The sequence below is a fragment of the Marinobacter zhejiangensis genome (genome assembly GCF_900114775.1).
GTDB lineage: Bacteria > Pseudomonadota > Gammaproteobacteria > Pseudomonadales > Oleiphilaceae > Marinobacter > Marinobacter zhejiangensis.
The window spans coordinates 173,014-285,876 of the sequence record NZ_FOUE01000001.1 but is presented as its reverse complement, the minus strand read 5'-3'; the positions used below and the strand labels follow the sequence as shown (position 1 = coordinate 285,876).

Here is a 112,863-nt window from a genome sequence, read left to right as displayed (position 1 = left end):
TCCTGTCGTAAAACGAGGCATTATACCTAAGCCGGTTTGCAGTGGGGAGGTTGAAGCGACTCGGAATGGGTGGGTAATTGCCGTTATTGGCAGCGCAGTCAGAAAAACCTTGTCCAGGTGGCATTGGTGTACGGGTGTTCGCTCGGTATGATAGGCCACCAACAACGACAATGCGTCGGATTGATAGTGGAATTTCAAGCATAAACGCAAGCGTGCCCGATAACGCGGCACCCTGATGATGTGGAGGTGTAAAGCATGAAGAAGTGGCAATGCGTGGTGTGTGGCTGGATCTACGACGAAGCGGAAGGCTGGCCAGAAGATGGCATCGAGCCGGGCACCAAGTGGGAAGACATATCGGACGACTGGGTTTGCCCTGACTGTGGCGTGGGTAAAGAAGATTTTGAAATGATTGAGATCGGCTAAGCCGAACGGTTCAAGCAAGCGGAGTAGAGTGAATGAGTGCAGAAGCCCCCATCGTAATCGTCGGCACCGGCTTGTCAGGCTTTTCCCTGGCCCGGGAAATCCGTAAGCAGGACAAGGAAGTGCCAATCCTGATGGTCACGGCTGACGACGGGTTCAGCTATTCCAAGCCGATGCTTTCCACTGGCTTCACCAAAGGCAAAGAGGCGGATGAACTGGCCCAGGCCACGGCTGCGACTATGGTGGAGCAGCTCAACATCGACCTGCGTGTTCACACCACGGTGACCGGTATCGATACCGCCGCGCACCAACTGTGCATCGGCGAAGAGCGCCTGACGTACAGCAAACTGGTACTGGCCTGGGGTGCGGACGTTATCCGCCTGCCGATTGAAGGGACCGGGCAGGAGCATGTGTTCTCCATCAACGACCTGATGGATTACCGGGTTTTCCGTAAAGCGGTTGAGGGCAAGAAGCGGGTAGCGATTATGGGCGCGGGTCTGATTGGCTGTGAGTTTGCCAATGACCTTCGCAACGGTGACTACGAGGTGGATATCATTGCCCCCTCCGATACCGTGATGCCAGGCTTGTTGCCAAAGGTTGCCGCCGATGCGGTCAAAGATGCCCTGGCCGAGGCCGGGGTGGCGTTCCACCTGGAAACCGTGGTGGATCGCATCGACCAGGATGGCGATGGCGTGAACCTGATCCTGGCCAATGGCGAGCAGGTTTCCGCAGACCTGGTGGTTTCTGCCGTCGGTCTGCGTCCACGTACCAGCCTGGCGGCCGGTGCCGGCCTTCAGGTGAACCGGGGTATTGTGGTCAACCGTGCGCTGGAAACCTCCGCTGAGGATGTCTATGCGTTGGGTGACTGCGCCGAAGTGGATGGTCATGTACTGCTGTACGTGCTGCCGCTGATGGCCTGCTCCCGTGCGCTGGCCAAGACCCTGTTGGGCGAGCGTGTGGAGGTTGCCTACGGAACCATGCCGGTGATGGTGAAAACCCCCTGCTGTCCAACCGCAGTCTGCCCGCCACCGCAAGGTGCCGAGGGTGACTGGCAGGTGGAGCGTGACGGTAACAACGTGCGGGCTTTGTTCAAGGACGGTGATGGCCAGGTCCTGGGCTTTGCCGTGACTGGCGATTACGCCATGGAAAAGCAGGCGTTGGCGAAAGAGGTGCCGCCGATTCATAGCTGACCGGCATCATCATCTCGACGGTATTACCTACGAAAAGGAGCATTCCGGTCAGTCCGGATGCTCCTTTTTCGCATTGCCAACATCGTTGGTTCTGGGGTAGAACGGATGGTTAGCGAGCTAAGAAGCCAATTCGGCTTTGGCAGGGCCGGCTGAGGCTGGCACGATACCGACATATGAACCACAGGAGCGAGCATGCTGGAAGTTACCAGAAAGCTGGTAGAGTTGCTGGACCTGTCGCCAACGGGTGACGACCATTTTCAGGGCGATAGTGAAGACCTGGGCTTCCCCAACGTATTTGGCGGCCAGGTACTCGGGCAGTCCCTTATGGCGGCCAGCCGCACCGTTGAAGATCGGGCGGCGCACTCCCTTCACGCCTATTTCCTGCGCCCGGGCAATCACAGTCTGCCGATTGATTACGAAGTGCAGCGGGTCCGTGATGGTGGATCTTTCTCCGTTCGCCGGGTCATTGCCCGTCAGGATGGCCGGGAAATCCTGACCGCTGCGGTTTCTTTCCAGGTGGCGGAGGAAGGCTTTGAGCATCAGATGGAGATGCCGCCTGCGGCAGGCTATGAAGGGCTGCCGTCGGAGTCGGACTATGTCGAAAAGCTGTTGCCGAAAATTCCGGAAGCCATGCAGGCCAAGCTGTCCCGAAACCGCCCGGTCGAAATCCGCCCGATTGATCCGGTGAACCCGCTGAAACCGGAAGCGAAGCCGCCGATGAAGCAGAGCTGGCTGAGAGTCCAGGGTGAACTGCCAGATGACCCTGTGTTGCATCGCTGCCTGCTGGCCTACGCCTCGGACTTCTCCTTCCTGGGTACCTCGCTGAACCCTCATGGAGTGACATTCATGAGCCGCAATATGCAGGTGGCGAGCCTGGACCATGCCATCTGGTTCCACCGGGAATTCCGCTTTGATGACTGGCTGCTTTACGATAAGGACAGCCCCAGCGCTTCCGGCGGGCGGGGATTCAATCGTGGCAATTTCTTTGATCGTAACGGTGTGCTGGTGGCATCCACCACTCAGGAAGCACTGATCCGCCAGCGCAAATAATACCTTTTCAACGGGCTGGGGTGTCGGTTAGCCGATCTGGCGGGCGGCTCCGGAGCCCCGGTTGTCCAGCCAGGTCAGCAATTCGCGAATGGGCAGCGGCGGGGTCAGCAAGTACCCCTGGATCATGTCGCAGCCCATGGATTTCAGCAGGGCCAGTGTCGCTTCATCCTCCACACCTTCCGCCACCACCTGATAGCCAAGACTGTGGCACATATCGATGGTGGTCTGAACGATCACCCGGTCTTCACTTTCATTCAGCAGGTCATGGATCAGTGAACGGTCGATCTTGATCTCTTTTGCTGGCAACTGCTTGATGTAGGACAGTGACGAATACCCCGAACCAAAGTCGTCGATGGACAGTGGAATGCCTGTGGCGTTCAGGGACTGCAGGGCACGCAACGAGTTCGCGGGGTCCAGCATCATGGAGGTTTCCGTGACTTCCAGAATGATCTGGCCACGATGTCGGGGGTAGGCCGCCATCAGACGTTGCACGTACAGCGGGAATTCCGGCTCGCGCAGGTTGTTGGGCGAAATGTTGACCGAGATGCCGATGGGGTAACCACGTTCGATCAACTGGTTGCGCAACGACAGTGACTGTTCCAGAACCCAGCGGGTGAGGGGTTTGATCAGCCCGGTCTGCTCGGCGATGGACACCAACTGGTCAGCGGGGATGGGTACCTTGCGCCCTGGCCAGCGAATCAGCGCTTCCGCGCCTACCACTTCATGGGTCTTCAGGCACAGTTTGGGCTGCAGGTGCAGGGCGAGTTCGTTGTCTCTCAGTGCCTGTCGAAGTTCTGATACCAAGGTCAGGCGGTCGGCACTGTAAGAGTCCCGTGCGGGCTGGTAGTACGCCAGTCCGCGATCCCGGGCTTCGTCCGATTCCTGGGCAATGTACGCGCGGCGGATCAGAGCGTTGGTGTCCTGGGCGTGGTCCGGAAAGATCGCTACGCCGGTCTGGGGATCGAGGGGGAGCTGCATGCCGAGGTAGTCAATGGGTTCTCCGAGCTGTTCCAGCGCCAACACAATACTGCGAGGGGTGGATGAGATCTCGTCGGCGTTGATGATAAAACCGAGGGCGGCCGGTTCCAGCGAGGCGAGGTGGAACGAGCGCTGGTCAGTGACTTCAATCGGGTACACCCCGGGCAATCCGCTGATGATGCTGTTGAATCGACGGGCCGCCAGTTCCAGAAGGCGGTCGGTATTGCGGTGACCCAGGGTTTTGGTGATGGCCTGCAGGTTGGTGAGGTAAATGATGCCGACCGCGTGGCGCTTTTTCGATTCACGGTTGATCAGGTCATTGATCACCATCTCAAAGCTGGTGCGGTTGGGGAGCCCAGTGGTGGGGTTGTGCAGGGCCTGATCCATCATTCGCAGTTCGGCCTTGCGGCGAGCCGCCATGGCATTGAGCTCCGCTTCCCGCGCCAGCATCTTGCCTTCGCGCTCCTGGTAGAGTCTCGCGGCCAGTGCGATGGTCAACAGGATGGCTTCGAGGGCGGAGCCGATCTCCATCCCGTAGGTGGTGACGAAGTTGGTGGGTACCCAGCCATATTTGTTGGCGGCGGTTATTGCGCTGCCGATGGTCAGCAGGCCCCAGGCAATGGTGTAGAACATGGCTTGGGGGACGCCCCGAAGCCACAGCAAGGGTCCCGTAAACGTCAGCAACAGGCAGCCTGGAATGGCCAAGGCCACCGATAGCCGGATCGAAAGGTTGTAATCCAGGACAAATGCCCCTGCGATGGCAGCCAGGTTGAGGGCGATGAACAGCTTGACCACCTTGTCTATATGCGGCGCATTGCTCTTCAGCCTTAGGAATGAACGCCCAAACAACAGGGTGAGCAGCATGGCACAAGGGATTGCGAGCAGGATCGACAGGTTGTGCAACTGTGGATTTTCCGGCCACAGGATCTGGAAGGTTACCCCCCGCAGGGCGGCTAGCAGGAACAGGTAGCCAAAGGTTGAGAGTACGTAAAGCAGGTAGGTGAGTTCCCGCAGCGCCAGGAATATGAAGACATTGAAGAAAATGACGGTAATCAGCACGCCGTAGTAGAGGCTGTGAAGCTGATCTTCCATGGCGATGGCATCGAACAGCTCATTCTGGGCCCAGATTCGGATGGGTACCTGCAACGAGCCATGGGTCTCGACCTTGAGCAGGATTTCGTACTGCTTATCGGCTTGGGTGCTAAAGGGGATAAGGAAGGTCGGGTGGTTCAGGGGCCGGTGTTCAAATGGCAGGGTGTCACCGACCACAACGTGCTCTGTGACGTTGCCGCTTTCCAGCAGAAAGAACTCGACCCGGTCCAACAGCGGGTAGCTGATGTCAAGAATCTGGTGTTCCGGTTGGCTGGAGACGGCCATGCGGAACCAGTAGGGAACGGTGTTGTAACCAAAGTTCGGCGAGGCTTCCTGAAGCATTTGCCAGTCGTCACTGGCCAGTGCTTCGGACGGAGCCTGGGAGTCAGTCGCTTTCAGGTAGGTGATGTTTGTCGGAAACAAACTGGTCGTGCCGGGTTCGCTGTGAACCTGGAAGGCCAATAGACTAAGAGTCACCAGGAAGGCGATCAATGATGCAATTTGGCGCACGGTTGTCCGATATTGTTGTGATTGTTGTTGTCGCGCTGCGGGAGTGTACGCATACCCCCGAAACCTTCGCCGTTATTATCGAATTATTGGCGATCTGGAATTCAGTATGGCGTCTACCGATGCTTGGCTCAAGGACAAATTACGCTTTCCAGCCACTCCCTGACCCAGGGGAGGGCAACTTCTTCCGGATCTGTAACTTCGAGGGCATCAATACGCAGGGTGTCGCCTACCTTACGGGCTCCGGTTTCAAAAAATGCTTCCTCCATCAGCTCGCCTGCGCCACAGAAGGTGTCGCCGTAGGAGCTGTCGCCCAGAACGATGACGCCAAAGGGGCGGCCGGGCTGCTGTGGCAGCAGGTCCCGAAGCTCCAGGTAAAAGGGCAGTAAGTTGGGGGGAACTTCGCCCTGGCCGGTCGTTGAGGTGCAGATCAGGATGGGGTCGTTGTTGCCGGTAATGTCGGCCAGGCTCGGATTCTCCAGCACGGTGATCTCGTGCCCTTCCTGCTCCAGGTCTTTTTTGAGGGTGCGTGCGGTCATCAGTGCGCCACCGTAGACACTGCCTACCAGAATCCGGATTGAAGCCATGTTTCAGCCACTCTGAGTCAATGAGGCCGCCATGGTACCGGCGTTCCCTGCCGGGCTCAAGAATCGGGCGGTGAGTCTGGTGCGGTGGTTGTCGGCTTGCTTTTGACCCGCGGGGAGATTTGGTTGCGGCCATTTTCCTTGGCAGTGTATAGCTGAACGTCCACTTGTTTGAGCAAATGGTTCATGGAGTCCGACTGGGTGATGGAACTGACGCCAGCACTGATGGACACCGGCAGGATCTGGTCGCGGAAGTGAAACTCGGCCTCGGCAACCTTGTGACGTAGCCGTTCCGCGAGTGTCAGCGCCTGTATCAGTGATGTATCCGGCAGCAGGAGCAGGAACTCTTCTCCGCCCCAGCGTGCCGCCAGGTCGGTTTGGCGGACAATTTCCCGCATCAGCTCGGCAAACTGTTTGAGGGCGGCATCGCCAGCATCGTGGCCATACTCATCGTTGATGCGCTTGAACCAGTCGAGGTCAATCAGCACGACAGAAAAGTGATGCCCGGTGCGTTGGTAACGGGAGTATTCCTCCATCAGGCGTTGATGCATGGCGCGGCGGTTGGGCAGGCCGGTGAGTTCATCGGTTCGGGCCGCCTGTTCATGGCTGTGAGCCAGTTCCAGGAGCCGGCTGCGAACCCGTAGGCGACTGAACTCCAGGATGAAACAGAAGACTGACTCAAACGTTACCGTGGCGAGGAAGCGGATTTTGAAATCGGTGTTGTATTCGGTGGTCACAAAGGGCAGTTCCGGCCACTGGAAAATCACCAGTGCCATGACCAGGCAAAAGGTCAGTATGATGACCCCCAGCCTCAGGCTGGTCAGGTAGAACAGCAGGGGGGGAAAGGCGTAAAACCAAAGTGGGCCGGTGTTGCTCTCGCCGCCAGAGGCAAACAGATAGATAAACAGGGTAACAACAATCGCCAGCAGTCCGAGCATGTGTAACTGAAGGTTGCGCAGCAAAGCAAAGATGGTCGCGTTGATTGCGATCAGGGTTGCGAACGACCAAAGTACGATGGCGTGTTCGGTGTGGCCGGAAAGCCAGGACTTTGTCCCGATCCCCAGCAGCAAAACCAGGGCGAGAATGGCCAGCAGGGTCGTCAGCTGGAAGGCACGGCGGTAATCTTCGTCTTCCGCAGAAAAAGTGGCTGGCGCCTTTGCTCGGCTCATGTGTTCTCTGTTCTTATAGTTATGGAATGTACGCCGACAAATTATGCTCCAAATTTCCATAAGTTGACAGAGGGTTGAGTCAGATCAGGCCAACCCGTTAGGGGTGTCTGGCCGGTGCCTCACGCTGATCCAGGCCGGCAACGGATTTCAATTTGATGACAAAAAAATTATAGTGGCGCCCAGAATCCTGTCTTTCAACGAATGGTGCCTACCATGGCCACGTCCAACGGTTTTCTCGATAACCTGCTAACCAGTCCCACTACTGAACGTTACCGCATCGGTATCAGCCTGCTTTTCCTGTTCGCCATCTGGCTTTTTGTTGGCCACAGTGTCAGCGATATGCCCAATGGCATGCTGTTGATGGCCGCTGCCGTCATTGGCGGCTACATGGCGATCAACATCGGGGCTAACGATGTTGCCAATAATGTTGGGCCAGCGGTTGGCTCCGGGGCAATTACCCTGGGTGGGGCTGTCCTGCTGGCGGCCGTGTTTGAAGCTGCCGGAGCCCTGATTGCCGGAGGCGACGTAGTGTCGACCATCAAGGGCGGCATCATTTCGCCGGAGCGTTTGAGTCACCCGGAAAGCTTTGTCTGGTTGATGACTGCAGCACTACTGGCGGGTGCTTTGTGGCTGAACCTGGCGACCTGGATGGGGGCGCCGGTGTCAACCACCCACTCCATTGTCGGCGGTGTCCTTGGTGCGGGGATTGCGGCCGGTGGTTGGGGAATCGCCAACTGGGCGGTGATGGGGAAAATCGTGGCGAGCTGGGTGATATCACCGGCCCTGGGCGGGCTTTTGGCGGCCCTGTTCCTGTTCGTTATCAAAAAATCGGTGCTCTATAAGAGCGATGTTATTCCTGCTGCCCGGCGATTCGTGCCCTGGCTGGTGGCCATCATGGCGTGGGCGTTTGGCACCTACCTGATGGTCAAAGGCGTCAAAAAGATCGTTAAGGTCGACTTTATGATGGCGTCGCTGGTTGGCTTTGCGCTGGCGGTGGTGACCCTGGTGGCCATGAGGACCCTGGTGTCACGCCGGGCGGCAACCATGGAGAACAGTGCCAGTGGCGTGAACACCCTGTTCACCTGGCCGTTGATCTTTGCGGCGGCGCTGCTGAGTTTCGCCCATGGTGCGAATGATGTGGCCAATGCCATCGGCCCGCTGGCGGCCATCAACGATGCCATCACGGCCGGAGGTGTGGTGACGTCCGCCAGCATTCCGCTGTGGGTGATGATGGTCGGTGCGCTGGGGCTGGCAGTCGGACTGATGCTGTTCGGGCCGCGCCTGATCAAGACCGTGGGCAGCGAGATTACCGAACTGGACAAGACCCGTGCCTTCTGTATTGCGCTGTCGGCCGCCTTGACGGTTATTATTGCCTCCCAGCTTGGGTTGCCGGTGAGCTCGACCCACATTGCGATTGGCGGGGTGTTTGGTGTGGGCTTCCTGCGGGAATACCTGAAAACCAACTATGCCACTCAACTACACTCGATCATGGAAAACCATGATGAGAAAGAGCGGGCCCGGCTGAAGCCGTTCCTTGACGATTTCCGCAGTGCCTCGGTGGAAGAGATGGAGAGCCTGTTGCAGAAGGCCCGTCGCAACAAGCGGGAGCTGCCGCTTTCCAAGCCGGAGCGTAAGCGCCTGAAAAAGATCTATCGTCAGGAGCTGGTCAAACGGTCTCACCTGACCAAGATTGTTGCGGCGTGGGTGATTACCGTACCAGCGTCAGCCTCGATGGCTGCGCTCCTGTTCTTCACGCTTCGTGGTCTGATGCTTTAATGGCCTTGCATGGGCAGCCGTGGTAGGCAATGATCGTATCAATAAGTGGCGGGCCCTTGGGGTCCGCCAGGTGCCATTTTCCAGGAGTAAGCAATGAGCTCAGCAGCTGAGAGCCGTCAGTCCAAAACCATTCAGGAACTGCGCGGGTTTATTCGTAAAGTATTGAGTGATCCTACGGTTGCGGTGAAGTCCGTGGAGATCGCCCGGAAATACCGGGGGCAGCCTGGGGCTGACGAGCTGATCGCCCAGGAAATCAGCGCCAGCACCACGGTTCGGATTCCTGAGAACTGGAGTGAGGCGGATCGCATGTTCATCGAGATCCTCCATGAGGTTCTCGACGACGAGGCGGCGCTGTACTGATCCGGTAACCGGATCCCTGCCGAGCCGGAGTTCTTCCGGCTCAGGTTTTCTAGCCGTCTGTGTCGACCGCCGCCAGGACTGTGTTGGTGAGCTGATTGAGGATGGCGAATTCATCACTGATGCCCGCATCTGCCGCCAGTTCTTCCTGCTCGTTCAGGATGTCCCTGAGGATGTCTTCGGTGGTCAACGGGTTGGCCAACACCACCCGGAACACCAGGCATGGGAAGTGGTGGTAACGGGCCGGCTCCAGTCGTGTCCGTGACACAAACGCTTTTCCCCGCTCCCGCTGTGTCTTCTGGATGAACTTGGTGATCCGGTTGAGGCAGGCATTGATGCGTTCGGCCTGAATCGGGTCTGCCAGCGTCAGGGCCTGTTGGGCCTCGGCGGGGGCATAGCGGTATGTGAGAATGTTCAGCTCGGGCTCGGTCACCAGCTCGAAATCCGGTCGCGCCTGGATCATATCGGCAAAGCTGCGAGCCTTGGCAATACCCTGGTCGATCAGGATCTCGTAGCCTTCCCGTGCCAGGATTTTCAGGCCGGAGTGAATCAGCATCGACATCCCCGGGCGTGATCCTTCCAGGGTGGTACTGCCCAGGTCCCGGGAGCCCTGACGAATGATGTACTGGGCGTGGTGCTCAACCGCACTGGCCAGGGCGGGGTCACGGAACACCACCAGGCCTGAGCCCATGGGGACATACAGCTGTTTGTGGGCGTCGATAGTGACCGAGTCGGCCTGTTCAATGCCTTTCAGCAAGTGGCTGTGACGGCGGGAGAACAGGGTTGGTCCGCCCCAGGCCGCATCCACGTGGAAGTGAGCGCCGAATTCCCGCGCAATGTCGGCCATAGCCTCCAGCGGATCGACGTTGCCGGTCTCGGTGGTGCCGGCAATGCCGCAGATCGCCATAATCTTGATCTTCTGCTTCTGCAGTTCCAGGCATTTGTCCCGCAGGGCGTCAGTCTGGATCCGGTTGTGGTCGTCGGTATCTACCGCTACCAGCGACTCCCGGCCCAGTCCAAGGACATCGGCCGTCTTGCGAAGGGAGTAGTGGCCGCGCCGGGACACCAGAATGGCTGCACCTTCGTGGCCGTAGTAGCGCAGGGCGCGGAACAGCCCCTCCTGATGAATGCCCCTGAAGCTGCCTTCTGCCGGGAAAGCCCGGTTCCGAGCTACCCAGAGTGCCGTCAGGTTGGCGACGGTGCCGCCTGAACACATGGCGCCGAGGGAGTGGCGGGGGTCGTGCATCCACTTGCGGTAGAAGGCGCCATCCTCATCGTAGACCAGCCGGTGAATCATCCCGAGAACCTGGCGTTCCATGGGGGTGAAGGCCTTGGAGGTCTCTGTTTTCACCAGGTTCTGGTTCAGCGCAATCATGATCTTCGACAGCGGCAGCATGAAGTAGGGCAGCGCTGATGTCATGTGGCCGATAAAACTGGGGGAGGCGGTGTGGACCGAATTGGCGACCAGTTTGTCGAGCAGGAACTGGGTTTGTTCCGAGACGAAGATCGGTTTTTCGGGAATGACCGGGTCGGAAAAGTCTTTCTCGACTTCGCTGAGATCGCGTTCGATAGCGACGATGTGTTCCTGGAGGAAGCCGGCCAGGTTTGTTGAAATGTTCTGGTCGATCCTGCTCAGGGTGGATTCCGGTGCCTCGGGCACGGTAAACACACGGTACATTGCCTCCAGCGAGGCCTGGGCGGATTTTTTCTTACCAGTCATAGCGCCAATGTCTCAGTCGTTGTCCGCGGGCCGTCATCAGGCACGGCGGATCACCGGGGTCAATTCATTCCCATCAGTCGGGCACAGACAGTCTGGTACCACTCCGTTTGGTTCCCGCTGCTGCACTCTGGCGTCCTTTTAAGGGAGCGTAGTATACGGCGTCACCCATGCCCTTGCCACAGCGCCTATGGTCTTAAGGTGCCACGGTTTCTTTGAGCGGTTGCGGAATGGCGCAGGGCTGACCGACTAACGTTCACAGCAGTTCCCGCTGGACTTCCAGAATAGGGGCGTCAATGCGCTCGGCAATGGCCTTTTCCACCTGATCCAGACGTTGGCTGATCAGTTGGGAGGAGGTGCCAATGGCGGCAATGGTCCAGGTGGCACAATCAAGCGTGTCCTGGTCGGCGGTTTCCGCGACAGCGAGATCGCTTTCCTTGCCCCAGATGGCCTTGAGCGGAGCAAAGGTGCGGCGCTTGGCTTTGATATCTTCGCAGCCATAAAGCTGGAAATGCAGGGTCATCACGCCCAGGTGTGGGGTAATGGTGGCGGCTTGGGGTTGGCCGGCCTGAAGCAGGCGGCGCAGTTGTTCTGACATGACCTTGATCCGGGTAACTCGGGGCCGGACGCCGGGTGGCGGCCAGCCCCATCATGTTGGAAGATCTGGTCAGTCTACTACAGGCGTGGCTCGTTCGATAATGGCGCGAACGTCCAGTCCTCGGGGCAGGTTGCCGTAGTTCAAGCCGCCGTGGCTTTGCAGGCGCGAGGCGCAGAACGCATCGGCCACCTCCGGGATAGAGTGTTGCAGCAGGACCGACGCCTGCAGTGACAGCGCCATACGGTCCACCAGATTGCGAGCGCGGTACTGAATGTCGTCAGGGTTGTCCCCGAGGTTACCGAACTCCTGCTTCAGATCGCCAACAAATCGGTCGTAGCGGGCGTCGCTGCCCCGAGCCTGATCCAGCTCGTTGAAGAAGGCTTGCAGCGAATCCGGTGATTTCTGCAGCGCCCGCAGGGTGTCCAGGCACTGGACGTTGCCGCTGCCTTCCCAGATAGCGTTGACCGGGGATTCCCGGAACAGTCGCGGCATGATGCAGTTCTCCATAACACCGCTGCCACCAATGCATTCCATGGATTCGTAGGCGTGGTTGGGGGAGCGCTTGCAGATCCAGTATTTGCCAACGGGAGTGGCTAGCCGGGTCAGCAGCCGTTCATGCTCGTCGTCCTGATTGTCCAGGGCTCGCGCTACTCGCAAGGTCAGGGCCAGGGCTGCTTCGCTTTCCAGCGCCAGGTCTGCCAGGACATTCTGCATCAGCGGCTGGTCGCTCAGGGTAGCGCCAAAGGCGCTGCGGTGGCGGCAGTGATGCAGGGCCTGGGCGGCGGCCTGGCGCATGCCGCCAGAACTACCGATCATGCAGTCGAAGCGGGTCATGGAGACCATTTCGATGATGGTGGGTACGCCACGGCCTTCCTCGCCCACCATCCAGGCCAGCGCGCCGCGGAGTTCGGCTTCACTGGATGCGTTGGCGACGTTGCCCATCTTGTGTTTCAGGCGCTGTATTTGCCAGGGGTTCTTGCTGCCGTCCGGGCGCCAGCGGGGCATCAGGAAGCAGGACAAGCCGCCAGGGGCCTGGGCCAGTACCAGAAAAGCGTCGCACATGGGGGCCGAAACAAACCACTTGTGGCCGACCAGTTCGTAGGCCTGACCAGACCCGCCCTGACCCAGCGGGAAGGCGCGGGTGCTGTTGGCGCGGACATCACTGCCGCCCTGCTTTTCGGTCATGGCCATGCCAATGGTGACGGACTGCTTGGCGCTATCAGGCACATTGCGTGGGTCGTAGTCGTTGTGAAGAATCTTTGATTCCCAGAGCGCCGCCAGTTCCGGTTGCTTGCGAATCGATGGGATGGCAGCAAAGGTCATGGTAATCGGGCAGCAATGAGCGGCTTCAACCTGAGAGTGCAGGTAGTACTTGGCGGCACGGGCGACGTGAGCACCGCTGCGTGGGTCGGTCCAGGGGCTGCTGTGCAGACCGTGCCCCATGGAAAGTCGCATCAGCTCATGGTAAGCCGGGTGGAACTCCACCTCGTCGATACGGTGACCAAAGCGGTCGTGGGTGTTGAACGTGGGTTTGTTTTCGTTGGCCTTGAAGCCCAGGTCAATGATGTCGGACCGGCCGGTCAATTCGCCGAACTCGACCAGTTCCTGCTCGGCCCAGGCGGCACCTTCGCGGCTCAGGCCATCCTGCAGTGCCTGGTCTTGTTGGTACAGGTTGTAGTTTTCCAGGGCGGTTGGCTGGTTGGTGACGGTATGGGTGACCGCGAGATAACGGTCTTCCGTTTCTGGTGTGGATTGAGGGGCGTTCATGGTGTTACCTCCCGGTGCCGGTCAACCCCTGTAGGCAGAAACGCACAATGCCGTTGACCAGTGTCTCTGTATTTGATGTGTGACTGGTCTCGTCGGTGCTGCCCTGAACAGGTGACAGGGGCCCGACGAGGCTTTCAGCAAGGGCGCCCACCAGACAGGTACTGCTGCATACGGCGTCCTGTGGTGGCAGACAGCCTTCGTTCATGCCTTCGCGGATCGCCTGCTCAAACAGTTCCGCATAGGCTTTCCGGTACGTCAGTCGTTCGGCTTCGACCTTGGGATCGACAGGCTCAGCGATCAGTGCCCAGGCCATCATCGGTCGGTTTAGCGCCCGTGCGGCAAACTGCCTCAGGGCCTGCTCCAGCCGTTCGATGACGCTACCCGCTTCGGCCAGCGACTCACCCACCTTGGTGACTTCCCGGCGAGTGGCTGTTCGGAAGACTTCCGCAAACAGCTCTTCCTTGGCGGTGAAGTGCCGGTAAATGGTGCCGGTAGCGATTTCCGCCCGACGGGCAACCTGGCTGACCTGGGCATTGCGAAACCCGCCTTCCATCACCAGTTGCAGCGCGCAGTCCAGAATCCGTTGTCGGGTTTCGGCTTTGCGCAGGCGCATCTTTTCCGTTTCACGATAGGCCATGAGCGCTTGCCTCATAAAAGTGAATCATTATTCATTCCTTGTGTCAACGCGGGGCGATGCGTTATTCCAGGAGGAATGTGCAGCCACAGTTACGACCTATTGTAACGCCAGTACCGGTGTCGGCACCGGCTGAATTGCCTGCGTCATTGTGGCAATCCGGGGGGTCGTCATAAATTTGTCACAATTCATCGGTTAACCTTTCGGTGATGGAGTCTGTCCGTTGTGGCCAGGGCGTGTATGATTAGGGGATTTCAACGAGTTTGATACGCCAATAACGCCCCAGGAGGATTGAGTGAGCACTCCAACCCCACGTAGTTTCCCAACCACCCGTCTGCGCAGAAACCGGGCGGACGATTTTTCCCGACGACTGGTCAGGGAACATCGGTTGAGCGTTGATAACCTGATTTATCCGGTGTTTGTCCTGGAGGGTGAAAACCAGCGTGAAGCGGTGCCTTCCATGCCCGGTGTGGAACGGTTGAGCATCGACTTGCTGGTGGAACAGGCGGCGGAACTGGTGGCCCTGGGAATTCCGGCGGTTGCCCTGTTTCCGGTCATCCCCGCGGATCAAAAGAACCTGTCGGCCAGTGGGGCCTGGGATTCGCAAGGGCTGGTCCAGCGTACGGTACGGGCGCTCAAGCAGGCCCAGCCGGAGCTGGGAGTAATTACCGACGTGGCGCTGGACCCGTTCACCAGCCACGGCCAGGACGGCATCATTGATCACAACGGTTATGTCATGAACGACGTGACCGTCGAGGCGTTGGTAAACCAGGCGCTGTCCCACGCCGATGCCGGTGCCGACATCGTGGCGCCGTCGGACATGATGGACGGCCGGATCGGAGCGATCCGTGAGGCGCTTGAAAGCGCCGGTTATGTGAATACTCGGATCATGGCGTATTCCGCCAAGTATGCCTCCAGTTACTACGGGCCGTTCCGCGATGCCATTGGCTCTGCGTCGAACCTGGGCAAAAGCGACAAGGCCACCTACCAGATGGACCCCGCCAACAGTGATGAGGCCCTGCATGAAGTGGCTATGGACCTGACCGAAGGGGCTGACATGGTCATGGTTAAGCCGGGCATGCCCTATCTGGATATTGTTTACCGGGTGAAGCACGAACTGAAAGTGCCCACCTTTGTCTATCAGGTCAGTGGCGAGTATGCGATGCACATGGCGGCCGCCGACAACGGCTGGCTCGATGGTGACAAGGTCATGATGGAAAGCCTGGTGGCGATGCGCCGGGCCGGTGCCGATGGCATCCTGACGTATTTTGCGGTGCGAGCGGCGAAACTTCTTAAACAGAATGGCTGACCGTTAGGGCAGGGCCTGCGACGGGTTGGTCAAGGAACTTGATGCTGAGGATCAATTTGCAATGACAATGGAAACGGCAAACGCTGAAAAAACGGTGCCAGGCACAGCCGGGGCGAGTGCTGTCGAAAGCGAGAGTCCGGTGGTTGATCCGACAGCCAACGAGAACTACTTCAACCGCGAGCTGAGTCACCTCCAGTTTAACTACCGGGTGCTCCAGCAGGCGCTGGACCCAAGCCACCCGTTGATCAACCGGTTGATCTTCTGCTGCATCTTCAGCAGCAACATGGACGAGTTCTTCGAGATCCGGGTAGCTGGCCTGCGCCAGCAAATGAAGTATGGCCGCGAAAGCGTCGGCCCGGACGGTATCCTGCCGACCCAGTTGCTCACTGACATCAGCCAGGTGGCCCACCAGTACATCGAGGAACAGTACGACATCCTCAATAACGTACTGATTCCAGAGATGGAGAAGGAGAACATCCGGTTTGTACGCCGTCGTGAATGGACGCCAGCGCAAGCGGAGTGGGTACGTACTTACTTCGAAGAAGAGATCCTGCCGGTGGTCAACCCGATCGGTCTGGACCCGTCCCACCCGTTCCCCCGGTTGGTGAACAAGAGCCTTAACTTCATCGTTGAGCTCGACGGCAAGGACGCATTCGGTCGAGAAACCGGCATGGCTATCGTGCCTGCTCCGAAGTCATTGCCCCGCTTGGTGCGGCTGCCGGATGAGGTGTGTGACGGTGGTGACAATCTGGTGTTCCTGTCGTCCATGATCCATGCCCACGCCGACGAACTGTTTCCCGGTATGGAGATCAAGGGGTGCTACCAGTTCCGCCTGACCCGGAACGCTGATTTGGTGCTGGAAGATGATCTGGAAGACCTGGCTTCGGCGCTGCGGGGTGAATTGCTCAGTCGTCGTTTCGGTGACGGTGTCCGGTTGGAAGTGGCCGATAATTGTCCAGACGAGCTGATCCAGTTCCTGCTGCGGGAGTTTGGGCTCAGCGAGCGGGATCTTTATCAGGTGCATGGCCCGGTCAACCTGACCCGGCTGATGGCGGTCGGCAGCCTGGTCGACCGTCCTGATTTGCTGTACCCCGGGTTTTCGCCGGCGGTGCCCAAGAAAATTCGCAATAACGAAGACATTTTTGGGGTGATCCGTCAGAAGCCGATCCTGCTTCATCACCCGTACGAAAGCTTTACGCCGGTCATCGATTTCCTTCGCCAAGCAGCCAAGGATCCTAACGTCCTGGCCATTCGCCAGACCCTGTATCGTACTGGTACCGGTTCGGAGATCGTCGAGGCCCTGATGGATGCGGCTCGTCGTGGTAAAGAAGTGACCGCGGTCATTGAATTGCGCGCACGTTTCGATGAAGCCGAGAACCTGGAGCTGGCCAGTCGCCTGCAGGAAGCGGGGGTGGTGGTGGTTTACGGTGTGGTCGGCTTCAAAACCCACGCCAAGATGATCATGGTTGTTCGGCGGGAAGACGGACGGCTGAAGCGTTACGTACACCTGGGAACCGGGAACTACCATGCCGGGAATGCCCGCCTGTACACGGATTACAGTCTGTTGTCCTGCGATGACGCCTTGGGCGATGACGTCAACAAGTTGTTCCAGCAGTTAACCGGCATGGGTAAGGTGTTGAAGATCAAGAAGCTCTTCCACGCCCCGTTCACCCTGCACAAGCGGTTGATCGAAATGATTGACCGGGAGGCCAGCTACGGTGACAAGGGCCACATTATCTTCAAGATCAATGCCCTGACTGAGCCGGAAGTGATGCTGGCGCTGTACCGGGCCTCCCAGGCCGGGGTGCGGGTGGATCTGATCATTCGTGGCATCTGTTGTTTGCGCCCGGGCGTGCCGGGGTTGTCGGAAAACATCCACGTCCGTTCCATTATCGGCCGTTTCCTGGAGCACACTCGGGTGTATTACTTCGGCAATAATGGCAAGCCGGAGATCTATGGCTCCAGCGCCGACGGTATGGTGCGCAACCTGATCAACCGGGTTGAAGTGGCCTTCCCGGTCGACGACAAGTCGCTGGCGGAACGGATGATCAGCGATCTGAATGCGTACCTGACTGACAATTGCCAGAGCTGGGAGCTGCAGACGGACGGTAGCTATGTCCAGAACCACCCGGCGGAAGGGGAAGAGCGTTTCGTGGCGCAGCAGGCGCTGCTGGAAGGTTTGATCAACAAATAACAAACACCGCAGCCAGCGATTGCTGGCTGCGGTGTTCCTGTCTTACTGCCCGGTCAGCTGGTGGTACTTGTCCATCAGCTCGTCCTTGCTCTCAACCCGCTCTGGATCTACCGGAATGCAGTCCACCGGACAAACCGCTTGGCATTGGGGTTCGTCGTAGTGGCCAACACACTCGGTGCACTTGTTCGGGTCAATTACGTAGATCTCGTCCCCCGGCGAAATGGCTTCGTTGGGACATTCCGGTTCACAGACGTCGCAATTGATGCACTCGTCGGTAATCATCAAGGCCATCGGGCATACCTCGGAAAAAACTTCAGAAAACTCGGCGGTATTCTACCGGAATTTGCGGAAAAAAGGGCGTTTCCGCCCTCCCGCTCGTGGGGCTCAGGGCTGGCCAAACTTCTGCTTAAGTGCGGCAGCAACAGGTTCGGAGACAAATTCCGATATATCGCCACCCAGCGAGGCAATTTCACGGATCAGCGTCGATGAAATGTACGACAGGTGGTTGGCCGGTGTCAGGAACACGCTTTCTACCTCTGGGGCCAGACGGCGATTCATGTCGGCGAGCTGGAACTCGTATTCGAAATCGGAAACCGCTCGCAGTCCACGCAGGATGACCGTCGCCCCCTGATCCCGAACAAACTCTGCCAACAGGTTGCTGAACCCGGTCACCCGGACATTGTCGAGATGGCTGGTGGAGGCCTCAACCAGCGCGACCCGCTCCTCCAGTGACAGCAACGGCTGTTTCTTGGGGCTGTAGGCAACCGCGACGACTACCTGGTCAAACATTTTTCCGGCCCGCTCTATCAGGTCGGTGTGTCCATTGGTGATAGGGTCAAAGGTTCCGGGGTAGATCACGGTGGGCATGCTAAGGCTCCTTCTCGTCAACGAGCCCGTAGAATAACAGCATATGAGGCGGGAGTGACCAGAGATGCAGGATTTCGCCAGCATGGCGGCGAAATCCTGTAGCGGAGTGGTCAGGCGGTCAGGCGCGACGCCAGCTGCGTGCTGTTGCGTGCTGACAGGGTGTACACCGACATCTGAGGATTGGCACCGATGCTGGTGGGGAAAATGGAGGCATCGTGAACGCTGAGGTTGCTCACCTGGTGATGTTGGCCAAGGCCATTGACCACCGAGTTTCTGGGGTTTGCCCCCATACCGCAGCCGCCCATCTGGTGCGCGGTAAACAGCCGGGCACGGTGCAGTTCCATCGGAATGGCCTTGATGGCCGCCTCGGCTTCTGACCAGTTGCGATACCAGCTGGAGTCCATGTGCACCAATCGTACCTGCTTGGCGCCAGCGGCGAACTGGGCCTCTGCCATGCGCAGGTAGGCCTGCCGCAACCCCTGCCACAGGTAGTCGGTAACCGGGTAGTCCAGTACCGGGCTGCCATCATCCCTTAGACTGACAACGCCGCCGGGGCTGTCAGCGTGAAAACCGTCGCGAATCAGGGCCAGCATGGACTGTAGCCAGGGCAGTTTGCCCAAATTCTCGTTCATGATGTCACCATGGCCGGGCAAAATACCGCTGGCCATGGAGGGGTGTAGCGGCGGAACTTCGAGCTTGAACCCGGCAGGCCCATCGACGCCCTGGCTGAAATTGAATTCGTCGGAATAGATTGACTGCGGCGCGCCGTGAAACGGGTCGACCCGCTCTGGCATTTCCGCCACCGTGGCGTTAACTGGGTGCAGGAACGTACGCTTGCCGACCCGCTGGTAGGGGTCAGGAATGTCCGAGCGCAGCAGCAGGGCCGGAGAGCCCAGCGCGCTGGCTGCCACAACAAAGTGGCGGGCGCGGATCTGAACCTTGTGAGCGCTGGGCGTCACGCTATCGGCCTGCAGTGGTGTGGCTTCCAGGTGGCTGATGCGGTCCTGTGTCATCACCAGGCGATCGGCACGAAGGCCGTAGATCAGTTCAGCCTTGTGATCCAGGGCTCCGGGGACGGTGGTGGTCAGCGCGCCCTGCTTAGCGTTGGTGGGGCAGCCCATGCCACAGTAGCCCAGGTTCCAGCAGCCTTTGACGTTGCGGGGAATGACGTGCCAGGACCAGCCCAGCTGCTCGCAGCCGCGGCGGAGGGTGTCGTTGTTGGCGTTGGGCGGTACTTCCCAGGGCGCGATGTTATGACGCTGTTTGCGGTCATCGAACCAGGGCTGCAGGCTGGCTGGGCGTAACTCGTCCAGTCCAAACCGGTCGGCCCAGAAATTGAGGGTCGCGTCAGGGGTGTTGAAACTGGACGTCCAGTTCACGGTAGTGGACCCGCCGACGCAACGTCCCTGCAGTATGGCGATGGCGCCGTCCCGGGTGACCCGGCTGAGTCCTTCCTGGTACAGGGACGCATAGGACGTCAGTTCGTCCATCTTGAAGTCTTTCTGGTGATACAGACGGCCTTCTTCAATCATGATGACGGACAGGCCGGTACGGGCCAGGATCTCTGCGGTTGTGCCGCCGCCGGCACCGGTGCCGATCACCACCACATCCGCTTCCAGGGTCTGGTTTTCAGTCAGGGTGGCGGCATCGGTTACGTTCCAGCCGCCCGCAAGGCCCTGGGCAATTAAATCGGTCATAGCCATGAGGTTACTCCTGGTACGGATCAGCTGTGGGTCTGGAACTGGGGCAATGCGCTGACGGCCCATTCCGGGGGGCCGGGGTAACCGGTTTGTGACCAGTGCTCCGGTTGTCCGTAATAAGAGGCATTGGTGATCTTGGTGAGGGCAATGTAGCCGTTGTTGAACAGGCCGATGCTGCTGGTTTCCCAGCGCTCCAGGAAAGACCGGGCATCGTCGGTGCTGGCATTTTCCCAGCTGGACCAGACGCCGGCCAGGGTGGCGCGAGTAAGGCCGAAGTTCAACAGGTCGAAGAGTTTGCGAAGCTCCTGCTGGTTGGCATTGCCGAACTGCACGATGCCGGCATCAATCGTCTCGATGGTCGTGCGGACCTGACGTCGGCGCAGGTCAGGCTGTTCGGTGAGTGCTGCTCCCAGAATGGCGGGGATCAACGCTTCGAACAGGACAATGTCGTCGGAGCTCAGAAAGCGGAATTCATAGCCGCTGGTCGGGCTGGCGGGGCCTTCGGACTGGAGACCTGCGGGCGCTGAGGCACACCCGCTCAGCCCTGCGGTCATGCTGACGCCGCCGAGGAACAGGGCGCCACCAAGGCCGGTTTTAAGAAAACTGCGGCGCCCGTAATCGGGCGCCTTGTCTGTGACTGCTGTGGGAGTTGGCATGTCTGGAACTCGTTATTATGTTATTGGGCCAGGGGTGCCGGACTAGCGGATGAACAGGCGATAAACCAGTTTGTGAATCGCGGTGCCATGGGGGGCGTAGACCGCCTTGCCACTGTTGAAACGCTGTTTGGCGAAAATGGAACGGTGATGGCTGAAGGTCAGGAAGCCTTCTTTGCCGTGGTAATGTCCCATGCCGGAATCACCGACACCGCCAAAGGGCAGGTCATCCTGAGCAACGTGCATGAGCGCGTCGTTGATGCACATGCCGCCAGAGTGGGTCTGCTCGATCACCTTTTTCTGCAGCCCCTTGTCGTAACCGAAATAGTACAGGGCCAATGGGCGCGGGCGTTCATTGATGTAATGGATGGCTTCGTCCAGTGAGTCATAGGTCAGCACCGGCAGGATCGGACCGAAGATTTCGTCCTGCATCAGCTTCATTTCCGGCGTGGTGTCGAGCACCAGTGTTACCGGCAGCTTGCGGGTGCCATCGCTGAGATTCTCGCCCGCCGGGTTGATTTCGATCAGCCGGGCGCCTTTTTCACGGGCGTCGTCCAGGTAACCCTGCAGGCGCTGATACTGGCGCTCGTTGATGATGGCGGTGTAGTCGTCGTTATCGCGGATGGTTGGGTACATCGTTGACAGCTGGCTGCGGAATTCATCCACAAAACTTTGCAGGCGGTCCGCCGGGCACAGCACGTAATCCGGGGCCACACAGGTCTGGCCTACGTTGAAGGCCTTGCCGAAGGCGAGCCGCTGGGCGGCGTCTGCCATCGGAACGTCCGAGGAGATAATGGCCGGTGACTTTCCGCCCAGCTCCAGGGTGACCGGAGTCAGGTTCTCGGAGGCCGCTTTCATCACCAGTCGTCCGACGGAGGTGGAGCCGGTAAACAGCAGGTGGTCAAACGGCCGGTTGGTAAAGTTGGCAGCGACATCCGCTTCGCCGAGAACGACCGAAACCAGGTCTTCGGGGAAGGTGTCTGCCATCAGCTCGCGGAACAGGGCCGAGGTGTGAGGGGTAAACTCGGACATCTTGATCATGGCCCGGTTGCCAGCAGCCAGTGCGGCGACCAGCGGACCCACCGCCAGGAACAGCGGGTAATTCCAGGGCACGATAATGCCGACCACGCCCTTGGGCTGGTAGTGCACCTGGTTGCTGGCCGGCTGGAACAAGACCGACACATGGCGGTTGGACGGTTTCATCCAGCCGGCGAGGTGTTTTGTGACGTAGTTGATGCCCTGTACGGAGGGCATGATTTCGGCAATCAGGGTTTCATCCCTGGAGCGGCAGCTGAAGTCCTGGTAAATCGCATCCAGCAGACGGTCCTGGTTTACCAGTAGCGTGCGTTTGAGGCGCTTGAGGTTTTCCAGGCGCTCGGTCAGTGAGGGCATGGGGTTCTTGCGAAAAGCAGTGCGTTGGGCGGTGAAGATCTGACCAATGCGTTGAATGTGCTTTTTGCTTTCGGTCAACTCGATGACAGTTGAAGCCATGGTTTCCTCCTTCCACTCTTGTTGGATGACGGTTCTCGGTGGTCAGGGTGCGGGACCATCCGGTCTTGGTGCCGGTTAAAGAATTATTGGCTGTATGGTTGTTTGTGATTAGAGTATATACTCTAGGTTTGAGTTAACAACAAAAAATTAGGAAGCGATATAGTCAGTCGGCCTATGAAGACAAGAGACAAGATCATTCTCGCCAGCCTGGAACTGTTCAACGAGCGGGGTGAGCGCAATGTCACCACCAACCACATTGCGGCACACCTGGCGATTTCACCCGGAAACCTCTACTACCACTTCCGTAACAAGTCGGACATCATTTACGAGATCTTTCTGGAATACGAAAAGCTGGTGAACTATTACCTGCAGATTCCGGATGATCGGCCGCTGACCCTCGAAGACATGATGTTCTATCTGGAGTCGGTCTTTGACGGCCTTTGGAGCTACCGGTTCTTTCATCGTGACCTGGAGTTTCTGCTCGACAGCGATGAGCGTCTCAGGGAGGACTACCGCAAGTTCACCAGCCGTTGCCTGGATGCCATCGGGCAGATTTTTAACGGTCTTGCCGACGGTGGGGTGATTGAAGCCCAGCCGCCTGAACTGCGTTCCGCAATGTCATTGAACGTCTGGCTGGTGGTGACCAACTGGATGGCGTTCCTGAAAACGGCGCACGGCAGTGACCTGTCTGACCAGCCTTCTATTCACAAGCTAAAGCAGGGGATTTACCAGGTCCTGACGCTCGAGCTTCCCTACCTGATGCCGGAGTATCGAGAGACGGTGTTGGCGCTACGGGATAAATACCGGCCGGAATTGCCGGAGACCAGGAGCAGTCGTTTGTTGACGAGCGAATAAAAATTGTTGAACTTTTGATCAGTTCGAGTGTCTTTTAAAATGACGCAATTGGATTCGGACATCCGGGGCGTCTCCCTGAGTGAGTTCTCAGGTTTTAGCACGTCGCAAACCCTGACGTATTGCCGGCTCCTTCCAATGGTGAGCCGGCTTTTTTGTGCCTCGGTTATTCTTCGCTGTCGTCGAGGGGGGCTTCCAGCCAGTTGGTCAGGATGCCCCGGACTTCGTCCAGGCCCTGTTTTGCGGTGGCCGAAAACATCACGAGATTCTGGACACAGCTGTAAGGCTTCAGTTTGCGGGCGATGGTCAGCATGGTGGTCTTGGCCTGGCCAAACTTCAGCTTGTCCGCCTTGGTTGCCAGGATCGTCAGCGGAAGCTGATTGTGTTCGCACCAATCCACCATCATCTGGTCAAAGTCGGTCAGCGGGTGGCGGATATCTATGACCAGAACCAGTCCTCTCAGGCACTGGCGCTCATTCAGATAATGGCCCAGGTGCTGCTGCCAGTCGTCCTTCATGTCCCTTGAAACCTTGGCGTAGCCATAACCTGGTAAATCAACCAGGCGGCAGTTCTCCCGGTTCAGGGAAAAAAAGTTGATCAGTCGCGTGCGGCCGGGGGTTTTACTGGTCCGGGCCAATTTTCCGTTGTTGGTAATACAGTTGATGGCGCTGGACTTTCCGGCATTGGAGCGGCCGGCAAACGCGACCTCTGCGCCAAAGTCGGCGGGGCATTCGTCCAGGCGGGAAGCGCTGATCAGAAAACGGGCGCTGTTGAAAGAAACCGGTTTGGGGAGCAGTTCATCCGTCACGGATTTAGATTTTCCTATTGGATTTCAGTTATCAGGGATTAATGTATAATGCTACACCAATTTTAGGCGCAGCGCTGAGCGTTGCGCCCATGGAAGCGGTTGGTCGGTCCTGTTATTTGCGGGCGCAGCCTTTCCTGTCCCGGTTGGAGGCTGTTCCTGGCCATTGCCTGCCGGCTGCATAAAAAGATTCTTCTATTAAAGATGAGAGAAGCGGAGCGAGCATGAAAAAACTGATCGCGGGAGTTGTTCTCGGCGTAGGTCTTACAGCAGTGGCCCATGCAGCAGGTAACCCTGCCGCTGGTGAACAGAATGCAGCCGTTTGTGCGGGCTGTCATGGCCAAGGCGGCGGCCAGCCGGTGATGTCAACATATCCCAAGTTGGCTGGGCTGGGTGAAGCATACATTTACCGTCAGCTGAGCGACATCAAGAGCGGTGCGCGCACCGTGCCCGAAATGACCGGCCTGTTGAATAACCTGTCTGACCAGGATTTGCAGGATCTGGCTGCGTATTTTGACCAGAACCCGGCATCGGTGAACCAGGCGGATCCTGAGCTGGTTGATCGTGGTGCTGCCATCTATCGCGGTGGCAACATGGCCTCTGGTGTACCGGCTTGTAGCGGTTGTCACAGCCCGAACGGTATCGGTAACGAGCCTGCCGGCTACCCCCGTCTGAGCGGCCAGAACGCGGATTACATTGCCAAGCAGCTCAAGGCATTCCGCGATGGCAGCCGTTCGGCGACCGCCAATGCGCAGATCATGGCTGACGTAGCCGCTCGCCTGACCGACGATGAAATCGCGGCGGTGGCAAACTACGTGTCCGGTCTGCACTAAGCGACGGATAGATCCAAAAAAAACCCGCTTCGGCGGGTTTTTTTGTGGGTTACCGGTGTGTAATCTGGCGGCAGTGGAAGTCCTGACAGTTGCTGGGTCATAATCCTGACGACTGGAATTTATTGAGTCATGGTGGTTTTTCAAAGGCGCCATGGTGTGATGTATTCGAAACGACCGGAGAATTGTTATGACCAAACTGCTCAAGGCAGCGGTGTGTCTCATGTTGGTGGCTTCCTTTTCTGTCCAGGCGGAAACTGCTTGGGTGGAGGGGCGTCACTACGAGCGTCTGGAAAATCCCATCCGTACCGCTAACGCCGATACCGTCGAGGTGACGGAGGTGTTCTGGTATGGCTGCCCGCACTGCTATACCCTCAAGCCGCTGGTGGAAGCCTGGGAAACCGAGTTGCCGGAAGGTGTCAGCTTTACTATGTTGCCGGCAGCCCTGGGGCGAACCTGGGAGGTCCATGCACGTACCTTCTATGCCCTGCAGGCTTTGGGTCAGCTGAACCAGACCACGAACGATGCGCTGTTTGATGCCATCGCTGGAGAGCATCGACCGCTGAACGCGCCTGAGCAGATTGCGGCGTTCCTGGCGGACTATGGTGTTGATTCTGAGGAGTTCCTCAAGGCGTATGGCAGCTTTGGGGTGAATGCCCAGTTCCAGCAGGCGCAATCCAAGGTGCGTGGTGCCCGCATTACCGGTGTGCCGGCCATGCTGGTCAATGGTAAGTTCAAAGTCAGTGCAAGCACCGCCGGCGGTCATGAGGCTATGCTTGAAGTGGTGGACTATTTGATTGAGCAGGAGCGAGCCGGACGCTGAGGCTCGGCAGTCCGGATGGGTGAGGGGTCTGATCAGGCGCCTCGCTTCAAGAGGAGCGGGAAATGTATAAACGGATCCGCAAGCAACTGAACGAAGCCCAGGGTGCCGAGGCGGCCCCTCGTGGTCGCTGCTCGGGTGCGGATCACGTCCCGGATTTTGAGCCTCATCGCCATATCCGTCTGCTGACCTTCAACATCCAGGTCGGCATCAATACCTCATCCTATCGTCACTACGTTACTCGGAGCTGGCAGCACCTGTTGCCTCACCGTCGTCGGATCGAGAACCTGGATCGTATTGCTGCGCTGTTGCGCAGTTACGACGTGGTGGCGCTACAGGAGTGCGATGGGGGCAGCCTGCGGAGTGCCTACATCAATCAGGTGCAATACCTGGCGGAAGCCTCCAGCATTCCCTACTGGTATCAGCAGCTCAACCGCAACCTTGGCCCCTTGGCTCAACACAGTAATGGTTTGCTGAGCCGGTTTCGGCCGCTGGATGTGACCGAGCATCGTTTGCCTGGGCTGCTCCCCGGTCGCGGCGCCATTATTGCCCGTTATGGCAGTGAGGAAGACCCGCTGGTCCTGGTTATGATGCACCTGTCCCTGAGCCGTTCTGGCCAGCAGAGGCAGTTGGGGTATATTCGTGAGCTGATTGCGGATTACCGCCATGTGGTGCTGATGGGGGACATGAACAACCATGCCGAAGAGTTGTTGGGTAAGACCCCGCTGAAAGAAACGGACCTGATTCCGTTGCCCTCAACTGCCCACAGTTTTCCCAGTTGGCGCCCTGAACGAGCGTTGGATCATATCCTGGTCAGTCCCAGTCTGGAGATTCGGCGTGCGGAGGTGGTTAGCTATCCGTTGTCGGATCACCTGCCCATTGCGATGGATATCGCATTGCCGAAAGGGTATGTGGCTGCGTATTGAGTGATGGCGTGACAGTGGATACAAAAAAGCCCGGCAATTTGCCGGGCTTTTTTGTCAGCTAGATCGGAATTACTTGATCTTGGCTTCTTTGTAAGCAACGTGCTTGCGAACAACCGGGTCGTACTTCTTGAGTTCGACTTTTTCCGGGGTGTTACGCTTGTTCTTGATGGTCGTGTAGAAGTGACCAGTGCCTGCTGAAGATACCAGCTTGATCTTTTCGCGCATGATACGGCTCCTTAAACTTTCTCGCCGCGGGCACGAAGATCGGCCAGCACAGCGTCAATGCCTTTTTTGTCGATAATGCGCATGCCTTTGGTAGATACACGCAGTTTTACGAAGCGCTTCTCAGACTCGACCCAGAAGCGATGGTTCTGCAGGTTCGGCAGAAAACGACGCTTGGTGTGGTTCATAGCGTGAGAAACATTGTTACCGGTTACCGGTCGCTTACCGGTGACCTGACAAACTCTGGACATACTTGCCTCCGACCTGAGCGTTGGTCTTAAAAACGAATTCGTTATATCGGGTCTCTGGTTGCTGCGTGGGTCGATGCGTGGGTCATGAGTACCACTTGCGCCCAAAAATGCACGCTGCCCGCCAGACGCCGCCAGAAATAGGGACGCTTTTATACCAGAAGCGCCCCAGCAAAGCAAAAAATTGTTGGGAATTTGGCCAGCTTTCTACATAAGTCCCCGTTCTGCAAGGGACACCACTTCTCCGTGCCCGACCACCATGTGATCGAGTACGCGAATATCGACCAACGCCAGTGCATCTTTCAGCCTGCGGGTGAGGGTGATGTCAGCCTGGCTGGGCTCGGCAACGCCGGAGGGGTGGTTGTGGGCGAAAATCACCGCGGCGGCATTATCTTCTAATGCCTGGCGCACAACTTCCCGTGGGTAGACCGCAGCGCCGTCAATGGTACCACGAAACAGCTCACGGTAATGAATCACCCGGTGGCGATTATCCAGGAACAGGCCGGCAAACACCTCATGCCGGTAGGTGCCAAGGCGGCTGCGCAGGTAGCTGCGGGTGTCTTCGGGAGAGCGCAGGGGGTCGCCCTGGCGGATGGGTTCGTCCATCACCCGGCGGGCCATCTCCATGGCCGCCTGGACTTGGGCGTACTTGGCCGGACCAAGACCGTTGATGGCACAGAATTGGCGCTGTGAAGCCGTCATCAGGCCGCGCAGTCCGGAAAAGCTGTCAATCAGGTGGCGGGCCAGGGTCATCACGGGCATGCCGGCGGTGCCGGTACGGAGAAAAATGGCCAGCAGTTCGGCATCCGACAGGCTGGCGGCGCCATGGGTCAGAAGCCGTTCTCTGGGCCGTTCGTCAGTGGGCCAGGAGTGGGAGTTCATAGTGAATCCTTTCAGGGGAGCTGGGTTAGGGCGCGTCCTGCGCCGGGTTGGAAGTGTATCACCAGTGTGGGCTGTTGGCGGAGCTTGAGCGATGCTATCTTATAAGCCTTTCATTTTCCGGGGCTGACGTATGGAGAGCCGATGGCGAAGAAACGTATCCTGCTGGGCGTGACAGGCGGAATTGCCGCTTACAAGAGCGCGGAACTGGTCAGGTTGTTGAAGAAAAGCGGTCATCAGGTGCGCGTGGTAATGACCGACGGCGCCCAGGCTTTTGTCACGCCGCTGACCTTTCAGGCGCTGAGTGGTGAAGCGGTCAGAACCTCGCTGCTGGATCCGGAAGCTGAACTCGGCATGGGGCATATCGAGCTCGCCAAATGGGCTGAGCTGGTTCTGGTTGCCCCGGCGACGGCGGATTTTATGGCACGCCTGGCCCAAGGCATGGCTGACGACCTGCTGACCACAGTGTGCAGTGCGACGGAGGCACCCATTGTGCTGGCTCCGGCCATGAACCAGGCCATGTGGCGCAATGCTCGTACTCAGCGCAACGCCGCCCTGCTGGCGGCGGACCCGCAAATAGAGCTGTGGGGACCTGATCAGGGTGATCAGGCGTGCGGGGATGTTGGTCCTGGGCGGATGCTGGAGCCCCAGACTCTGGCTGACCGGATAAATACGGAGAACACCGCGCTTGCCGGGGTTCGTGTCGTGATCACGGCAGGCCCCACGCGGGAGCCCATTGATCCGGTACGCTATATCAGCAACCACAGTTCCGGGAAGATGGGCTACGCCCTGGCGATGGCTGCCCGGCAGGCTGGTGCTGAGGTTACCCTGGTCAGCGGGCCGGTCAATCTGACCGCGCCGGCCGGGGTTCGGGTTCATACGGTGGTGACGGCCGCGGATATGCTGGCGCAGGCGTCGGCGGCAGTGGATGATGGCTGTGACATTTTTATTGCCACCGCTGCGGTGGCGGATTATCGCCCTGCTACCTGTGCTGACCAGAAGATCAAGAAGTCTGCCGAAGACATGGCGTTGGCGCTGGTCCGTAACCCGGACACCCTGGCCACCATCGCGGCACGTCCAGACGCCCCATTTACCGTTGGATTTGCGGCAGAAACCACAGACGTGGCCCACTATGCCAACGATAAAATGCAGCGAAAGAAACTGAACATGATTGTCGCCAATGATGTGTCCTGCCCTGGTGTGGGTTTCAATAGCGATGATAATGCGGTCACTGTGTTCTGGCCCGGCGGCCAGCAGGCGTTTGCCACTGAGAGCAAGGCGGGCCTGGCTGTGCGCTTGGTTGAACTGATTTCAGAGCGTTTCCGGGGCTCCTGATTGCCCGGAAGCGAAGCCGTAACTGTAAGGATTACCCATGACCAGACAAACTTTTCAGGTGCGGGTTCTTGACCCGCGAATTGGCGATACCATCCCGTTTCCCGAGTATGCGACGGAAGGTTCAGCGGGACTTGATCTCCGGGCCTGCCTCGACCAGCCGCTGACCCTGGAACCGGGGCAGACTGAACTGCTCAAGACCGGACTTTCCATTCATATTGCCGATCCGGGGCTGGCGGCCATGATCCTGCCGCGCAGCGGTCTCGGCCACAAGCACGGAATCGTCCTGGGTAACCTGGTGGGTCTGATTGATTCAGACTATCAGGGCGAACTGATGGTGTCGTGCTGGAACCGGGGCCATACCACCTTCACCATTGATGTGGGTGAACGGATTGCTCAGTTGGTGCTGGTTCCAGTGGTGCAGGCGGACTTTGAGCTGGTTGAATCCTTTGAGGCCAGTGATCGCGGCGCCGGCGGTTTCGGGTCGACCGGTACCCGGTGATCAGATGGGGCACGCGCACGGATTGCGTTCGCGTCTATACTTTTTCAACAAGATTCAGTGCCTTAAATGGTAAACCACATTTGACGCAGGGCTGGCTATGAAATTGGGGAAGAAAAAGGCATCCGAGGAAAGCGTGGCGGTCCAGCCGGAGGCCGCGCAGGTAAAACCGGGGAAGCCTGGCAGCAAATCAAAGGCGACGGGCAGTAAACGCTTCACCAGCATTGCGACTCAGCAGGCACTGGTGGTGCTGATTGCGGCCATTGTGGCGGTTGTGGCGATGCAGTTTCTGGTGTTGCAGCCAGCGCAGAACGAACGCCAGCAGGAATTCTCGGCTCTGGCGTTGGAGCACGCCCGCGCACGCCTGGAACAACAAGTCGAGACGCTGCAGCAGTTTACCAACGGCCTGGCGTCCCAGGCCCGAGTGTTGGATGCTGTGGGGGAGCCTGGCGAGGTGGCGGCACTGACCGAAGACCTCAAGCAGTTGTTACCGGGTATTCAGGATGTGTACCTGTTTGCCTACGGTGATATTCCCCGGTCTACGATGAACGGTGGCCTCGGCTTTGCCAGCCTGGACCTGGCCCGGCGCACGGAAACTGGCCGGCCGGCACATCCGGACGCGTTTCCTCGTGACGGTCAGTGGTACATCGAGTTTGCAGCTCCGGTGAAAAACCCCAATACCGGTGCGGTCAGGGGTACGTTGCTGGTGCTGATGAAGGCGTCGGTGCTGGAGCCCGCGCTTGCGGCGCTTGACCCTGCCCAGGGGGGGCAGGTTGCCTTGGTACAGACAGTTGCCGGCAAGGCGACCCGGGTTCTGGAAAATGGTAGTGGTGGCGGTGAGCGTATCGAAGTGATGCTGGCGACGCCGACCTGGAGCCTGCAGTACATGCCGCAGGCTGGTGCCGGCGAAACAGCGGCGGTGATCATGGTGGCGCTTGTTATCCTGGTGCCCTTGGCCGTTGCTGCGCTGGTGGTCTGGTTGCTGCTGGGCGCGGCCCGAAAATCGCTGCGACAGGAGGTGGCGGTATTGATCCAGTGGAGCCAGAAAGCGTTTGGCGGTGAACGTCAGAAACAGCCTGCGCTGCAGTGGGACCTCCTGGTGCCGTTGTCAGAAACCCTGCAACGTTCGTCCCAGTCGCTTGAAAAGCGCCTGCAGAAAGTGGTTGAGAGCGGTGCCGCCAAAGCTGCAGCATCGCCAAAGACGCAGCCGAACGCTCCGTCCAGCGCCAAGGCGGGGGCCGATGAACCGTTGTTCCAGGATAACGATGCGCTGGACATCGATATGCTTGAAGGTGACGACGATATTCTTGGCCTGGGCTCCATGCCCGACGACCCCGGTGGGGTTGCCCTGGAAGAGGTGGCCTTGCCGGAAGTACACGTCGCACCGGAGATATTCCGTGCCTATGACATCCGCGGTGTTGTTGGCGAGACGCTGACCCCGGATATTGTGGAGCTGATTGGTCGTGCTATCGGCAGCGAAGCTGTCAGTCGTGCCCTGGATACCCTGTGTATCGGTTACGATGGTCGCCACTCCAGCCCGGAACTGGCTTCGGCCCTTGCCCGGGGCATTCTGTCCACCGGCTGTAATGTTATTGAAGTGGGGGCGGTGCCGACACCTGTGTTGTACTTTGCCACCCATCATCTTGAGACTGGCTCCGGGGTGATGGTGACCGGCAGCCATAACCCGGCAAACTACAATGGCCTGAAAATGGTGCTGGGGGGTGAAACCCTGTCCGATGCCGCCATCCAGAAACTGTTGCGCCGTATCCAGTCCGGAGACTTTGTGGTCGGTCAGGGCGAGCGCAGCCAGGACGACGTACGCCGGGCTTATCTGGATCGAATCGTGGGTGATATCGCCGTTGCTGCCCCGCTGAAAGTGGTGCTGGATGCTGGCAACGGCATTGCCGGTGAACTCGGTCCTATCCTGGTTGAAGAGCTGGGGTGTGAAGTTATCCCCATGTATTGCGACATTGACGGCAGCTTCCCGAACCATCACCCGGACCCGGGCAAACCGTCCAACCTGGCAGACCTGATTCGCCGGGTCGAAGCGGAAGGCGCCGATATCGGTCTTGCCTTCGATGGTGACGGTGACCGGCTGGGTGTGGTCACCAACACCGGTAAGATTATCTGGCCTGACCGGCTGTTGATGCTGTTTGCCCGTGATGTCGTCTCCCGCAACCCGGGAGCGGATGTGCTTTACGACGTCAAATGCAGCCGGCGCCTGGCCAATGTGATCAATGAAGCGGGCGGGCGTCCGATCATGTGGAAGACCGGCCACTCACTGATGAAAGCCAAAATGAAGGAAACCGGTGCGCTGCTGGCGGGTGAAATGAGTGGCCACGTGTTCTTCCAGGAACGCTGGTACGGCTTTGACGATGGCCTATACTCGGCCGCCCGGTTGCTGGAAATCCTGGGTATTGAAGACCGTCAAAGCGATGAGGTCTTCGCTGACTTTCCCGAGGACGTCAGTACGCCGGAGCTGAACATCGAAGTGACCGAAAGCAGCAAGTTCGAGCTGGTGGACAAACTCAGCCGCGAAGGCGCTTTTGGTGACGGCAGCATCAGCACCATTGATGGCATCCGGGTCGACTACCCTGATGGCTGGGGGCTATGCCGAGCGTCCAATACCACGCCCATGCTGGTGTTGCGTTTCGAGGCCGAGAGCGATGAGGCCCTGGAGCGAATCAAGGCGGTTTTCCGCGAACAGTTACTGAAGGTGGCGCCGGATCTGGCGGTGGATTTCTAAGTCCGCGGCGGCGTTCAGCCTGAGGCAGTATCAACGTAAATGGCAAAAGGTTTAAGTAAGAATGGCACTGGATCGTGAAACGGCAATGCAGGTGGCGGCGGTACTGAGCAAGGGGCTGCCCTATATCCAGCGGTTTACCGGTAAGACCGTGGTCATCAAGTATGGCGGTAACGCCATGGAGAACGAAGAGCTGAAAAGCAGCTTTGCTCGCGACATGGTGCTGATGAAGCTGGTCGGTATCAACCCGATTGTGGTGCACGGTGGTGGGCCGCAGATCGGTGAACTGCTGGAGCGCCTGAACATCAGCTCTCACTTCGTGAACGGCATGCGGGTTACCGACAGCCAGACCATGGATGTGGTTGAAATGGTGCTGGGTGGCCAGGTCAACAAGCAGATCGTGTCGCTGATCAACCAGCAGGGTGGTACTGCCGTGGGGTTGACCGGCAAGGACGGTAACCTGATCCGTGCCCGCAAGCTGGAAGTGAAAAGCCGTACCGACGAGCTGGATCGCCCCGAGATTATTGATATTGGCCATGTTGGTGAGGTGACGTCAGTCAACGTCGAAGTGATTGATATGCTGACCCGCAGCAACGTCATTCCGGTGATCGCACCGATTGGCGTGGGTGATGATGGTGCCTCCTACAACATCAACGCCGACTTGGTGGCAGGCAAGGTGGCAGAAGCTGTAAACGCGGAAAAGCTGATTCTGCTGACCAACGTTTCCGGCCTAAAGAGCAAGGACGGGGAGGTTCTTACCGGCCTGACCGCCCAGCAGGTGAATGACCTGATCGACGATGGCACCATCCATGGCGGCATGCTTCCGAAGATTCGCTGTGCTCTCAATGCGGTCGAGAACGGTGTTCAGACCTCGCACATCATTGATGGCCGTGTTGCCCATGCGACCTTGCTGGAAATTTTCACGGATGAGGGTGTCGGGACCTTGATATCCCGCGGCTAAGACGGAACGGGTGAAGCGGAGAGGGAAGGCATTGTGAAGAAGCTGATATCGACACTGGCGGTGCTTGCGCTGGTTGCCTTTGTGGCGTTCAAGGCTGCGGTGTGGTGGTTTACCGACCAGGGTCTGCGTCAGGCTCGGGCCGAGCTGGAAGGCCAGGGGGTGATTGAGCGGGGGAGTATCCATTCCAGCGTGGCGGGACTGGTTAGCCTGCGCAATGCCAGCTATGAAGATTTCCGCCTGACCCAACCGGTTCAGATTGACCGGCTGAGTTTCGATGCCGGGTCGCCACTGCCCCTGATGCTGACCCTGTTTGATCCGGACCGACTGCCTGCTGAGTGGCAGCTGGCGGCAGATGGGGTGCGGATGACGCTGGAGCCGAACATGTTCCGCAGTTGGGTCGCGTCGGCGGACAGTAACGAGCCTAGCTTGTTTGTGCCGCCGTGTGGCCCTGATCCCAGCCAGCAGTTGGGCAGTGCGGCGTTGCTTCGTCTTGGTGTCAGTGAGATTGCCGGGGAGGTCATCATTGGCCAGCGCAGCGGTGCCCTGCATGTTGAAATCAATACCGACAGAACCGGCAGCCTTGAGCTCGACTGGCCTGGCGCTCACCTGGCGGTGACGGATCCCCAGGCGGTCATGGCGTCCACCGATTCTGCGCTGACCCTGACCCTGCGGGATGGTGGTCTTATGCGATCCGTGGCCGCGTATTGTTCGCGGGAGATGGAACTGACGGGAAGCCAATGGAGTACCCGGGCGGGCGAATTGCTCCAACAGCAGCTGTCTGTACACGGCTATCAGGCCAGCGAACAGCTGTTGGCGCTGTATCGACGCTGGTTGTCCGAGGGTGGAGAACTGACCTTGACCCTGGACCCGTCCGACGCAACCTTTGGTGTCCCGGTCCAGGGCTCTGGCAGCGACCAGGCTGCGTTGATGGTGCTCTACAATGGCGCGGTGGTGCCGGAGGTGTTCCTGTTGCCGGCAGCGGAAGATGCGACCGACATCGCTGAAAACGGAGCGGCCGATACCGCTCAGGAAGTGGTATCGGCAGGCACCTCCGGGTGGCGTGCCCGTGCGCTGGACAATGCTGCCCAGTGGCAGGGGCATCAGGTGCGGGTAACGCTGCGTAATGGCCGCGTGGTTGAAGGTCGCCTTGATGGCGTCACCGACGCTGACCTGGACGTGGCACGGCCTGTGGACGGAGGCGAGGTGGTGTATCCACTGGCCCAGTCTGCGGTGACTGGCTTTGAAGTCTGGCAGCGGGGAGAAGAACTCCCCGCACGCTGACTGATCGGGAACAAGGGGATGACAATGACGGAAGCGAACCAGCCGCCCGCAGTCCGGGAGATGATGGCCCGGCTGATATCCTTGCCCTCGGTGAGCAGTGCCTCGCCGCAGTGGGACCAGAGTAACGAGGCCGTGGTGCAAACGCTGGCCGAATGGCTGCGGCCCCTGGGCTTTGAGACCGAAATCATGCCGGTGCCGGGGATGCCTGGCAAGGTCAACCTGATTGCCACCCTCGGCCGTGGCCCTGGTGGGTTGGTACTGTCTGGCCATACCGATACGGTACCTTTCGACGAGCGCAACTGGAGCAGCGATCCTTTTGTGCTCAGTGAGCGCGATGACCGCTGGTACGGTTTGGGTACCTGCGACATGAAGGGCTTTTTCGCACTGGCAATCGAGGCGGTCAGGGGGCTGGATGCGTCGCGCCTGAAGCAGCCGCTGATTATCCTGGCGACTGCGGATGAAGAAAGCTCGATGAACGGTGCCAGGGCACTGGCTGAGGCTGGTCGCCCCAAGGCCCGTTACGCTGTTATTGGGGAGCCCACCAGCCTGCGGCCAATCCGGATGCACAAGGGCATTATGATGGAGCGGCTGGTCTTTGAAGGTCAGTCGGGTCATTCCTCCAACCCGGCGCTGGGGCGAAACGCGCTCGAAGGCATGCACGCGGCTATGACCGAGTTGCTGGCGCTAAGGGCCGGCTGGCAGTCCCGTTTTCGTAACCCGGCCTTCGAAGTCCAGGTGCCAACCCTGAACCTGGGCTGTATCCACGGGGGTGATAACCCGAACCGCATCTGCCGTCGCTGCGAGCTGCATTTCGACCTGCGGCCACTGCCGGGCATGGACATGGATGAACTGCGCAACGCCATCCTGCAACGACTGCAGCCGTTGGCGCAGGAGCGAGAGCTGGCCATGAGCTTTTCGCCGCTGTTTGATGGTGTTCCGCCGTTCGAAACGCCTGAGAACGCCGAGCTGGTACGCGCCTGCGAGCAGCTGACCGGCCATCGCGCCGAAGCCGTGGCCTTTGCCACCGAAGCGCCGTGGTTGCAAAAGCTGGGTATGGAGACGATTGTGCTGGGGCCAGGCTCCATCGACCAGGCTCACCAGCCCGATGAATACCTGGCGCTGTCCCAAGTGCAGCCGGCGGTTAAGCTGCTGGGTGATCTGATTCAACGTTTCTGTCTGGAGTAAGTTCTTGAAGTCCAACGACTGGTTGCATGGTTTCCGCCATTCCTCCCCCTACATCAATGCGCACCGGGGGCGTACCGTGGTGTTGTCCATCGGGGGGGATGCCCTTGCCCATGACAACCTGATCAACATCATTCATGACCTGACCCTGCTCAGCAGCCTGGGCGTGCGCCTGGTGATCGCCTTTGGTGCCCGGGCACAGATCCAGCACCGGCTTGATGAAGCGGGTCTGGAGTCGGCCTTCCACCGCGGTTTGCGGGTGACCCCGGAAGCGCACTTGTCCCAGGTTTTACAAGCGATTGGAGGGCTGAGGACCTATCTTGAAAGTCAGCTTTCCATGGGGCTGGTGAACTCGCCCATGCATAACGCCCGAATCCGCGTCAGCAGTGGCAACTTTGTCACCGCCAAGCCAGTAGGCGTGCTCGACGGTGTCGATTTTGGTCATACCGGGCGGGTTCGTCGTATTGACGTGGCGGGCATCGAGAGCCTGCTGGAGCTTGGACACATTGTGCTGGTACCGCCCCAGGGTTATTCGCCGACCGGTGATATTTTCAACCTGTCCTATGAGGATGTCGGTAGCCAGGTCGCTGCGGCATTGCAGGCGGAGAAGCTGATTATCTTCACCCGTCACCAGGGGGTGCTGGATGAAGGTGGGGAACTGATTCGTGAACTGTCGGCCGGTCAGGCCTCTGATCGCCTGGCAGCGGCCAGGGCCAGCGGTGACGACGCTGATCTGCTGCGTGCCGCCTGTGAGGCCTGCGTAAAAGGGGTGAAGCGGGCACATATCATCAGTTATGCGGCAGACGGCGCCTTGCTGGAGGAACTGTTTACCCGGGATGGTTCCGGCACCTTGGTCAGCGGCGATACCTACGAACAGATCCGGGCTGCCGGGGTAGAAGATGTTGGCGGGATCATGGAATTGATCCGGCCTCTGGAGGAGCAGGGCATACTGGTACGTCGCTCTAGGGAGATGCTTGAAACCGAGCTGGATCGCTTTGTGGTGGCAGAGCGGGACGGCACGGTGGTCGGCTGTGCCGCGTTGTACCATTACCCGGATGAGAAGGCCGGGGAATTGTCCTGTTTTGCGGTGGATGCCAGCTATCGCCGGGCTGGACGGGGTGATGAACTGCTGGCGACGATTGAGCAGTTGGCACGGCGCCAGGGTATTCAGCGCCTGTTTGTCCTCACCACCCAGACCGAGCACTGGTTCCGTGAACGCGGGTTCCAGCCTTCGACAGTACAGGCCCTGCCTGGCCCGAAGCTGGCATCCTACAACACCCAGCGGAACTCAAAGGTGTTCGTCAAACCGCTGTGCTAGTGTGGCCAGCTGTTTGCTGCGCTGCTCCTCGGTCAGCTCTGACAGGGCCTCAACCGCACGATAGAAATCATCGAAGTGATAGTTCAGCTCCCGCAATAGCTGGCGGAACGCCGGTACGTGCTGGTTATACTGCCGAAACAGCGCCAGGTGGGCATTGTTGAACGCGGGTGGCTGGCGGCCAAAGGGGCCGGGGAGTTCCCAATCAGCGGAGAGCGCCAGGTAGTCCTCACGCAGCTGGCTCATCTGGCGGGCTTTTTCGGCCCGTAACTGCTCTGGGCTTATCTCCTGCTGGCGCTGGTAGATAGCCTCCAGCCGGACGCTGGCATCGGCGACCAGGGCCAGTGTCTGATTACGCTGCTGCAGCCGCGTCAGCGCCTGCTGAAACCGTTCCGGCTGACTCATCTGCTCCAGCCAGAGCCGTAGGCCCTCCAGTTCCACGGCGGTTGCAAAGCTTTCATTGAACGCTGTGTCCCCGTTCATATAGACCACCCGGTGGCTGAGTTCGTGGAAAATCAGCGCTACCATCCGGTCGTCCGGCAGGCGGGTGAAGCCGCTGTGCAGGGGGTCATCAAACCAGCCCAGGGTGGAGTAAGCTGTCACCCCGCCGATAAACGTATCGAATTGCCGCTGGTCGAACTCTGCCTGCTCATCGCGTGCGTCGTCCGGGTCGAAATAGCCCCGGTAGGATTGGCAGCCAACGATGGGGTAGCACCACTGGTGCGGCGTTAGTGAGAACTCTGGAACCGCCATCAGATTAACGACCACGAACGGCCGCTCGAACGCGACATAGTCGGAATAGGCATCACCGACTGGCAGCGCCAAGCGGTCGCTGGCAAACGCCAGGGCTGTGGTGGCGGTCGCAAGTTTTGCTTTCAGCTCCGGGGGGGGTTCCGGGTCATTCAGTACCGCTGCCACGGGCTGGGCTGACCACATCAGGGCGGCCTGACCAGAAATTGCCTGGCTGTAGTATTGGACTGATGTACAACCTGCAAGCGCAGCAATCATTAGTAAAATCAGGCTGGCATGGCTAAGCTGAGTCATGGGATGACGGAACGGCATGAGGCTCCCGGATTCCAAAGGTTTTTTATTAAGTTATGGTAATGGCTATACTACAGCCATCACTCGCCGGAGTGGCAATCGGAACCTGAGACCCGACAGGGCCATTGGCAGCTTGCCAGGGTTTTCATCATGCTCCCGGATTCGTTGTCGGCATCGCCAGATTTCAGGTAATCCATGGTATCGAAGGAACGACGCTCCAGTCCCCGTAAAGCCATTAAACTCGCCGCCCAGTTAGTTCTGGAAGATGGCATTAGTTTACCGTGCCAGATTGCCGATTTCTGTGCCGAAGGCCTGTTTGTCCGGTATTCCGGAGATACCGAGCGCAAACTGCAGCAGGCCCTGGGGCTTTCCAGCAACAACCTGATTACCCTTCGGTTCAGGGAGGCAGACGGCCGTTCCCGCCATGAAATCACGGTTAGCGTAATTCGGCGCATGGCCGGTGCCATGGGGGTGGTCTTCGCCCGCTCCAACCCCGAGGCGGTGGCGGCGATGCTGCAGCTTTGTGGGGGCGGTCAATCGATGGAACGGTCGCTGCTGAGACCGCCCAACGAGCGAGTACAGTTTATCTTGCACCAGTGCGCCAGGGCGGTGGTGCAGTACATCGAACCCCTGATGGATGCCTGTTTCCCGAGTATGCTGTCGGCGCTTGAGAAAGCTGCCCAGCATGCCTCCAGTGACCGGCAGGCCAATGATTATATGGATGCCACCGGCGTCTTGGCGGCGCGTAGAAAGATCATCTGGCATCACATGCAGCAGTCTTTGCAGTCACCCCTGAAACCGGTGCCCCAGGGGCCGCCAGGGGCAGAACTGTCGCTGGTGGACAAGGGCGAGTTTGAGGACTGGCTAACCTTGCGGGTGATGGTGACCAAGGCGGATACCCTGTATCGGGGGGAGTTGTTGCAGCTCAAGCTCCGCCTGGACCGACTGTCCGTAAGCAACGATACCGGGCACCAGAACCCGCTCGGCCCCGCACTGATCTGCGAGGCCTTCCACGCAGGGCTGGCGTTGATGAAAGCCAGCCGTGCGGTCGAGAAGGTTTGTCTGAAGGCGTTCGAGGCCACTGTGCTCAATCACCTGGCTCCTCTGTACGAGGAGCTTAACCAGATCCTGATCCGCCATGGGGTCTTGCCGGACCTGGATCTCAGCAAATACCTGAGCGAACGCCGCTCCACCCGTTCTGAGCCAGACCCCCGTAAGCCTGCGAAAGCCATTGCAGAGCCGGCGCCACCCGTCGCTGAACCCCCGCAGGCAAAATCCGCAGAACCTGCTCAGAAGGAGCCGGTTGGTGCCATGGTGGGCGGCGCCAGTCGTTCAGAGGGTATTCGTGGGTTTCAGGCGCATACCCAGGCGGCCCAGTCTGCCTTTGCCACGGTGCGGAACCTGCTCTCTACCCTGAGTACCAGCCGCCTCGCTTATGGTGATCTGGAACCGGTGAGGTTTGCGCCCAATGCCCGACCGCTGTCGGCCGGTGAATATCAGCGCCAGCTCCAGCAGTTGCAGGTCGCCGAACCGGTGGCTGGTGAGGCAGCGGCTTCCTTGCGGGAACGGGTGATCGGCCACGTCCGTGAGTCTGGGGACACCCGCCTGGATAACGACCAGCAGGAAGTGCTGGACGTTGTTGATCGGTTCTTCGGTTCCGTCGTGGAAAGCCCGCGGTTGAGCCAGTCAGCCCAGCAGCAGTTACGCCAGTTGGAAGTGCCAGTCCTGAAGGTCGTGATGCGGGACCCTTCCTTCTTTGAAGACACCAGCAGCCCCGTCCGTGGCGTCATTGATCGTCTCGCGCAGCTGAGTGTGAAGGGCGGGCGGGTCAACCCGGTCACCCAGCGGCGGGTCTCGGAGCTGGTGCAGCGGATTGTCAACGAATTCGAGCAGGATACCGGCATATTCGAGCAGGCGGTGCAGGAGCTGGACGGCCTGATTGAACGTCAGAATCTGGTGTACCGGCGCAACGTGGAGCGGGTTACCGCAGCGGCGGAAGGTGGCCAGAAAGTTGCAGATTCCAAAACCGCCGTCGCAGCGGCCCTTGATCAACGGCTGAGTGGACGTCAGGTACCTAAAGTTGTACTTAGCCTGTTGAACGGTGGCTGGCGGGATTTGCTGTCCCTGACCTGGATTCGCCAGGGTGAGGACAGCCAGCTGTGGCAGGACTACCTGTCCGTCATTGACTCGCTGCTGGCGTTTGGGGAAGACCCGGACAGCGCCATCAATTTGCCGGAGTTGTTGCGGGTCATTCAGGACGGTTTGGCATCGATATCCAGCAACCATATGCCGCCGTCACAGATCCGTGAGCAGCTCAAGCAGTTCCTGGTGCGGGCACCGGGGGCGGTGACGGCGGAATTTGTTGATGTGGCACCAGAGCGCACCCCGAAGCCGGCGGTGGGCGACGCCTCGGAGCGGGAGCAGCGCAGCCTTCAGCGCTGGATCAGCCGGGCTCAGCAACTGCGCACCGGTGACTGGCTGCGGGATCAGGACAATCCGGACTCGGTTCAGTACATTCGCCTGGTGTGGATTGCCCGGGGCTTCAGTCGCTTTGTATTCGTCAACCATCAAGGCATGAGAGTGGTGGAGTTGGAGCTGGCGGATCTGGCGCGGCAGATGAAGCGGGGGGTGATCGTCCCGGACAGCCAGTACGACCGGCCGCTGGTGGACGAGAGCATCGACCGGATGGTACGCAAGGTCTACGATCAATTGTCCTGGGCCTCTACACATGACGAACTGACCGGGTTGCTGGCGCGGCGGGAATTTGAACGGATGCTGGAGCAGCAGCTGGCCCGCCATGAAGATGAACGTACCCTGGTGATTCTCGACCTGCGTCAGTTCCGTTTGCTCAATGATACCGCTGGCTATCAAGCCGGGGATGAGGCCTTGAAAGACGCCGCCAAGGTACTGGAGCAGCGGGTTGGCGACGGTATGCCGTTGGCACGCCTGGCGGGGAATGAGTTCGGCTTCCTGCTGCCGACAGAAACGGCGGAAGCTGATGCCCGGGCGATTATTGCGGCTGTTGAAGCCATGGTCATTAAACATGACGACCGGGTTTACCACTTGTCGGCCAATGCAGGGCTGGCACCGGCATTGCCGGTGTTGTCCACGCCGGAACGCTGGTTGAGGGCTGCTGATGAAGCCTGCAAGCAAGCCAAACAGCTGGGCAACGCTCGGGTCGCAACCTACACTGCGGCAGAAGGTGACCGCAATCGCCAGGAACAAATCGCCGCCAAGCTGGCAAGCCTCGGAGATCTTGATGAGGAGCGGATGCTGCTGCGTTGCCAGAAGATCATCCCGCTGCATGCGAGAACCCGCATGGCAACCCAGCATGAAATCCTGATCAGTATGTATGACGATCAGGGGAACCTGATTACCGGCAGTGATTTTGTCCGCACTGCGGAGCGCTACAACCAGATGCAGGCGGTGGATCGTTGGGTGGTTGGGCACCTGCTTGACTGGCTGCGGGAGTCCGAGCTCCGGGCGGAGCAGCTGGGAGGTGTGTGCATCAACCTGTCGGGTTACTCACTCAACGACGAGTCGCTGCTGGAGTTTATCTACGACAAGCTGAGCGAAAAGAACGCGCCGATCGAGCGTCTGTGGTTTGAGATCACCGAGGCCGCTTCAATCAACGATATTGAAAGTGTGGTGGAGTTCATCGAAGAGATGAAGGAACTGGGTTGCCGCTTCTGTCTGGGCAGCTACGGCACCGGGGCGTCATCCTATCAGTTCATGCGCCGGCTGCCGGTGGACCTGATCAAACTGGACGGTTCCTTTACCGCGCAGATCGCCAGCAATCAGGCCGACCGCGCCATGGTCGCATCCATTGTCGAACTGGCCCACTACATGAACCGTGAAGTGATTGCTTCCCACGTCGAAACCCGGGATGTGCTGGATACCCTACGCCAGCTGGGCGTGGATTACGCCCAGGGCTACGTGGTTGAGAAGCCCCGCCTGCTGGATAGTGTCAACTGAGATCGAGCCCGCCGCTATGTCAAAACGTCATCCCATTATTGCGGTTACCGGTTCCTCCGGCGCAGGTACCACGACCACCGGCCAGGTGTTCGGTCGGCTGTTCGCCAGTGAAGGGCTGGTTGCGGCGATGGTCAGCGGTGACAGCTTTCACCGCTATACCCGTGAGCAAATGGCGCGGCTGGCGGCCAAGGGCCAGTTTGGTGAACGTAACCACTTCGCCCTTGCGGCCAACCATATCGATAAGTTGGAAGCGTTGTTCTACGACTACGGCCACACCGGCAACGGCCAGTGTCGCCACTATGTTCATGACGACGACCAGGCTTTGATCCAGGCCGGCCACAAGCCTGGCACCTTCACCCCCTGGGCACAGTTACCCGCCAATACCGACCTGCTGTTCTATGAAGGCCTGCATGGTGGGGTCGTCAGCGATATCTACAACACGTCCCAATACGTGGATCTGTTGATCGGCGTGGTGCCCATCGTCAACCTGGAATGGATCCAGAAGATCCACCGCGATACGTTCAAGCGCGGCTACTCCCAGGATGCGGTGGTGAAAACCATCATCAACCGTATGGACGACTACGTGCACGACATCGTGCCCCAGTTTTCCCATACCCACGTCAACTTCCAGCGCATCCCGCTGGTGGATACCTCCAACCCCTTCGTGGCCCGGGACGTGCCGACGGAAGAGGAAAGCATGGTGGTGATTCGTTTCCGTGATCCCAGTGAGGTGGACTTCCCCTACCTGCTGCAGATGATTGCCGGCAGCTCGGTTTCCCGCCGAGATACTCTGGTCATTCCCGGTCCCAAGCTGTCGCTGGCCATGGACCTGATCCTGCGCCCCATGGTGTTGCACCTGATGGCACAGAAGCCATTTGCCTGAACAGGATGCAGAAACTGAGATGACGTCGCACTTGATTGCGGAAGCTTGCTATCCCGATAGAAACCCTCCTGAGGTTCACTACCTGTATCTGGTTGAAACCGGCGACGGCTATGCCTTCAGGGCGGGTGAAGTGATCGGCAAAGGTGTTGCTGCCGGGGGCGGGGAAGGGATGTTTACCATGGACGGTCTGAAGGCCATGGCGCGATACGATGAGTTTATCCGGGATATTCGTTGTGACTGGCTGGCGGATATACTGAGTGATCAATGCCTGAGTGAGCAGGAAAAGTACCGCGAGATATGCAGCCGGCTGGGCTCCTGAGCCAGTTCCGCGGAAAACCGCTGCCCGGTTCTTCCAGGCAGCGGCTCGAGGGAGTCAGGTTCATGCCGTCAGACGGCCGTCCCGGTAGTCCTGAAGCGCCTGCTCGATTTCTTCGCGGCTGTTCATCACGAACGGGCCGTACTGCACGATCGGCTCGTTGATGGGTTTACCGGCGATGAGCAGCAGGCGGGCACCGCCGGGGCCACCCTGCAGGGTCACGCTGTCGCCATCGTCGAGCACGGTAGCGGCACTCTTGCGCAGGTCACTGCCTGCAACCGCAGCGCTGCCCTCGTACACATACACCATCGCATTCAGCTCGCTGGCTACTGGCAGGGACAGTTCACCGTTGGCGGCCAGTTCTATGTCCAGATAGAGCGGCTTGGTGGTGCCACCGCTGACCGCACCCTGGTGCTGCTGGCCATCAATCTCAAGGCTGCCGGCAATCAGCTTGATGGTGCTGCCATTGAGCTCCAGTTCGGGAATGTCTCCGGGCTGGATGTCCCGGTAGCCCGCGGCTTTCATCTTCTCCGCGGCGGGCAGGTTGAGCCAGAGCTGGAAGCCCCGCATCATGCCTTCTTCCTGCTGCGGCATTTCCGAATGAATAATGCCTCGGCCGGCCGTCATCCACTGCACACCGCCGTTTTTCAGGTTGCCGCGATTCCCCAGGTGGTCTTCGTGGAGCATGTGACCTTCGATCATGTAGGTCACCGTCTCGAAGCCCCGGTGAGGGTGGGCCGGAAAACCGGCAATGTAGTCGGCGGCCTGATCCGAGCCGAACTCATCCAGCATCAGGTACGGGTCCATGCGGGCTGCCTGGCTTTGGCCGAGCGAGCGTTTGATGCGCACACCGGCACCGTCGGAGGTTTCCATGGCTGGAATAACTTGCCTGATGGTACGTGCTGTCATATGACACCTCCTGTTTGTTCGGGTTGGCGGAACTGACCGTCAGGCGGTCAGCGCGTCAATATGGGTATCGGCTTTGTCCAGGGCCTGGGCTTTCTGGTCGTCGCCCATGTTCAGGCCTTCGGCGTAGACAAACTCGACACTGGTGAGCCCAAGGAAACCCAGGAAACTTCGCAGGAATGGCGTCTGGCTGTCATTCGGTGTGCCAGAGTAGATGCCGCCACGGGCGGCCAGTACATACACCGGCTTGTCTTCCAGCAAACCTTGCGGGCCATTTTCAGTGTAGCGGAAGGTCACGCCTGCCCGGGCAATATGGTCGAAGTAAGCCTTCAGCACTGAGGGCACGCCGAAGTTGTACATGGGCACGCCGAGTACCACGGCATCGGCTCGCTTCAGCTCAGCGATCAACTCATCGGAATAGGTCAGTACTGCCGCTTGTTCAGCCGTAGGTTCGCCCTGGGCTGACAGGAAGGCGCCAAAGCGTTCGGCATCAAGGTGTGGCACCGGCTCTTTGGCCAGGTCGCGCACGGTAACCTGTGCGTCCGGGTGCTGTCGGGTCAGCTTGTTCAGGGTCTTGGTGACCAGTTGTGACGATTGACCATTTTGACCAAAAATACTGGCGGTGATGACGAGGATATTTTGCATGACAGGTTTGCTCCCGTTTGTGTAGCTCTAGGCGATGGAGCTATTAGACAGGGAACAGAGGAGGGAAGAAATCGGAGAGATTTGGAAGGCTTGTTCAGAAAAACTGAACAAGCGGTGAGGGTTGTCCTCACCGCTTGCGGATGGCTCAGGCCATGTTGCGGGAGTAGAAGATCTCCAGCATTTCCTGCTTCAGCCGATCCTCAATGGACTTGGCTTCCACCGGATCCAGATCGCTGGCATTGACCCCGAACACATAGTTATCGAGGTTGAACTCCTTCAGCATCATCTTGGTGTGGAACAGGTTTTCCTGATACACGTTGACGTCGATCATCTGATAGGCGTTCTGGGTGTCCTCGGTCAGATAGTTCTGGATCGAGTTGATGTCATGGTCGATGTAGTGCTTGGTGCCATCGACATCACGGGTGAAGCCGCGCACCCGGTAATCGACCGTCACCACATCGGAATCGAAGCTGTGGATCAGGTAGTTCAGTACTTTCAGCGGCGAAATCAGGCCACAGGTGGACACGTCGATGTCGGCGCGGAAAGTGCTGATGCCCTCGTGGGGGTGGCTTTCCGGGTAGGTGTGAACAGTAACGTGGCTCTTGTCCAGGTGTGCAACGATGGTATCCGGCAGCGGGCCAGGAGATTCCTCGTTGTTGGCCTCGGGACCGGTCACTTCATGCTCGGCAATCAGCATGGTGACGGACGCACCGTGGGGCTCGTAGTCCTGACGAGCGATATTGAGGATGTTTGCGCCAATGATCTTGACCACATCCGACAGGATCTGGGTCAGACGTTCGGCGTTGTACATCTCGTCAATGTAATCGATGTACGCTTCGCGCTGTTCTTCGGTCTGTGCGTAACAGATATCGTAGATATTGAAGCTCAGAGATTTGGTCAGGTTGTTGAAACCATGCAACTGCAGTTTGGTTTCCATATTCAGCCCCCCCAACAGTTTGGAGATAAAAGACAATGATGGTGTGTTAGTACACCTCACACAAGGCCGCCACCGAACACTGACCGAGTTGATTACCTTTTGTGCAGATCCGGCGGAGAAGGGTGCGTATTATGCACACCGGACATGTCTTTGGATAGGGTTTGCAAACAACATTTTCGGTGCCTGAAAACGTGCGACCAGCAGGTCGTTAAGGAAGGCTTGTCAGAGCCGCCCGTGAGGGCTTCCGGAGCGGCTCCGTAGCTGTGGCCAGAGGCTCAGGCAGGCGTGCGGATTTCGTAGCTGTGGGTGATCTCGACACCGGCCTTTTCCAGCATGATGGATGCCGAGCAGTACTTCTCCGCCGACAGGCTGACCGCCCGCTTGACTTGGTTCTCTTTCAGGTTGTTGCCGGTCACGATGAAATGCAGGTGAATCCTGGTGAAAACGGCAGGCACGGCGTCGGCTCGTTCGGCCTCAAGTTCGGCGCGGCAGTCGGTGACGTCCTGCCGGCTCTTCTGCAGAATGCTCATGACATCGAAAGAGGAGCAACCGCCCAGTCCCATCAGCAGCAATTCCATGGGCCGGGGGCCCAGATTGTTGCCGCCATGATCCGGCGGTCCATCCATCTGGATGGTGTGACCACTGCCGCTGGTGGCCTTGAAGCTGGCGTTACCGGACCAGTCGATGGTTGCTTTCATGGCGTAGCTCTCCGCAAGGTTGGCGCGCTGAATGGAAGCGCGGATGCTACCACAACCAGGAGATGACCGGCACTGGCCGTCGCTGCCGCGTATACGCTGCATAACAGAGGGCAACATGTTTTATACGTGTTCATGTTGCCGAATAGAGGGCATCTTGTTATAAGTTCGTCGCTAAGATGCTAAAAATGAACCGCATCATGGGCACATAATAACGATTCGGCCGAGCCAGGACCGAACAACAGCTCGCAGTAGCAAACCCGCATGGAAAGCAGGGCAGATAAAATAACACCGGGACTAGCCAGTATTAAGGAGGCGTGACTCACACTATGGCCACTATCGTCAAGCCGGTTGAGCAAAAGACCAAACACTTGGATTATTTCCTTTCACAGTGCCATCGCCGGCGCTACCCCGCCAAGAGCACAATCATCTACGCTGGCGACAAGAGTGATTCACTGTTTTATATCGTCAAGGGGTCAGTAACCGTCATCATTGAAGATGATGATGGTCGTGAAATGATCATGGCCTATCTGAATGCCGGAGATTTCTTCGGTGAGATGGGGTTGTTCGACAACATGGATTCCCGCAGCGCCTGGGTAAAAGCCAAGAGCGAGTGCGAAGTGGCTGAAATCAGCTACACCAAGTTCCGTGAAATCGCCCAGCAGGACCCAAGAGTTCTGTATTTCATCGGCGAGCAGATGGCGACGCGGCTGCGCCAGACCACCCGTAAGGTTGGCGACCTGGCCTTCCTGGATGTGACCGGACGGGTCGCCCGTACCTTGCTGGACCTGTGTAAAGAGCCTGATGCCATGACCCACCCGGATGGCATGCAGATCAAGATTACCCGCCAGGAAATCGGCCGGATTGTTGGCTGTTCCCGGGAAATGGTCGGACGGGTACTGAAAACCCTGGAAGATCAGGGGCTGGTGCAGGTCAAAGGCAAAACCATGGTGGTGTACGGTACCCGCTAAACGGCCGATTCTTGCGCATTATTAATGCAGCTCATCTTGTGGGGCTCCTTCGGGAGCCCCATATTGTTTGTAGTCCGTCTTCCCCCGCTACTTACTGGAGTTGCCATGAGTACCATCCTGAAGCGTTTCCTCCTTGTTTCGAGTTTCTATCTGCTGGCCCCGGCTGCGAATGCGTTCGATCTGACGAATACCCTGTCTGCCGGTGCCGAGGCGCTGACCCCGACTGCTGAAACCAGTGGTCAGGCCCAGGTCCTTGTCGGGGCGCTGCAGGAGCAGTTGGGGGTTACGGACAGTCAGGCCGTTGGCGGTACCAGTGCTTTGTTGCAGCTGGCCCAGAATCAGCTGGGTGACGAAGCGATGGCTGGCCTTGGCCAACAGGTGCCTGGGCTGGACAGTTTGATGGGAGGTGGTGGCATGGCCAGCTCGCTGTTGTCCGGAATCTCATCCATGGACGGTGTCCAGCAGGCCTTCAGTGCCTTGGGACTGGACAGTGGCATGGTCCAGCAGTTCGTTCCGCTGGTGCTGGGGTTTCTTGAGCAGCAGGGCGTAGGCTCCGAGTTGCTGTCGAGTCTGGGCGGGCTCTGGTCACCCGCCGCCTGATCCCTCTCGCACAATACGCCGAACCGCTCCTGGTAAGGATGATGGGCTAGCGATGCCTGCGCCAGACCAGGAAGCGGTTGTTCGCCGGCATCTCCACGTCGTCTTCCAGCTCGAGGCCAACCTGGGCTCCCAGCGCAGACAGGTCGTCCATATCCCTTAGTCCCATGGTGGACTTTTGTGCTTTCAGATGCTCGTCAAACGCCCGGTTGCTGTCGCTGGTGTAGCGGCCCTGGTAGTTGAACGGGCCATACAGGCAGAACACACCATGCGCCGGCAGCAGGTTGGCGACGCCGGCGAACATGGCTTCTACCTCCGGCCACGACATGATGTGCGAGGTATTGGCGGAGAACACCGCGTCGGCGTGAGCCAGTGGCCACGGTGACGCGGCAACGTTGAGGCTCAGCGGCGCCAGAAGGTTGGTGCCGGTGAATTCCGCCAGCCAGGGCTGGCAGTAGCCCACAACGTCTGGTTGATCGCTGGGTTGCCAGTGCAGTGCTGGCAAGGCCGTGGCGAAGTAAATCGCGTGCTGCCCGGTACCGGTACCGATTTCCAGCACCAGGCCGTGGCTGGGCAGGAAGCGTTGAAGCTGCTCAAGAATCGGGCGTTTGTTGTTTTCGCAAGCCTGTGAAAACGGCTTTTCAACCATGGCAAAGAATTCCTTTAGCGTGGTGCGTCAGTAAAGGCCCGCTGCATTTCGCGGATGAACTGCACAGGCTGATCCAGTATAGGAACGTGTCCGCTGTTCTCAAAAAATATCTGGCGGGAGTTTGGCAGCAGTTCATGCATTCTTGCTTGGCCCTGCCAAGGGTAGAGCTCGGATTTTCGCCCGGTGATGAGGGTGGTGGGAACCTCGATGGACGGCAGCAGGGACAGGAAGTCGTAGTCGCGCTCGGCGTAGGCCCGAAGATGTTGGTAGAGCACGTACCAGTTTTCAACCGGAACCAGTTGATGGGCCAGGGTTGGAATGCGGATCAGCCGGCGGATACCCCATTTCATCCAGGGCTTGCTCAGCGCCAGCGACATGAAATCACTCAGGTGGTTGTAGAACCGGTCTTTGATGTCTCTGGGGAATTGGTCAAACGGCGTCTGTGGGTCAGATTTGGCGAGAAAGTCGAGGGTGGTTTGCCAGCTTTGAATGTACTCTGGCCCCTGCTGGCCAAACAGCCCCCAGGCCCAGTTTTCGTCATGGGACACCTTGGGAGCTTGATCAATATGCAGATAATGACGCAGTGCCCCGGTGCCAAACAGCTCCATGTAACGCAGTGATGTAGTTGCTCCCAGTGAGATGCCCCCCAGGTAAACGGGCACGCCACCGCTGTAATGACGGATCACGGCATGCAGGTCCTGGGCATGGCTGGTGACCACGCAGTCCTCACTGCAGTTAAGTCGCGAGGAGCGGCCAAAGCCTCGCAGGTCAGGCAGCACAAAACGGAAGCGATGCGCCAGCGGCAGTGTCAGCGGGAGCCAGTGGCGACTGTCCATGCCGAACCCGTGTAGCAGGATGACGACTGGCCCCTGGCCAAGCTCCCGAACGTACAGGGGCTGTTGATCGAGGGTAGTAATGCGTGTCATTGAAAGCTCCAGGGTCTGGTGGGGGCAATTGACCATGGTAAGGCGCACGGCCGGCACTGACCACGGGGTGTCGGGCCAATCCCGCTATCTGGGGTGCTATTCCACAATGGCCACGGCTTTGATCTGTACCCACACCGATTGCCCGACCTCAAGTCCCAGCAGATCTACGGCACGATTGGTGAGGCGGGCGAGCAAGGGTGTTTCATTAAGTTGCAAGCGGACCATGGCCATGCCGGAGTGGTCGTTGCCAGACAGTTCGCTGATGGTTGCCGGTAGCAGGTTCTGAATACTCTGGTCCGGGTGATGGGCCAGTGCGATGCTGACGTCCCTGGCCAGAATCCTGAGGCGAATGGTCGACCCTGGCGGAGTTGCCGGTGGGGTGCGAACCCACAGGCTGCCACTGTCGAACTCGCTCCGGCTCAGGTGCCACCGGGTATCGTGCTCACGGATCACCGCCGTCACAATGACGCTGGCGTCTTCGTCCCGCGACAACGGCAGGTCCAGCCTCGGCATTACCTCTTGCAGAGGCCCCTGGGCCAGTACCCGGCCGGCGTCCATCAGCACCAGGTAGTCCGCCAGCCGTGCCAGTTCATCCAGAGAATGGGTGACGTAGATCACCGGAATCGCCAGTTCATCGTGAAGCCGCTGCAGGTAAGGGAGGATGTCCCGTTTGCTGGCCTGGTCGAGGGCGGAGAGCGGTTCGTCCATCAGCAACAGGCGGGGGCTGGTCAGCAGAGCGCGGGCAATGGCCACCCGTTGCCGTTCGCCGCCGGACAGCTGGTCCGGTTTGCGGTTGAGGAGGTGCTCAAGGCCTAGCCATTGAATGGCTTGATCCGGCTGGATCTGCCGGTGTTCAGGGGCAATGCGGACAAAGCCGTACAGCAGGTTTTTCTGTACCGACAGGTGCGGAAACAGGCTGGCTTCCTGAAACACATAGGCCAGTGGCCGCTCATGAACCGCCAGCACCTGGTGATCGGATTGCCAGCAATCGCCGTTAACGTCAAGCTCGCCAGTCGCTGGCTGGAGTCCGGCCACACAGCGCAACAGTGTTGTTTTGCCGCAGCCTGAAGGTCCGAAGATGACGGTAATGCCGCGAGCGGGCAGGGTCAGGTCGGCTTCCAGCGTAAACTGGTCACGCTGGGCGTTCAGGGATATGCGGATAGCTTGCGTCATGGCCGCACCGCGCTGCCGTTCACCCGGCCGTTGATCAGGTAGAGGCTGAGCAGAACCGCAAACGAGAATCCGACCAATCCCGCCGAGAGCCAGTGTGCGTTGGCGTATTCCAGGGTTTCCACATGGTCGTAAATAGCCACCGACAGGACCTTGGTTTCACCGGGAATATTGCCGCCAATCATCAGTACCACACCAAACTCTCCCACCGTGTGGGCGAAACTCAGCACCGCGGCGGTCAGGAATCCTGGTCGGGCGAGGGGTAGGGCAATGCTGAGAAAGCGATCCCGCGGGGAGGCGCGAAGGGTAGCGGCTACCTCCAGCATACGGCTGGGTACTGCGGCAAAGGCATTCTGCAGCGGCTGGACCGCAAATGGCAGCGAGTAGATCACTGATGCCACAACCAGGCCGCCAAAGGTAAACGGCAGGGTGCCGAGGCCGAGGGTCTGGGTGAGTGCGCCCACGGGGCCGTCTGGGCCAAGCAACAACAGCAGGTAAAACCCAAGGACCGTTGGAGGTAGGACCAGTGGCATGGAGACAATCGCTGCCACCGGCTGGCTCAACCAATGCCGGCTGCGGGCAAGCCACCAGGCGAGTGGTGTGGCCAGCAACAGTAACAGTGCGGTTGTGGTGCCTGCCAGTTTGAGGGTGAGCCAGATGGCCTGCCAGTGTTCATTCATCCCGTTGGTCTCGGAAGCCCGTTAATCGGTATCGTAACCCGCCTGCTGAATCATCGCCCTGGCAGCGTCGCTTGCCAGGAAAGTGAGCCATGCCTGGGCGGCCGGGTTGTCCTGACCGCGGGACAACAGCACGGCCTGCTGGTTGATCGGGTCGTAGAGGGACTGGGGAATGTCCCAGAGGCTGCCGGGAGACTGGGGCCAGGCTTGAACCTGGGCCAGGGCGACGAAGCCGGTTTCGGCGTTGCCGGTGGCCACGAACTGGAAGGTCTGGGCAATCGACTCGCCCCGCACCAGCCTGGCTTGCAGCGGCTGCCACAGGTCTAAGCCTTCCAGCACCTGTTGCGCGGCCAGGCCATAGGGTGCGGTTCGCGGGTTGGCGACCGCCAGTCGCTGGAATTGCCCACCGGCGAGGTAGTCCGGGCCGTTGTCGAAATGGTTTGCATCACGGCTCCATAGCACCAGTTTCCCCCTGGCGTAGGTGAAGCGGCTGCCAGAAACGGCCTGGCCTTGCTGCTCCAGCAGGCTTGGTCGCGCCTCGTCGGCGGCCAGAAACACGTCGAAGGGGGCGCCATTGAGAATCTGGGCATACAGCTTACCCGTCGAGCCGTAACTGATGATGGCCTGGTGGCCGGTGTCTTGCTGGAAACGCTCAGCCAGCTGGCGGCTGGCATCGGTGAAGTTTGCGGCGACTGCCACCCGTACCAGCTCTGCCTGGGTAACGGCGGGGATCAGGGCCAGTAATGGAAACAGCCAAAAAAAAGGGCGCGGTATCATGGATCGGCGACGCTCTCGGTTACTCGTTATATTCGTATGGATATAATGCTAGACCAAAACGCCTCGCCTTGGCCAGCGCTTATAGGGTCGTTCAGGGTTGCTCGTTGGTCTCGGTGGGAGGGGCTAGCAATTGTTCCAGGGCCCTCAGCTCGGCGCAGGCCTGAACCGTTTGCTGGTATTGCTGGTACAGGTCGAGAACCTGACGGCCAAGCTCGGACAGCTGAGCTCCGCCGCCGTGACGACCGCCGGTGGCGGTGGTGACCAGCGGCGCCTTGAAGCACCGGTTCATGGTGTCGACCAGCAGCCAAGCGCGGCGGTAGCTCATGCCCAGGCTTTTGGCGGCTGCGGATATCGAATGGCCTTGGGCAATGGCGTCCAGCAGCTGGGCCTTGCCTGGCCCAAGGGCAATGTCCTGGCCAAGCTTCAGTCGTAACCTGGGAACGAGGTGGGGGTGGTCCGGCATCGGCGGTCTGGTGTTGGTCGTGGATATTGGTTCCTCAGCCTATACCGCGCCGAAGGCCGGTGCAATCCATTCTCAGGGCTGGCTGAGTCCGGCTGGCTCCAGGGGCGCGTCCAGCGGCAGGCAGTCCAGCAAATGCTGCCAGACTTCGCCGGCGTTGGTTTCGTTAACCAGCTCGTGGCGGGCTCCCGGGAACAGCCGGAAACTGGCGACCTTGATGCCAGCCTGGTGGATGGCATCACAATGGCGACTGACCCCTTGTCCCATCTCCCCGACCGGGTCATCGGTTCCGGCCATCAGGTGCACCGGAAGGTCCTTGCGCCACTTGCGCGGAGAGATGGCCAGCATGCCACCGATAAAGTCACACCACAGCTGGACCGTACAGGATGTGCCGCACAGCGGGTCGTCCAGGTAGCGGTCAACCTGTTTGGCATCCCGGCTCAACCAGTCATGACTGGTCCGGGTGGGGCTGAATCGTTTGTTGAATGCGCCAAAGGTCATACGGTCGACCAGGTGGCTTCGGTGTCGGCCTCCGCGCAAGCGAGCGATGGCGTTGATCAGCAGCTGAGACGTACGCAGGTGAATATGATCAATGCGGTTGGTGGCGCAGAGAATCAGGTTGTCCAGGTCTTCGCCATGGGCTTGGGCGCAAGCCTGGGCGATAAAGGAGCCCATGCTGTGGCCAAACAGGGTCAGCGGCAGCTGGGGATATTGCGCGCGGCTGTGTTGCACCACGGCGTGCAGGTCGCTGACCACCTTCTGCCAGCCGTTCTGGTCGCTGTAGTGTCCCCGATCCTGTTCCGGGCAGCTCGGACCGTGGCCCCGGTGCTCGACCGCAATCACCTGGACGTTACGCTCAACCAGCCAGTTGGCCAGCGCACCGTAACGACCGGCATGTTCCGCCATGCCGTGGGAAATCACCAGGACTGCCTGGGGCGCGCTGACATGCCAGGTTTTGACGGGGATTTGGTGGCCATCGGGCGCGTTAAGGAAGCTTTCGCTGTAGGTCATTGTGGTCGGTCTGTGTGTCGTATGAACAGTGTCACCAGTTTAGGCTGAAACCTTGCGGTTGTCTGAGACACCGGTTGGAGTTCCTGTGACTGGGCCAACCGGCGTTCGGACTCGCTCTTCCTGGCTTACCCCTGGCGTGGCAGGCTGGAGCGGTCTCCGGCCATGTCTTCCTGCCGGGGCGCAGGCCGTCGCCATTCCGGTGGCTGCCACAGTCGCTGCAGGCGCTCGCGCCAGTTTGCTGAGCGTGCCATGTCCCGGAACAGGTCGACGTATTCATGGGTCCACAGGGTGATCAGCCGGTTGTTCGGGATCGCTGTGGTGATGCCATATTGTGGTGGATCCTGAAGATCTTCGTCGATAAAAGTGCCGAAGAGGCGGTCCCAGATGATCAGGATGCCACCGTAGTTACGGTCGATGTAACCCGGGTTGCGGCCATGGTGTACCCGGTGGTGACTTGGGGTGTTGAACACCAGCTCGATCCATTTGGGTAGTCGACCCACCAGGGTGGTGTGGATAAAAAACTGATACACCAGGGAGAGCGCAAAGATGACGCCGATCCAGACGGGGTTGAGGCCAAGCAGGGCCAGCGGCACATAGAACAACCAGTTGCCATTAAAAATGTTGGTCGCATTCTGGCGCATGGCTGTCGAGTAATTCATACGTTGAGAGGAGTGGTGGACCACATGGGCTGCCCAGAACCAGCGCATGCGATGACTGCAACGGTGCATCCAGTAGAAACAGATTTCCACTCCGAAGAAGGTGAGGAGCACGGTGAACGCGTTCAGCTCCAGGTCGAACAGGCGGTGCTGATAGGCAAAGGCGAACACCGGGAACGCGATGAGGCCGGCAAACAGCAGCTCGGTGATCTGGTAGCCAGCACCCAGGGCAAAGTTGCGTATGGCTTCGCGGGTGTCCATGAGTTGCGGGTTGTTGCGAATCTTGCGGTATTCCCAAAGCGCTACGGCGACGAAGACTGGCGTGGCGATGACAAAGATGAGCTGCCGTTCGTCCAGTGCCAGCCAAGGGGCAACTGCCTGCCACAGGGGCATCAGGCCGCTCTGTTCAAGGACGTTCATCATCATCTCGGTGATGCTCATTATGGGCTCCCCGTATTGTCGTTGTGTGTGGTCGTGCTGAATATCAGGAGTGTGTACATTTTCTCGCCAATTTCGGGCTTTGGATTGACATATCAGGTCAAGAAATTGACTATTTAAGTCAAATTTGTCGGAGGATGCGCATGGCCGCAGTAATACGGGTAACCGGTGCCTGGGTCGGGTTGTTGATGGACTGGCTGGACCGCGAGGGCTTGGAAGCGAAAGCGCTACGGGTAGCGGTAGAGCGCTGGAGCAGCGAGGAAACGGTGCCGGTGCCAGTATGGCGGAACCTGTTGGATCAGGCGGTTGAACTGGCGCCTGGTCACCTGGCCCCGGAACTGGCCATCGGCAGGGGTGTGATGCCCGGTCACGTGGGGGCCTTGGGTTATCTGGCGCTGGCCTCCGATACCTTGGGCGAAGCCATGCTGGCGTATCAGCGCTATGAGAACCTGTTTTACGGCGTCAACCTGGCTCAGGTGTCGGTGGAGGGAAGCGAGGTGGAAATCCGCTGGCCGCGGGAAGGCAATGAGCTGGGGCAGCGTGCGGATGGTGTTGGGATCGCGGCTTTGGTGACGTTCATGCGTCGTCAGCTGGACAACCCGCCGCCGCCCTCCTCAATCAGTTTTATGGAGGGTGTGGCCCCGGGGGCTGCAATGGCCTACGAACAGTTCTTTGAATGCCCGGTGCGTTGGCACGACAGTCATGTCCGAGTGCGCTTCCCGGTCTCCTATCTGACCCAGCCGATGCTAAGCCGTGACCCGGCTTTGCGGGTGTTGCTTGACCGCCAGGCCCAGGCACTGGTGCGGGCGTTGCCATCGGACTCGGCGATGGACCGTCAGTTGCAGCAAGTTCTGCTGAGATTACTGGCGGAGGGGGAGCCAACCCTGGCGCGGGCGTCAGCGGCCATGCACATGTCGCCGCGGACCTTGCAGCGGCGTCTGGCCGGCCATGGCTTGAGTTGGCAGCAGTGGCTTGACCGCAGCCGGGAACAGTTGGCCAGCCAGTACCTGCAGGACCCGGCATTGAGCCTTTCGGACGTGGCGCTGTTGCTGGGGTTTTCCGAGCAGAGCGCCTTTACCCGTGCGTTCCGGCGCTGGACAGCAACATCGCCCGGACGTTTTCGGCAGTCGGTGAGACCGTTGCGTTCCCCGGCTCGCTAAGGTACAAGAAATGGGCTTCTTGCTAACAGCTGTTGCCAACAATTCATTGCCAATGAGAGGAACCTGGAATCGTGAGATATGCAAAGACGCTTGTGGTGGTCCTATGGGGAGTGCTGATGCTGGCCGGCTGTGCCAGTCTTCAAAGCGGGGACAGCGGCGGTAAGGGGGAGTCTGCAACTGCTGAAACCTACCGGATTACCGGGTCAGTTACCTACCGTGAGCGCATCCCGCTGCCTCCGAAAAGCGTGGTTACGGTGACCCTGGAGGATATCTCCATTGCAGACCGCCCAGCGGAGCGGCTCGCCGAAGAAACGATTCAGGCTGGACGTCATCAGGTGCCGATCAAGTTCGCACTCTATGTTGACCCGGCGCGTCTGCAGGACAACCACCGTTATGGCGTTCGGGCAACCATCCGCGATGTTCGGGGCAACCTGCTGTGGACAACCGACACAACTCACAGTATCGATCCCCAGCAGGGCAGTGCTGAAATGGGCTCCCTGGTACTGGTCCGCGTTAGCGGCAGCTGAGCCGGTCCGGCCTGCTTAGCCCTGCCGGTAACGAGTGTAGAGGTCAGCCAGGGGCGCAAGTTGTCCCTGGTTGCTTTCCAGCCATTGCTGCATGGGCTTTGGCAGCCGATTCTCCGAAGGCCACGGTACCGGGTAGGCTTCGGGCTGGAACAGTGGCGCAAACAGTGCCGCAGCGGTCAGGTCTGCTCGCGTGAATGTGTTCCCCACCAGAAATTCCGAGCGTTGGTAAGCGGCTGCCAGCTCTGCGAGTATGTCTTCCATGCTCTGTTGGGCTTTCTGCGCAGTGCGCTCGTTGATTTTCATCCAGTTCCGCATGATTTCCTCAATCCGGCTAAAGCCCAGGCGCAGCAGGTAGCGGTTGTAGAACGGGGTTTGCGCAGCCAGCATGGGTACCACCTGTTTCGGACGTTGCAACAGGTAGTGGTAGCAGTAGCAGCGTATGGCAGGGCCGGCCACGGTATCCAGACGCCGTTCCCATTCCCTGGCCAGTTGCCGGGTCTGAGGGTCCAGAGGGGTGAGCGGGCGGTCGGCAAAGGTCTTGTCTAGATAATCAATGATATCGGCGGAATTCTGAATCACCCGGTCGTCATGGACCAGTACCGGAACAGAGGTTTTGCCGGTCAGGCTTTTGATCTGCTTGATGTGGCTGCCTGGCAACAGACTGATTGTTTCGTAGTTCAGGCCCTTAAAGTCGAGCGCCCAGCGAATTTTCTCGCAGTAGTGGGATATGGCGAACTGGTAGAGCTTGATGGCCATCGGTGGCATCCTTGTTGGGTCAGCAAAGGCGTCAAGCCTACTGTTTTTTCATCCAAGGGTTAAGGAAACCCGCCTAAAATGCGGAAAACCTAAAGCAAGGAGAGTGTCCATGAAAACAGCAGCATGGTGCGCAGGCGTTGCACTGACAACGATGGCAGGTCTATCGGGGTGTGCCTATCTGGGCGGGAGCGGAACTGCGCCGGCAACCGCCGCATTGGCGTGTGGCCAACTAGACATCACCGTGAACTATCGCGGTGATGGCGCAACACTGGCGGTCGGGGACGAGCAGTATTCCCTGGTACAGGTGCCGGCGGCATCCGGTGCCAAATACCAGGGTGACGAGGACCCCGAGATCCAGCTGTGGAACAAGGGTAATGTCACCATGCTTTCAGTGGGCAACCAGAGCTGGCCTCAGTGTGTCCCCCAGGGCACCATTGCGGAGCCATTCACGGCCAGGGGAAATGAGCCGTTCTGGCATGTTGCTGTTGATGGCGGTCAGCTCAGCCTGAAACGGATGGGGGCCGACGAGGTCGGACCTGCAGGTTATGAGGTGGCAAGCAGCAACGTCACCGGGCAGACCCTGAAAGCCACGCTCAATGGCCAAGCCGTGATCCTCGAGACCGCCCCCCAACTGTGCCGGGATTCCATGTCCGGTATGGCCTACCCGCACCAGGCGCGGCTGTCGATTGACGGTGAGAAACTGGCAGGCTGTGCGGGTGATCCCGCGCTGTTGCTGCAGGGTGTGGAGTGGGTGGTTGAGGATATAGATAACGGCGGCATCATCGACCGCTCCCGGGTAACGATCAATTTCCTGCCCGAGAACCGAGTGGCCGGTCGTGCCTCCTGTAATAGCTTCATGGGGGGCTACCAGCTGACCGGCGAAGGGCTGACCTTTGGCCAGGCCGCCACCACCATGATGGCGTGTGCGCCAGCGCTGATGAACCAGGAACGGAAATTCCTCGAGGTGCTTGGCAACGTGCAGCGCTTTGACATCAGCCGTACCGGTGCGCTGATTCTGCAGACCGGAGATGGCCGCACGCTGCGAGCCTATGGTGCCCAGTCGCTGAAGCCATAACGCAGAACCCAAAACCCAAACCAGAGTACATACCCGGGCGCCAATGGCGTTCGGGTCACTAAACTGTAGTAAACCGCGGTTACGTTGGAAGGTCGTTACCTCTCTGGAGACCCACCATGACTGAGCTGCGCGCCTTGACCCCTCACGCTGCCATTCCGACCGAACAGGCGACCCGGGACAGCCGTCAGCGTCGCTTGCTGAGAACCTTCCTTCCTGAGTTGATCAAGACTGAGCGGATCCTGGCGGAAGCACCAGAGTGGGTCTCGACTCAGGTATTGGAGCGAGTGGCGTTGAAGGACGTGACCGTGCCAATCTACCGCGCCGACATCGGCAGCAAATCACCTGATGTGCCGGCCTTCCTGCTGGTGGGCGGCGTTCACGGGCTGGAACGGATCGGAACCCAGGTAGTGCTGGCCTGGCTGCAGAACCTGCTGGCGCGGCTGCGCTGGGACCGGCACCTGCAGGAGTTGCTCGACAAGGTGCACATCACCGTACTGCCCATCCTTAACCCGGGCGGTATGTACCTCAACCAGCGCAGCAATCCGAACGGCGTGGACCTGATGCGTAATGCGCCCATTACCGCGCAGGACCGCAGTGCCTTCCTGCTGGGGGGGCAGCGGCTGTCGCCCCGGTTGCCCTGGTACACCGGCGATCCTGAGCAGGGTATGGAACGGGAGAACCGGGCGCTGGCTTCAGTGATCGACGAGTTGATGGTCGGGCGCCCGTTCAGTCTGGCATTGGACTGTCACTCGGGCTTTGGCTGGGAGGATCAGATCTGGTTCCCCTACGCCTACCGCCGCCGTCCAATGCGACGAATTGCCTCAGTGATGGCGTTGAAGCTGATCTGGGAGCAGGCCTACCCCAATCACAACTATCGTTTTGAGCCCCAGTCCCGCCACTACCTGACCCACGGCGACTTGTGGGACCACTTCTACAAGCAGGTGAACCGTACCGGGGAGGGCGCCTTTATTCCCCTGACCCTGGAGATGGGCTCCTGGCGTTGGGTGCGCAAGCGCCCCCGCCAGCTGCTGCGACTGGATGGATTGTTCAACCCCCTGGTACCCCATCGCCATCAGCGAGTGCTGCGGAGTCACCTGCCGTTCATAGACTTCCTGGTCAATGCCGCGGCCAGCTACGATGGCTGGTTGCCAGTGAGGGAAGAGGAGAGCATGCTCAGGGAAGCGGCAATCATGCATTGGTATCGGGAACACGGCTGATATGAGATGGATTTTGCTGAGAGGGTTGGCGCGGGAACAGGCCCATTGGGGCTCGTTCCTGCCACAGATTCGGGAGGCTTTTCCCGACCACCAGTTTTTCCCGGTGGACTTGCCGGGAACGGGCGTTCATTTCAAGGAAGCCAGCCCAACCACCATCGCCGACATCCGTCGCCACGTGCAGGCCCAGGTGGCGCATATTCCCAAACCCTATAGCGTGCTGGCGTTGTCCCTCGGCGGGATGGTGGCCCTTGATTGGGCGCAGCATGTACTGGAAGGTGAAATCCAGCAGCTGGTCCTGATCAATACCAGCTCCGGTTTCAGCCCACCCTGGCAGCGAATGAAACCGGGCGCCTGGCCCAGGTTGCTGCGTATCGCCGGTCGCCGGGACCTGTTCCGCCGCGAGCGGGACATCCTGTCGCTGTCGTCCAACCTGCCGATCAGTCAGACGGTCGCCAAGCAGTGGTACAGTATCCAGCGCCAGCGACCGGTGACGGCAACCAATGCCTTGCGCCAGATCGCTGCGGCAGCCAGGTTCCGGCCAGGCAGTAAGCGCCCACTCACCAATGCCCTGTTGCTGACCAGTGCCGGTGACCGCCTGGTGGACTGGCGATGCAGTCAGGCGCTGGAATCCCGCTGGCAGTGGACCCTGAAGCGGCACCCCGATGCGGGGCATGACCTGCCGCTGGATGATACCGCGTGGATCATCCGGCAACTGCGCAGTTATCTGGATGGCGAATAATGGTTGCTTGACGCAACTCTTTTTTATAGGCAGTCTCTGGTGCATGAATCCAAAAAGGAGACTGCCTGGTATGAAAATTTACGAAACCAAAACGGCCCCCAATCCCCGCCGCGTTCGGATGTTTCTGGCTGAGAAAGGCCTGCTAGAGCAGGTGGAGTTCGTGGAGGTGGATATCGAGAAAGGCGCCAACCTGACCCCGGAGTTCACCGCGATGAACCCGATGAAAAAGGTACCGGTGGCCGAACTTGATGATGGTACCTACCTGGCAGAAACCATGGCGATCTGCCGCTATGCCGAAGAGGCCCATCCCGAAACACCACCGCTCCTTGGTCGTACGCCGCTGGAAAAAGCCGAGATTGAACAGTGGCTGCGCTGGATCGATTTCTATTTCTTTATGCCCACCGGCATGTGCTTCCAGCACACCAGTGGCTACTTCAAAGATCGCATGAATCCCATTGCTGAATGGGGAGAAGAGTGCCGAACCCTGGTGGAGAAGTTTCTCGATTTCCTCAACAAGCACCTGGAAGGCCGTGACTACATCTATGGCGACAGCCTTACCGCTGCGGATATCAACGCCTTTACCACCGTTGCCTTCAACCGGGTGAACCGCATTTCCATCAAACCCGAGCAGACCCACCTTCAGGCCTGGTTTGAACGTATCAAGGCCCGCCCATCCGCGTCGGTCTAATTGGGAAGCAGAGAGTGGAGTTTTACCATGATTGACCTGTACACAGCGCCAACCCCCAATGGCCACAAAATTACCGTAATGCTTGAAGAGCTCGGTGTGGACTACAACCTGATTCCGGTCAACCTGTCGGCTGCGGAGCAGAAAACCCCGGAGTTCCTCGCGTTGAACCCGAACGGTCGTATCCCGGTCATTGTCGATCGCGATAACGATGACTTTGTCGTGTTTGAGTCTGGCGCCATCATGATTTATCTGGCTGAAAAGTACGGACGCTTTCTGCCGGAAGACCCGAAGGGGCGCTCGCAGGCGCTGCAATGGCTGATGTTCCAGATGGGCGGGATTGGCCCGATGATGGGGCAGGCCAATGTGTTCTATCGCTATTTCCCGGAAAAGATTCAGCCAGCGATCGATCGTTACCAGCACGAATGCCGACGGCTGTTTGAGGTGCTCAATCTCCGTCTGGGTGAGTCGCGGTATCTGGCGGGCGACGAGCTTACCATTGCTGATTTCGCCAACTGGTGCTGGGTGCGTACGCATACCTGGTCAGGCGTGTCGGTGGAGGGTCTGGAGCACCTCCGGCGCTGGCTGGACGAGCTGGCGGAACGGCCCGGCTGTCAGGTTGGCGTAAAAAAACCACCGCGGCCAGGTGAAGCCGAGGAGTTCATCAAGGCGGCACAGAAAATGGTCACCAGCTGACCGGCGTCAAGCCTCCAGATTTGCAAAGTGATGCAATATAAGCTAATAGAATAAGCTTATATTTTTTTGTGATTATTGGGGGTGGTTATGATGACTCGGCAAACTTGGCTTGCGGTGACGGCTGGCTTGACAATGTTGGCGGCCGATGCGGCTGCAGCGGGCGAAGCGGAGCTGGTGGCGGAGGCCCGCAGCCGCGCCAGCGGCTTCGCCTCAGACCTTCAGGCCACTCTGAAAGGGGCCATCCAGGCTGGCGGGCTCACCCAGGGCATAGAAGTCTGCAAAAGCGCGGCTCCGGCCCTGGCCGATCAGCACAGCGTCGAAGGCTGGAGTATCGGCCGAACCGCATTACGGGTGCGCAATCCTGGCAATGTGGCAGATGCCTGGCAGACTGAGCAGCTTGAGCAAATGGTGGCTGCACCCATGCAGGATGGCCGCCCCGCCTCGGTCTGGCGAATGACTGAGCGGGAAGGCCAGCCCATGTTTGAGTATATGCAGGCAATCCCAACCGGTGAGGTGTGCCTGAAGTGCCATGGTCAGTCGCTGTCTGACGATGTGCAGCAGTCACTGGCTGAGCTGTATCCGGACGACCAGGCCACGGGATTTGGGCTTGGCGACTTGCGGGGGGCCTTTGTCGTGCGTTATTGGCCGGTGGTCGGGCAGTAACGGACCCTCCAGAAACAAAAACGCCAGGCGTGATGCCTGGCGTTTCTTTTTGGTCGTTTTTCGCTGGGGCTTACCCTTAGAAAAACAGTTCCTCAAGCTTGGCGCCGGGATCTGGTGCCCGCATAAAGGATTCGCCCACCAGGAATCCGTAAATGCCCCGTTCCGTCATCGCGGTCACGTCTTCACGGGTCAGGATGCCACTCTCGGTAATGGCCATGCGGTCACTGGGAATTCGGCCGTGAAGGTCGAAGGTGGTGTTCAGGGACACGTCAAAGGTGTGCAGGTTGCGGTTGTTGATGCCGACCAGTGGTGTCGTCAGGGTCAGGGCGTCGTCCATCTCCTCACCGTCATGCACTTCCACCAGCACATCAAGCCCGATTTCGTGGGCGATGCCCTCCAATTCCTGCATCTGATCCTTGGTCAGGCACGCGGCAATCAGCAGGATGCAGTCAGCCCCCAGTGCACGGCTTTCATACACCTGGTAGGGCGCCACCATGAAATCCTTGCGGATCACTGGCAGGTCACAGGCGTTACGCGCGGCCACCAGATAGTCTTCGTGGCCCTGAAAGAAGTCCCGGTCAGTGAGCACTGACAGACAAGCCGCTCCGGCCTTGGCATAGCTTTCGGCAATGGCGGGTGGGTTGAAGGGGTCCCGCAGGATACCCTTGCTGGGGGAGGCCTTCTTGATCTCGGCGATCACCGCCGCTTGCCGGGCTTCAATGCGTGACCGCATGGCTGCCGCAAAGCCTCGGGCAGCTGGCTGGTCGACGGCACGGGCCTTGAGGTCCGCCAGAGGCGCCTTGGGCTTGCGTTCGTCGATCTCCTGCCATTTGCGCTCAACAATCTTGCGCAGGATGGTCGGGGTGCGGTCGTTGTGTCGGTTGCTCATTGTCAGTCTTCAGTCGTAACAGTGTGAAAAGTCGGCCAGTTCAGACAGTTTTCCGGCTGCCAGGCCACTGCCAATCGCATCCAGGGCCATATCAACACCGTGCTTCATGGTGTCGGCCAGCCCGGCGACGTAGATGGCGGCGCCGGCGTTGAGGGCGATCATATCACGGGCCTTTTCAGCGATGTCGTCGTGGCCGCGGCCAAAGGCGGCGCGGATCAGCGTCAACGAGTCTTCTGCTGTGGTGACGTCGAGGCCGGTCAGGGTCTGGCTCGGGATGCCAAGGTCTTCGGGGCGGATGGTGTACTCACTGATCTCGCCGTTTTTGAGTTCGGCAACGTAGGTTTCGCTGGCCAGGCTGATCTCATCAAGGCCATCCTTGGAGTGCACCACCAGGATGTGCTCACTGCCCAGGTTCTTCAGCACTTCGGCCATCGGACGGCACAGCTCCCGGGTGAACACGCCGATCAGCTGACGCTTGACGCCTGCCGGGTTGGTCATCGGGCCAAGGATGTTGAACACCGTGCGCATGCCCAATTCCCGGCGTGGGCCGATGGCGTGTTTCATGGCGCCGTGGTGGGCAGGGGCGAACATAAAGCCAACGCCGATCTGTTCGACGCAGCGGGCTACCTGTTCCGGGCTGAGGTTGAGGTTGACGCCGGCCTTTTCCAGCAGGTCGGCACTGCCACTCTTGGAGGACACGGCGCGGTTGCCGTGCTTGGCAACATAGCCACCTGCGGCAGCCACCACAAACGTGGCGGCGGAAGAAACGTTGAACAGGTTGGCACCATCTCCACCGGTACCGACAATATCGACCAGCGGCTCGGCGCTGATGGCGACTGGCGTGGCCAGCTCACGCATCACTTCGGTGGCCCCGGTGATTTCCTCGATGGTTTCGCTCTTGATGCGCAGGCCCATCAGCAGGGCCCCGATCTGGGCGTCGGTGGCCTCGCCATTCATGACGATGCGCATCACATCCTTCATTTCTTCGCGGCTGAGGTCGAGGTTGGCGGCAATTCGGTTGAGCGCTTCTTTGATATCCATTCGGTGGCCTCTTCTGGTCGGTTCGTGTCGGTGCCTTTAGAGAGCTTAGCAATCAACTCCGCAAAAAGTTCCGTAACAGCTCATGGCCCTGCTCGGTCATGATCGACTCGGGGTGGAACTGTACGCCCTCAATGGGCAGGGTCTTATGGCGAACGCCCATGATTTCTTCCACCGAACCGTCGTCGTTGCGAGTCCAGGCGGTCACTTCGAGGCAATCCGGCAAGGTGTTCTTGTCGATCACCAGGCTGTGGTAACGGGTGGCCTGTAGCGGGTTGTTGAGCCCACGGAATACGCCCTGATCCTTGTGATACACCGGAGACACTTTGCCGTGCATGACCTGTCCGGCACGGATGATGTCGCCACCGAACACCTGGCCAATGGACTGGTGGCCCAGGCAGATGCCCAAAATCGGCAGCTTGCCGGCAAAGTGGCGGATGGCCGCCATGGAAATGCCCGCTTCGTTCGGAGTGCAGGGGCCTGGTGACACGACCAGCCGCTCCGGCTTCAGGGCTTCAATTTGTTCGATGGTGATTTCGTCGTTACGGTGCACCTGAACGTCGGCACCCAGCTCGGCCAGGTACTGAACCACGTTGTAGGTGAAGGAGTCGTAGTTATCGATCATCAGTAGCATGGCACGGCTCCTCAGTGGTCAAAATCGTTCAGGGTCATGGCAACGGCGCGGAAAATCGCCCGGCCCTTGTTCATGGTTTCCTTCCACTCCAGCCGTGGAATGGAGTCCGCCACCACGCCGGCGCCGGCCTGGATGTGCAGGGTGTTGTCCTGGATCACCGCGGTACGGATGGCAATGGCGGTATCCATGTTGCCGTTCCACGACAGATAACCCACCGCGCCGCCGTATATGCCGCGTTTGACAGGTTCCAGTTCATCGATGATTTCCATGGCGCGGATCTTGGGGGCGCCACTGAGAGTGCCTGCGGGCAGGGTAGCCCTCAGCACGTCGAGGCAGGACATGCCGTCTTTCAGGCGGCCGGTCACGTTCGACACAATGTGCATGACGTGGGAGTAGCGTTCCACGATCATCTTGTCCGTCAGTTTCACCGTGCCGGTTTCCGATACCCGGCCGGCGTCGTTGCGGCCCAGGTCGATCAGCATCAGGTGTTCCGCGATTTCCTTGGGATCGGCCAGCAGTTCCGCTTCCAGAGCCCGGTCCTCGGCATCGGTGGCACCGCGCTTGCGGGTGCCGGCAATCGGCCGGACGGTGACTTCCTGGTCTTCAACCCGGGCCAGGATTTCAGGCGAGGAACCGACGATCTGGAAGTCATCCAGGTCGAGGAAATACATATAGGGCGACGGGTTCAGTACCCGCAACGACCGGTACAGGTTCAGCGGTGGCGCTTCGAACGGGATCGACATACGCTGGGAGATCACCGTCTGCATGACGTCGCCATCCAGAACGTATTCCTTGATCTTATCGACCGCCGCTTCAAATTTTTCCTGAGTGAATCCGGAGATGAAATCATCCTCACTCACCGGTGTACCGCTCAGGTGTTCGGGGGTGCGAGGGGCGTCGGCGGTTTGGCGGTGGAGCTGGAGTTCCAGTTCGTCCAGACGTGCCTGAGCCTGATCGAAAGCGCCTGCGACGCTGGGGTTAACATGGACGATCAGGTGCAGCTTGCCGCGCAGGTTGTCGAACACCACCACTTCGTCAGACACCATCAGCAGAATGTCCGGGGTGCCGATCTTGTCCGGCGGGCATGTCTTTTGGAGGCGCTTCTCGATGTAGCGCACCGTGTCGTAGCCGAAATAGCCGACCAGGCCGCCGTTGAATCGCGGCAGGTCGTCCAGGTCCGGAGCGTTGAAGCGCTGCTGGTAGGATTCGACAAACGCCAGCGGGTCGTCGCTTTCGGTGTCTTCAATGACCTTGCCGTCACGGGTAATGGTGATGCGGTGGTCGCAGACTTTAAGGATTTCCCGGCTGGGCAGGCCAATGATGGAATAACGCCCCCACTTTTCTCCGCCCTGGACGGATTCAAACAGGTACGAGTAGGGGCCGCTTGCCAGCTTGAGGTATGTGCTCAGCGGCGTGTCCAGGTCGGCGAGGACTTCACGGGAAACGGGAATACGGTTGTAGCCGGTCTCAGCGAGGGCTGCGAACTGCTCGGGAGTCATGGGGTCATCCTGTTATTTGACGAAACACGAAATCGGGTATTGATCCCTCAAATTCGGGAGGAATCCTGAAGGCAGTGTGCGCGTCGGGGCGTTCAGACACTGCAAAGCTGAGCGATCAGCCGGTACGCCATCGCCACCATCGTGTTGCGCGCGAGGTCAGAACGCTGCGCGCGGTAGTCAAATTCAGTCCCTGCACTGCAGGTTGCTCCCTAAAACAGGCGGATATAGATAGGATGCCGACGAGATTACAAAAGCTCCGTCAGCGAATCAACCACTATCTCGGCTCCCAGGCCGTCCACAGGGCCTCCGTGGTTGTAGCCGTAGCGAACTGCGACCACCGGCAGGCCGGCGTTTTTGGCCGCGCTAATGTCGGTGATGGAGTCGCCAACCATCAGGGCATCTTCCCGGCACCCTCCGAGGGCATCCAGGGCGTGGAACAGGGGCTCCGGCGCGGGCTTTTTCACCGGCAGGGTGTCGCCGCTGACGGTGATGTCGAACCAGTGGGCTAAGCCCATGCGCTCCAGCAGGTCGTCGGTAAAGGCCGCCGGTTTGTTGGTGACCACCCCGAGTTTACAGCCCTGACTGTGCGCGGCCTGCAGAAAGGTTTCGATGCCCTCGAACAGGGTGGCATGGTGACCGTTGACGCTGTGGTAGGCTTCAAGGAACAACGCCATGGCGCGCTCGAACACGGTCTCATCGTGTTGGCCGTCGTCCTCGTAATCATGGCGCCCGGCCAGCGCCCGGCGTACCAGTACCGCTGCGCCATTGCCGACCCAGGTTCTGACCTGTGCTTCCCCGGCGGAAGCTTTGCCCAGGGCCTGCAGCATGGTGTCGGTGGCCACGGCGAGATCCGGGGCACTGTCCACCAGGGTGCCGTCCAGATCGAACAGGATAGTGCCCGGCCATTGGCCGGAAAACAGTTCAGTCAGCTTCATGATGTTTGTGTCTACCGCTTTGCCTGGGCCAGCTCGGCACGCATCTGGTCGATGGTGGCCTTGTAGTCTTCGGTATTGAAGATGGCAGAGCCTGCCACGAAGGTGTCAGCACCAGCTTCGGCGATTTCACGGATGTTATCTACCTTGACGCCGCCGTCAATTTCCAGCCGGATGTTATGGCCGCTGGCATCAATCCGCTGGCGGGTTTCGCGCAGCTTATCGAGGGTTCCGGGGATGAACTTCTGGCCGCCAAAGCCTGGGTTCACCGACATCAGCAGGATCATGTCGAGCCGGTCCATCACGTGGTCCAGGTAGTGCAATGGGGTGGCTGGGTTGAACACCAGGCCGGCCTTGCAACCGCCATCACGGATCAGTTGCAGCGAGCGGTCGATATGCTGGGAGGCCTCCGGGTGGAAGGTGATGTAGGTGGCGCCAGCATCAATGAACATGCGGATCAGGTCGTCCACCGGGCTCACCATCAGGTGGGCATCAATGGGCGCGGTTACACCGTGTTTGCGCAGAGCTTCGCAGACCATCGGCCCGATGGTCAGGTTGGGCACGTAGTGATTGTCCATCACGTCAAAGTGAACGATATCGGCGCCAGCGGCGAGGACATTGTCGACTTCTTCCCCCAGTCGGGCAAAATCGGCAGACAGAATGGACGGGGCGATCTGGAACGGGTTCATGGCGGCTCTCTTCAATGTGCGCAGTTAAGTCGTTCGCAGGCCGGGCCGGAATCGTAGGGCTCGCTGCGAAGGTGCTAGTCTAACAGGTTGTTGTTGGGCATTTGCAGTATTGGTCAAAGATTGGTGGGGCATGTGGCAGGCGGAAGAATGAAGGGAGCAGCAGGTATGAGCGGAATGGCCGGCGGGCTGTTCTGGGTGTTGCTGTGCTGGATGAATGTGGCGGTTGCTGAGGAACCCGCCGGGGAACCATCAGCGGGTGCCGAGCCAGCGGCGGAGGTAACGCGGCTGGCGACCTCCACAGGCCTGGGGGACCGTGACCTGGCGCGCCGGTTTCCGGAGCGGGCGGTATGGCTGGAAGTAGAAGGCAGTGATAGTGAGCTGGCGCTGCTGGAACCGGAGCGTCAGGCCGTTGCCCGTGGTGCTGTGCTGCTTATGGGGGATCAGGGGCAGCCGGTCGCCAGCGGATTGCCGGGGGCGATGCCGTCACGGCTGGCCGAGCATGGCTGGGCAACCTTGGTGGTTGGGCTGCCGCAACCCTCTCTGGTGGACGAAAGTGCTGCGGGCGGCGCTGCCGCGGACGGTGCGGCTGACCCAGCGTCGGTGATGATTGATGTGATGTCTGAACCGGCGGCGGCCACTCATCACGTGGCTCACCGGGAACGGGTCCGTTCGATATTGGCGGCAGGGGAAGCGGAGTTGAGCCGCCGGGGCTATCAGCGCATTGTGTTTGTGGGTGTCGGGTTGGCCGCCCTGCCGGTGATGGAAGCGGCGATGGGTAACACAGGCGAGCCTGGTGAACTGGTGTGGATTGCTCCGCGATTTCCGGCCGCTGAGGCTGAGGCCTGGCCGGCCAGCCTTGATGGCCTCGAGGACTGGTTAATCCTGGACCTGGCCAATCCTCTGGTTACCAGCCCGGGCTACCGGGATCGGGCGGCGGTGTTCCTGCGCCATGGTCTGAGCGGCTACCGGCAGCAGCGGCTGGTCATGAGTGAACCGGTGTCTGTCCGTGACGCGCCGGCGGTGGTCAATCGTCTGTTGGGTTGGCTGGCGTTGACAGGCGATGGCACTGACGCGCCCTAGTCCGTTTGGCGGCGCTTGCGTACGATGTCCCAGGACTGTTGGTATCGCAGCAGCCGTTCTTTTGCCTTGGCAAGTTCGCTGGCGCTGATGTTTCTGGGCAGTTTGTCCGGGTGGCAGGTGGCGACCCGTTTGCGATAGGTCTGTTTGATGGCTTTCAGCGAATCACGGCGGGTAATGCCCAGAACCTTACAGGCTTCTTCGTAAGTGCTGGGTTCGGGAAGAAACTCTGGCTGGAAGGGCCAGGCCTTGCAGGCGTAGCTGTCCAGAACCTCTTCAACCACGCGGATATCCAACCCCAAGTAATCCACGGCGTCTTCGCAGCGGTGGCGTCGTGGCTTGGCCGGTTTGCCGTGGAGCTGGGCGGCATGACAAAGGCAGGTGGAGACGATCAGCGCCGGGGTCGGTGACCAGCGTTGGCTGAGTCGTAAGCGCAGTGCTTTCATGGCCGGCAGGGCCTGTGCCTGTTTCCCCTTCTGGAACTGCCCGATGGCCCGTCGTCGCTGTCGTGGTGACAGCGACAGAGCCTTGATCAGGGCCTCGGCAAAGGCAATGTCCATTTCGGTGACCCGTCCGTCCGCCTTGGCGATGTAACCAAGAAAGAAAAACAGGCTGGGCCGGCCCCAGCTTGGCAGGCCGGTTCGGGTAATGAGCTCGTCGGCCTGGTGGTTGCAGTCGGCCAGGGTGTCCAGCACGTTGCCAAGGGCGGCATCCAGTCGTGGCGGCAGCGGTTGCACATACCGTTCGTGGGTCATGGTTGCAGCGCCTGGCGTTGGCGAAGGTGCTGGTCGAGGGCGGCGAGGCGCTCCGGGGTGCCAATGTCCAGCCACTGGCCCTGGTGGTGAAGACCGCGGACCTGATGATTGCTCATGGCCTGGCGCAGCAGCGGTGCCAGCGGGTGGAATCCCGGCTCCAGAGTTTCAAACAACGACCGGTGCAGCAGGCTGATGCCGGCGAAGGTCAGTTTGCCGGCGCCCTCGCTATGGACCTGCCCCGCGGCATCGAGGTGGAAATCCCCGTTCGGGTTGTGGTCGGGGTTGTCGGTCAGCACCAGCACGGCGCGGGTGTCGCTGTCGGTCGGCGGAGTCAGTTGGCACACATCAAAGTCGCACCAGATATCGCCGTTGATGACCACGAACCAATCGTCGCCTCCGTCTGTCAAAAGCGGCAACGCCTGACGAATGCCCCCGGCGGTTTCCAGCGGTTCCTGCTCCCGCGAGTAGCGGATGCGGACGTGGTAGTCACTGCCGTCTGCCAGCGCCTGCTCAATCTTGTCACCGAGCCAGGCATGGTTGATGACAATGTCCTGAAGCCCGGCATCGTGCAGGCGCTGCAAATGGTAGCCGATGAGGGGTTTGCCCCCGGCCTGGAGTAGCGGCTTTGGCGTGGTCAGAGTCAGGGGACGCATACGCTCCCCCTTGCCGGCGGCGAGAATCATCGCTTTCACTGGCCCGCTTTCTCCTGCAGCGGCGATACCAGCTGGGCGTTGATGGCGGGCATCACGGTGCTCTCCAGCCACTCATGGAAGTGGCGCAGGGCGCCGTGGCGTGCACTTGCGTCCACCAGGTACTGCACAGTACGTGGAATATCGCCGAGGTAGCCAGTTTTGCCGTCCCGAATGGCGAGGCGGGCAAAGATGCCCGCGGCCTTGAGGTGCCGCTGCATGCCCATCAGCTCGAACCACTGACGGAACGTAGCCGCATCCGCATGATGCAGGCCCGCATCCAGGCTGAGGGTGCGGTAGTGCTCAACCCAGCGCTCCACCGCATCGTCGGGCCAGCGTACGTAACAGTCTTTCAGTAGTGACACCAGGTCATAGGTAATGGGGCCCTGGACGGCGTCCTGAAAGTCTATGACGCCAGGGATGGCGGTTGCAGGGCGTGCCAGCAGGTTACGGGAGTGGTAATCGCGGTGGACGACAACATCGGGTTGTGCCAGTGCGCTTTCCCGCAGGAAAGTAAAAACAGTATCAAGCAGGCAGTGTTCGGCATCGCTCAGCGTCAACCCCAGCTGTTGCGTCAGCAACCAGTCCGGGAACAGGGCCATCTCCCGGTTCAGCAGCTCGGTGTTGTACGGTGGAAGTGGGAAGTCCGGGTTGGCCGGCAGTTGCTGGATGCGCAGTAGTTCTGCCATCGCGCCCTGGTATATGCGGTCGGCATTTTCTTCGTTGAGTTGGCCCAGCAGCAGCTGGTCGCCAAAATCCTCCAGCAGCAGGAAGCCCTGATCCAGGTCTTGCCGCACAACCGCGGGTACCGCCACACCATGATCATGCCAGTGTGTGGCGATGGCAACGAAGGGGCGGCAGTCCTCATGTTCCGGAGGTGCATCCATCACAATGAAGGTGGCGTTGTGATCCGCAACGCGGAAATAGCGCCGGAAGCTGGCGTCGCCGGAAACGGGTTCGGGTGTGGCCTGCTCCAGGCCGGGAATTTGCCTGACCCAATCAGTCAGCTGTGCGAGTCGGGTGTCCATGGATACCGGTTGTGATCCTGATGAGTCGGGGTTAAAGAGGGTAAAACAGGAAAGTTAGCAGAAGGCAGTGGTGAGGGTAAAACGGTTTCCGTTAACAAGGTGGAATGGTGCGTGTAAACTAGGCGGCTACCCAGGGAAGCCCGGATTGCAGGTTTCCATTTGTCACCCACTCAGGACAGGATCACTGCTACCGTGCCAGTTCCACCCAGCCAGTTTCGACGCTTTCGCCCTGTGCCGGCGAACGACGTGAAGTCCCGGGTGGCGTCTGTGTTGGGGCCTGCCTTGTTGATCCTGTCTACCGTCAGCCCGGCGTTGGCCGACTCATCACCCACTGCGGCGGAAATCGATTGGCGGCCACGAGCTGAATTGCCTCCCGAGGTGGTTGCCGGGTTGCCGTTGTTCTGTGAGGGGGGCTACCTGCCCTCTACCGCCGGGGGCAACGGGCTGCCATTGGTCAGTGCCGGCGCTGGCGGGGATGTCAGCAACCTGCCCATCTACGCCAGCGGGCTGTCGGCGCGTTATGAAATTGATCGCGCCCTGTTCCTGCAAGGGGATGTTCGGCTGCAACAGGGGGCGTTTGCCATGACCGGTGATCAGGCTCACTACGACCAGCAGACTGGAATGGTCGCGCTGAGTGGTGCCTTGGTCAGTCGCGGTGAGGGCTTCCTGCTGACCGGCAATGAGGCGGAATACGATAGCGCCAGTGGCCAGTTCCAGCTCAATACCGCCACCTTCCTGCTTCATGATTCGGAAATGCGTGGCTCGGCACGCTCGCTGTCGCGAATTGCCGAACACCAGGTCCGGATTGACCAGGGTTACCTGACCACCTGCGCGCCTAACCGGAACGATTGGGCCATTGTGGCGTCGGAAATCGAGCTGGACCAGGCCGAAGGCTTTGGCACCGCCAAGCACGTGCGGCTGGAGGTTCTGGACACCCCGGTGTTCTACTGGCCCTACGCCAGCTTCCCCATTGATGATCGGCGCAAGACCGGCTTCCTTTACCCGGCCTTTGGCACCTCCAATGCCGGCAGCGGCCTGTACGTCTCGGTTCCCTACTACCTGAACCTGGCGCCGCATTACGACGCCACGGTCACCCCCCAGTACATCCATGGGCGGGGACTGTTTACCGAGGTTGAAGGGCGTTACCTGAGTCGCTTCGGTGAGTCGGTCCTGCAGTTGGGTTATATCGGCAATGACGGCGAATTCACCGATGAGAATCCGGGTGAAGACGGTGAACGCTGGGCGTTGGACTTCGAGACCCGGGCTAGTTTTGGTACGGGCTGGCGGGGCTATGGTGACTACTCGGTGGTGTCGGATAACGACTACCTGAGCGACCTCAACCGCTCACTGGATATCAGTAACGCTACCCACCTGTTGCGGCGGGGCGGCGTTAGCTATGCGGATTCAAATCAGTATTTCGATGCCTATGTCAGCGGTTATCAGACCATTGCCGACCGGATTCTCGAGGCCAATAAACCCTATGCCCAGTTACCGGAGATCCTCTACGGCGGCCGCACCGGGCTGGGTTGGCTGGAAACCTCGCTGGAGGCCGAATACAGCTATTTCTACCGGGACAACGAACTGCTGACCGGTGTTGATAAGGCCAACGCTCAACGCCTGCGCCTGCTGCCTGAGCTGGCACTGCCAATGCAGCGGCTGTGGGGCTACGCCCGGCCATCGGTAACGCTGGATTACACCCGTTACCAGCTGGAAGACTATGACGTTAATGGCAGCGCCAGCCCGGATCGGGCCGTGCCGGTTGTGGAGTGGGATTCCGGGTTGTATTTCGACCGTCGTACGGTGTTGTTTGACATTCCCTTCAACCAGACCCTGGAGCCGCGGCTCTATTACGCCTGGGCCGACGCCGACAATGATCAGGGTGGCTTACCCGATTTCGACTCAGCGCTACGCTCCTTCAGCTTTGATGAACTGTTCCGCCGCAACCGTTTCAGTGGTGGCGACCGGGTAGGGGATGCCAACCAGATGACACTGGCGCTAACCAGTCGCTTCAACGACCTGAACAGCGGTGCTGAACGTGCCCGTTTCAGCCTCGGGCAGATCTATTATTTTGACGACCGTGAGGTCACCCTGGACGGGCTGGGCGCCAGCACACGCAGTGAGTCGTCCCTGGCCGGTGAAGCTGTGCTGCGGCCGCTGGATACCCTGGACCTGCGCAGTTCGTTGTTGTGGGACCCGCGGGACAACGTCACCGAAGAAAGTCGCAGCCAGTTGCTGTTCCATACCGCGGATTACCGCTACCTGGCGAGCCTTGGCTACACCTATAGCCGGGATGAGATTGAGCAATCGGATATCGGTGGTGTGGTGCCGGTGACCGACAACGTCAGTCTGATCGGGCGTTGGGTATATGACTCCCAGCTGGACCGGACCGTGGGATCGCTGGCGGGCCTGGAATACAACAGCTGCTGCTGGAGCCTGCAGCTGGTTCACCAAAATTATCTGACCGACGATGAGGAACTTGAAAGTCGCGTCCTGTTCCAAATCCAGCTCAAGGGGCTGGGTGGCAGCGGCGATTCCTCCAGTGCCATCGCCGATGCCATCTATGGTTTCGACGAGAGAGAGCGGCGTCGGTATGGAACCCAATACCGGTGATGGTTTTATGACTATTGCCGGACAACAGACAGAGGTACCTATGAAGGTCAACTTGCGCACGTGCGTGCAGGCAGTAATGGTGGTGATGGCGATGTTGTTGGTGGCGTCAGCCCAGGCCGCGCGGCAACCGCTGGAGCGAGTCATCGCGATTGTTGATGACGGGGTGATCCTGCAGACCGAACTGGATGCCCGGATTCGCACCATCACCTCCCGCCTGACGGCCCAGGGCACCGCGCTACCGCCACGGCATGTACTGGAGGAACGGGTGCTCGACCAGATGATTACCGATACCATCCAGTTCCAGTTGGCGGAACGCATGGGGATGCGTATCAGCGATAACGAGCTCAACGAAACCATCCGCTCCATCGCGACCAATAACAACCTCACTATGGCTCAGTTCGAGCAGCAGCTGACGGCGGAAGGGCTAACGTATGCGGCCGCCCGGGAGCAGATCCGTCAGGAAATGCTGCTCGGAAGAATCCAGCAGCGCAGTGTGGGCAACCGTATTCGTGTCACCGACCGCGAAGTGGAAACCTACCTTGCTGCGGCGGCCAGCCAGGGTGCCTCCGGCGCCGAATATCAGCTCGCCCACATCTTGGTCGCGGTGGATAATTTTAACGATGCCGATGAGGTTGCCCAGGCGGAAGCCAAGGCGCAGCGTTTGCTGGCGGAGATCAAAGGCGGCAAGGACTTTCGTGCCGTCGCCGTAGCTGAGTCTGACGCCAGTAACGCCCTGGAGGGTGGCGTCATGGGCTGGCGTCCGGAAAACCAGTTGCCGTCGCTGGTGGCTGATATCGTTCCGGGCATGGCCCTGCAGGAACCGTCCGACGTACTCCGCAGCGGCAGTGGCTTCCATATTATTACGGTGCTCGCCAAGCGTGGCGGCGGCGAGCAGCTCGTCGAACAGCACAAGGTCCGTCATATCCTGATCCGGCCGACCGAAACGGTGTCCAATGAAGACGCCCAGGCCCATTCCCGGGACATCTACCAGCAGTTGCAGGACGGCGCGGACTTTGCCGCGCTGGCCAAGGACCTCTCGGATGACCCGGTTTCTGGCTCAGCGGGCGGAGATCTCGGCTGGGTCAGTCGCGGTCAGATGGTACCCGAGTTCGAGCAGGCTATGCTGGAGGCCCGTATCGGCGAACTCAAAGGACCGTTCCGCTCCCAGTTCGGCTGGCATATCCTGCAGGTACAGGAACGGCGACAGAAAGACATCAGTGACGAAGTCCAGGCCAACCAGGCTCGCCAGGCCATCTACATGCGCAAGTTCGATGTTGAGCTGCAGGCCTGGCTGCGGGAAATTCGTGATGAGGCCTTTGTTGAGCTGAAGGTTGGCAATGAAGAGGGTGCCGACAGTTGATGGTTGATTCCGTGACGCTGGCGCTGACGGCGGGTGAGCCTGCCGGAATCGGGCCTGAGCTGTGTTTGCAGCTGGCGACCGAGCCGCGCCAGGAGGGCATTGTGGTGGTGGCGAGTATGGAGCTGCTGGCGGCCCGCGCTAAGCATCTGGGCTTGACCGTGGAGCTGGTGCCCTGGGAGCCCGGCCAGGAAGCCGTCACTGCCGCTGGCCAGCTGTCGGTGTACCCGGTAGCGGGGCTGGCCAGTGACCTTCCCGGACAACTGGACGCCGGGAACAGCCGCTATGTGCTGGACACCCTGACGGTGGCGGCCAAGGGCTGCCTGGACGGCACCTTCGATGGCATGGTCACGGCGCCGGTACACAAAGGGGTGATCAACGAAGCGGGTATTGCCTTCAGTGGCCATACCGAATTCCTGCAGGAACTCTGTGGTGTTGAGCGCGTGGTGATGATGCTGGCCACGGAAGAGTTGCGGGTTGCCCTGGTCACCACCCACTTGCCTCTCAAAGACGTGTCCGCCGCCATTACGCCCGAGCGCCTGACTCAGGTGACCCGTATCCTGGCCGCCGATCTGAAGAAGTTTTTCGCGATTGCCCAGCCGCGGATCCTGGTTGCAGGGCTGAATCCCCACGCCGGTGAGGGTGGCCACCTGGGGCGGGAAGAACTCGACGTGATCGAACCGACCCTGGCATCGCTGCGCGAAGAGGGCCTGGACCTGGTGGGACCTTTGCCTGCGGACACGCTGTTCACGCCCCATTGGCTGGACCAGGCTGATGCGGCCCTGGCGATGTATCATGATCAGGGACTGCCGGTGCTGAAATTCCAGGGCTTTGGGCGCGCTGTAAACATTACCTTGGGGCTGCCTATTGTGCGGACGTCCGTTGATCATGGCACCGCCCTGGATCTGGCCGGTACTGGTCGTGCTGATGCCGGCAGCCTACATACTGCTATCCGGGTGGGTGCGCACATGGCGCGTAGCCTTCGTGCCCACCGGTCTGGAGATACTGCATGAGCCGTAAGCCCGCGGGACACAAGGCCCGTAAGCGTTTTGGTCAGAACTTCCTGCACGACCCCGGTGTGATCGAGCGGATTGTTCGTTCGATCAACCCCCAGCCGGACGATGCCATGGTGGAGATCGGTCCGGGCCTGGGCGCCCTTACCGAAGAGATCCTGGCGGTTAACCCCAACCTGCAGGTGGTGGAGCTGGATCGGGATCTGATTCCGGTGCTGCGTACCAAGTTTTTCAACTACCCGAATTTCCGCATTCACGAAGCCGATGCGCTGAAGTTCGATTTCAGCCAGTTGGCAACTGAAAAGCCGTTGCGAATTGTTGGCAACCTGCCGTACAACATTTCCACCCCGCTGATCTTCCACCTGCTGAGCCAGTCCGGTGTCGTCAAAGACATGCACTTCATGCTGCAGAAAGAAGTGGTGCAGCGGCTGGGGGCAGTTTCAGGTGATAACCACTATGGCCGGCTGGGCATCATGGCCCAGTACTTCTGCAAGGTGCAGCCGCTGTTCGAAGTTGGCCCCGGTGCGTTCCGTCCAGCTCCCAAGGTGGATTCGGCCATTGTTCGCCTGATCCCGCATGAGACGCTGCCTTGCCCGGCTCGCGACCTCGGGGTGTTGCAGGCGGTGGTTCGCAGTGCCTTCAATGCTCGTCGTAAAACCCTGCGAAAGGCCCTGGCCGGGGTGGTGACTGTGGCACAGTTGCAAGCACTGGGAATCGACGACGGCTTGCGCCCGGAAAACCTCACGCTGGCCCAGTACGTGGCCATTGCCGATGCGGTGGTTGAGGCGGGAGGCTTGTCCGGCGGCGAGGCTGCCAGCGGTAATCCGGCCGAGGCCAGCGAGTAGTATCATGACCGACTTTGCGATTGGAGATATCCAGGGCTGTTACGATCGCTTGTTGGCGGTTCTCGACAAGGTTGGATTCTCTCCATCGCGGGACTGTCTCTGGGTGGCGGGTGACCTGATCAACCGCGGCCCAGACTCGCTCAAGACGCTGCGTTACCTGGAAAGCCTGGGTGGGGCCACCCGGGTGGTACTGGGTAACCATGATCTGCATCTGCTGGCGGTGGCGCTGGGCGGGCACAAGCCTCGAAAGAAAGACACCCTGGCGGAAATCCTCGATGCCCCTGATCATGACCGCCTGATAGGATGGCTGCGGCAGCAGAACCTGTGCCTCCACGATGCCAAGCGGCGACTGTTCATGGCTCATGCCGGCTTGCCCCATATCTGGACGGTCAATCAGGCCAACGCCTTGGCCCGGGAGCTGGAAGCTGTGATCCAGGGACCGGACGCCGAAGAGTATTTCACGTACATGTATGGCAATGAACCGGAACGTTGGGATGATGGCCTGACCGGAATGTTGCGCTGGCGATCAATCACCAACTACTTCACCCGCATGCGTTTTATCGCCCAAGACGGGACTCTTGAGCTGGACACTAAAGAGTCCGCTGGGGCAGCGCCGGGAGGGTTTGCGCCGTGGTTCCATTTCCCAAGGGACGAAGACATCACGGTACTCTTTGGGCACTGGGCTGCGCTGGAAGGCAAGACCGGCAGGGAGCGCTTTATCGGGCTGGACACCGGATGTGTCTGGGGTGGAGCATTGACCATCATGAATCTTGACGGCGGAGAACGTATACACTGTGACTGCTGAGCACCCGATATCCGTTGCGGCAGGCTTGCCGCGCTTCCCGCTGGTTGCCGGCGCTATCTTTGCGTTGCTGGCGGTGATGGCTGGCGCCTTTGGTGCCCATGGTCTGCGGCATGTGGTCGACGCCCGCGGCCTGGAGGTGTTCAATACAGCGGTGACCTACCAGGTCTACCATGGCCTGGCCCTGATCCTGGTGTCGCTGCTGGCGGGCTTTGGGCTCGCTCCGCGTCTGCTCAGGGCCGCCGCCGGTTTTTTTGTTGCCGGCACGGTCATGTTCAGCGGCAGCCTGTATCTGCTGGTGTTGAGCGGGGCTCATTGGCTGGGCCCGGTCACCCCGATGGGTGGCCTCTGTTTTATGGTGGGCTGGGTGCTGGTGGTGATCGCCGGTCTCCGTCGCCAATAACCGAAGGAAACTGAAATCACGATGAACATTCAGCTGAATGGCGAGGCCTTTGAGATCGCCGAGCCGGCAACCATCGCGGTGTTGCTGGAGGCGATGTCGCTGACCGGCAAGCGGCTGGCGGTGGAGGTCAACGAGGACATCGTCCCTCGTAGCCAGCACAATGACTTTCAGCTTAGCCCTGGTGACCGCGTTGAAGTGGTACACGCCATCGGTGGTGGCTGAGACCATCCGACGTTTTGAAGACCCTGAGCTCAGTAACCTGAGCTTGATAATCTGAGTTCGACAACCCACAAGGTGCCCAATGACCCAAGACGCTTCGCGCTCCCTGCCTGAAAACAAACCGCTGGAAATCGCCGGCCGTACCTACAACTCCCGGTTGCTGGTTGGCACAGGTAAGTATCGGGATATGGAGGAGACCGGGCGGGCCATTGAGGCCAGTGGCGCGGAAATCGTGACTGTAGCGGTGCGACGGACCAACCTGGGGCAAAACCCGGACGAGCCGAACCTGCTGGATGTGATTTCGCCGGAGCGTTACACCATCCTGCCGAACACCGCCGGCTGCTATAACGCCAAGGATGCGGTTCGTACCTGCAAACTGGCGCGGGAGTTGCTGGACGGACACGACCTGGTCAAGCTGGAGGTGCTGGGGGAGGAAAAGACCCTGTACCCGAACATGACCGAAACCCTGGTGGCCGCTGAGGAGTTGATCAAGGACGGCTTCAAAATCATGGTGTATTGTTCCGACGATCCCTTGCTGGCCAAGCGCCTGGAAGAGATGGGCTGCATCGCCATTATGCCGTTGGGGGCTCCGATCGGCTCGGGTCTCGGTATCCAGAACCGTTACAACATCCGTCTGATCGTTGAGAACGCCCAGGTGCCGGTGCTGGTGGATGCCGGTGTGGGCACGGCCTCCGATGCGACGATTGCTATGGAACTGGGCTGTGATGGCGTGCTGATGAACACCGCGATTGCCCAGGCCCAGGACCCGATCCGCATGGCCCGGGCGATGAAACTGGCCATCGAATCCGGCCGTGAGGCCTGGCTGGCCGGCCGCATGCCCAAGAAGCTCTACGCCAGCGCATCGTCTCCGCTGGACGGCACCTTTTTCTGACCTCCCGGTGAATTTGGCCGGGCGATGATTTCCATAACGATGGACACGTAGTATCGCCATGACCGAAAAACAACAACCCAGTCGCCGGGAAGTGATCCTGCAGGCCTTGGCAGGCCTGCTGGAAACCGATCCCGGTGCCCGTATTACCACCGCTAGCCTTGCCCGTAACGTCGGTGTCACCGAGGCCGCCCTCTACCGCCACTTCCCCAGTAAGCGGAAGATGTTTGAGGCCTTGATCGAGTTCGCTGAGGACGCGGTGTTTTCCCGCTGCCAGGCGCTTCTGCAGGAACAGGATGATGCCCGAACCCGCCTGCGTTTGCTGGCCCACCTGGTGCTGGCCTTTGCCGAACGCAACCCGGGGCTGTGCCGGGTACTGACCGGTGACGCCCTGATGGGTGAGGACGAAGCCCTGCGCCGCCGTGCTTCCCAGTTCTTCGAACGACTGGAAACCCAGGTCCGTCAGGTCATCAAGGAAGGGGAATTCCGCCAGGGCCTGAGACCACGCACCTCCCACTCGCGGGCTGCCGACTGGCTGATGGTGTATGTGGAAGGACGCTTGCAGCGTTTTGTACGTTCGTCCTTTGAGCGCGCCCCCACCAGCGACTTTGAAGAAGCCTGGGGCCTGGTGGCTGAGGGGCTCTGGGCCAACTCTCCAAACTGACGGTTTCTCGTCACTAAATGCGGCAGGCATCCCAGTACTGGTCTCCAAAGTGTGTTTTATTTGGCGTCACAAAAAAACACATAAATATGGAGATCAGTCATGGGCACATTGAAGTGGCTAGGCTTGGCGTGTGCGGTGGTATCCCTTACCGGCTGCCTTGACGACAGCAGTGACGGACCTGCCGTATACCAACCACCAGCTGCACCGGATGTGGCTGTGGCAGGTACCCAGACCGGCTTTTTTATTGATAGCCCTGTGCAGAACGTGGACTACCGGACCGCAACCCATCAGGGGGTCACTGGCAGTGACGGCAGCTTCCAGTATGAGCTTGGCGAGACCATCACGCTGTCCCTTGGTGACCTGATCCTGGGTTCGGCGAAGGCGCAAACGGTGGTGACCCCACTGGAGCTGCTGGGCACTGAAATCGACCTTGCGGAACTGGTGGGCGAACTGGCGAACCTGTCGCCGGAGCAGCTTCAGGCCCAGCAAGGGGTGGTGAACATGGCGCGCCTGCTGCAGAGCCTGGATAAGGACGGCAATGCCGGCAATGGCATTGTGGTCACCAATCAGGCCAAGAATGGCGCGGCTGCCGGTTTGGTCTTCGATAGTGATTTTGCCTCTTTTGCCAGTGCGGCCATTGCCCTGGTCCAGAACGGTGGTCAGGACAATGCGGTCGGTGCCGTGATCGATGCAGAGCCTGCACGGCAACACCTGGCGAGCTCCCTGGCTTGTGGTGGTGACCGTGATTATGTGGTGAATGGCTACGGTGTGACCGTTACCCGAGACCTGGACGACGACAGCGAGACCCTGGCGGTGGACGCGGTTTCCGGCTCCATGGTCGTTGGCGAGTCTCGGCCGGCACCGGATACCGTGCGTAACGAACTGCGAGACTGCGATCTCTACGTGGGGGCTGATTTCCGCCTGGATCGGGACGCCTGCGAAGTGGTAGATGGCGAGCCCCGGAACCTGGCGAATGCTGATATTCGTCTGGTCGGTACCGTCGCACCCAACAGCGCCACTCTCTATGTCTACGACGGTAAGTCCAGCGCTGATCACAGCTATACGACACTGGCTGATCTGGACGAAGGCACCACCGCCTACGATATTCCCCATGGCTACCTGACCGCTGTGGCCGACACTCACTGCGCGGCTACGCCGGTGGCGCCTGGCAGCTACCACCTTGAAGGGGTGTTGTCAGTTTTCAAGGTGGGCGTTGGCTGGCAGACCGAGGAGCTTTCCGGCGATCTGCTGGTGTCGGAGGACAGCTGCAGTATCCGCAGTGGCGCGGGCATCTGGGGATGCCAGGTTGTTGGCAACCGGGTGTTTGGTATGGATAAAGGTGCCGATATTCGCGGCACCATCAATAAGAACACCGTTACCCTGGTGATTCCCTATAGTGAGGCTGGAGACGACTACCGCTTTGGCTTCCTGCACGGTGAGCGCAAGGTTACGCCGTTGCAGTAGGTTTTTTGATAACCCCCAGGAACCGTTCCTGGGGGCTATTCGCTGGCCTGTCGCAACAGCGTCTGAACCGGCTCAAACAGGGCCGGTGTGCTGACCAGGATATCCTGCCCCCACAAATCTTCCGGATAGCCGTCGGGAACCGTGCTGAAATGGCCGGCGCTTGCTCCTGCTTCAATGGCAATCAGCCGCGCGGCGGCAAAGTCCCACGGGCTCACGGTTTCGTAGTAAACATCCAGTCGGCCGCAGGCCACCCAGCAAATGTCCAGTGCCGCTGAGCCAATCCTTCGCAAGTCACGGCAATGGTGGATCATCGTGTTGAGGCGACGGACCAGTGGCTCCAGAGCGTCTTTGGTATAGGGAAAGCCGGTAGCGAACAAGGCTTCCCGGGGTACGCTGCATTGGCTGTGGCTAATGGCGGCACCGTTGAGGGTCGCGCCCTGGCCATCTATGGCGCGGAAGGTCTCGTTGGCAAACGGGGCATGGACGATGCCCGCCCTGACCCGGCCCCGCTCGGCATAGGCGATGGAGACGGCGACCTGGGGGTGGCCATAAGCGTAGTTCACGGTGCCATCAATGGGGTCCACGATCCATAGAGGGGTGTCCAGGGATTCCGCCTGGGTAAGGTCAGGCATCGACTCTTCCGACAGGATACGGTGGTCGGGGAAGCGCTGGCGGATGGCGTTGGTAATGAATTCGTCCGCCATCAGGTCTGCATGGGTCACCAGCTCGGTTTGCTGCTTGTAGTCGGTGCGGAGCGTGTTGTGCTCCCGCTCGCGGCGGATCAGGTCACCGGCATCGCGGGCCAGTTGTTCGGCAAAGTCGGTAATGTCAGTCAGCGACACGGTGGCTCCCTCTGGGGCTTGGGTGTGGGTTTCATCTGTGGCGTGCCCTATGGAACCACCGTCCGGTGAGTGACTGCAAGCCCCTGGCGTGGGGCTTGCGTTACAGTTTGCCCAGCCACTTCTCCATCTTGTCCATCGCCAGCACCAGCCGGGGGCAGGCGAGCCTGACGAACTCTTCATCCAGCGCCCGTTCGGCATAGTCTTCCTGAGCCAGCGCCAGCGCCTGGGCACCGTCGAAATCGACAAAGGCTATGCGGGCCCCGAGGTGGTCAGGCACAAAGCCAAAATCGCTGGCTGGGAGGATGGCAACGCCGGTGTCCTCAAGCAGTGACTGGCACATGGCCTGGCTGGTAAGGAGGTCTCGCTGGGCGAGGGCGTCACGGAAGTCGGAGAAGTCCGGGAACAGGTAGAACGCGCCTTCCGGTTTGCGAACGGAGGCCCCCATGTCGGTCAGGCGACGGTGCAGGTATTCACCGACCACCTGCAATACCCGGCGGGAATGGTGCAGGTAGGTGTCCATGTCGTCACCGCCATCAAAAGCGGCAATGGCGGCGTACTGGATAGGCGCACTGGTAGCGGTGTAGGTCTCGCTGGCGATGATCGCCATGGCGTCTTGCAGGGGGCGGAGTTCTGCCGGGAAAATGAAAGTCCCGAGGCGCCAGCCACCCGCACCGGCCCATTTGCTCAGGCCGGTACTGATGATGGTGCCTTCCGGGTAGTAACGGGCAATGGATTTGTGTTTTCCATCAAACTGAACCTCGCCGTAGATTTCGTCCGACAGCACGATCAGCTTGTACTTGCGGGCAACATTGGCAATGGCCAGCAACTGATCGTCGGTGTAGGTGCAGCCCGTCGGGTTGGACGGGTAGTTGAGGATCAGGATGCGCGGGCGCGAGGCGTCGTCGCGGCAGACAATGTCCAGTTCTTCCGCGGTCAGCTGCCAGTTGTTCTCGGCATGGGTTGGCAGCCAGTGAACCGAACGACCGATGATTCTCGCCTGGGGCGCATAGGACACCCAGCTTGGGCGGGGAATGAGCAGGTCGCCGTAATAGGCAAGCTGGAGAATGAACAGCAGCTCTTTGGAGCCCGGGCCAATCAGCACGTCCTCCCAGGTACACCGCATGCGCTCGCTGCGGTTGATGTAGCCGGCGATGGATTCGCGTAAGGCCTTCAGCCCCTTGACCGGCAGGTAGTCTTTTTCATGGGCGTGCTGTTGCAGCGCCTTGACCACACGGTCGGGAACCGGGAACGGCGACTGCCCCAGGCCCAGCTTGATGATGTCTTTGCCTTCCTGGCGCAGCTGGTTGCTGATCTCATTGATGCGCAGGGTCGACGACGGCTGAATGCCCCGGACGTTGAGGTTGATGGCGTAGTGGCGGTCAGTTTGGATGTCCATGGTTTTCCGTTCTGCGGTAGTGAACATATACCGGCAGTATAGGAAACCTTGGGCGGGGACAGCAGGGGTGGCCTATAGGCATTTGCCGAAGGAGGGGGCGATGAACCCATCCTCCTTCGTCAGGGGCTTTTAGTGGTTGCGGATCCAGACTTCCACGCGGCCGTTACGCTGCTCGCCAGTGTGACCGCCGGCCGAGCCGACCGGCATGTAATGCCCGTATCCGGTATAGCTGCGGACGTCACTGCCAGCCTGGCGCAGCGCCCGGCTGACGGCGAGGGCGCGCAGCTCGGAGATCATCTGGGCCCGGAGTTCATCAACCTGTTGGTCGGCAAAGCCAATCAGCAGGACATCGTTGGGATTCTGGTTTTCGCGGTTGAGATAGTCGACAACGCGCTGCAGATCCCGTTGTGCCTTGTTGTCCAGCCGGCTACGGCCCTCCGCAAAGCGGAAGTTGACGGTGAGACGTCGATACTGCTGGGTCAGGGTTTTGAAGCTCTCGGGGACCGAGGCGTCATACTCCGGATCCATCGCAATGGGGTTCTGGGAGATGAACCCGGACTCCGCCACGATGTCCTGGCCAGCGGGGCTTTGCACGAACTCCAGGAATTCGTTGGCCAGGGCCGGGTTGTTAGTGCCGCGGGTATACAGGAACAGGCGTCTGGCCAGGGGGTAGTCTTCGCTGGCCACGGTCAGCTGGTTGGGTTTGAGGGCCGGGGCATCGCCGTCGGAAACCGCCAGCAGCTTAGCATTACGTACCGAGGCCAAGCCGGCGAAGCCAATGGCAGCGGGGTCGCGGGAGACATCGTCGGAGAGCTGGTCGTTGGACTCGTAGCGGAAGGCGGTTGGTGCCAGGGTGTAACTGCGGCCGAGCACCAGTGACTTGAAGGTGTCCCAGGTACCGGATTTGTCGTCACGGGCGTACAGGCGAATCGCTTCGTTGGCACCGCCAAGCTGGGACCAGTTGGAGATCTGGCCGGAGAACACTTTGCCCAGGTCATCAATGCTGATGCTATTCAGCGGGTTGCTGTTGTGAACCAGGATGGCCAGACCGTCAATAGCGATCACGTGCTCGCTGTCCAGGTTGGTCAGGTCGGCGGTGCCCGCCATGGCTTCGATTTCTGTGGCTTTGGCCGGGCGGGAGGAGGCCCAGATATCGGCGGTGCCATCGGCGAGTGCGCGGAACCCGGTGCTGGAGCCGTGGGCCGCCACGCGGATATTGATCGGGGTGCCGTTGTTTTGGGCGCTCAGTACCTGTTCGTTTTCCTGACTCCCGCTCTGGCTGGTGACATTGCCGCCAGTGTACTGCTCAAGGAAACCGGTCATCAGCATTGGGCCGAGGGCGGCGCCAATCGTGTTGGAGCCGTGGATATCGATATCGTAGGTCTGGGACCAGGCTGGCAGGGTAACGCTGGCTAGGGCCAGCAGGGCCAATGTACGAAGCATGCGTGCCATTAAGGCGCTCCTTAGTGGGTGAAAGCAGGGGGAGCCTCTGGTTAACTCAGGATCAGCTCTGGATGCAGCGCTGGGTATGATCCGGGAGCTGGCCGGGCGGCCCCTAAAGTGGGCGCGCCCAGATTGCGTCAGTTTTATGACATTTGCATGACAGGTGTGTAACGGATTGTAGCGAAGCCGGGTGGGACCTGGCTCAGGCCGTTAGGAGACTACTGAAAGTGGTTAAAGCGGTGGGGCTCAAGTTCCATATGTTCGATCCGTTGCCCCAGCATAATCACCCGGCCCGTATAGCGCTCCTCGCCGGTGGCAGTAAAGTCAAACAGGAACCGTCGCCAGACTCGAATCCGCCCCTGCTGGTCTCGTTTGAACCAGAGGCCACGGAGATAAACCGCATCGTCCAGCAGCATCACATCCATCGTGCGGCAGTAGTTCTTGGCTGCGGTAAGCACGGAATCCTTGATGGCTTTGGCACGCCACCAATACCAGATGACAAAGCCCAGAACAAAGAGCCAGAACAGGGTGCCTAGAGTCACGTGAAGGTATTGCCTTGGGTTGGGAATCAGGAGGTCAGACTACACCGTGCGCACCCGAAGTGCGAGTGGCACGGTGTAGTGATCGAGCTAGTCGCTGGACGGGACAACCGGGGTTCGGCGCAGCATATCGAGGAAGTGGTTGCTGAGCAGGTGGGCCTGGTCAACGTTGCCAGCCAGGTGCTCGGACTCCTGCTGGGCGCAATGGCTGCTTTCCACCGACTGTGTGCCCAGCTCCAGTAACCGGGTTGCCTGTTGCTTCACCTGAACGGTCAGCGCAGCCTGCTGTTCGGTGGCGGCAGCGACCTCATGGGAGCAGGCAGCGATGACACCGATGTCACGGCGGGTGGAATCGAGGGCGGCAACGGTTTTGTCGGCGATACTGGTGGTGTGGTCACAGGTTTGTGTGCCCTGGTTGATGACTTCGGCAACGGAACTGGACTCGGTCTGCAGCGAGCGGATGATGGTTTCGATCTCCCGGGTGGAGTCGTGGGTCCGGTGGGCCAGGCTGCGAACCTGGTCGGCAACCACCGCAAAGCCGCGCCCGGCATCACCCGCCCGGGCCGCCTCAATGGCGGCATTCAGGGCCAGCAGGTTGGTCTGTTCGGCAATGTCGTTGATCACATCCAGCACCATGCCGATATCGCGGCTCCGGGACGACAGGCTCAGCACCTCCTCATTGGCGGTTTTCAGTTCCTGGGACAGGGCCTGGAGGGAGCGGGTCATGCTGTTCATTTGATCCTGGCAGGCCTGTGCCGAAGACTCGGCGTCGATCGTTGACTCCTGGGTTTGATCGGTTAGTTCACTGACCCGATTGACGCATTCGGACAGCTCATCAAAGGCCCGGGCAATGTCATGAATGTCACTCTGCTGGTTGCGAATGCTGCTGGCGGAGCTGGTAATCCACGCTATGGCCTGATCCTTGCGACTGTGGATGTCGCCGACGTTGGCGTGCATACGGGCGGAGACGGCTCGCAAGGTCGAGTCCTTTTTCTGGCGCTCAAACTCGATCCAGGCCGCTTCGTCCCGTCGTCCGGTGTAAATGTATGGCATGGCGGGGTGAATGCCCTGTTTGGCGGCCCGGGTAGCCCGCGCTATCGGCGCGGTCAGGGCCAGTGTGGTGGCTCCGATGACCAGGAGCAGGAGCTCTGCCATGGCAATCTCGGCTGCGGGCCATTTGCCCAGCCCAAGGGTCAGTACCGCCAGGGCGGCGACAGCCAGCAGGACAGCGGTCTTCTGGACTGTCGACAGCCTGGATGCCAGATAGCGCCGCGGCACCTTGCCCCGGCGCCAGGCCTGGTAGACCTTCTCCGCTCGCTTGACCTGCTCTGGTGTGGGTTTGGAGCGCACCGACTGGTACTCCACCACCTCGCCGTTCCGGCGGATCGGTGTCACAAACGCATCGACCCAATAGTGGTCGCCATTTTTGCAGCGGTTTTTGACCAGCCCTTTCCAGGATTCTCCCGAACGGAGGGTTTCCCACAGATTGCCGAACGCCTGAGGTGGCATGTCCGGGTGACGGATGATGTTGTGGTATTCCCCGATCAGCTCTTCCGGGCAGAAGCCGGCCACTTCACAGAAGTCGTCATTAACAGCCGTGATTCGGCTGGTCAGGTCAGTGGTGGTGATGAGGTGGTAGGAATCGGGGTACAGGCTTTCTTTCTGGGTCACGGGTTCGTTGTGTCGCATTGTTTTTATAGTTTCCTGAAACATCGAGTCGCTGTATGCACTATCGCCCTTAAGGTCCTGAAAGATAGCCGGATATTGCAGATTTTCGGATTAATGCGCCGAGTTGGTCGCAACTCGCAGCGAAAACCGCAAAGTTTGCAATATGAGGCTGGGGTGAAAACGAGAATGGCTTATTCTCGACTGTGTTCCAAGGTGCAGTAAGCCACGTGAAAACTAGAACGCAGGTAATCCATGGAAGCACTCTCAGAGCGGAGTTTTAAACAGTTGGTTGATCAGCACCCGCGAGCAATCCTGCTGGCCACCGACGCCCCCCAGATTCTCTACGTCAATCAACAGTTCTGTCGGGTGACAGGGTACGACTGGGACGAAATTATTGGCTGTAAACCCTCGGTGCTCAGTTCCGGGCTTCATAGCGAGGACTTCTACCGGGCGATGTGGCAGTCGCTGGCGTCTCTGGGGCGTTGGGAAGGGGTGATCTGGAACCGCCGGAAATGCGGGCAGCTGTACCCTCAGTGGTTGCGCATCTTCCAGATAGACCAGGAAGGTCGAAAGCTGTATGCCGGTGCCTTCCTGGATGTAAGTGAGCTCAGCCCCCAGGGGGGCGCCCTGGAATCGATGGCCTATTTCGATGACCTGACGGACTTGCCAAACCGACGGCTGTTCCGGGAGTTTCTTGACGCCAGGGTATCCCAAGGCGATCAGGGTGGGGGCGTCTTTGCTGTGGTCTATGTCGACCTGGACTTCTTTAAGGGGGTCAACGACCTGCATGGCCATGACGTCGGCGATGCCCTGCTCCGACAGGCATCGTTGGTCCTGCGTCAGGTCATCCAGGAGCCTGACGTACTGGCGCGGCTTTCGGGCGATGAGTTCGCGGCCATCATTGATCTTGGTGCGGGGCGGGAGGGGCTGGAGGCGCTGGGCCCCCGGATCGTCGAGGCGTTTCAGGGCCCTTTGGTGGTGGCGGACAAAGCGTTTTTTCTGTCGGTGTCGGTGGGTGCGGCAGTGTTTCCGGACGATGGCCGGGACGGGGACAGTCTGCTCAAACATTCCGATTGCGCCATGTACAGCGCGAAGTCTACGGGTGGGGGCTGCTTCCGCCGCTACCGGGAGGAGGAGTCGGAACCTGGCCTGCAGCACCAACGCATTGCCGAGGCCCTGGTGGCGTCGCTGAAGACCATGGCGGATGAGTTCAGTGTTGTCTATCAGCCACAGTTTGAGTTGTTGTCCGGGCAGCCGGTCGGAATCGAGGTGCTGGTGCGTTGGCACCACCCTGAGTTTGGAGCGGTATCGCCGGCGGAGTTCATCCCCATTGCGGAGCAGCGCGGTTTGATGGCGCTGCTAACCGAGCGTGTTACCCATATGGTGGCGGCCGACCTGTCGGACCTGACACCCTCCGCCAGTCCCGGCTTGGGGCTCGCCTTCAATGTATCGGCAGGTCAGTTCGCCGATTGCCAGTTGGAGCAGCTGTTGACACCACTGCTCGAGCAGACCCGGCGGCTGGGCTGGGTGCCGGAACTGGAGATCACCGAAACCCAGCTGATGGGGCTGACCTCCTCTTGCCTCAAAAACCTGGAACACCTGGAACAATGCGGTGTCCGCATAGCTCTGGACGATTTTGGAACCGGGTATTCTTCTCTGGCGTACTTGCACACCCTTCCTATCCACACCCTGAAAATTGATCGCCAGTTCATCGCTTCGCTAACCGATGCAGATGCGGACTGTCAGATTGTATCGGCGATTCTTGGCATGGCGAGGGCGCTTGGCCTCAACGTACTGGCGGAAGGTATCGAAACGCCCGGACAGCGTGAGCGACTTATCGAACTGGGTTGTACCAAGGGGCAGGGCTACCTGCTGGCAGAGCCAATGGAGTGGTCGGACCTGTGTCAGGTATTCTTGATCTAGATCAAGAGAACAGGCAAAAAGTGACTTATTATTACGATCTGCAATATCGGACATCGACGAAAAAGATCGGCTGCTGGAATAGTGGGGTCATCTGGCGGTAGATAAGCAGTACTTGATTATGGATGACCACAACATGAAGTATCGCGAGCTGCAGGCTTATCTGCGGTTGCAGTGCGCGAAGTCTTGCGAGTGGCTGGCGGCGTTGCGATATCTGAATGGCGATGCCCGCTTGGAACTCCGCATTGATCGAAGCCACTCTGCTCGGGGCTTTATTTCCGAGCTGGTGACCGATAAAGGCAGTATCAGTTGTACCGGGTCCGAGGCAGGTTTTCGTCTTACCGGTTATAACGGCCCCTATTTTGTCATTGGGCTGGTACACGAGGGCGCGATCGAGCTGATCGGGCGGCTCGATGATGACCCGATGGACTCTGGAGTCTTCGTGCTAAGCCCTGGCGAGAAGATCGACCTGGTGGTGTCGGCTGGCTTTCAAAGTACGGTTTTGCGTTTCCCAAAGAAGGTGTTTTCCCGTCGCGAGATACTCACGTCTGAGGTGCTCAATGGAATCCGGGATACCGTGCTTGGGTATCTGCAGCGTAGCCTGTTCTTTTACGATCACGCTCATGCGATCGCTGAAACCCGGCGTTTGCAGTCCTGCGTAGTCGGCTGGCTTAAGGGGCAGCATTCGAACACCTTTGCCCAGTCCATGGTCCTGGATCGCCGCATTGGGCGGGCCATTGTCAAGATGCAGTCCGAGGTGGACTGGACCTTTGATCTTGCCGAGCTGGCAAGGTGTGCGGGTGTCAGTGAGCGTAACCTTTACTACCTGATGAACAGCCACATTGGGATGACCCCCTACCGATTCCATCAACGCTGTCGGTTGAGCCGGGTGCGTGAGCGGTTAGTGGACTGCCAAGGCGAGCAGGTCAATATCTCCCGTTTTGCCAGTGACGAGGGCTTTACCCATACGGGGCGGTTTGCGGCCCTCTATCGTGAACACTTTGGCGAACTGCCCAAAGAGACCGTACAGCTGCGACGAGCGGTGCTGGCGGATGAGTCTGAGGTTTCTGCCGCCAGCGCCTGAATCAAAAAAGCCCGGCGTTGAACCGGGCTTTTTGTTTGCGTCTCTTCTATTAGTGACTTCCTGTCGCCGTCTGCGGCTGTTCAATCTGGGCGGGGGTCACGTCGTGGTGCTCCCGGGCCATCAGGATGTAAACCGCTGGCAGGACAAACAGCGTAAACAGGGTGCCGATGCCGAGCCCGGTGGTGATGGTGATACCAATCGCAAAGCGGCTTTGGGCGCCGGCGCCGCTGGCGATCAGCAATGGCACCATCGCTACAATCAGGGCCAGCGACGTCATGATGATCGGCCGCAGACGAATGGAGGCCGCTTCGATCACTGCCTGCCGCTTGTCCAGCCCACGTTCCTGCTGAAGCTGGTTGGCGAATTCCACGATCAGGATGCCGTTCTTGGCGACCACACCGATCAGGGTGATCAGGCCCACCTGGGTGTAGATGTTGATGGTGGTAAAGCCAAGGAAAATGAACGCCATTGCTCCCGCAATCGACATGGGGACCGACACCAGAATGATCAGCGGGTCGCGCCAGCTTTCAAACTGGGCTGCGAGGACCAGGTAGATCACCAACAGTGCCAGGAACAGCGTCACCATGAGGGCGCTGCCTTCGGTGGCCAGCTGCCGGCTTTCGCCGGTGTAGTCGAAGTCAAAGCCTTGGGGCAGTACTTCTCCCGCCGCCTGCTCCATGAATGCCATGGCATCGCCAGAGGTGACGCCGGGCATGACCACACCCTGGAGGGTCAGGGAGTTAAGCTGGTTGAACTGGGTTCGCTGTGACGGCTCGACGCTACGCTTGAAACTGATTACGCTGCCCAGCGGAACCAGCTCTCCGTTATCGGCACGGATGTAATAGGAATCCAGGGCTTCGGCGCTGGCGCGGAAATCACGGTCGACCTGAGGAATGACCTGATAGGAGCGTTCCTGCATGCTGAACCAGTTGATATAGCCGCCACCCAGCATGCTGGATAGCGCCTGACCGACATCCTGCATCGACAGCCCGAGGTCGGCGACCCGATCCCGGTCCACATGAATGTTGGTGACCGGGCGATCGAAGTTGATGGACTTCTGCAGGAACATGAAGTTACCGCTCTGCATTGCCCGCCCCAGCAGCTCGTTGGCGACGTCATCCAGGCGGTCGTAATCCTCGCCGGTGGTGATCACGAACTGGAACGGCAGACCGTCGGAGCCGGGCAGCGAAGGTCGTGGGAACACCGCCGTCTGCAGACCAGTCACTTGGCTCAGCTCCCGCTGCAGAACCGGTTGCACGTCGAACTGGGTGATGTCCCGCTCACTCCACGGTGCCATCTTGAAGCCACCGAACACCGCATTGGGGCTGGTGATGCCGATGATCATGAAGTCTTCGTTGTAGCCTTCCACCGTGGACATCCGTTGCTGGACTTCGTCACCGTGTTCCTGCAAGTAGTCCAGGTTGGCAGTCTGTGGGCCAAGACCCTGGTAGAACAGGATGCCCTGGTCTTCGGTTGGCGCCAGTTCGCTCTGGCTCATCATGGCCATCAGGTAGATGGAGGCTACCACCACCAGACCGAAGAAAATGACCACAGGAATGGTTTCCAGAACCGATGACAGGGCTCTTTTGTAGCCGTTGGCCAGGCCGGTGAAGGTACGCTCTACCACAACCTCGAATTTGCCGGGGTTGCCGTGGGGCTTGAGCACCTTGCCAGACATCATCGGTGACAGAGTCAGGGCGACGATGCCGGAGATCACCACGGTGCCGGCGAGGGTGAAGGCGAACTCGGTAAACAGTGCGCCGGTCAGGCCACCCATGAACCCGATGGGGGCATACACCGCCACCAGGGTGGTGGTCATGGCAATAATGGGTACCGCCATCTCCCGGGCACCGTTGAGGGCAGCGTTAAACCGGGTCTCACCTGCCTCGATGTGGCGGTGAACGTTCTCCACCATGATGATGGCGTCGTCCACCACCAGCCCGATGGCCAGAACCATCGACAGCAGCGTGAGCAGGTTGAGCGAGAAGCCCAGGGTTAGCATGACGAAGGCGCCGCCCACCAGCGACAGCGGAACCGCCACGGAAGGCACGATCGCCGCCCGCAATGAGCCCAGGGTGAGGAACACGATGACCAGTACGATCACCAGGGCTTCCAGCAGGGTCTGGATGACTTCGTTGATGGAGTCGTCGATGAAGTCTGAGGCGTCATAGGCCAGGCGGACGTCCAGGCCGGCTGGCAGCTGGCGTTCGATGTCCGGCAGCAGGTCCTTGACCAGGTTAGCGACCGTGAGTGGGTTGGCCCCCGGGGACAGCTCAATGGCGACGTAGGTCGCGGGCTGGCCTTTGTACAGGGCCAGACTGTCGTAGGACTCAGAGCCCAGCTCCACCCGGGCGATATCCCGCAGGCGGATCAGGGTGCCGCCGGACTCCCGGATGACCAGGTCCTTGAACTGTTCAGGGTCCGCGACATCGGTATCGCTGGTCATGCTGATCTTGGTGTAGAGGCCTTCGGTATTACCGATACCAGCCTGGTAGTTGTTGCGCCGGAGGATGTCGACCACTTCCTGAGGCGTCATATCGACAGCAGACAGCCGCTCAGGGTCCAGCCATACCCGCAGGGCAAACTTACGTCCCAGAAGCTGGGCCTTGCCGACGCCCGGCAGCGCTTGCAGTTTGGGTTGGACGACACGGGCCAGGTAGTCGGTGATCTGGGGAACATCCAGCTCGGAGCTGTAAAAGGCGATGTACATCAGCGCCGTGGAGTCACCGGTAGTGGAGGTGATGACCGGGTCCTGAGCGTCCGAGGGCAGCACGTTGCGCTGGCTGGCGACCTTGGCCTGTATTTCTGCCAGGGCCGCGTTGGCGTCATAGTTCAGCACCATCTTGGCCTGGATAGTGGACATGCCCTGGGAGCTGGTGGACGTCAGGTAGTCAATGCCGCTGGCTTCGGCGATTGCCTGCTGCAGCGGGTTGGTGATGAAGCCTTTAACCAGATCGGAGCTGGCACCCGGATAAACCGTGGTGACGGTGACCGTGGTGTTTTCCAGCTTAGGGTACTGTCGGATTTCCATGTCCATGGCAGCCCGGGTACCCAGCAACAGGATCAGCAAGCTGACCACGGTCGCCAGCACCGGTCGCTGTACGAATATGTCGGTGAATTTCATTACTCAGCCGCCTCTTCCTGAATGGCCACCGATTGGCCCGCCCGCAGGCGCAGCAATCCCTTGGATACGATTTGTTCGCCTTCGCTGAGGCCGCTGGTGATGGCTACCCGCTCGCCACGAGTCTCACTGGTCATAACGGTACGGCGGTTGACCACCAACTGGTCGTTCTCGTTCTTTTCTATGACGAACACGAAATCGCCATAGGTGTTGTAGGAGACCGCGGTCAGCGGAACCGTAACCATTTCCACCGCGTCGGGCTGCCGGGTCTGGATGGTGGCGAACATGCCCGGCTTGAGGCTGTTGTCCGGGTTGGCCAGGGTAGCCCGAATCCGCACAGTGCGGGTTTCCGGGTTAACGGAGGTGTTGATGGCGCTGACCTTCCCGCTGAAAGTTTCCTGTGGCAGGGCGGCCACGGTCACGGTCACTCCGTAATCGATATCGACCAGAGGCAGATCCTGTTCCGACAGGGTGTAATCCACATAGATCGGATCCAGCATGTTAATTTCAACAATGGAGGTTCCGGTCGCCAGGTACTGACCCTGATCCACCATCCGCAGACCCAGGGTGCCGCTGAACGGAGCGCGGATGACCTTTTTGCTGAGGATCGCCTCGGCTTCGACAACCCGTGCCTGGGCGGCATCGTAGTTGGCCTTGGCTTCATCGAACTGGGACTGGGACACAGCCCGTCGTGGCAACAGGTCGGAGACCCGCTTGAATTCCTGTGCCGCGAGGCTGGCTTCGGCGCGGCGGGTGCGCAGCGCGGCTTCGTCGATGGCGGCGTTCAGGCGCAAGAGAATGTCGCCTTTCTGAACCTGGTCACCCGACTCAAAGTGAATACTCTCGACCACACCGGCCACTTCATTGGCAACGTCTATACCGTTGACCGCGGTTACGCTGCCCACCGCTTTTTGGGAGGGCGTCCAGGCGTCGGTCCGCGCAGTTGTCGCCGAAATAATCGCCGGTGGCTGGGGCTGCGAGAACATCGCTTTCATCTGGCCAAACTGGTAGAACTTGTAGCCAAAAAGGCCGCCGAGTACGACACCAAGAATGATGAGGACAATCAAAAATCGGGAGGCTGTGCGCATGGTCTGGACCCTGGATTACGTTTCCATGTGTTTAGCAGCGTCGGGGCTTCTGAGCCGCTAATGCTACTTCTATCCGGTTATCATTTTTATGAAACGGGCTCCATACAGGCGTCATTAAACGGTAGGAAAAGTACCGGGAAAATCTGGTACTGTGCGGATTCCTCTCGATAATTTGCCGACATCATGCCCAAACTATAGGATCCTACACACTTGGCTTTATGGTTGTCACGGGGGAGGTAGGGTTTTTACGTATATAAAAGGTGAGATATTCGGCACCAGCCAGGTGGTGCGAGTAACCGAATGTTGATAGAGGGCGAGTGAAGGTATGCATTGGGTTTTGGGAATTGCGCTCACCCTGCTGGTATTCTGGGTGCTTAAGTATTGGGGGGCGATGTCGCCGGAGCAACGCAAGCGCAACGGCTGGAAACTGGTGCTGGCGGGCTTCGCAGGGGTGCTGCTGGTCTTGGTGCTGACCGGGCGGATCCACGTGATCACCGCCGGTATTGCAGCGTTGTTGCCATTGCTGAAAAAGTTGCCATCTCTGCTCCGGTATCTGCCGTGGTTAACCGGCCAGAAACAACATCATCAGCCGGGTGAGGGCGGACAGCAGAGTGGCCCATCGTCCGGTCGGATGTCGGTCAGGGAAGCCTGTGAAATTCTGGGTGTTGACGAGAACTGCAGCCGCGATGACGTCGTGGCTGCGCATCGGAAACTGATGCAGAAAATTCACCCGGACCGCGGCGGCAGTGACTACCTGGCCGCCAAGGTCAATGAGGCAAAAGCCGTGTTACTTGAACGCGTCGGCTGACGGGGCGCTTCAGAGGATGTCGACCTGTACTTCGTAGCGCTGATTTTCCAGGCGATGCTGGCCCACTTCGTACACCAGGCCGGTTTCACTGCCCTGGTGGGTCTGACTGGTGCTGCCCAGTTCAACCCAGGAGCCTGGGGTGATGCGACGTGAGGTCATGACAGCCTGGGTTTCGAACCCCGGCTGGTCTTCGTCCGGCATGTTATCGAATGCCATCACATTCAGCTCCACCTGGCGCTCTGAAATCAGCCGGGGGTTGACGATAAAACCGCTGCGTATGCGCACTTGTTGATAAAGTGCCGCCGGATTGAATCCTCCCTGAACGGCCACCGGCACTACCCGAATCTGACCGGAGTGGATGTGAGCGGACTGGCCGTCGAGAATGATCAATGACTGCTCGCGAACCCGCTGGGTCGAAGTTACCCGGTGCTCACCACCGACGTTGACATTATTGTTGGTAATGCTCACGCCAGCGCCCTGGCGCACACCGTTGTCCTGGCCGAGGCTGCGGACGGTGACGCGAAACTGCACCGGGGCAACATCCATGGTTTCAATAAGCTGATCGATTTCTTCAAGAATGGCCGCTTCGCCTCGAACGAACAGCTGTTGTCCCTGGGCGGTGATGGCGGCCTGTTCTGTCGGGTAGAGCTGGCGGAGCTGGCTGGCTACGTCACTGGCGGGGCGGTTATGCAGTTGCCAGCTTTGGGTGGCGGCCAGCAGAGGTAGCGACAGCAGCAGACTGCCCAGCAGTAACAGGGTGCGCAGGGCGAATTTGGGTTGTAGACAGGCCATGGCGATTATCGGTCATTCTCAGGGAATTGGTACAAACGGGTTGCATTGGTTGAAACCCGGGTTATATAGTGTTCAGCATGAAGACGACACACGCGACCTGTCAATTGAATGTTTTGTCAGTTATCCCTGAACGGATGGCTGCGGTTGCTGCTGTGTTTTTCTGGTGGTTTGGTTATGGCTTTTATTTTAGCCAGAGCCCGGGCCGCCCATAAGATCTTCATCGACCGAACAACGAGGAAGGCAGCCCGGCAAAAAAACCAGGCTGCCACCGGACTCAAGAAGCCCCGACTGGTAGCCCAGCCGGGGCTTTTTTGATTCTGATACAGGGAACGGGAACACTGACATGAATATGCCGCTGACCATTGACACCCTTGAGTCCGCCACAGGGGCTGCTCAGCCAACAACCATACCGGCCAGGGAGAGCAATGCCATGATTCTGCCCACACCCGTGCAGCTTCGTACCGAACTGCCGGTATCCACGGAATTGGCTGCCCAGATCGAGCGCCACCGTGCTGCTATCCGCCGGGTGTTGCGGGGGGAAGACAGCCGGACGCTGGTGGTTGTCGGCCCCTGCTCGGTTCACGACGAAGTGGCCGCACTGGAGTATGGCGAGAAACTGGCTGCCTTGGCGGATGAAGTCAGCGACCGCTTCCTGATCGTGGTTCGGGCGTACCTGGAAAAACCCCGCACCACGGTAGGCTGGAAAGGGTTGTTGTACGACCCGGAGCGCACCGGAGCCGGAGATCTCAACCAGGGCTTGCAGCGTTCCCGTCGCCTGCTGTTGAACCTGGCACGGCTGGGGCTGCCCATTGCCACAGAAGCCCTGAGCCCGCTGGCCATGGACTACCTGGATGACTTGGTGAGCTGGACGGCGATTGGCGCGCGGACGACAGAGTCGCAGATTCATCGGGAACTGGTCAGTGGTTTGCCGATGCCGGTTGGTTTCAAGAATGGCACAGACGGCGGCCTGGCTGTGGCCATCAATGCGATGAAGTCTGCAGCCCATTCCCATCATCGCCTGGGGATTACCGAACAGGGACTACCGGCCATGGTTACAACGGCTGGCAATGTAGATACCCATATCGTCCTGCGGGGTGGTCGCGGCATCACCAACTACGACGCCGGCAGCATTGCCGAAGCCGTGGATGCGCTCGAAGCGGCGGGTTTGTCAACGGCGGTGATGGTGGACTGCAGCCATGACAATGCCCAGAAACAGGCAGAGCGGCAGCTGGATATCGCCCGTGAGGTTATGGCCCAGAAAGCGGCGGGTAACCGGCATATCCGTGGCCTGATGCTGGAGAGCTTCCTCGAAGCAGGTCGCCAGGACGACAGTGACGATCTGCTCTACGGCTGCTCGATTACCGATCCGTGCATCGGTTGGGAACAGACTGAAACACTGCTGCGCTCACTCTGAGGAGTGAGGGCGCAGTATCTTTGAGCCGGCCTTGTCGGGCTGGCTTACTGGGTGGCGGGTTCCGTTGCCCCAGCTACCGTAGAGAAAAGCAACTGCCCTGCCAGTAACAGCAGGATGCCCCCCATCATCCGGTCCAGCCAGTGGCCGAAGCGGCTGAACGCCCTGCGCACCCGGGGCTGGGCGAAGAACACTGCCACCAGGGTGAACCAGAGCCCGGTAGCAATGGCTATGTACAGTCCGTAAGCGGTCTGGATGGCAATGGGCGTGTCCGGACTGATCAGGACGGAAAACAGCGACACAAAGAACAGGGTCGCCTTCGGGTTGAGGGCATTGGTGAGGAAGCCCAGGCGAAACGCCGCAGCGCCACTCTGTTGGGAGGCACCGTTGGTTTCAACGTGAATGCTGCCACCTTTGGAACGCAGGCACTGGATGGCAATCCAGGTCAGGTAAATCGCGCCAACCACCTTGAGAATGCTGAACAGAACGAGCGACTGCTGAATGATCAGGCCAATGCCGAGCAGGGAATAGGTGACGTGGACCAGAATGCCAACACCAATGCCGAAGGCTGTCAGCAGGGCATTACGACGGGCCTGGCACAGTGCCTGGCGGATCATGACCGCAAAGTCGGGACCGGGGCTGGCGACGGCAAGCAGGTGGACAATCGCAACCGTCAGAAATTCAGGCCAATAGCTTTGCATGGACGGCAGCGCCTCCCTTACTGGAATTAATAGCCGCTTAGCATAATGGCCCCCGGCCAAAATGTCCTGTGTGTTTGGTATTGGTTAGCTACCACACCTTTTATTGAGCGGTACGGTTGCGTTCCCGGTCTGCCCGGTGCTATTCAGGGGGACCTCGGATTGATTCGCCTTTGCTAAGGAGTGACTGACGTGAACAAGCAGCAGGTTGATATTGCGATTATTGGTGCGGGCACCGCCGGAATGACCGCCTATTTCGCTGCCCGCAAGCACACGGACCGGATTGCGCTCATCGAGTCAGACCGCTATGGGACCATGTGTGCCCGGGTTGGGTGCATGCCCAGCAAGCTCCTGATTGCAGCGGCTGAGGCTGCCCATGGCCTGAAGACAGCGCCCATGTTTGGGGTCTCGCCTGGCGAAGTCCGGGTGGACGGTCGTGCCGTGATGGCCCGGGTGCGTCAGGAACGGGATCGGTTTGTGGCCTCGGTGGTGGAAACGGTAGAAAGCTTTCCGCAAACCCAGCGACTGATGGGGCCTGCCCGTTTTCTCGACCGCAACCGTCTGGCCATTGGTGATGACCTGGAACTGGAAGCCCGTCGTATCGTGATTGCGACCGGCTCCCGCCCCCATATCCCTTCCTTTTTGCAGGCTGCCGGTGATCGATTGATGGTCAACGACGACCTGTTTGAGCTGGAGGATTTGCCCGAGTCGGTGGCGGTATTCGGGCCCGGCGTGATCGGACTTGAACTGGGGCAGGCGCTGAGCCGGTTGGGGGTGCGTGTGCGGATGTTCGGCCGCAGTGGCGCGGTGGGGCCGATTCGTGATCCCCAGATCAGCCAGTACGCGTTAGAGACCTTCAACCGGGAGTTTGCCCTTGACCCGGCCGCCGAGGTGTCTTCGGTCCGCCGAACGGAGAAGGGTGTAGAGGTTTGTTTCCGTAACGGTGATCGCGGTGAAGTGACAGAAACCTTCGACTACCTGCTGGCGGCGACCGGGCGCAGGCCAAATGTAGATGGCCTCGCGCTGGATAAGGCCGGGATCGCTCTGGACGACCACGGGCTGCCGCTGTTCGATCGATTTACCCTCCAGTGTGGTGATAGCCCCATCTTCATTGCCGGTGACGCCAATAATGATCTGCCGTTATTGCATGAGGCGGCGGATGAAGGGCGGATTGCCGGTGACAATGCCGGGCGCTATCCAGATGTTCGTTCGGGGTTGCGGCGGACGCCACTGGCGGTGGCGTTTACAGATCCGCAGATTGCCACCGTTGGGCTGACCATCGACCAGGTCGACGAGCAGTGCCGGGGGTGCTTTGCCGTTGGTCAGGTGTCATTTGAGAACCAGGGGCGCAGCCGGGTGATGGGCCGGAACCGTGGATTGCTGCGAGTGTATGGCGAGCAGGGAACGGGCCTGTTTCTTGGTGCTGAGATGTTTGGCCCGGCTGCCGAACATATTGGCCATCTTCTGGCCTGGGCCGCCCAGAAACGGATGACGGTCAGTGACATGCTGGACATGCCGTTCTACCACCCGGTGGTGGAGGAGGGGCTGCGATCCGCTCTCAAGGACCTGAATCACAAGCTCCATATTGGCCCGGAAGTGGTCAAAAACTGTATGGACTGTGGCCCGGGCGCATGAATGGGGCCGTGATGAAGCGCTACGAACAGCTGGCTCAGGACATTGCTGAATTGATCCGTTCCGGTGCACTGCAGCCGGGCAGCCGGATTCCGTCTGTCCGGCTGGCGAGCCGTACCTACAAGGTCAGCCCGTCCACCGTTTTTCGCGCCTACTATCATTTGGAAAACCTGGGGTTGATCCATGCCCGTCCGAAGTCCGGTTACTTTGTTACCAGTCTGAGTCATCACGCCTTGCCATCGCCCCTGTCCGTCCCGGAAGGCACGACCTCAACGCCCGTGGATGTCAGTGAGCTGGTGTTCTCGTTGCTGCAGGCCATTCGGGATGCAAGGCAGGTCCCCCTCGGCTCGGCCTTTCCCGGACCGTCGCTGTTTCCCATGCAACGGCTGGCACGCTCCATGGCCAAGGCTACCCGTTTGATGGATCTGGGGTCGGTGGTGGCGGATCTTCCGCCGGGCAATCTCAACCTGCGCAGGCAGATCGCGGTTCGTTATGGCATTGCCGGTGTGTCGGTACCTGTGGAGGAAATCCTGGTCACGGATGGGGCGCTGGAAGCGTTGAACCTGTGTCTCCAGGCGGTGACCAGTCCCGGAGATCTGGTGGCGATCGAGGCGCCGGCTTTTTACGCCTGCCTGCAGGTGCTGGAGCGTCTCAAGTTGCAGGCTGTGCCGATCCCTGTCGACCCCCGCAATGGTATCGACCTGGATGCCCTGGCAGGGGCGCTGAAGAGTCACGACATTAAAGCCTGTTGGTTCATGACCAACTTCCAGAACCCCACCGGGGTGTCGTTGCCGACAGAACGCAAACAGCGGTTGGTGGAGCTGCTGCACCGGCATCAGGTGCCACTGGTGGAAGATGATGTGTATGGGGAACTGTACTACGGCAGTCAGGCCCCGGTGATGACCAAGGCCTTTGATCGTGATGGGCTGGTGATGCACTGCAGTTCATTTTCCAAGTGCCTGGCGCCGGGCTACCGGGTGGGCTGGGTGTCGGCAGGTCGCTACGCCGAAGCTATCCAGCGGCTGAAGCTGATGACGACCCTGTCGGCGTCGGTCCCGGCCCAGGCCGCCATTGCCGACTATCTCGAGTTTGGCGGGTTTGACCGCCACCTGCGGGGGTTGCGAGCGCGTCTGGAAAGCCAGAAACACCAGATGTTTGCGGCAATTGATCGATACTTTCCGAAAGATGTTCGGTTTACCCGGCCCGATGGTGGTTACTTTCTTTGGCTGGAGTTGCCTGCGCAGGTTGATACCCTGGATTTATTCCAGCGGGCGGCTGCCGAAGGGATCAGCTTGGCGCCGGGGCCGATGTTTTCCGCCACCCGCGAGTTTCGCCACTGCCTGCGGCTGAATTATGGTCAGCCCTGGTCAGACGGGCTGGAGCGGGCTGTAGCGCGCCTTGGGCAGCTGCTGGCCAACAACTGATACGCTTTAATATCGCCAAACTGATTCTGTTTCTCTGGCTTCTGAGCGACGACACTGGTGCCGCACCAATGTTTATCAGGGGTCAGCCATGACTGAACGTATTCCCGTCACCAACATTCCTGTGGCCAACCATCGACCGGCCACCTCACAACCCATTGTCACCAAAGGCTTCAGCGGTCGCTTCCGGAACCTGCGTATCGGCGGTGGCGTCCTGTTGTTTTTCCTGTACTTCGGCACCGTTTGGTTGCCCTGGAACGGCCAGCAGGCGGTGTTGTGGGATATCAGTCAGCGTCAGTTCCATATTTTTGGCGCCACCTTCTGGCCAGAGGACCTGACCCTGCTGATGGCAGGCCTGGTGGTCTGCGCCTTTGGCCTGTTTTTTATCACGGTCTTGGCCGGGCGGGTCTGGTGTGGTTACGCCTGTCCCCAGAGTATGTGGACCTGGTTGTTCCTGTGGGCGGAAAAGGTCACGGAAGGCGACCGCAACCAGCGCATTCGCCTGAACCAGGCGCCGTGGGGCGCGGACAAGCTGTTTCGCCGGTTCCAGAAGCACGGGTTGTGGTTGCTGATCAGTGCCGCCACTGCGTTGACTTTTGTCGGCTACTTCACGCCAATCCGGCCTTTGGTCACCGAGCTGCTGACCCTGGAAACCGGTGCAATGACTGCGTTCTGGCTGTTTTTCTTCACTGCCGCCACCTATATCAACGCCGGCTGGCTGAGGGAAAAGGTGTGTCTGCACATGTGCCCTTACGGGCGATTCCAGTCCGTGATGCTCGACGACGACTCAGTGGTGATCAGCTATGACAGCGCCCGCGGTGAGCCGCGAGGGCATCGCAAGCGCGAAGTTGCCCCGGCCAAGCAGGGGTTGGGGGACTGTATCGACTGCCAGCAATGCGTTCAGGTCTGTCCCACGGGCATCGACATTCGTGATGGCTTACAGATGGCCTGCATTGGGTGCGCAGCCTGCATTGATGCCTGTGATTCGATCATGGACCGGATGGGCTATGACCGTGGGCTGGTTCGCTATGCCAGCCAGAACCAGTTGGCAGGTGGGCGTTTCCGCCCCTTCCGGCCGAGGTTGGCGGGGTATGCGGTGGTGTTGGGGGTGATGGTGGCGGCGTTGGTGTGGGCGGTGGCGTCTCGTCCGCTGGTCAGCCTCGATGTGGCCAAGGACCGCACGCTGTTTCGTTACGATGGCGCTGGCCGGGTTGAGAACAGCTACCAGCTGCGGTTGCTGAACAAGTCGACGGTGACTGGCCAGTACCAGCTGGCCGTGGAAGGTCCAGCTGGCCTGGCGCTGGAAGGTTCGACGGACATCACATTGGCGCCCGGTGAAAGCCGAGACCTGGCGTTGGTGGTCTCTGTCCCGCCGGAACAGTTGGAGCAGTTGAGTACCGAGCTGATCTTCACCGCAGTGAACCGCCTGGAACCGGAGCATTCGGCCCGTCAGGGCAGTGCCTTCACCGGGCCGGCGTGGTACTGATCTGGTTTGGCAAGGCTGCTTGCACGGTGTAACCGGCCTTGCCACACCTTCTCATGGATGAAATAGGCGACGGTGTTGATAGCGGGCTCCACCATTGCGATGAGTCCGCCAACCCAGACGTCCCCAGTGAGCAGGTAGGCCACGGTAAAGGCAACGCTGAAGTGGGTCATGGCAAAGGTAGCGGTCTTAAGCAACGACTGGTCACCTGCCGTTCCGTGATGATGGACAAAGGCTTTTAATGCGCTCATAGCCGACTCCTGATGACGTTCAGATGACTAAGTGTGTATGAGTCAATTGAACAGTAAATGAGAAACCTTATCGATAAATCTGTTTCTCTGACCTTGATAGGTAACAGCTATCAATTTGTTCATTGTTGAGTGAATTTTCAATAGGTGACAACTATTGTTTGAATTGAATGGATAAATTTCACGGACGCCATCAGGGTGGCTATAGTGTTGCCTATGAACCCAGTGTCAGCTGGCACATTTGACGAACGTGAAGGGAGCTCTTACATGACGACGAACATCATTGGACTGGACACCGCCAAGACCCAATCCCTGGCGGATGCACTGAATGGCCTGTTGGCGAACTACCAGATTTTCTATATGAACGTCCGCGGGTATCACTGGAACATCAAGGGCGAGCGTTTCTTCGAACTGCACGTCAAGTTCGAGGAACTCTATAACGACCTGCTGATGAAAGTGGATGAAGTCGCCGAACGGGTACTGACCCTTGGGCATCGGCCAGTTCACGCTTACAGTGCCTACCTGGAGCGTTCCGAAGTCAGCGAAAGCAAGGATGTCTCTGACGGTCGCACGGCGGTCAGTGAGATTGTCGAGAGCTTTGCCAAGTTGATCAAAAAGCAGCGTGAACTGCTGGCCATGGCTGGTGATGCTGATGACGAAGGGACCGTGGCGCTGATGAGCGATTACATCTCTCAGCAGGAAAAGCTGGTGTGGATGTACCGCAGCTACCTCGGCGAATAAGCCTGGCGATTCCTTTCTAAACAGCGACCATGAGCGGTGGAATGTCCTGATGCAGGAACCACCGCTCGGTCACCACCTTACGGGTAAACCAGTGCGATCGCATCAGGGTGCCGGCCAGAGGGTTGCGCACCCAGTGGGGAATTTGCCAGCTGTCATGACGATGCATGGCGCGGGTGCCGAAACGTTCCGCGATGGCCTCGCCATAGGGTTGCAGCGCCTGGGCAGAGACATCCGTTGCTCTACGAATAACCTGCGCGGCCAGCAGTGCTGACTCCACTGCGGGGCGAATGCCTTCACCACTCTGGGTGTAAGCCAGGCCCGCCGCATCACCGATCAGCATGACGCCATCGTCCAGCAGGGGCCGCTCCGCGTGACTGTAGAGCAGGTAGGCGTGACCTTTGAAACGGCCCGGCAGGTCCGCAGGGATGCGTCCATTGGCCACCATTTCTTCGACAAAGCTGTTCAGGTGGTCGCTGAGTTTATGGTTATCTTCCCGCCCCAGGCCGATGTTCAGGAAATTGCCCTTTCGGAAGACCCAGGCATAGCCCTTAAGATCGCGGCAGAACCATAACTCCGGGGTGTCTCCCCGGGCCTTGCAGTCAGCGGTCTGCTGGGGCGTCATCTCAAACTCCACTTCCTTGGCCGCCACCACGGTCTCATGGCCGCCAGGGCCGTCCCCCAGCAGTTTGGCCACCGGACAGAAATGCCCGCCAGCGCCAATCAGTAACGGTGTTTCCCAGGTGTCGTTGATGACCCAGCGGTGGCCCTGACGTTCAATGCTACGAACTACCTGGTCCAGCGCCTTGTCTGCGTTCACCCGGTCCAGCAGGAAGTTGTCGAACTCGTATCGGCGTATGCCATAACTGACCACGTCACCGTGGTCATTCTCCACCGCGGGATGCCCCATCATGCCAATGCGGAACCGGCGAATTGGTTGCAGGGTGTGGTTCTTGCCATAGAGACCGGCATCGATACCGAGGCTTTCGAAAACGGTGGGTGTTACCCAGCCCGCGCAGGTTTTGTCCCGCGGAAAGGCCTGTTTGTCGATGATCAGGATGCGCTTGCCACTGTCCCGCAATGCCCAGGCCAGGGTGGAGCCGGCGGGGCCACCGCCAACAATGATCAGGTCGTAATAGTCCATCTCAATACTCCCTCATCTCAATCATTCGCCGGTGCTGCCGCAGACTGGTAGATGTCGCAGCGGCTCTGTGGCAGTTGGTGGTTGTCAGCCCGGGTAAACAGGACCTGGAACAGTTGCAGTGAACCGACTTCGAAGGCGGCAATGGAGCCCGCCAGGTAGAGACGCCAGGCCCGGGTGAAGTGCTCGTCGTACATGGCGGTGACGTCGTCGCGGTGCTGCTCGAACCGTTCCAGCCAGTGTTTGAGGGTCTGGGCGTAGTGCAGGCGCAGGTTTTCCACGTCCAGTACCGAGAAGTTGCCGGATTCGCAGATCGACAGGAATTCACTGAGGCTGGGGGGGTAGGCGCCAGGGAAAATCCGCTTCTCGATCCAGGTATTCATCAACATGGGCCGATTACGGCCAATGCTGTGCAGGAGTGCCAACCCGTTGGGTTTCAGACTGCGACGGATCAGTTCGGCCAGTTGCGGGTAGTTCTCCTTGCCCACGTGTTCGAGCATGCCGATGGAGACGAAGGCATCGCACTGCCCGGACAGGTTGCGGTAGTCGTCGTCAATGTACTCGATCCGGTGTTCCAGCCCCTGGCGCCGCGCTTCGGCACGGGCATAGGCGACCTGTTCCCTGGAAATGTTGTAGGCCTGGACCCGGACGCCATAGTGGCGGGCCATGTAACGCGCCAGTCCGCCCCAGCCGCAACCGGCTTCGATGACGGTCTGGCCGGGCTTGAGGCGAAGTTTGCGACACACATGTTCCAGCTTTGCCAGTTGGGCCTGCTCCAGGGTGAGATCCGGGCGTTCGTAGTAGGCGCAGGTGTATTGCATCTCCGCCCGGTCCAGCCACAACTGGTAGAAACGGTTCCCCAAATCGTAGTGGTGGTGAATGTTATCCCTGGCATCTTCAACACTGCTGGATCGTGGCGGCGGGGTGCGCCAGAGCGCTTCCAGCCATTTCGGCCAGTCTTCCCGGGCGCGGTGGATCGAACGGTAGAGCTCGGCCATAAGATCGGGCAGGTTGTTGTCCACATCCAGCCGGCCGGCGCTGTACAGATCGCCGAAGGCCAGGTTCGGGTTGGTGACCAGGGAGAACAGGGCGCGGGGATCTTTGACCGACAGGGTGTACTTCGGGTAGCCGGTTTCAGGTGCCACAACATCATTGTTCCACAACTTGAAGGCAATCGGCGGCGAGCCGGTCATCCGTAACAACTTGGTGATCAGCCAACGTTCGTAACTGTGCGGTTCCCGATCCACGGCCTGGCCCTCGACGGGCAGTGACAGGTAACCAGGCTCCTTGTCAGGGGGCGGGTTGGTGGCTTTTTTTACGGTACTGGAACGCATGAATGCTGATCTCCCTGATTGCCGGGCAGTCCTCCCGTCTTCATAGGGAGGGTGTCGGGCGTGTCTCGACAGCTGGCTGAGAGTCGCTGGTTCACTGTCCAGTATAGAAAATGATCAGATATTGTCACATTTGTGTCGTTAATCCCCCTGAAAACACAAAACCCCGGCATGTTGGCCGGGGTTTTGTGTCATTCCAGTCGGCGTCGTCAGTAGCTCGAATAGCCGCTTGATGAACTCATCCCGAACCATTCCGGGAAGATGAAAATGGCAATGAGAACCAGCGCCTGGAGGATGATGAACGGGATGACGCCTTTGTAGATGTCCATCGTGGATACCGACGGCGGTGATACTCCCTTGAGATAGAACAGGCTGAATCCGAACGGCGGTGTCAGGAAGCTGGTTTGCAGGTTCATGGCAATGAGGATGGCGAACCACAGCATGTTAATACCGAGGCTTTCCGCAATGGGCGCCAGGATGGGCACTACGATGAAGGAAATTTCCACAAAGTCGATAAAGAACCCGAGAACCAGGATGACCACCATGGCGAGGATCAGGAAGCCCCACTTCTCGCCGGGCAATTGCATGATCCATTCTTCCAACAGGTAATCGCCACCGCTGTAGCTGAACACCATCGAGAACGCCGTGGCGCCAATCAGGATGGCAAACACCATGGCCGTGACCTTGACGGTGTCGCGGGCAGCCTCCCAGACCATTGAGAAAGAGAACTGTCGGTATGCCAACGCCAGCACCAGGGCACCAACACCGCCGAGGGCGGACGATTCAGTCGGTGTGGCGATGCCGGTAAAGATAGAGCCGAGCACGATCACAATCAGTGCCAGTGGCGGGACGATGGCAAACAGCGCGCTGGCGATTTCCTGCTTGCGTGAGCGACTGGGATCGTCCGGCATAGCGGGTGCTGTTTGCGGCTTGAAGCGGGTCAGTATGAGGATATAAACAATGTACAGACCAACCAGCACCACCCCCGGAATGACGGCGGCCTTGAACAGGTCACCGACCGGCAGGCCAAGAACGTCGCCGAGGATAATAAGGATGATCGACGGCGGTACGATCTGACCGAGTGTGCCAGAGGCGCAGATGGTGCCGCAGCTCAACCGCTTGTCGTAGTTGTGAGCCAGCATCACCGGCAACGAAATCAGCCCCATAGCCACTACGCTGGCGCCAACAACACCGGTGGATGCGGCAAGGAGCGCGCCCACCAGGATGGTGGAGATGGCCAGACCGCCCGGTAGTCCGCCAAACAGGCGGCCCATTGAGGTCAGTAACTGCTCAGCCAGTTTGGTGCGCTGAAGCACAACGCCCATGAAGATAAACAGCGGAATGGCCATCATGACCGTATTCTGCATCACGCTCATGATCCGGTACGGCATGAACGCAAAAAGTTCCGGGCCCTGGGAAATCAGGCCGAAGACCAGTGCCACACCGCCAAAGGTGAACGCGACCGGGAATCCCCAGAGCAGCATCAGCAGGCACACGCCAAACATGATGATTCCAATCATGCCAGTCCCTCCCCACTGTGTTCGATCTGGTAACTACGGTCGCCTTTCAGCACCCGGAGCGCGAAGGTCACCATGCCCAGGCCGCTGGTAATAATGAACAGCGCAGACAGCGGAATCACTGCCTTGATGATCCAGCGGTAGGGGAGGCCGCCAGGGTCGCCACTGCTTTCACCGAGGTGGAGGGATTCTAGGGCAAAGCTGTAGCCGTAGGTTCCGATGAGGACGGCGAAAGGAATCACAAACACCAGGGCGCCAATCAGGTTGATCCAGGCCTTGAAAGTGTCGCTGCGACCGGCGTAGAACACATCAACCCGGACATGACCGTCGGTTTGCAGGGCGTAGGGGATGCCCAGCAGAAACACCACGGAATACAGGTGCCACTCCATTTCCTGCATTCCGATGGAGACATCGTTGAAAATGTAGCGGGTGATGACATCGTAAAACACATTGAACAGCATCAGTAGCATGGCCACACAGGCCACCCAGCCGCAGGCTCTGGATAGCCAGGCGAGGCCGTTATCCAGTTTCTCAATCCAGCGCATGGCGTTACCTCTTTAGAACGACAAAGCCGGGACTGTCTCAGGGGCAGTCCCGGCGTTCACTGCGGCCAGTTTACTCCAGCTCTGCCATGGTGTTGAGGTAGGCCCGGTCAGAAATGTTGGTGTAGGCGCGGGCGTTGTGGAGGTACGCGGCCTGGGAGTCGACGATGCGTCGAGCCAGGTCATCACGCTCGGCCGCTTCCTCCAGCAGTTTGTTGTTGGCGTTGTACATGGCCTGGATGACGTCATCCGGGAAGGTGCGGACCTGGATATTCGGGTGCTCGGACTGGATGGACGCCCAGGCGTTGGCATTCTCGTGCATGCTCATCACCAGCATGTCGTAAGCGGCCGTGCGCATGGCAACGCGGAGAATCTCTTGCAGGTCGTCCGGGAGTTTTTCCCAGCTGTCCTTGTTGATCAGGAACTGCAGCTCGGTCGCCGGCTCATGCCAGCCTGTGTAGTAGTAGTCGGCGATCTGCTGGAAACCCAGGCGCAGGTCAAGGGCGGGCCCTACCCACTCGACGGCGTCGATAGTGCCGCGTTCCAGCGCGGTGTAGAGCTCTCCCGGCGCAATGTTGGTTGGGTTTACGCCAACCTCGGCAAACACTTCACCCGCGAAGCCTGGGATACGCATTTTCAGGCCCTGCAGATCTTCCAGGGAATTGATCTCCTTGGTGAACCAGCCGCCCATCTGGATGCCGGTGTTACCGCCGGGGAATGACAGCATGTTGTGAGGCTCGTAGACCTCCTGCATCAGCTCCATGCCATCGTCGTAATAAAACCAGGCGTATTGCTCCAATGCGGTCATGCCAAAGGGCATGCTGGTGAAAAACAGGGTGTTGGGGACTTTGCCCTTCCAGTAATAGGAGGCGGAGTGCCCCATATCGTACTGGCCAGCCTTGACCATATCGAACACGCCAAAGGGGGCCTTGTGGCGGTTGGCGGAGTCAATGCGGATGGTCAGGCGGCCATCGGACATTTCGTCGACCATACGGGCCATGCCTTTGGTGACATCACCGAAGACCGGGAAGTTCGGGCCCCAGGTTTCAGCCATGCGCAGGGTATAGGTTTCTTCAGCAACCGCCTGGCCGGTGGAGAATGCAGAGGTCAGGGTGAGGGTCAGGGCAGAAAACACAGAACGTAATTTCATGGTTCGTCGATCCTTTCTGTCTTTATTGTGATTGTTTGAGGTGACGGGAGTTGCTCGGGTTAAAGCCGACTCCAGACGAATCCGTCGACGCGGATTGACCTTTTATTATGGTAGATGATGTAACTGTGGGTAGTTAGTCAAACGTCTTAGAACGGTGAATCTTTTTAGCCACCGCCGCTTATACCGATTACCAACACGAAGTCGCTGTGAAATGAGGTAGCATGGTGGTCAGTGGTCTATCTTGAAAGCCGTATAACGTCAGGAGGCAGCGATGAAAACGGTGCTGATTACCGGAGCAAACCGCGGGGTGGGGCTGGCCTTGGCCAGGCATTATGCAAGCGAAGGCTGGCAGGTGATTGGAGCGTGTAGGCAAGGCTCGGATGAGCTGGCAGAGGTCGCTGCCCAGGTTATCGACGGCGTCGATGTCACCACCGAGGAAGGTGTTGCGCGCCTGGCTGGAGAGTTGGGTGGTGTCCACTTGGACCTGCTGATCAACAACGCCGGATTGTTGCAGGACGAACAGCTGGGACACATCGACTTCGATTCCATTCGCCGCCAGATGGAAATCAATGCGTACGCCCCGCTACGGGTGACAGAAGCCTTGTTGGGGCACCTTGGCGATGGCAGCAAAGTCGCCAACATCACCAGCCGGATGGGGTCCATTGCCGATAATGATTCCGGCGGACGCTACGGCTACCGGGCATCCAAGGCGGCCCTCAATGCCTTTGGCAAGTCGCTGGCGGTGGACCTGAAACCCCGGGGGATTGCGGTCGCCCTGCTGCATCCCGGTTACGTCAAAACCCGCATGGTGAATTTTGGTGGGTTGATCACGCCGGAGGAATCGGCGGAAGGGCTGGCCCGGCGAATTGCTGATCTCAGCCTGGATAACACTGGGTCGTTCTGGCACAGCAACGGCGAGCTATTGCCCTGGTAAAGCGATGGTGGGGCGCAGACAACGGAGGTGTTGGCCATGAAGCCACGTATGAGCATGATTACCCTGGGGGTGGAAGACCTGGAACGATCGGTTCGGTTTTACCGGGATGGTCTCGGGCTGCCTCAGCTGGAGTCGCCGCCATCGGTCGCATTTTTTCCGTTGAATGGCACCTGGCTCGGCCTGTATGGGCGCGAAGACCTTGCCGAGGATGCCCAGGTCTCGGCGCAGGGGCAGGGTTTTCGTGGTGTGACCATTGCCCACAACCTGGACTCCGAGGCTGCTGTCGATCGCCTGATGGCCGAGGCCATTGCCGCTGGCGCCACCGAAATCAAGAAGCCGCAGAAGGTTTTCTGGGGCGGATACTCCGGCTATTTTGCGGACCCCGACGGCCACCTCTGGGAGCTGGCTCATAATCCGTTTATGTGGGTCGGCCCTGAGGATACCTGATTTGTTGACGACGACCCCAATGTTGCCCGAGCTTGGCATTATCGAAGGTTTCTACGGCCCACTCTGGCGATGGTCCGAGCGGGAGCGCCTGGTTGAAACCCTGGCCCCCCATGGTTATCGGTTCTATCTGTATGCGCCCAAAGCCGACCGTTATCTGAGGCGCGACTGGCAGCAGCCCCACCCTGCGGAGGACGCAGCGGCGCTGGCGCGCTTTGCCGGGTTCTGTCGTAGCCACGGGGTGCGTTTTGGTATCGGCCTGAGTCCATTCGAAATTTTTAACCGTTTTGACGATGGCGCCCGTTCTGCGTTAGCTGACAAACTGGCGTTTCTGGATGGGCTTGGGGTTGATGATCTGGCCATCCTGTTTGATGACATGAAGAGTGATACCCCGGACCTGGCTCGAACTCAGGCGGACATCGTCCATTGGGTCAAGGCCAGGACTGGCGCGGGCCGGTTATTTGTCTGCCCCAGTTACTATTCGGATGATGGCGTGCTGGACCGGGTATTCGGTCAACGCCCGGACCGGTATCTGGAAGACCTCGGTGCTGCCCTGGATCCGACTGTGGAAGTGTTCTGGACGGGCGAGGAAGTCTGTTCCCGGGAAATCTCGCCGGGGCATCTGGCCCGGGTCGCCGGCCAGCTCGGGCGGCGACCATTTCTGTGGGACAACTACCCGGTCAACGATGGTGACCGAATGTCCCGCCACCTTCACTTGCGGGCGGTGACCGGGCGGCCTGCAGCCAATGCCGATTTTATCGCCGGCCATGGGGTAAATCCGGCGTTGCAGTCCACATTGACCCAGATTCCGGCGGTGACCCTGGCAGAGAGCTATCGTCTCGGTGATCAATACCAGTATGGTCAGGCGTTCCGGAAGGCCGCCAGTCTCATTGTTGGGGACGAATTGGCAGCGCAGCTCAGTCGTGACCTGCTGGTACTCGAGGATGCCGGGTTGTCGCGGTTGAGCCAGGACAAGATGGCCGCGCTGAAGGCATGTTACCTTGGCTTTGATCACCCCGCTGCCAGAGAAGTGGTGGCATGGCTGTCCGGGCAGTACCAGGTCACTGATGAAATGGTGCAAACCCAGTAACAATGGGCTGTTGTCTTATCGGTCTTGGGAACCCGACCACCTATGATCCAGCTTAACCGTTTTGCCAGCGTGATTGGCCTGGCCTTGCTGTACTTCCTGGCAGGCTACTTCGGGCTTTCCCTGGCGTTCGAAACCACCAATGTGTCGCCGGTCTGGCCGCCATCGGGCATTGCTCTGGCCGCCTTGTTGCTGGCTGGAGAACGGGTTTGGCCGGCCATTACCCTGGGGGCCTTGCTGGTCAACTTCGTCTCCTTCGGCATTGATGCCGAAACCTGGCTGGTGAATGGCGCGGCATCACTGGCGATTGCCATCGGCAATACTGTGGAAGCCGTAGTCGCGGCCAGGCTGGTGCGCGGCAGCCTAGATGGCAACCGCTCCTTCCACTCCGTAACCGGGGTATTCCGTTACCTGTTGGCTGTAGCCGTGTCCGCTGGCGTCAGCGCCGTCGGTGGCACCCTGACGCTGGTTGGTTTTGGTTTTGGGTCCTTGGATCTTGCTGGCAGCATTCTGGCCACTTGGTGGCTGGGGGATTGCACCGGTATGCTGGTGATCACCCCACTGATTCTGGTCTGGCGGCAGAAGCCGCAGTGGAAGCCCAATTTCCGGCTGGTTGGTCATGGGCTGCTGCTGTCGGTGATTTTCCTGCTGGTCTCCTACCTGGTGTTCGGCAACCAAGTGACTGACAAGCCC

Annotated in this window: 108 protein-coding genes (1 of these 108 only partly in view); 54 read left to right on the top strand and 54 right to left on the bottom strand. The window is 59.5% G+C overall.

Annotated elements, in window-relative coordinates; translation table 11 throughout:
• The first annotated feature begins 255 nt into the window (after positions 1-255).
• The 3 genes from rubA to BMZ67_RS01270 all read left to right on the top strand — a co-directional run bounded on the left by rubA (position 256) and on the right by BMZ67_RS01270 (position 2,660).
• Complete coding sequence (gene rubA / locus BMZ67_RS01280; protein WP_092020110.1) at positions 256-423, top strand: rubredoxin RubA; 168 nt, start codon at positions 256-258, stop codon at positions 421-423.
• A gap of 32 nt (positions 424-455) precedes the next feature.
• Positions 456-1,610 carry an NAD(P)/FAD-dependent oxidoreductase gene (locus tag BMZ67_RS01275; RefSeq protein WP_092020109.1) on the top strand — a complete coding sequence of 385 codons (1,155 nt, stop codon included), beginning with the start codon at positions 456-458 and terminating at the stop codon, positions 1,608-1,610.
• Positions 1,611-1,802: 192 nt separating this feature from the next.
• Positions 1,803-2,660, top strand: a complete 858-nt coding sequence (locus BMZ67_RS01270) for an acyl-CoA thioesterase (RefSeq protein ID WP_092020108.1) — start codon at positions 1,803-1,805, stop codon at positions 2,658-2,660.
• A gap of 27 nt (positions 2,661-2,687) precedes the next feature.
• Here BMZ67_RS01270 and BMZ67_RS01265 read toward each other — a convergent pair whose 3' ends face one another.
• The 3 genes from BMZ67_RS01265 to BMZ67_RS01255 form a co-directional block, all read right to left on the bottom strand.
• Positions 2,688-5,240, bottom strand: coding sequence for an EAL domain-containing protein (locus BMZ67_RS01265; RefSeq protein WP_245749834.1), 2,553 nt, complete (start codon positions 5,238-5,240; stop codon positions 2,688-2,690).
• Positions 5,241-5,368: 128 nt separating this feature from the next.
• Entirely contained in the window at positions 5,369-5,824 is a 456-nt protein-coding gene (locus tag BMZ67_RS01260) for a flavodoxin (protein ID WP_092020107.1), read from the bottom strand.
• Positions 5,825-5,880: 56 nt separating this feature from the next.
• Positions 5,881-6,990 (bottom strand): GGDEF domain-containing protein, encoded by a 1,110-nt coding sequence (locus BMZ67_RS01255; protein WP_092020106.1) that lies wholly within the window; start codon positions 6,988-6,990, stop codon positions 5,881-5,883.
• A gap of 213 nt (positions 6,991-7,203) precedes the next feature.
• On the opposite strand from BMZ67_RS01255, the gene BMZ67_RS01250 reads away from it, so the two are divergent.
• Together BMZ67_RS01250 and BMZ67_RS01245 are read left to right on the top strand one after the other, a co-directional pair.
• Complete coding sequence (locus BMZ67_RS01250) at positions 7,204-8,766, top strand: inorganic phosphate transporter (protein ID WP_092020105.1); 1,563 nt, start codon at positions 7,204-7,206, stop codon at positions 8,764-8,766.
• A 93-nt stretch (positions 8,767-8,859) separates the two neighbouring features.
• The gene (locus BMZ67_RS01245; protein WP_092020104.1) at positions 8,860-9,126 is read left to right on the top strand and encodes a hypothetical protein; all 267 of its coding nucleotides are present in this window, start codon (positions 8,860-8,862) and stop codon (positions 9,124-9,126) included.
• Between the two features lie 49 nt (positions 9,127-9,175).
• On the opposite strand, the gene panP is transcribed toward BMZ67_RS01245, so the two are convergent.
• The 4 genes from panP to BMZ67_RS01225 all read right to left on the bottom strand — a co-directional run bounded on the left by panP (position 9,176) and on the right by BMZ67_RS01225 (position 13,842).
• Positions 9,176-10,843 carry a pyridoxal-dependent aspartate 1-decarboxylase PanP gene (gene panP / locus BMZ67_RS01240; protein ID WP_092020103.1) on the bottom strand — a complete coding sequence of 556 codons (1,668 nt, stop codon included), beginning with the start codon at positions 10,841-10,843 and terminating at the stop codon, positions 9,176-9,178.
• A 253-nt stretch (positions 10,844-11,096) separates the two neighbouring features.
• Entirely contained in the window at positions 11,097-11,438 is a 342-nt protein-coding gene (locus tag BMZ67_RS01235) for a DUF503 domain-containing protein (RefSeq protein ID WP_092020102.1), read from the bottom strand.
• A 69-nt stretch (positions 11,439-11,507) separates the two neighbouring features.
• Positions 11,508-13,205, bottom strand: a complete 1,698-nt coding sequence (locus BMZ67_RS01230; protein WP_092020101.1) for an isovaleryl-CoA dehydrogenase — start codon at positions 13,203-13,205, stop codon at positions 11,508-11,510.
• Positions 13,206-13,209: 4 nt separating this feature from the next.
• Positions 13,210-13,842, bottom strand: coding sequence for a TetR/AcrR family transcriptional regulator (locus BMZ67_RS01225; RefSeq protein WP_092020100.1), 633 nt, complete (start codon positions 13,840-13,842; stop codon positions 13,210-13,212).
• A gap of 292 nt (positions 13,843-14,134) precedes the next feature.
• Between BMZ67_RS01225 and hemB the strand changes: the two genes are divergently transcribed.
• Complete coding sequence (gene hemB, locus BMZ67_RS01220; RefSeq protein ID WP_092020099.1) at positions 14,135-15,148, top strand: porphobilinogen synthase; 1,014 nt, start codon at positions 14,135-14,137, stop codon at positions 15,146-15,148.
• A 61-nt stretch (positions 15,149-15,209) separates the two neighbouring features.
• The gene (ppk1, locus tag BMZ67_RS01215; RefSeq protein WP_092020098.1) at positions 15,210-17,342 is read left to right on the top strand and encodes a polyphosphate kinase 1; all 2,133 of its coding nucleotides are present in this window, start codon (positions 15,210-15,212) and stop codon (positions 17,340-17,342) included.
• Between the two features lie 42 nt (positions 17,343-17,384).
• On the opposite strand, the gene BMZ67_RS01210 is transcribed toward ppk1, so the two are convergent.
• The 5 genes from BMZ67_RS01210 to BMZ67_RS01190 form a co-directional block, all read right to left on the bottom strand.
• Entirely contained in the window at positions 17,385-17,633 is a 249-nt protein-coding gene (locus tag BMZ67_RS01210; RefSeq protein ID WP_091811003.1) for a YfhL family 4Fe-4S dicluster ferredoxin, read from the bottom strand.
• Between the two features lie 93 nt (positions 17,634-17,726).
• On the bottom strand, positions 17,727-18,209 hold the full coding sequence (coaD, locus tag BMZ67_RS01205) for a pantetheine-phosphate adenylyltransferase (protein WP_092020097.1): 483 nt from the start codon (positions 18,207-18,209) through the stop codon (positions 17,727-17,729).
• 110 nt (positions 18,210-18,319) lie between these two features.
• The gene (locus BMZ67_RS01200) at positions 18,320-19,912 is read right to left on the bottom strand and encodes a GMC family oxidoreductase (protein WP_092020096.1); all 1,593 of its coding nucleotides are present in this window, start codon (positions 19,910-19,912) and stop codon (positions 18,320-18,322) included.
• 20 nt (positions 19,913-19,932) lie between these two features.
• Entirely contained in the window at positions 19,933-20,565 is a 633-nt protein-coding gene (locus tag BMZ67_RS01195) for a hypothetical protein (protein WP_092020095.1), read from the bottom strand.
• A 42-nt stretch (positions 20,566-20,607) separates the two neighbouring features.
• Positions 20,608-22,053: a coniferyl aldehyde dehydrogenase gene (locus BMZ67_RS01190; RefSeq protein ID WP_092020094.1), complete on the bottom strand. Its 1,446-nt coding sequence runs from the start codon at positions 22,051-22,053 to the stop codon at positions 20,608-20,610.
• Between the two features lie 174 nt (positions 22,054-22,227).
• Here BMZ67_RS01190 and BMZ67_RS01185 point away from each other — a divergent pair, with 174 nt between their 5' ends.
• Entirely contained in the window at positions 22,228-22,908 is a 681-nt protein-coding gene (locus BMZ67_RS01185) for a TetR/AcrR family transcriptional regulator (RefSeq protein WP_092020093.1), read from the top strand.
• A 163-nt stretch (positions 22,909-23,071) separates the two neighbouring features.
• Here BMZ67_RS01185 and yihA read toward each other — a convergent pair whose 3' ends face one another.
• Positions 23,072-23,713: a ribosome biogenesis GTP-binding protein YihA/YsxC gene (gene yihA, locus BMZ67_RS01180; RefSeq protein WP_092020092.1), complete on the bottom strand. Its 642-nt coding sequence runs from the start codon at positions 23,711-23,713 to the stop codon at positions 23,072-23,074.
• Positions 23,714-23,934: 221 nt separating this feature from the next.
• On the opposite strand from yihA, the gene BMZ67_RS01175 reads away from it, so the two are divergent.
• The 3 genes from BMZ67_RS01175 to BMZ67_RS01165 all read left to right on the top strand — a co-directional run bounded on the left by BMZ67_RS01175 (position 23,935) and on the right by BMZ67_RS01165 (position 26,286).
• Complete coding sequence (locus BMZ67_RS01175; protein ID WP_092020091.1) at positions 23,935-24,543, top strand: c-type cytochrome; 609 nt, start codon at positions 23,935-23,937, stop codon at positions 24,541-24,543.
• 187 nt (positions 24,544-24,730) lie between these two features.
• Complete coding sequence (locus BMZ67_RS01170) at positions 24,731-25,363, top strand: thiol:disulfide interchange protein DsbA/DsbL (protein ID WP_092020090.1); 633 nt, start codon at positions 24,731-24,733, stop codon at positions 25,361-25,363.
• A 62-nt stretch (positions 25,364-25,425) separates the two neighbouring features.
• Complete coding sequence (locus BMZ67_RS01165) at positions 25,426-26,286, top strand: endonuclease/exonuclease/phosphatase family protein (protein WP_092020089.1); 861 nt, start codon at positions 25,426-25,428, stop codon at positions 26,284-26,286.
• A gap of 69 nt (positions 26,287-26,355) precedes the next feature.
• On the opposite strand, the gene rpmG is transcribed toward BMZ67_RS01165, so the two are convergent.
• The 3 genes from rpmG to radC all read right to left on the bottom strand — a co-directional run bounded on the left by rpmG (position 26,356) and on the right by radC (position 27,638).
• Positions 26,356-26,511 (bottom strand): 50S ribosomal protein L33, encoded by a 156-nt coding sequence (gene rpmG / locus BMZ67_RS01160; RefSeq protein WP_092020088.1) that lies wholly within the window; start codon positions 26,509-26,511, stop codon positions 26,356-26,358.
• An 11-nt stretch (positions 26,512-26,522) separates the two neighbouring features.
• The gene (gene rpmB / locus BMZ67_RS01155; RefSeq protein WP_092020087.1) at positions 26,523-26,759 is read right to left on the bottom strand and encodes a 50S ribosomal protein L28; all 237 of its coding nucleotides are present in this window, start codon (positions 26,757-26,759) and stop codon (positions 26,523-26,525) included.
• Positions 26,760-26,963: 204 nt separating this feature from the next.
• Positions 26,964-27,638, bottom strand: a complete 675-nt coding sequence (radC, locus tag BMZ67_RS01150) for a RadC family protein (protein WP_092020086.1) — start codon at positions 27,636-27,638, stop codon at positions 26,964-26,966.
• A gap of 141 nt (positions 27,639-27,779) precedes the next feature.
• On the opposite strand from radC, the gene coaBC reads away from it, so the two are divergent.
• The 7 genes from coaBC to argA all read left to right on the top strand — a co-directional run bounded on the left by coaBC (position 27,780) and on the right by argA (position 36,951).
• A complete protein-coding gene (gene coaBC / locus BMZ67_RS01145) occupies positions 27,780-28,970 on the top strand; it encodes a bifunctional phosphopantothenoylcysteine decarboxylase/phosphopantothenate--cysteine ligase CoaBC (RefSeq protein WP_092020085.1) in 1,191 nt (396 codons plus the stop codon).
• Between the two features lie 37 nt (positions 28,971-29,007).
• Positions 29,008-29,469, top strand: a complete 462-nt coding sequence (dut, locus tag BMZ67_RS01140) for a dUTP diphosphatase (RefSeq protein WP_092020084.1) — start codon at positions 29,008-29,010, stop codon at positions 29,467-29,469.
• Positions 29,470-29,566: 97 nt separating this feature from the next.
• Positions 29,567-32,212, top strand: coding sequence for a phosphomannomutase/phosphoglucomutase (locus BMZ67_RS18755; RefSeq protein ID WP_092020083.1), 2,646 nt, complete (start codon positions 29,567-29,569; stop codon positions 32,210-32,212).
• 61 nt (positions 32,213-32,273) lie between these two features.
• Entirely contained in the window at positions 32,274-33,170 is an 897-nt protein-coding gene (gene argB, locus BMZ67_RS01130; protein WP_092020082.1) for an acetylglutamate kinase, read from the top strand.
• Between the two features lie 33 nt (positions 33,171-33,203).
• Positions 33,204-34,451 (top strand): LSm family protein, encoded by a 1,248-nt coding sequence (locus BMZ67_RS01125; RefSeq protein WP_092020081.1) that lies wholly within the window; start codon positions 33,204-33,206, stop codon positions 34,449-34,451.
• A gap of 24 nt (positions 34,452-34,475) precedes the next feature.
• A complete protein-coding gene (argE, locus tag BMZ67_RS01120; protein WP_425434224.1) occupies positions 34,476-35,636 on the top strand; it encodes an acetylornithine deacetylase in 1,161 nt (386 codons plus the stop codon).
• 4 nt (positions 35,637-35,640) lie between these two features.
• Positions 35,641-36,951: an amino-acid N-acetyltransferase gene (gene argA / locus BMZ67_RS01115; RefSeq protein WP_092020079.1), complete on the top strand. Its 1,311-nt coding sequence runs from the start codon at positions 35,641-35,643 to the stop codon at positions 36,949-36,951.
• On the opposite strand, the gene BMZ67_RS01110 is transcribed toward argA, so the two are convergent.
• The gene (locus BMZ67_RS01110) at positions 36,922-38,010 is read right to left on the bottom strand and encodes an aminopeptidase (protein ID WP_245749833.1); all 1,089 of its coding nucleotides are present in this window, start codon (positions 38,008-38,010) and stop codon (positions 36,922-36,924) included. The genes argA and BMZ67_RS01110 overlap by 30 nt on opposite strands.
• A 174-nt stretch (positions 38,011-38,184) precedes the next feature.
• On the opposite strand from BMZ67_RS01110, the gene BMZ67_RS01105 reads away from it, so the two are divergent.
• Genes BMZ67_RS01105 through BMZ67_RS01095 form a run of 3 tightly spaced genes read left to right on the top strand, consistent with a single transcriptional unit; the run spans position 38,185 to position 43,166 of the window.
• Positions 38,185-41,964, top strand: coding sequence for a DUF1631 family protein (locus BMZ67_RS01105; protein ID WP_092020078.1), 3,780 nt, complete (start codon positions 38,185-38,187; stop codon positions 41,962-41,964).
• 16 nt (positions 41,965-41,980) lie between these two features.
• Positions 41,981-42,847 (top strand): phosphoribulokinase, encoded by an 867-nt coding sequence (locus BMZ67_RS01100; RefSeq protein WP_092020077.1) that lies wholly within the window; start codon positions 41,981-41,983, stop codon positions 42,845-42,847.
• 19 nt (positions 42,848-42,866) lie between these two features.
• Positions 42,867-43,166 carry a hypothetical protein gene (locus BMZ67_RS01095; RefSeq protein ID WP_092020076.1) on the top strand — a complete coding sequence of 100 codons (300 nt, stop codon included), beginning with the start codon at positions 42,867-42,869 and terminating at the stop codon, positions 43,164-43,166.
• A 60-nt stretch (positions 43,167-43,226) separates the two neighbouring features.
• On the opposite strand, the gene BMZ67_RS01090 is transcribed toward BMZ67_RS01095, so the two are convergent.
• The 4 genes from BMZ67_RS01090 to BMZ67_RS01075 form a co-directional block, all read right to left on the bottom strand.
• Positions 43,227-44,072, bottom strand: coding sequence for a pirin family protein (locus tag BMZ67_RS01090; protein WP_092020075.1), 846 nt, complete (start codon positions 44,070-44,072; stop codon positions 43,227-43,229).
• 39 nt (positions 44,073-44,111) lie between these two features.
• The gene (locus BMZ67_RS01085; protein ID WP_092020074.1) at positions 44,112-44,714 is read right to left on the bottom strand and encodes an FMN-dependent NADH-azoreductase; all 603 of its coding nucleotides are present in this window, start codon (positions 44,712-44,714) and stop codon (positions 44,112-44,114) included.
• Between the two features lie 145 nt (positions 44,715-44,859).
• Positions 44,860-45,651: an adenosylmethionine decarboxylase gene (speD, locus tag BMZ67_RS01080; protein WP_092020073.1), complete on the bottom strand. Its 792-nt coding sequence runs from the start codon at positions 45,649-45,651 to the stop codon at positions 44,860-44,862.
• Between the two features lie 275 nt (positions 45,652-45,926).
• On the bottom strand, positions 45,927-46,349 hold the full coding sequence (locus BMZ67_RS01075; protein ID WP_092020876.1) for an OsmC family protein: 423 nt from the start codon (positions 46,347-46,349) through the stop codon (positions 45,927-45,929).
• A 326-nt stretch (positions 46,350-46,675) separates the two neighbouring features.
• Between BMZ67_RS01075 and crp the strand changes: the two genes are divergently transcribed.
• Both crp and BMZ67_RS01065 read left to right on the top strand, forming a co-directional pair.
• Positions 46,676-47,317 (top strand): cAMP-activated global transcriptional regulator CRP, encoded by a 642-nt coding sequence (crp, locus tag BMZ67_RS01070; protein WP_091811031.1) that lies wholly within the window; start codon positions 46,676-46,678, stop codon positions 47,315-47,317.
• Between the two features lie 105 nt (positions 47,318-47,422).
• On the top strand, positions 47,423-47,917 hold the full coding sequence (locus tag BMZ67_RS01065) for a DUF2780 domain-containing protein (RefSeq protein ID WP_092020072.1): 495 nt from the start codon (positions 47,423-47,425) through the stop codon (positions 47,915-47,917).
• A 46-nt stretch (positions 47,918-47,963) separates the two neighbouring features.
• Here the strand turns inward: BMZ67_RS01065 and BMZ67_RS01060 are convergent, their stop codons facing one another.
• From BMZ67_RS01060 to BMZ67_RS01025, 8 genes are all read right to left on the bottom strand, one after another.
• Positions 47,964-48,563: a DUF938 domain-containing protein gene (locus BMZ67_RS01060; protein WP_092020071.1), complete on the bottom strand. Its 600-nt coding sequence runs from the start codon at positions 48,561-48,563 to the stop codon at positions 47,964-47,966.
• A gap of 14 nt (positions 48,564-48,577) precedes the next feature.
• A complete protein-coding gene (locus BMZ67_RS01055) occupies positions 48,578-49,489 on the bottom strand; it encodes an alpha/beta fold hydrolase (RefSeq protein ID WP_175481810.1) in 912 nt (303 codons plus the stop codon).
• Positions 49,490-49,585: 96 nt separating this feature from the next.
• Positions 49,586-50,662: a molybdenum ABC transporter ATP-binding protein gene (modC, locus tag BMZ67_RS01050; protein WP_092020069.1), complete on the bottom strand. Its 1,077-nt coding sequence runs from the start codon at positions 50,660-50,662 to the stop codon at positions 49,586-49,588.
• Positions 50,659-51,339, bottom strand: coding sequence for a molybdate ABC transporter permease subunit (modB, locus tag BMZ67_RS01045; RefSeq protein ID WP_092020068.1), 681 nt, complete (start codon positions 51,337-51,339; stop codon positions 50,659-50,661). Before modB ends, modC begins: the two co-directional genes overlap by 4 nt.
• 21 nt (positions 51,340-51,360) lie before the next feature.
• On the bottom strand, positions 51,361-52,113 hold the full coding sequence (gene modA / locus BMZ67_RS01040) for a molybdate ABC transporter substrate-binding protein (RefSeq protein ID WP_092020067.1): 753 nt from the start codon (positions 52,111-52,113) through the stop codon (positions 51,361-51,363).
• Between the two features lie 91 nt (positions 52,114-52,204).
• Positions 52,205-52,576, bottom strand: a complete 372-nt coding sequence (locus BMZ67_RS01035) for a winged helix-turn-helix domain-containing protein (protein WP_092020066.1) — start codon at positions 52,574-52,576, stop codon at positions 52,205-52,207.
• Between the two features lie 72 nt (positions 52,577-52,648).
• Positions 52,649-53,584 (bottom strand): alpha/beta fold hydrolase, encoded by a 936-nt coding sequence (locus tag BMZ67_RS01030; RefSeq protein WP_092020065.1) that lies wholly within the window; start codon positions 53,582-53,584, stop codon positions 52,649-52,651.
• Between the two features lie 125 nt (positions 53,585-53,709).
• Positions 53,710-54,681 carry a sterol desaturase family protein gene (locus BMZ67_RS01025; protein WP_092020064.1) on the bottom strand — a complete coding sequence of 324 codons (972 nt, stop codon included), beginning with the start codon at positions 54,679-54,681 and terminating at the stop codon, positions 53,710-53,712.
• Between the two features lie 140 nt (positions 54,682-54,821).
• Here BMZ67_RS01025 and BMZ67_RS01020 point away from each other — a divergent pair, with 140 nt between their 5' ends.
• The gene (locus BMZ67_RS01020) at positions 54,822-55,838 is read left to right on the top strand and encodes a helix-turn-helix domain-containing protein (protein ID WP_092020063.1); all 1,017 of its coding nucleotides are present in this window, start codon (positions 54,822-54,824) and stop codon (positions 55,836-55,838) included.
• 71 nt (positions 55,839-55,909) lie between these two features.
• The gene (locus BMZ67_RS01015) at positions 55,910-56,365 is read left to right on the top strand and encodes a YbaY family lipoprotein (protein WP_139214311.1); all 456 of its coding nucleotides are present in this window, start codon (positions 55,910-55,912) and stop codon (positions 56,363-56,365) included.
• A gap of 15 nt (positions 56,366-56,380) precedes the next feature.
• Here BMZ67_RS01015 and BMZ67_RS01010 read toward each other — a convergent pair whose 3' ends face one another.
• Entirely contained in the window at positions 56,381-57,121 is a 741-nt protein-coding gene (locus BMZ67_RS01010; RefSeq protein ID WP_092020061.1) for a glutathione S-transferase family protein, read from the bottom strand.
• 109 nt (positions 57,122-57,230) lie between these two features.
• Here BMZ67_RS01010 and BMZ67_RS01005 point away from each other — a divergent pair, with 109 nt between their 5' ends.
• From BMZ67_RS01005 to BMZ67_RS00980, 6 genes are all read left to right on the top strand, one after another.
• Positions 57,231-58,196 carry an META domain-containing protein gene (locus BMZ67_RS01005; protein WP_175481809.1) on the top strand — a complete coding sequence of 322 codons (966 nt, stop codon included), beginning with the start codon at positions 57,231-57,233 and terminating at the stop codon, positions 58,194-58,196.
• A gap of 116 nt (positions 58,197-58,312) precedes the next feature.
• Positions 58,313-59,413: a M14 family zinc carboxypeptidase gene (locus tag BMZ67_RS01000; protein WP_092020059.1), complete on the top strand. Its 1,101-nt coding sequence runs from the start codon at positions 58,313-58,315 to the stop codon at positions 59,411-59,413.
• Between the two features lies 1 nt (position 59,414).
• Positions 59,415-60,152 (top strand): alpha/beta fold hydrolase, encoded by a 738-nt coding sequence (locus BMZ67_RS00995; RefSeq protein WP_092020058.1) that lies wholly within the window; start codon positions 59,415-59,417, stop codon positions 60,150-60,152.
• A gap of 70 nt (positions 60,153-60,222) precedes the next feature.
• The gene (locus BMZ67_RS00990; RefSeq protein ID WP_092020057.1) at positions 60,223-60,840 is read left to right on the top strand and encodes a glutathione S-transferase family protein; all 618 of its coding nucleotides are present in this window, start codon (positions 60,223-60,225) and stop codon (positions 60,838-60,840) included.
• A 27-nt stretch (positions 60,841-60,867) separates the two neighbouring features.
• Positions 60,868-61,533 carry a glutathione S-transferase family protein gene (locus tag BMZ67_RS00985; protein WP_092020056.1) on the top strand — a complete coding sequence of 222 codons (666 nt, stop codon included), beginning with the start codon at positions 60,868-60,870 and terminating at the stop codon, positions 61,531-61,533.
• Positions 61,534-61,620: 87 nt separating this feature from the next.
• The gene (locus BMZ67_RS00980; RefSeq protein WP_245749832.1) at positions 61,621-62,196 is read left to right on the top strand and encodes a Tll0287-like domain-containing protein; all 576 of its coding nucleotides are present in this window, start codon (positions 61,621-61,623) and stop codon (positions 62,194-62,196) included.
• A gap of 76 nt (positions 62,197-62,272) precedes the next feature.
• Here BMZ67_RS00980 and trpC read toward each other — a convergent pair whose 3' ends face one another.
• The 6 genes from trpC to rpe all read right to left on the bottom strand — a co-directional run bounded on the left by trpC (position 62,273) and on the right by rpe (position 67,877).
• Positions 62,273-63,085: an indole-3-glycerol phosphate synthase TrpC gene (trpC, locus tag BMZ67_RS00975; protein WP_092020055.1), complete on the bottom strand. Its 813-nt coding sequence runs from the start codon at positions 63,083-63,085 to the stop codon at positions 62,273-62,275.
• Positions 63,086-63,094: 9 nt separating this feature from the next.
• The gene (gene trpD / locus BMZ67_RS00970; RefSeq protein ID WP_092020054.1) at positions 63,095-64,126 is read right to left on the bottom strand and encodes an anthranilate phosphoribosyltransferase; all 1,032 of its coding nucleotides are present in this window, start codon (positions 64,124-64,126) and stop codon (positions 63,095-63,097) included.
• Between the two features lie 52 nt (positions 64,127-64,178).
• Positions 64,179-64,757 carry an aminodeoxychorismate/anthranilate synthase component II gene (locus BMZ67_RS00965; RefSeq protein ID WP_092020053.1) on the bottom strand — a complete coding sequence of 193 codons (579 nt, stop codon included), beginning with the start codon at positions 64,755-64,757 and terminating at the stop codon, positions 64,179-64,181.
• Between the two features lie 11 nt (positions 64,758-64,768).
• Positions 64,769-66,256, bottom strand: a complete 1,488-nt coding sequence (trpE, locus tag BMZ67_RS00960) for an anthranilate synthase component I (protein WP_092020052.1) — start codon at positions 66,254-66,256, stop codon at positions 64,769-64,771.
• A gap of 245 nt (positions 66,257-66,501) precedes the next feature.
• Complete coding sequence (locus BMZ67_RS00955) at positions 66,502-67,191, bottom strand: phosphoglycolate phosphatase (protein WP_092020051.1); 690 nt, start codon at positions 67,189-67,191, stop codon at positions 66,502-66,504.
• A gap of 11 nt (positions 67,192-67,202) precedes the next feature.
• Positions 67,203-67,877, bottom strand: a complete 675-nt coding sequence (gene rpe / locus BMZ67_RS00950; protein ID WP_092020050.1) for a ribulose-phosphate 3-epimerase — start codon at positions 67,875-67,877, stop codon at positions 67,203-67,205.
• A 165-nt stretch (positions 67,878-68,042) separates the two neighbouring features.
• On the opposite strand from rpe, the gene BMZ67_RS00945 reads away from it, so the two are divergent.
• Entirely contained in the window at positions 68,043-68,957 is a 915-nt protein-coding gene (locus BMZ67_RS00945; protein ID WP_175481808.1) for a DUF3530 family protein, read from the top strand.
• On the opposite strand, the gene BMZ67_RS00940 is transcribed toward BMZ67_RS00945, so the two are convergent.
• The 3 genes from BMZ67_RS00940 to BMZ67_RS00930 are packed head-to-tail and all read right to left on the bottom strand — an operon-like array spanning position 68,954 to position 71,426.
• Positions 68,954-69,709: a molecular chaperone DjiA gene (locus BMZ67_RS00940; RefSeq protein ID WP_092020048.1), complete on the bottom strand. Its 756-nt coding sequence runs from the start codon at positions 69,707-69,709 to the stop codon at positions 68,954-68,956. The genes BMZ67_RS00945 and BMZ67_RS00940 overlap by 4 nt on opposite strands.
• Positions 69,706-70,401 carry an N-acetylmuramate alpha-1-phosphate uridylyltransferase MurU gene (murU, locus tag BMZ67_RS00935; RefSeq protein ID WP_092020047.1) on the bottom strand — a complete coding sequence of 232 codons (696 nt, stop codon included), beginning with the start codon at positions 70,399-70,401 and terminating at the stop codon, positions 69,706-69,708. The genes BMZ67_RS00940 and murU overlap by 4 nt, the downstream gene beginning before the upstream one ends.
• Positions 70,398-71,426 (bottom strand): aminoglycoside phosphotransferase family protein, encoded by a 1,029-nt coding sequence (locus tag BMZ67_RS00930; protein WP_092020046.1) that lies wholly within the window; start codon positions 71,424-71,426, stop codon positions 70,398-70,400. Before BMZ67_RS00930 ends, murU begins: the two co-directional genes overlap by 4 nt.
• Positions 71,427-71,693: 267 nt before the next feature.
• Between BMZ67_RS00930 and BMZ67_RS00925 the strand changes: the two genes are divergently transcribed.
• The 10 genes from BMZ67_RS00925 to BMZ67_RS00880 all read left to right on the top strand — a co-directional run bounded on the left by BMZ67_RS00925 (position 71,694) and on the right by BMZ67_RS00880 (position 81,692).
• Positions 71,694-74,036 (top strand): LPS-assembly protein LptD, encoded by a 2,343-nt coding sequence (locus BMZ67_RS00925; protein ID WP_245749881.1) that lies wholly within the window; start codon positions 71,694-71,696, stop codon positions 74,034-74,036.
• 40 nt (positions 74,037-74,076) lie between these two features.
• Positions 74,077-75,396, top strand: a complete 1,320-nt coding sequence (locus BMZ67_RS00920) for a peptidylprolyl isomerase (RefSeq protein WP_092020045.1) — start codon at positions 74,077-74,079, stop codon at positions 75,394-75,396.
• Positions 75,396-76,406 (top strand): 4-hydroxythreonine-4-phosphate dehydrogenase PdxA, encoded by a 1,011-nt coding sequence (gene pdxA, locus BMZ67_RS00915; protein ID WP_092020044.1) that lies wholly within the window; start codon positions 75,396-75,398, stop codon positions 76,404-76,406. The genes BMZ67_RS00920 and pdxA overlap by 1 nt, the downstream gene beginning before the upstream one ends.
• Positions 76,403-77,251 (top strand): 16S rRNA (adenine(1518)-N(6)/adenine(1519)-N(6))-dimethyltransferase RsmA, encoded by an 849-nt coding sequence (rsmA, locus tag BMZ67_RS00910; protein WP_092020043.1) that lies wholly within the window; start codon positions 76,403-76,405, stop codon positions 77,249-77,251. The genes pdxA and rsmA overlap by 4 nt, the downstream gene beginning before the upstream one ends.
• A gap of 4 nt (positions 77,252-77,255) precedes the next feature.
• A complete protein-coding gene (locus BMZ67_RS00905; RefSeq protein WP_092020042.1) occupies positions 77,256-78,056 on the top strand; it encodes a symmetrical bis(5'-nucleosyl)-tetraphosphatase in 801 nt (266 codons plus the stop codon).
• The gene (locus BMZ67_RS00900; RefSeq protein WP_425434223.1) at positions 78,046-78,456 is read left to right on the top strand and encodes a DUF423 domain-containing protein; all 411 of its coding nucleotides are present in this window, start codon (positions 78,046-78,048) and stop codon (positions 78,454-78,456) included. The genes BMZ67_RS00905 and BMZ67_RS00900 overlap by 11 nt, the downstream gene beginning before the upstream one ends.
• A gap of 21 nt (positions 78,457-78,477) precedes the next feature.
• The gene (thiS, locus tag BMZ67_RS00895; RefSeq protein WP_092020041.1) at positions 78,478-78,678 is read left to right on the top strand and encodes a sulfur carrier protein ThiS; all 201 of its coding nucleotides are present in this window, start codon (positions 78,478-78,480) and stop codon (positions 78,676-78,678) included.
• 79 nt (positions 78,679-78,757) lie between these two features.
• Positions 78,758-79,567: a thiazole synthase gene (locus BMZ67_RS00890; protein ID WP_092020040.1), complete on the top strand. Its 810-nt coding sequence runs from the start codon at positions 78,758-78,760 to the stop codon at positions 79,565-79,567.
• Between the two features lie 58 nt (positions 79,568-79,625).
• Positions 79,626-80,228, top strand: a complete 603-nt coding sequence (gene slmA / locus BMZ67_RS00885; RefSeq protein WP_092020039.1) for a nucleoid occlusion factor SlmA — start codon at positions 79,626-79,628, stop codon at positions 80,226-80,228.
• A gap of 99 nt (positions 80,229-80,327) precedes the next feature.
• Positions 80,328-81,692: a hypothetical protein gene (locus tag BMZ67_RS00880; protein WP_092020038.1), complete on the top strand. Its 1,365-nt coding sequence runs from the start codon at positions 80,328-80,330 to the stop codon at positions 81,690-81,692.
• Between the two features lie 35 nt (positions 81,693-81,727).
• Here the strand turns inward: BMZ67_RS00880 and BMZ67_RS00875 are convergent, their stop codons facing one another.
• The 5 genes from BMZ67_RS00875 to BMZ67_RS00855 all read right to left on the bottom strand — a co-directional run bounded on the left by BMZ67_RS00875 (position 81,728) and on the right by BMZ67_RS00855 (position 87,601).
• Positions 81,728-82,534, bottom strand: a complete 807-nt coding sequence (locus tag BMZ67_RS00875; RefSeq protein WP_245749831.1) for an inositol monophosphatase family protein — start codon at positions 82,532-82,534, stop codon at positions 81,728-81,730.
• Between the two features lie 100 nt (positions 82,535-82,634).
• Positions 82,635-83,930: a pyridoxal phosphate-dependent aminotransferase gene (locus BMZ67_RS00870; RefSeq protein WP_092020036.1), complete on the bottom strand. Its 1,296-nt coding sequence runs from the start codon at positions 83,928-83,930 to the stop codon at positions 82,635-82,637.
• 129 nt (positions 83,931-84,059) lie between these two features.
• Positions 84,060-85,382, bottom strand: coding sequence for a substrate-binding domain-containing protein (locus tag BMZ67_RS00865; protein ID WP_245749830.1), 1,323 nt, complete (start codon positions 85,380-85,382; stop codon positions 84,060-84,062).
• A 209-nt stretch (positions 85,383-85,591) separates the two neighbouring features.
• Complete coding sequence (locus BMZ67_RS00860) at positions 85,592-85,915, bottom strand: DUF3301 domain-containing protein (RefSeq protein ID WP_092020035.1); 324 nt, start codon at positions 85,913-85,915, stop codon at positions 85,592-85,594.
• A gap of 87 nt (positions 85,916-86,002) precedes the next feature.
• Positions 86,003-87,601, bottom strand: a complete 1,599-nt coding sequence (locus BMZ67_RS00855) for a methyl-accepting chemotaxis protein (RefSeq protein ID WP_092020034.1) — start codon at positions 87,599-87,601, stop codon at positions 86,003-86,005.
• A 231-nt stretch (positions 87,602-87,832) separates the two neighbouring features.
• Between BMZ67_RS00855 and BMZ67_RS00850 the strand changes: the two genes are divergently transcribed.
• Together BMZ67_RS00850 and BMZ67_RS00845 are read left to right on the top strand one after the other, a co-directional pair.
• A complete protein-coding gene (locus BMZ67_RS00850) occupies positions 87,833-89,503 on the top strand; it encodes a putative bifunctional diguanylate cyclase/phosphodiesterase (RefSeq protein ID WP_092020033.1) in 1,671 nt (556 codons plus the stop codon).
• Between the two features lie 133 nt (positions 89,504-89,636).
• Positions 89,637-90,584 carry an AraC family transcriptional regulator gene (locus tag BMZ67_RS00845; protein WP_175481807.1) on the top strand — a complete coding sequence of 316 codons (948 nt, stop codon included), beginning with the start codon at positions 89,637-89,639 and terminating at the stop codon, positions 90,582-90,584.
• 49 nt (positions 90,585-90,633) lie between these two features.
• Here BMZ67_RS00845 and BMZ67_RS00840 read toward each other — a convergent pair whose 3' ends face one another.
• Together BMZ67_RS00840 and BMZ67_RS00835 are read right to left on the bottom strand one after the other, a co-directional pair.
• Positions 90,634-93,708, bottom strand: a complete 3,075-nt coding sequence (locus BMZ67_RS00840) for an efflux RND transporter permease subunit (protein ID WP_092020031.1) — start codon at positions 93,706-93,708, stop codon at positions 90,634-90,636.
• A complete protein-coding gene (locus BMZ67_RS00835) occupies positions 93,708-94,793 on the bottom strand; it encodes an efflux RND transporter periplasmic adaptor subunit (RefSeq protein ID WP_092020030.1) in 1,086 nt (361 codons plus the stop codon). The genes BMZ67_RS00840 and BMZ67_RS00835 overlap by 1 nt, the downstream gene beginning before the upstream one ends.
• Positions 94,794-95,118: 325 nt before the next feature.
• Between BMZ67_RS00835 and BMZ67_RS00830 the strand changes: the two genes are divergently transcribed.
• Positions 95,119-95,601, top strand: coding sequence for a DnaJ domain-containing protein (locus BMZ67_RS00830; protein ID WP_092020029.1), 483 nt, complete (start codon positions 95,119-95,121; stop codon positions 95,599-95,601).
• Positions 95,602-95,610: 9 nt separating this feature from the next.
• Here BMZ67_RS00830 and BMZ67_RS00825 read toward each other — a convergent pair whose 3' ends face one another.
• Positions 95,611-96,393 carry a secretin N-terminal domain-containing protein gene (locus BMZ67_RS00825; protein WP_092020028.1) on the bottom strand — a complete coding sequence of 261 codons (783 nt, stop codon included), beginning with the start codon at positions 96,391-96,393 and terminating at the stop codon, positions 95,611-95,613.
• A 343-nt stretch (positions 96,394-96,736) separates the two neighbouring features.
• On the opposite strand from BMZ67_RS00825, the gene BMZ67_RS00820 reads away from it, so the two are divergent.
• Positions 96,737-97,807 (top strand): 3-deoxy-7-phosphoheptulonate synthase, encoded by a 1,071-nt coding sequence (locus tag BMZ67_RS00820; protein ID WP_092020027.1) that lies wholly within the window; start codon positions 96,737-96,739, stop codon positions 97,805-97,807.
• A gap of 44 nt (positions 97,808-97,851) precedes the next feature.
• Here the strand turns inward: BMZ67_RS00820 and BMZ67_RS00815 are convergent, their stop codons facing one another.
• Positions 97,852-98,505, bottom strand: coding sequence for a LysE family translocator (locus BMZ67_RS00815; protein WP_092020026.1), 654 nt, complete (start codon positions 98,503-98,505; stop codon positions 97,852-97,854).
• A 189-nt stretch (positions 98,506-98,694) separates the two neighbouring features.
• Between BMZ67_RS00815 and BMZ67_RS00810 the strand changes: the two genes are divergently transcribed.
• From BMZ67_RS00810 to ccoG, 3 genes are all read left to right on the top strand, one after another.
• Positions 98,695-100,137, top strand: a complete 1,443-nt coding sequence (locus BMZ67_RS00810) for a dihydrolipoyl dehydrogenase (RefSeq protein ID WP_092020025.1) — start codon at positions 98,695-98,697, stop codon at positions 100,135-100,137.
• Between the two features lie 11 nt (positions 100,138-100,148).
• A complete protein-coding gene (locus BMZ67_RS00805; protein WP_092020871.1) occupies positions 100,149-101,558 on the top strand; it encodes an aminotransferase-like domain-containing protein in 1,410 nt (469 codons plus the stop codon).
• An 88-nt stretch (positions 101,559-101,646) separates the two neighbouring features.
• Positions 101,647-103,041, top strand: a complete 1,395-nt coding sequence (gene ccoG, locus BMZ67_RS00800; protein ID WP_092020024.1) for a cytochrome c oxidase accessory protein CcoG — start codon at positions 101,647-101,649, stop codon at positions 103,039-103,041.
• On the opposite strand, the gene BMZ67_RS00795 is transcribed toward ccoG, so the two are convergent.
• Positions 103,005-103,289 (bottom strand): DUF2061 domain-containing protein, encoded by a 285-nt coding sequence (locus BMZ67_RS00795; protein ID WP_175481806.1) that lies wholly within the window; start codon positions 103,287-103,289, stop codon positions 103,005-103,007. The two genes, ccoG and BMZ67_RS00795, sit on opposite strands and share 37 nt — an antisense overlap.
• Positions 103,290-103,553: 264 nt before the next feature.
• Here BMZ67_RS00795 and BMZ67_RS00790 point away from each other — a divergent pair, with 264 nt between their 5' ends.
• The gene (locus BMZ67_RS00790; RefSeq protein ID WP_092020023.1) at positions 103,554-104,027 is read left to right on the top strand and encodes a Dps family protein; all 474 of its coding nucleotides are present in this window, start codon (positions 103,554-103,556) and stop codon (positions 104,025-104,027) included.
• Positions 104,028-104,043: 16 nt separating this feature from the next.
• Here the strand turns inward: BMZ67_RS00790 and BMZ67_RS00785 are convergent, their stop codons facing one another.
• The 5 genes from BMZ67_RS00785 to BMZ67_RS00765 form a co-directional block, all read right to left on the bottom strand.
• The gene (locus BMZ67_RS00785; protein WP_092020022.1) at positions 104,044-105,168 is read right to left on the bottom strand and encodes an NAD(P)/FAD-dependent oxidoreductase; all 1,125 of its coding nucleotides are present in this window, start codon (positions 105,166-105,168) and stop codon (positions 104,044-104,046) included.
• Positions 105,169-105,185: 17 nt separating this feature from the next.
• Positions 105,186-106,499 carry an SAM-dependent methyltransferase gene (locus BMZ67_RS00780; protein ID WP_092020021.1) on the bottom strand — a complete coding sequence of 438 codons (1,314 nt, stop codon included), beginning with the start codon at positions 106,497-106,499 and terminating at the stop codon, positions 105,186-105,188.
• A 206-nt stretch (positions 106,500-106,705) separates the two neighbouring features.
• Entirely contained in the window at positions 106,706-108,016 is a 1,311-nt protein-coding gene (locus BMZ67_RS00775; protein ID WP_092020020.1) for a TRAP transporter large permease, read from the bottom strand.
• Positions 108,013-108,558: a TRAP transporter small permease subunit gene (locus BMZ67_RS00770; protein WP_092020019.1), complete on the bottom strand. Its 546-nt coding sequence runs from the start codon at positions 108,556-108,558 to the stop codon at positions 108,013-108,015. The genes BMZ67_RS00775 and BMZ67_RS00770 overlap by 4 nt, the downstream gene beginning before the upstream one ends.
• 70 nt (positions 108,559-108,628) lie before the next feature.
• Positions 108,629-109,705 (bottom strand): TRAP transporter substrate-binding protein, encoded by a 1,077-nt coding sequence (locus BMZ67_RS00765; RefSeq protein WP_092020018.1) that lies wholly within the window; start codon positions 109,703-109,705, stop codon positions 108,629-108,631.
• A 271-nt stretch (positions 109,706-109,976) separates the two neighbouring features.
• Between BMZ67_RS00765 and BMZ67_RS00760 the strand changes: the two genes are divergently transcribed.
• The 4 genes in view from BMZ67_RS00760 to BMZ67_RS00745 are tightly spaced (at most 42 nt apart) and all read left to right on the top strand, a layout consistent with a single transcriptional unit that may run on beyond the window.
• Positions 109,977-110,639, top strand: a complete 663-nt coding sequence (locus BMZ67_RS00760) for an SDR family oxidoreductase (protein ID WP_092020017.1) — start codon at positions 109,977-109,979, stop codon at positions 110,637-110,639.
• Between the two features lie 36 nt (positions 110,640-110,675).
• Complete coding sequence (locus BMZ67_RS00755; protein WP_092020016.1) at positions 110,676-111,086, top strand: VOC family protein; 411 nt, start codon at positions 110,676-110,678, stop codon at positions 111,084-111,086.
• Between the two features lie 19 nt (positions 111,087-111,105).
• Entirely contained in the window at positions 111,106-112,173 is a 1,068-nt protein-coding gene (locus tag BMZ67_RS00750) for a beta-N-acetylglucosaminidase domain-containing protein (protein ID WP_092020015.1), read from the top strand.
• Positions 112,174-112,215: 42 nt separating this feature from the next.
• Positions 112,216-112,863, top strand: partial view of a CHASE domain-containing protein gene (locus BMZ67_RS00745; RefSeq protein WP_092020014.1) — the beginning only. The gene runs 3,684 nt beyond the window's last position; 648 of the gene's 4,332 nt are visible here — the first part of the coding sequence; it begins with the start codon at positions 112,216-112,218; the stop codon falls past the right edge of the window.

Coding starts and splice junctions, on each gene's coding strand:
- rubA (WP_092020110.1), top strand. CDS start 256: ATGAAGAAGTGGCAATGCGTGGTGTGTGGCTGGATCTACGACGAAGCG.
- BMZ67_RS01275 (WP_092020109.1), top strand. CDS start 456: ATGAGTGCAGAAGCCCCCATCGTAATCGTCGGCACCGGCTTGTCAGGC.
- BMZ67_RS01270 (WP_092020108.1), top strand. CDS start 1,803: ATGCTGGAAGTTACCAGAAAGCTGGTAGAGTTGCTGGACCTGTCGCCA.
- BMZ67_RS01260 (WP_092020107.1), bottom strand. CDS start 5,824: ATGGCTTCAATCCGGATTCTGGTAGGCAGTGTCTACGGTGGCGCACTG.
- BMZ67_RS01255 (WP_092020106.1), bottom strand. CDS start 6,990: ATGAGCCGAGCAAAGGCGCCAGCCACTTTTTCTGCGGAAGACGAAGAT.
- BMZ67_RS01250 (WP_092020105.1), top strand. CDS start 7,204: ATGGCCACGTCCAACGGTTTTCTCGATAACCTGCTAACCAGTCCCACT.
- BMZ67_RS01245 (WP_092020104.1), top strand. CDS start 8,860: ATGAGCTCAGCAGCTGAGAGCCGTCAGTCCAAAACCATTCAGGAACTG.
- panP (WP_092020103.1), bottom strand. CDS start 10,843: ATGACTGGTAAGAAAAAATCCGCCCAGGCCTCGCTGGAGGCAATGTAC.
- BMZ67_RS01235 (WP_092020102.1), bottom strand. CDS start 11,438: ATGTCAGAACAACTGCGCCGCCTGCTTCAGGCCGGCCAACCCCAAGCC.
- BMZ67_RS01230 (WP_092020101.1), bottom strand. CDS start 13,205: ATGAACGCCCCTCAATCCACACCAGAAACGGAAGACCGTTATCTCGCG.
- BMZ67_RS01225 (WP_092020100.1), bottom strand. CDS start 13,842: ATGGCCTATCGTGAAACGGAAAAGATGCGCCTGCGCAAAGCCGAAACC.
- ppk1 (WP_092020098.1), top strand. CDS start 15,210: ATGACAATGGAAACGGCAAACGCTGAAAAAACGGTGCCAGGCACAGCC.
- BMZ67_RS01210 (WP_091811003.1), bottom strand. CDS start 17,633: ATGGCCTTGATGATTACCGACGAGTGCATCAATTGCGACGTCTGTGAA.
- coaD (WP_092020097.1), bottom strand. CDS start 18,209: ATGCCCACCGTGATCTACCCCGGAACCTTTGACCCTATCACCAATGGA.
- BMZ67_RS01200 (WP_092020096.1), bottom strand. CDS start 19,912: ATGGCTATGACCGATTTAATTGCCCAGGGCCTTGCGGGCGGCTGGAAC.
- BMZ67_RS01195 (WP_092020095.1), bottom strand. CDS start 20,565: ATGCCAACTCCCACAGCAGTCACAGACAAGGCGCCCGATTACGGGCGC.
- BMZ67_RS01190 (WP_092020094.1), bottom strand. CDS start 22,053: ATGGCTTCAACTGTCATCGAGTTGACCGAAAGCAAAAAGCACATTCAA.
- BMZ67_RS01185 (WP_092020093.1), top strand. CDS start 22,228: ATGAAGACAAGAGACAAGATCATTCTCGCCAGCCTGGAACTGTTCAAC.
- BMZ67_RS01175 (WP_092020091.1), top strand. CDS start 23,935: ATGAAAAAACTGATCGCGGGAGTTGTTCTCGGCGTAGGTCTTACAGCA.
- BMZ67_RS01170 (WP_092020090.1), top strand. CDS start 24,731: ATGACCAAACTGCTCAAGGCAGCGGTGTGTCTCATGTTGGTGGCTTCC.
- BMZ67_RS01165 (WP_092020089.1), top strand. CDS start 25,426: ATGTATAAACGGATCCGCAAGCAACTGAACGAAGCCCAGGGTGCCGAG.
- rpmG (WP_092020088.1), bottom strand. CDS start 26,511: ATGCGCGAAAAGATCAAGCTGGTATCTTCAGCAGGCACTGGTCACTTC.
- rpmB (WP_092020087.1), bottom strand. CDS start 26,759: ATGTCCAGAGTTTGTCAGGTCACCGGTAAGCGACCGGTAACCGGTAAC.
- radC (WP_092020086.1), bottom strand. CDS start 27,638: ATGAACTCCCACTCCTGGCCCACTGACGAACGGCCCAGAGAACGGCTT.
- coaBC (WP_092020085.1), top strand. CDS start 27,780: ATGGCGAAGAAACGTATCCTGCTGGGCGTGACAGGCGGAATTGCCGCT.
- dut (WP_092020084.1), top strand. CDS start 29,008: ATGACCAGACAAACTTTTCAGGTGCGGGTTCTTGACCCGCGAATTGGC.
- BMZ67_RS18755 (WP_092020083.1), top strand. CDS start 29,567: ATGAAATTGGGGAAGAAAAAGGCATCCGAGGAAAGCGTGGCGGTCCAG.
- argB (WP_092020082.1), top strand. CDS start 32,274: ATGGCACTGGATCGTGAAACGGCAATGCAGGTGGCGGCGGTACTGAGC.
- argE (WP_425434224.1), top strand. CDS start 34,476: ATGACGGAAGCGAACCAGCCGCCCGCAGTCCGGGAGATGATGGCCCGG.
- BMZ67_RS01110 (WP_245749833.1), bottom strand. CDS start 38,010: ATGCCGTTCCGTCATCCCATGACTCAGCTTAGCCATGCCAGCCTGATT.
- BMZ67_RS01105 (WP_092020078.1), top strand. CDS start 38,185: ATGGTATCGAAGGAACGACGCTCCAGTCCCCGTAAAGCCATTAAACTC.
- BMZ67_RS01100 (WP_092020077.1), top strand. CDS start 41,981: ATGTCAAAACGTCATCCCATTATTGCGGTTACCGGTTCCTCCGGCGCA.
- BMZ67_RS01095 (WP_092020076.1), top strand. CDS start 42,867: ATGACGTCGCACTTGATTGCGGAAGCTTGCTATCCCGATAGAAACCCT.
- BMZ67_RS01090 (WP_092020075.1), bottom strand. CDS start 44,072: ATGACAGCACGTACCATCAGGCAAGTTATTCCAGCCATGGAAACCTCC.
- BMZ67_RS01085 (WP_092020074.1), bottom strand. CDS start 44,714: ATGCAAAATATCCTCGTCATCACCGCCAGTATTTTTGGTCAAAATGGT.
- speD (WP_092020073.1), bottom strand. CDS start 45,651: ATGGAAACCAAACTGCAGTTGCATGGTTTCAACAACCTGACCAAATCT.
- BMZ67_RS01075 (WP_092020876.1), bottom strand. CDS start 46,349: ATGAAAGCAACCATCGACTGGTCCGGTAACGCCAGCTTCAAGGCCACC.
- crp (WP_091811031.1), top strand. CDS start 46,676: ATGGCCACTATCGTCAAGCCGGTTGAGCAAAAGACCAAACACTTGGAT.
- BMZ67_RS01065 (WP_092020072.1), top strand. CDS start 47,423: ATGAGTACCATCCTGAAGCGTTTCCTCCTTGTTTCGAGTTTCTATCTG.
- BMZ67_RS01060 (WP_092020071.1), bottom strand. CDS start 48,563: ATGGTTGAAAAGCCGTTTTCACAGGCTTGCGAAAACAACAAACGCCCG.
- BMZ67_RS01055 (WP_175481810.1), bottom strand. CDS start 49,489: ATGACACGCATTACTACCCTCGATCAACAGCCCCTGTACGTTCGGGAG.
- modC (WP_092020069.1), bottom strand. CDS start 50,662: ATGACGCAAGCTATCCGCATATCCCTGAACGCCCAGCGTGACCAGTTT.
- modB (WP_092020068.1), bottom strand. CDS start 51,339: ATGAATGAACACTGGCAGGCCATCTGGCTCACCCTCAAACTGGCAGGC.
- modA (WP_092020067.1), bottom strand. CDS start 52,113: ATGATACCGCGCCCTTTTTTTTGGCTGTTTCCATTACTGGCCCTGATC.
- BMZ67_RS01035 (WP_092020066.1), bottom strand. CDS start 52,576: ATGCCGGACCACCCCCACCTCGTTCCCAGGTTACGACTGAAGCTTGGC.
- BMZ67_RS01030 (WP_092020065.1), bottom strand. CDS start 53,584: ATGACCTACAGCGAAAGCTTCCTTAACGCGCCCGATGGCCACCAAATC.
- BMZ67_RS01025 (WP_092020064.1), bottom strand. CDS start 54,681: ATGAGCATCACCGAGATGATGATGAACGTCCTTGAACAGAGCGGCCTG.
- BMZ67_RS01020 (WP_092020063.1), top strand. CDS start 54,822: ATGGCCGCAGTAATACGGGTAACCGGTGCCTGGGTCGGGTTGTTGATG.
- BMZ67_RS01010 (WP_092020061.1), bottom strand. CDS start 57,121: ATGGCCATCAAGCTCTACCAGTTCGCCATATCCCACTACTGCGAGAAA.
- BMZ67_RS01005 (WP_175481809.1), top strand. CDS start 57,231: ATGAAAACAGCAGCATGGTGCGCAGGCGTTGCACTGACAACGATGGCA.
- BMZ67_RS01000 (WP_092020059.1), top strand. CDS start 58,313: ATGACTGAGCTGCGCGCCTTGACCCCTCACGCTGCCATTCCGACCGAA.
- BMZ67_RS00995 (WP_092020058.1), top strand. CDS start 59,415: ATGAGATGGATTTTGCTGAGAGGGTTGGCGCGGGAACAGGCCCATTGG.
- BMZ67_RS00990 (WP_092020057.1), top strand. CDS start 60,223: ATGAAAATTTACGAAACCAAAACGGCCCCCAATCCCCGCCGCGTTCGG.
- BMZ67_RS00985 (WP_092020056.1), top strand. CDS start 60,868: ATGATTGACCTGTACACAGCGCCAACCCCCAATGGCCACAAAATTACC.
- BMZ67_RS00980 (WP_245749832.1), top strand. CDS start 61,621: ATGATGACTCGGCAAACTTGGCTTGCGGTGACGGCTGGCTTGACAATG.
- trpC (WP_092020055.1), bottom strand. CDS start 63,085: ATGAGCAACCGACACAACGACCGCACCCCGACCATCCTGCGCAAGATT.
- trpD (WP_092020054.1), bottom strand. CDS start 64,126: ATGGATATCAAAGAAGCGCTCAACCGAATTGCCGCCAACCTCGACCTC.
- BMZ67_RS00965 (WP_092020053.1), bottom strand. CDS start 64,757: ATGCTACTGATGATCGATAACTACGACTCCTTCACCTACAACGTGGTT.
- trpE (WP_092020052.1), bottom strand. CDS start 66,256: ATGACTCCCGAGCAGTTCGCAGCCCTCGCTGAGACCGGCTACAACCGT.
- BMZ67_RS00955 (WP_092020051.1), bottom strand. CDS start 67,191: ATGAAGCTGACTGAACTGTTTTCCGGCCAATGGCCGGGCACTATCCTG.
- rpe (WP_092020050.1), bottom strand. CDS start 67,877: ATGAACCCGTTCCAGATCGCCCCGTCCATTCTGTCTGCCGATTTTGCC.
- BMZ67_RS00945 (WP_175481808.1), top strand. CDS start 68,043: ATGAGCGGAATGGCCGGCGGGCTGTTCTGGGTGTTGCTGTGCTGGATG.
- BMZ67_RS00940 (WP_092020048.1), bottom strand. CDS start 69,709: ATGACCCACGAACGGTATGTGCAACCGCTGCCGCCACGACTGGATGCC.
- BMZ67_RS00930 (WP_092020046.1), bottom strand. CDS start 71,426: ATGGACACCCGACTCGCACAGCTGACTGATTGGGTCAGGCAAATTCCC.
- BMZ67_RS00920 (WP_092020045.1), top strand. CDS start 74,077: ATGAAGGTCAACTTGCGCACGTGCGTGCAGGCAGTAATGGTGGTGATG.
- pdxA (WP_092020044.1), top strand. CDS start 75,396: ATGGTTGATTCCGTGACGCTGGCGCTGACGGCGGGTGAGCCTGCCGGA.
- rsmA (WP_092020043.1), top strand. CDS start 76,403: ATGAGCCGTAAGCCCGCGGGACACAAGGCCCGTAAGCGTTTTGGTCAG.
- BMZ67_RS00905 (WP_092020042.1), top strand. CDS start 77,256: ATGACCGACTTTGCGATTGGAGATATCCAGGGCTGTTACGATCGCTTG.
- thiS (WP_092020041.1), top strand. CDS start 78,478: ATGAACATTCAGCTGAATGGCGAGGCCTTTGAGATCGCCGAGCCGGCA.
- BMZ67_RS00890 (WP_092020040.1), top strand. CDS start 78,758: ATGACCCAAGACGCTTCGCGCTCCCTGCCTGAAAACAAACCGCTGGAA.
- slmA (WP_092020039.1), top strand. CDS start 79,626: ATGACCGAAAAACAACAACCCAGTCGCCGGGAAGTGATCCTGCAGGCC.
- BMZ67_RS00880 (WP_092020038.1), top strand. CDS start 80,328: ATGGGCACATTGAAGTGGCTAGGCTTGGCGTGTGCGGTGGTATCCCTT.
- BMZ67_RS00870 (WP_092020036.1), bottom strand. CDS start 83,930: ATGGACATCCAAACTGACCGCCACTACGCCATCAACCTCAACGTCCGG.
- BMZ67_RS00865 (WP_245749830.1), bottom strand. CDS start 85,382: ATGGCACGCATGCTTCGTACATTGGCCCTGCTGGCCCTAGCCAGCGTT.
- BMZ67_RS00855 (WP_092020034.1), bottom strand. CDS start 87,601: ATGCGACACAACGAACCCGTGACCCAGAAAGAAAGCCTGTACCCCGAT.
- BMZ67_RS00850 (WP_092020033.1), top strand. CDS start 87,833: ATGGAAGCACTCTCAGAGCGGAGTTTTAAACAGTTGGTTGATCAGCAC.
- BMZ67_RS00845 (WP_175481807.1), top strand. CDS start 89,637: ATGAAGTATCGCGAGCTGCAGGCTTATCTGCGGTTGCAGTGCGCGAAG.
- BMZ67_RS00840 (WP_092020031.1), bottom strand. CDS start 93,708: ATGAAATTCACCGACATATTCGTACAGCGACCGGTGCTGGCGACCGTG.
- BMZ67_RS00835 (WP_092020030.1), bottom strand. CDS start 94,793: ATGCGCACAGCCTCCCGATTTTTGATTGTCCTCATCATTCTTGGTGTC.
- BMZ67_RS00830 (WP_092020029.1), top strand. CDS start 95,119: ATGCATTGGGTTTTGGGAATTGCGCTCACCCTGCTGGTATTCTGGGTG.
- BMZ67_RS00825 (WP_092020028.1), bottom strand. CDS start 96,393: ATGGCCTGTCTACAACCCAAATTCGCCCTGCGCACCCTGTTACTGCTG.
- BMZ67_RS00820 (WP_092020027.1), top strand. CDS start 96,737: ATGAATATGCCGCTGACCATTGACACCCTTGAGTCCGCCACAGGGGCT.
- BMZ67_RS00815 (WP_092020026.1), bottom strand. CDS start 98,505: ATGCAAAGCTATTGGCCTGAATTTCTGACGGTTGCGATTGTCCACCTG.
- BMZ67_RS00805 (WP_092020871.1), top strand. CDS start 100,149: ATGAAGCGCTACGAACAGCTGGCTCAGGACATTGCTGAATTGATCCGT.
- ccoG (WP_092020024.1), top strand. CDS start 101,647: ATGACTGAACGTATTCCCGTCACCAACATTCCTGTGGCCAACCATCGA.
- BMZ67_RS00795 (WP_175481806.1), bottom strand. CDS start 103,289: ATGAGCGCATTAAAAGCCTTTGTCCATCATCACGGAACGGCAGGTGAC.
- BMZ67_RS00790 (WP_092020023.1), top strand. CDS start 103,554: ATGACGACGAACATCATTGGACTGGACACCGCCAAGACCCAATCCCTG.
- BMZ67_RS00785 (WP_092020022.1), bottom strand. CDS start 105,168: ATGGACTATTACGACCTGATCATTGTTGGCGGTGGCCCCGCCGGCTCC.
- BMZ67_RS00780 (WP_092020021.1), bottom strand. CDS start 106,499: ATGCGTTCCAGTACCGTAAAAAAAGCCACCAACCCGCCCCCTGACAAG.
- BMZ67_RS00775 (WP_092020020.1), bottom strand. CDS start 108,016: ATGATTGGAATCATCATGTTTGGCGTGTGCCTGCTGATGCTGCTCTGG.
- BMZ67_RS00770 (WP_092020019.1), bottom strand. CDS start 108,558: ATGCGCTGGATTGAGAAACTGGATAACGGCCTCGCCTGGCTATCCAGA.
- BMZ67_RS00765 (WP_092020018.1), bottom strand. CDS start 109,705: ATGAAATTACGTTCTGTGTTTTCTGCCCTGACCCTCACCCTGACCTCT.
- BMZ67_RS00760 (WP_092020017.1), top strand. CDS start 109,977: ATGAAAACGGTGCTGATTACCGGAGCAAACCGCGGGGTGGGGCTGGCC.
- BMZ67_RS00755 (WP_092020016.1), top strand. CDS start 110,676: ATGAAGCCACGTATGAGCATGATTACCCTGGGGGTGGAAGACCTGGAA.
- BMZ67_RS00750 (WP_092020015.1), top strand. CDS start 111,106: ATGTTGCCCGAGCTTGGCATTATCGAAGGTTTCTACGGCCCACTCTGG.